Annotated in this window: 97 protein-coding genes and 3 tRNA genes (2 of these 100 only partly in view); 57 read left to right on the forward strand and 43 right to left on the reverse strand. The window is 59.9% G+C overall.

What is annotated here, in order from left to right; all coding sequences use genetic code 11:
- On the reverse strand, positions 1-375 hold the 5' portion of the coding sequence (locus JTP94_RS30515) for a polysaccharide biosynthesis/export family protein (RefSeq protein ID WP_204854147.1). 201 nt of this gene lie to the left of the window's left edge; the window shows 375 of its 576 coding nt (coding positions 1-375); its start codon is at positions 373-375; its stop codon lies off the left edge, out of view.
- Between the two features lie 193 nt (positions 376-568).
- Here JTP94_RS30515 and JTP94_RS30520 point away from each other — a divergent pair, with 193 nt between their 5' ends.
- Positions 569-2,782, forward strand: coding sequence for an exopolysaccharide transport family protein (locus JTP94_RS30520; protein ID WP_204854148.1), 2,214 nt, complete (start codon positions 569-571; stop codon positions 2,780-2,782).
- Here the strand turns inward: JTP94_RS30520 and JTP94_RS30525 are convergent, their stop codons facing one another.
- Both JTP94_RS30525 and JTP94_RS30530 read right to left on the reverse strand, forming a co-directional pair.
- Positions 2,783-4,042 carry a GNAT family N-acetyltransferase gene (locus JTP94_RS30525; protein ID WP_204854149.1) on the reverse strand — a complete coding sequence of 420 codons (1,260 nt, stop codon included), beginning with the start codon at positions 4,040-4,042 and terminating at the stop codon, positions 2,783-2,785.
- A gap of 135 nt (positions 4,043-4,177) precedes the next feature.
- Positions 4,178-4,387 carry a DUF2842 domain-containing protein gene (locus tag JTP94_RS30530; protein ID WP_028755205.1) on the reverse strand — a complete coding sequence of 70 codons (210 nt, stop codon included), beginning with the start codon at positions 4,385-4,387 and terminating at the stop codon, positions 4,178-4,180.
- 113 nt (positions 4,388-4,500) lie between these two features.
- Here JTP94_RS30530 and JTP94_RS30535 point away from each other — a divergent pair, with 113 nt between their 5' ends.
- On the forward strand, positions 4,501-5,604 hold the full coding sequence (locus JTP94_RS30535; protein ID WP_204854150.1) for a COX15/CtaA family protein: 1,104 nt from the start codon (positions 4,501-4,503) through the stop codon (positions 5,602-5,604).
- A 22-nt stretch (positions 5,605-5,626) separates the two neighbouring features.
- Here JTP94_RS30535 and JTP94_RS30540 read toward each other — a convergent pair whose 3' ends face one another.
- From JTP94_RS30540 to JTP94_RS30580, 9 genes are all read right to left on the reverse strand, one after another.
- A complete protein-coding gene (locus JTP94_RS30540) occupies positions 5,627-6,976 on the reverse strand; it encodes a DUF2778 domain-containing protein (RefSeq protein WP_204854151.1) in 1,350 nt (449 codons plus the stop codon).
- 433 nt (positions 6,977-7,409) lie between these two features.
- Positions 7,410-8,342 carry an N-acetyl-gamma-glutamyl-phosphate reductase gene (gene argC, locus JTP94_RS30545; protein WP_204854152.1) on the reverse strand — a complete coding sequence of 311 codons (933 nt, stop codon included), beginning with the start codon at positions 8,340-8,342 and terminating at the stop codon, positions 7,410-7,412.
- A gap of 137 nt (positions 8,343-8,479) precedes the next feature.
- Entirely contained in the window at positions 8,480-9,433 is a 954-nt protein-coding gene (gene speB, locus JTP94_RS30550; RefSeq protein WP_204854153.1) for an agmatinase, read from the reverse strand.
- Positions 9,414-9,791, reverse strand: a complete 378-nt coding sequence (locus tag JTP94_RS30555) for an antibiotic biosynthesis monooxygenase (RefSeq protein ID WP_204854154.1) — start codon at positions 9,789-9,791, stop codon at positions 9,414-9,416. The genes speB and JTP94_RS30555 overlap by 20 nt, the downstream gene beginning before the upstream one ends.
- Positions 9,792-9,860: 69 nt before the next feature.
- Positions 9,861-10,124, reverse strand: coding sequence for a hypothetical protein (locus JTP94_RS30560; RefSeq protein WP_204854322.1), 264 nt, complete (start codon positions 10,122-10,124; stop codon positions 9,861-9,863).
- 143 nt (positions 10,125-10,267) lie between these two features.
- Positions 10,268-10,735, reverse strand: a complete 468-nt coding sequence (gene rpsI / locus JTP94_RS30565) for a 30S ribosomal protein S9 (RefSeq protein ID WP_037194169.1) — start codon at positions 10,733-10,735, stop codon at positions 10,268-10,270.
- Between the two features lie 2 nt (positions 10,736-10,737).
- On the reverse strand, positions 10,738-11,202 hold the full coding sequence (gene rplM, locus JTP94_RS30570) for a 50S ribosomal protein L13 (protein WP_034507580.1): 465 nt from the start codon (positions 11,200-11,202) through the stop codon (positions 10,738-10,740).
- A gap of 236 nt (positions 11,203-11,438) precedes the next feature.
- A complete protein-coding gene (locus JTP94_RS30575) occupies positions 11,439-12,275 on the reverse strand; it encodes an EamA family transporter (protein WP_204854155.1) in 837 nt (278 codons plus the stop codon).
- A gap of 853 nt (positions 12,276-13,128) precedes the next feature.
- The gene (locus tag JTP94_RS30580) at positions 13,129-13,455 is read right to left on the reverse strand and encodes a hypothetical protein (protein WP_204854156.1); all 327 of its coding nucleotides are present in this window, start codon (positions 13,453-13,455) and stop codon (positions 13,129-13,131) included.
- A gap of 112 nt (positions 13,456-13,567) precedes the next feature.
- On the opposite strand from JTP94_RS30580, the gene JTP94_RS30585 reads away from it, so the two are divergent.
- The 7 genes from JTP94_RS30585 to pstB all read left to right on the forward strand — a co-directional run bounded on the left by JTP94_RS30585 (position 13,568) and on the right by pstB (position 20,000).
- Positions 13,568-13,996, forward strand: coding sequence for a CoA-binding protein (locus JTP94_RS30585; protein WP_204854157.1), 429 nt, complete (start codon positions 13,568-13,570; stop codon positions 13,994-13,996).
- 170 nt (positions 13,997-14,166) lie between these two features.
- Positions 14,167-15,450 carry an O-acetylhomoserine aminocarboxypropyltransferase gene (locus tag JTP94_RS30590; RefSeq protein WP_204854158.1) on the forward strand — a complete coding sequence of 428 codons (1,284 nt, stop codon included), beginning with the start codon at positions 14,167-14,169 and terminating at the stop codon, positions 15,448-15,450.
- A gap of 145 nt (positions 15,451-15,595) precedes the next feature.
- Positions 15,596-15,940, forward strand: a complete 345-nt coding sequence (locus tag JTP94_RS30595; RefSeq protein ID WP_204854159.1) for a cupin domain-containing protein — start codon at positions 15,596-15,598, stop codon at positions 15,938-15,940.
- A gap of 259 nt (positions 15,941-16,199) precedes the next feature.
- Positions 16,200-17,225: a phosphate ABC transporter substrate-binding protein PstS gene (pstS, locus tag JTP94_RS30600; RefSeq protein ID WP_204854160.1), complete on the forward strand. Its 1,026-nt coding sequence runs from the start codon at positions 16,200-16,202 to the stop codon at positions 17,223-17,225.
- 74 nt (positions 17,226-17,299) lie between these two features.
- Positions 17,300-18,271 (forward strand): phosphate ABC transporter permease subunit PstC, encoded by a 972-nt coding sequence (gene pstC / locus JTP94_RS30605; RefSeq protein ID WP_204854161.1) that lies wholly within the window; start codon positions 17,300-17,302, stop codon positions 18,269-18,271.
- Positions 18,272-18,282: 11 nt separating this feature from the next.
- Complete coding sequence (gene pstA, locus JTP94_RS30610; RefSeq protein WP_204854162.1) at positions 18,283-19,134, forward strand: phosphate ABC transporter permease PstA; 852 nt, start codon at positions 18,283-18,285, stop codon at positions 19,132-19,134.
- 29 nt (positions 19,135-19,163) lie between these two features.
- Positions 19,164-20,000 (forward strand): phosphate ABC transporter ATP-binding protein PstB, encoded by an 837-nt coding sequence (pstB, locus tag JTP94_RS30615; protein WP_204854163.1) that lies wholly within the window; start codon positions 19,164-19,166, stop codon positions 19,998-20,000.
- A gap of 154 nt (positions 20,001-20,154) precedes the next feature.
- On the opposite strand, the gene JTP94_RS30620 is transcribed toward pstB, so the two are convergent.
- Together JTP94_RS30620 and JTP94_RS30625 are read right to left on the reverse strand one after the other, a co-directional pair.
- Positions 20,155-21,399, reverse strand: a complete 1,245-nt coding sequence (locus tag JTP94_RS30620) for a cytochrome P450 (protein ID WP_204854164.1) — start codon at positions 21,397-21,399, stop codon at positions 20,155-20,157.
- Between the two features lie 42 nt (positions 21,400-21,441).
- On the reverse strand, positions 21,442-22,686 hold the full coding sequence (locus JTP94_RS30625) for a diguanylate cyclase (protein ID WP_210384334.1): 1,245 nt from the start codon (positions 22,684-22,686) through the stop codon (positions 21,442-21,444).
- A 412-nt stretch (positions 22,687-23,098) separates the two neighbouring features.
- Here JTP94_RS30625 and clpP point away from each other — a divergent pair, with 412 nt between their 5' ends.
- The 4 genes from clpP to hupB all read left to right on the forward strand — a co-directional run bounded on the left by clpP (position 23,099) and on the right by hupB (position 28,621).
- Positions 23,099-23,731 (forward strand): ATP-dependent Clp endopeptidase proteolytic subunit ClpP, encoded by a 633-nt coding sequence (gene clpP, locus JTP94_RS30630; RefSeq protein ID WP_204854166.1) that lies wholly within the window; start codon positions 23,099-23,101, stop codon positions 23,729-23,731.
- A 295-nt stretch (positions 23,732-24,026) separates the two neighbouring features.
- Positions 24,027-25,304 (forward strand): ATP-dependent Clp protease ATP-binding subunit ClpX, encoded by a 1,278-nt coding sequence (gene clpX / locus JTP94_RS30635; RefSeq protein ID WP_034507566.1) that lies wholly within the window; start codon positions 24,027-24,029, stop codon positions 25,302-25,304.
- A 419-nt stretch (positions 25,305-25,723) separates the two neighbouring features.
- Positions 25,724-28,144, forward strand: a complete 2,421-nt coding sequence (gene lon / locus JTP94_RS30640) for an endopeptidase La (RefSeq protein WP_204854167.1) — start codon at positions 25,724-25,726, stop codon at positions 28,142-28,144.
- Positions 28,145-28,345: 201 nt separating this feature from the next.
- Positions 28,346-28,621 carry a DNA-binding protein HupB gene (gene hupB / locus JTP94_RS30645; RefSeq protein WP_034507562.1) on the forward strand — a complete coding sequence of 92 codons (276 nt, stop codon included), beginning with the start codon at positions 28,346-28,348 and terminating at the stop codon, positions 28,619-28,621.
- Between the two features lie 84 nt (positions 28,622-28,705).
- Here the strand turns inward: hupB and JTP94_RS30650 are convergent, their stop codons facing one another.
- Positions 28,706-29,443, reverse strand: a complete 738-nt coding sequence (locus JTP94_RS30650; protein WP_204854168.1) for an SDR family oxidoreductase — start codon at positions 29,441-29,443, stop codon at positions 28,706-28,708.
- 108 nt (positions 29,444-29,551) lie between these two features.
- The gene (locus JTP94_RS30655) at positions 29,552-30,538 is read right to left on the reverse strand and encodes an aldo/keto reductase (RefSeq protein ID WP_204854169.1); all 987 of its coding nucleotides are present in this window, start codon (positions 30,536-30,538) and stop codon (positions 29,552-29,554) included.
- Positions 30,539-30,760: 222 nt separating this feature from the next.
- Here JTP94_RS30655 and JTP94_RS30660 point away from each other — a divergent pair, with 222 nt between their 5' ends.
- Positions 30,761-31,996, forward strand: a complete 1,236-nt coding sequence (locus tag JTP94_RS30660) for a DNA repair exonuclease (RefSeq protein ID WP_204854170.1) — start codon at positions 30,761-30,763, stop codon at positions 31,994-31,996.
- 1 nt (position 31,997) lies between these two features.
- Entirely contained in the window at positions 31,998-35,456 is a 3,459-nt protein-coding gene (locus JTP94_RS30665; protein ID WP_204854171.1) for a YhaN family protein, read from the forward strand.
- An 18-nt stretch (positions 35,457-35,474) separates the two neighbouring features.
- Here the strand turns inward: JTP94_RS30665 and JTP94_RS30670 are convergent, their stop codons facing one another.
- From JTP94_RS30670 to JTP94_RS30700, 7 genes are all read right to left on the reverse strand, one after another.
- The gene (locus JTP94_RS30670; protein WP_204854172.1) at positions 35,475-37,661 is read right to left on the reverse strand and encodes a glycosyltransferase family 2 protein; all 2,187 of its coding nucleotides are present in this window, start codon (positions 37,659-37,661) and stop codon (positions 35,475-35,477) included.
- Positions 37,662-37,715: 54 nt separating this feature from the next.
- Positions 37,716-38,822: a hypothetical protein gene (locus JTP94_RS30675; RefSeq protein WP_204854173.1), complete on the reverse strand. Its 1,107-nt coding sequence runs from the start codon at positions 38,820-38,822 to the stop codon at positions 37,716-37,718.
- Positions 38,823-38,841: 19 nt separating this feature from the next.
- A complete protein-coding gene (locus JTP94_RS30680; RefSeq protein WP_246755428.1) occupies positions 38,842-39,945 on the reverse strand; it encodes a capsule biosynthesis protein in 1,104 nt (367 codons plus the stop codon).
- Between the two features lie 191 nt (positions 39,946-40,136).
- On the reverse strand, positions 40,137-40,790 hold the full coding sequence (locus JTP94_RS30685) for an ABC transporter ATP-binding protein (RefSeq protein ID WP_204854175.1): 654 nt from the start codon (positions 40,788-40,790) through the stop codon (positions 40,137-40,139).
- A 13-nt stretch (positions 40,791-40,803) separates the two neighbouring features.
- Complete coding sequence (locus JTP94_RS30690; RefSeq protein WP_204854176.1) at positions 40,804-42,084, reverse strand: capsule biosynthesis protein; 1,281 nt, start codon at positions 42,082-42,084, stop codon at positions 40,804-40,806.
- On the reverse strand, positions 42,065-43,150 hold the full coding sequence (locus tag JTP94_RS30695) for a hypothetical protein (protein ID WP_204854177.1): 1,086 nt from the start codon (positions 43,148-43,150) through the stop codon (positions 42,065-42,067). Before JTP94_RS30695 ends, JTP94_RS30690 begins: the two co-directional genes overlap by 20 nt.
- Positions 43,151-43,290: 140 nt before the next feature.
- Positions 43,291-44,127: a bifunctional 2-polyprenyl-6-hydroxyphenol methylase/3-demethylubiquinol 3-O-methyltransferase UbiG gene (locus tag JTP94_RS30700; RefSeq protein ID WP_204854178.1), complete on the reverse strand. Its 837-nt coding sequence runs from the start codon at positions 44,125-44,127 to the stop codon at positions 43,291-43,293.
- 710 nt (positions 44,128-44,837) lie between these two features.
- Here JTP94_RS30700 and JTP94_RS30705 point away from each other — a divergent pair.
- The 6 genes from JTP94_RS30705 (at position 44,838) to JTP94_RS30730 (ending at position 59,132) form a co-directional block, all read left to right on the forward strand.
- Positions 44,838-46,016 carry a polysaccharide biosynthesis/export family protein gene (locus tag JTP94_RS30705; protein WP_204854179.1) on the forward strand — a complete coding sequence of 393 codons (1,179 nt, stop codon included), beginning with the start codon at positions 44,838-44,840 and terminating at the stop codon, positions 46,014-46,016.
- Positions 46,017-46,368: 352 nt separating this feature from the next.
- Positions 46,369-53,835 (forward strand): type I polyketide synthase, encoded by a 7,467-nt coding sequence (locus JTP94_RS30710; RefSeq protein WP_204854180.1) that lies wholly within the window; start codon positions 46,369-46,371, stop codon positions 53,833-53,835.
- A gap of 2 nt (positions 53,836-53,837) precedes the next feature.
- A complete protein-coding gene (locus tag JTP94_RS30715; RefSeq protein WP_204854317.1) occupies positions 53,838-55,256 on the forward strand; it encodes an aminotransferase class I/II-fold pyridoxal phosphate-dependent enzyme in 1,419 nt (472 codons plus the stop codon).
- 17 nt (positions 55,257-55,273) lie between these two features.
- Positions 55,274-56,128, forward strand: coding sequence for an SDR family oxidoreductase (locus JTP94_RS30720; protein WP_204854181.1), 855 nt, complete (start codon positions 55,274-55,276; stop codon positions 56,126-56,128).
- 129 nt (positions 56,129-56,257) lie between these two features.
- Positions 56,258-57,841 carry a sulfatase-like hydrolase/transferase gene (locus JTP94_RS30725; protein ID WP_246755429.1) on the forward strand — a complete coding sequence of 528 codons (1,584 nt, stop codon included), beginning with the start codon at positions 56,258-56,260 and terminating at the stop codon, positions 57,839-57,841.
- Positions 57,834-59,132, forward strand: coding sequence for a capsule biosynthesis protein (locus JTP94_RS30730; protein WP_204854183.1), 1,299 nt, complete (start codon positions 57,834-57,836; stop codon positions 59,130-59,132). The genes JTP94_RS30725 and JTP94_RS30730 overlap by 8 nt, the downstream gene beginning before the upstream one ends.
- Before the next feature lie 340 nt (positions 59,133-59,472).
- On the opposite strand, the gene JTP94_RS30735 is transcribed toward JTP94_RS30730, so the two are convergent.
- A tRNA-Val gene (locus tag JTP94_RS30735) sits at positions 59,473-59,548 on the reverse strand.
- Positions 59,549-59,937: 389 nt separating this feature from the next.
- On the opposite strand from JTP94_RS30735, the gene JTP94_RS30740 reads away from it, so the two are divergent.
- The 25 genes from JTP94_RS30740 to JTP94_RS30860 all read left to right on the forward strand — a co-directional run bounded on the left by JTP94_RS30740 (position 59,938) and on the right by JTP94_RS30860 (position 84,088).
- Positions 59,938-60,014, forward strand: a tRNA-Asp gene (locus JTP94_RS30740).
- Positions 60,015-60,064: 50 nt separating this feature from the next.
- A tRNA-Asp gene (locus JTP94_RS30745) sits at positions 60,065-60,141 on the forward strand.
- A 258-nt stretch (positions 60,142-60,399) separates the two neighbouring features.
- Positions 60,400-60,765, forward strand: coding sequence for an NADH-quinone oxidoreductase subunit A (locus JTP94_RS30750; RefSeq protein ID WP_204854318.1), 366 nt, complete (start codon positions 60,400-60,402; stop codon positions 60,763-60,765).
- The gene (locus JTP94_RS30755) at positions 60,756-61,337 is read left to right on the forward strand and encodes an NADH-quinone oxidoreductase subunit B family protein (RefSeq protein WP_204854184.1); all 582 of its coding nucleotides are present in this window, start codon (positions 60,756-60,758) and stop codon (positions 61,335-61,337) included. The genes JTP94_RS30750 and JTP94_RS30755 overlap by 10 nt, the downstream gene beginning before the upstream one ends.
- 18 nt (positions 61,338-61,355) lie before the next feature.
- The gene (locus JTP94_RS30760) at positions 61,356-61,958 is read left to right on the forward strand and encodes an NADH-quinone oxidoreductase subunit C (protein WP_204854185.1); all 603 of its coding nucleotides are present in this window, start codon (positions 61,356-61,358) and stop codon (positions 61,956-61,958) included.
- A gap of 67 nt (positions 61,959-62,025) precedes the next feature.
- Positions 62,026-63,216 (forward strand): NADH-quinone oxidoreductase subunit D, encoded by a 1,191-nt coding sequence (locus JTP94_RS30765; protein WP_204854186.1) that lies wholly within the window; start codon positions 62,026-62,028, stop codon positions 63,214-63,216.
- Entirely contained in the window at positions 63,216-63,533 is a 318-nt protein-coding gene (locus JTP94_RS30770) for a hypothetical protein (protein ID WP_204854187.1), read from the forward strand. Before JTP94_RS30765 ends, JTP94_RS30770 begins: the two co-directional genes overlap by 1 nt.
- Positions 63,534-63,548: 15 nt before the next feature.
- Complete coding sequence (locus JTP94_RS30775; RefSeq protein WP_204854188.1) at positions 63,549-64,679, forward strand: NADH-quinone oxidoreductase subunit E; 1,131 nt, start codon at positions 63,549-63,551, stop codon at positions 64,677-64,679.
- Between the two features lie 10 nt (positions 64,680-64,689).
- Complete coding sequence (nuoF, locus tag JTP94_RS30780) at positions 64,690-65,994, forward strand: NADH-quinone oxidoreductase subunit NuoF (protein ID WP_034507526.1); 1,305 nt, start codon at positions 64,690-64,692, stop codon at positions 65,992-65,994.
- An 8-nt stretch (positions 65,995-66,002) separates the two neighbouring features.
- Entirely contained in the window at positions 66,003-66,740 is a 738-nt protein-coding gene (locus tag JTP94_RS30785) for a 5' DNA nuclease (protein WP_204854189.1), read from the forward strand.
- Positions 66,741-66,983: 243 nt separating this feature from the next.
- Entirely contained in the window at positions 66,984-69,065 is a 2,082-nt protein-coding gene (gene nuoG, locus JTP94_RS30790) for an NADH-quinone oxidoreductase subunit NuoG (RefSeq protein WP_204854190.1), read from the forward strand.
- Between the two features lie 12 nt (positions 69,066-69,077).
- Positions 69,078-70,121: an NADH-quinone oxidoreductase subunit NuoH gene (gene nuoH, locus JTP94_RS30795; RefSeq protein ID WP_204854191.1), complete on the forward strand. Its 1,044-nt coding sequence runs from the start codon at positions 69,078-69,080 to the stop codon at positions 70,119-70,121.
- 40 nt (positions 70,122-70,161) lie between these two features.
- Positions 70,162-70,653 carry an NADH-quinone oxidoreductase subunit NuoI gene (nuoI, locus tag JTP94_RS30800; protein ID WP_034507517.1) on the forward strand — a complete coding sequence of 164 codons (492 nt, stop codon included), beginning with the start codon at positions 70,162-70,164 and terminating at the stop codon, positions 70,651-70,653.
- Between the two features lie 150 nt (positions 70,654-70,803).
- Positions 70,804-71,418 (forward strand): NADH-quinone oxidoreductase subunit J, encoded by a 615-nt coding sequence (locus tag JTP94_RS30805; RefSeq protein ID WP_037194252.1) that lies wholly within the window; start codon positions 70,804-70,806, stop codon positions 71,416-71,418.
- Positions 71,419-71,449: 31 nt separating this feature from the next.
- On the forward strand, positions 71,450-71,758 hold the full coding sequence (nuoK, locus tag JTP94_RS30810) for an NADH-quinone oxidoreductase subunit NuoK (protein ID WP_034507513.1): 309 nt from the start codon (positions 71,450-71,452) through the stop codon (positions 71,756-71,758).
- A 7-nt stretch (positions 71,759-71,765) separates the two neighbouring features.
- Positions 71,766-73,760 (forward strand): NADH-quinone oxidoreductase subunit L, encoded by a 1,995-nt coding sequence (gene nuoL, locus JTP94_RS30815; protein ID WP_204854192.1) that lies wholly within the window; start codon positions 71,766-71,768, stop codon positions 73,758-73,760.
- Positions 73,760-75,271 (forward strand): NADH-quinone oxidoreductase subunit M, encoded by a 1,512-nt coding sequence (locus JTP94_RS30820; protein ID WP_204854193.1) that lies wholly within the window; start codon positions 73,760-73,762, stop codon positions 75,269-75,271. Before nuoL ends, JTP94_RS30820 begins: the two co-directional genes overlap by 1 nt.
- An 18-nt stretch (positions 75,272-75,289) precedes the next feature.
- Positions 75,290-76,732, forward strand: a complete 1,443-nt coding sequence (gene nuoN, locus JTP94_RS30825) for an NADH-quinone oxidoreductase subunit NuoN (RefSeq protein ID WP_034507506.1) — start codon at positions 75,290-75,292, stop codon at positions 76,730-76,732.
- Positions 76,732-77,496 (forward strand): biotin--[acetyl-CoA-carboxylase] ligase, encoded by a 765-nt coding sequence (locus tag JTP94_RS30830; RefSeq protein WP_204854194.1) that lies wholly within the window; start codon positions 76,732-76,734, stop codon positions 77,494-77,496. The genes nuoN and JTP94_RS30830 overlap by 1 nt, the downstream gene beginning before the upstream one ends.
- Positions 77,497-77,510: 14 nt before the next feature.
- Positions 77,511-79,184, forward strand: a complete 1,674-nt coding sequence (locus tag JTP94_RS30835) for a ribonuclease J (protein WP_204854195.1) — start codon at positions 77,511-77,513, stop codon at positions 79,182-79,184.
- Positions 79,185-79,215: 31 nt separating this feature from the next.
- On the forward strand, positions 79,216-79,620 hold the full coding sequence (gene mce / locus JTP94_RS30840) for a methylmalonyl-CoA epimerase (RefSeq protein WP_204854196.1): 405 nt from the start codon (positions 79,216-79,218) through the stop codon (positions 79,618-79,620).
- Between the two features lie 98 nt (positions 79,621-79,718).
- Positions 79,719-79,997 (forward strand): DUF1467 family protein, encoded by a 279-nt coding sequence (locus tag JTP94_RS30845; protein WP_204854197.1) that lies wholly within the window; start codon positions 79,719-79,721, stop codon positions 79,995-79,997.
- Between the two features lie 622 nt (positions 79,998-80,619).
- Positions 80,620-81,942, forward strand: coding sequence for a proline--tRNA ligase (gene proS / locus JTP94_RS30850; RefSeq protein WP_204854198.1), 1,323 nt, complete (start codon positions 80,620-80,622; stop codon positions 81,940-81,942).
- 137 nt (positions 81,943-82,079) lie between these two features.
- Positions 82,080-83,390 (forward strand): lipoprotein-releasing ABC transporter permease subunit, encoded by a 1,311-nt coding sequence (locus JTP94_RS30855; protein ID WP_204854199.1) that lies wholly within the window; start codon positions 82,080-82,082, stop codon positions 83,388-83,390.
- Positions 83,391-83,404: 14 nt separating this feature from the next.
- Complete coding sequence (locus tag JTP94_RS30860) at positions 83,405-84,088, forward strand: ABC transporter ATP-binding protein (RefSeq protein WP_037194272.1); 684 nt, start codon at positions 83,405-83,407, stop codon at positions 84,086-84,088.
- Between the two features lie 7 nt (positions 84,089-84,095).
- Here the strand turns inward: JTP94_RS30860 and JTP94_RS30865 are convergent, their stop codons facing one another.
- Positions 84,096-84,563 carry a DUF5680 domain-containing protein gene (locus JTP94_RS30865; RefSeq protein WP_204854200.1) on the reverse strand — a complete coding sequence of 156 codons (468 nt, stop codon included), beginning with the start codon at positions 84,561-84,563 and terminating at the stop codon, positions 84,096-84,098.
- Between the two features lie 85 nt (positions 84,564-84,648).
- Positions 84,649-85,245: a hypothetical protein gene (locus JTP94_RS30870; protein ID WP_204854201.1), complete on the reverse strand. Its 597-nt coding sequence runs from the start codon at positions 85,243-85,245 to the stop codon at positions 84,649-84,651.
- Positions 85,246-85,599: 354 nt separating this feature from the next.
- On the opposite strand from JTP94_RS30870, the gene dnaE reads away from it, so the two are divergent.
- Positions 85,600-89,097, forward strand: coding sequence for a DNA polymerase III subunit alpha (gene dnaE / locus JTP94_RS30875; RefSeq protein WP_204854319.1), 3,498 nt, complete (start codon positions 85,600-85,602; stop codon positions 89,095-89,097).
- Here dnaE and JTP94_RS30880 read toward each other — a convergent pair.
- From JTP94_RS30880 to JTP94_RS30890, 3 genes are all read right to left on the reverse strand, one after another.
- Positions 89,094-90,365: a L,D-transpeptidase family protein gene (locus JTP94_RS30880; RefSeq protein WP_204854202.1), complete on the reverse strand. Its 1,272-nt coding sequence runs from the start codon at positions 90,363-90,365 to the stop codon at positions 89,094-89,096. The two genes, dnaE and JTP94_RS30880, sit on opposite strands and share 4 nt — an antisense overlap.
- A 198-nt stretch (positions 90,366-90,563) precedes the next feature.
- Positions 90,564-91,601 carry a GH25 family lysozyme gene (locus JTP94_RS30885; protein ID WP_204854203.1) on the reverse strand — a complete coding sequence of 346 codons (1,038 nt, stop codon included), beginning with the start codon at positions 91,599-91,601 and terminating at the stop codon, positions 90,564-90,566.
- A 191-nt stretch (positions 91,602-91,792) separates the two neighbouring features.
- On the reverse strand, positions 91,793-93,082 hold the full coding sequence (locus JTP94_RS30890; protein WP_204854204.1) for a DNA polymerase IV: 1,290 nt from the start codon (positions 93,080-93,082) through the stop codon (positions 91,793-91,795).
- Positions 93,083-93,165: 83 nt separating this feature from the next.
- Between JTP94_RS30890 and JTP94_RS30895 the strand changes: the two genes are divergently transcribed.
- On the forward strand, positions 93,166-93,744 hold the full coding sequence (locus JTP94_RS30895; protein WP_204854205.1) for a GNAT family N-acetyltransferase: 579 nt from the start codon (positions 93,166-93,168) through the stop codon (positions 93,742-93,744).
- Positions 93,745-93,761: 17 nt separating this feature from the next.
- Here JTP94_RS30895 and JTP94_RS30900 read toward each other — a convergent pair whose 3' ends face one another.
- Positions 93,762-94,409: a hypothetical protein gene (locus JTP94_RS30900; protein ID WP_204854206.1), complete on the reverse strand. Its 648-nt coding sequence runs from the start codon at positions 94,407-94,409 to the stop codon at positions 93,762-93,764.
- Positions 94,410-94,411: 2 nt separating this feature from the next.
- Positions 94,412-94,720, reverse strand: coding sequence for a DUF3572 domain-containing protein (locus JTP94_RS30905; protein WP_034507480.1), 309 nt, complete (start codon positions 94,718-94,720; stop codon positions 94,412-94,414).
- Between the two features lie 131 nt (positions 94,721-94,851).
- Here JTP94_RS30905 and JTP94_RS30910 point away from each other — a divergent pair, with 131 nt between their 5' ends.
- Together JTP94_RS30910 and JTP94_RS30915 are read left to right on the forward strand one after the other, a co-directional pair.
- A complete protein-coding gene (locus JTP94_RS30910; protein ID WP_028754034.1) occupies positions 94,852-95,223 on the forward strand; it encodes a response regulator in 372 nt (123 codons plus the stop codon).
- A 16-nt stretch (positions 95,224-95,239) separates the two neighbouring features.
- Positions 95,240-96,613 carry a PleD family two-component system response regulator gene (locus JTP94_RS30915; protein WP_204854207.1) on the forward strand — a complete coding sequence of 458 codons (1,374 nt, stop codon included), beginning with the start codon at positions 95,240-95,242 and terminating at the stop codon, positions 96,611-96,613.
- An 820-nt stretch (positions 96,614-97,433) separates the two neighbouring features.
- On the opposite strand, the gene rpmG is transcribed toward JTP94_RS30915, so the two are convergent.
- The 9 genes from rpmG to JTP94_RS30960 all read right to left on the reverse strand — a co-directional run bounded on the left by rpmG (position 97,434) and on the right by JTP94_RS30960 (position 108,955).
- The gene (gene rpmG / locus JTP94_RS30920) at positions 97,434-97,601 is read right to left on the reverse strand and encodes a 50S ribosomal protein L33 (RefSeq protein ID WP_003547442.1); all 168 of its coding nucleotides are present in this window, start codon (positions 97,599-97,601) and stop codon (positions 97,434-97,436) included.
- Between the two features lie 96 nt (positions 97,602-97,697).
- Entirely contained in the window at positions 97,698-98,882 is a 1,185-nt protein-coding gene (locus tag JTP94_RS30925; protein WP_204854208.1) for an MFS transporter, read from the reverse strand.
- A 306-nt stretch (positions 98,883-99,188) separates the two neighbouring features.
- Positions 99,189-99,644, reverse strand: a complete 456-nt coding sequence (locus JTP94_RS30930; RefSeq protein ID WP_204854209.1) for a DUF983 domain-containing protein — start codon at positions 99,642-99,644, stop codon at positions 99,189-99,191.
- 31 nt (positions 99,645-99,675) lie between these two features.
- Entirely contained in the window at positions 99,676-102,054 is a 2,379-nt protein-coding gene (gene rnr, locus JTP94_RS30935; RefSeq protein WP_204854210.1) for a ribonuclease R, read from the reverse strand.
- Positions 102,051-104,723 (reverse strand): type I DNA topoisomerase, encoded by a 2,673-nt coding sequence (gene topA, locus JTP94_RS30940; RefSeq protein ID WP_204854211.1) that lies wholly within the window; start codon positions 104,721-104,723, stop codon positions 102,051-102,053. Before topA ends, rnr begins: the two co-directional genes overlap by 4 nt.
- A 175-nt stretch (positions 104,724-104,898) precedes the next feature.
- Complete coding sequence (gene dprA / locus JTP94_RS30945; RefSeq protein WP_204854212.1) at positions 104,899-106,047, reverse strand: DNA-processing protein DprA; 1,149 nt, start codon at positions 106,045-106,047, stop codon at positions 104,899-104,901.
- Positions 106,047-106,679: a glycerol-3-phosphate 1-O-acyltransferase PlsY gene (plsY, locus tag JTP94_RS30950; RefSeq protein ID WP_210384338.1), complete on the reverse strand. Its 633-nt coding sequence runs from the start codon at positions 106,677-106,679 to the stop codon at positions 106,047-106,049. The genes dprA and plsY overlap by 1 nt, the downstream gene beginning before the upstream one ends.
- A gap of 33 nt (positions 106,680-106,712) precedes the next feature.
- Positions 106,713-108,002: a dihydroorotase gene (locus JTP94_RS30955; protein WP_204854214.1), complete on the reverse strand. Its 1,290-nt coding sequence runs from the start codon at positions 108,000-108,002 to the stop codon at positions 106,713-106,715.
- Positions 107,999-108,955 carry an aspartate carbamoyltransferase catalytic subunit gene (locus tag JTP94_RS30960; protein ID WP_037194296.1) on the reverse strand — a complete coding sequence of 319 codons (957 nt, stop codon included), beginning with the start codon at positions 108,953-108,955 and terminating at the stop codon, positions 107,999-108,001. The genes JTP94_RS30955 and JTP94_RS30960 overlap by 4 nt, the downstream gene beginning before the upstream one ends.
- A 185-nt stretch (positions 108,956-109,140) precedes the next feature.
- On the opposite strand from JTP94_RS30960, the gene JTP94_RS30965 reads away from it, so the two are divergent.
- Complete coding sequence (locus tag JTP94_RS30965; protein WP_204854215.1) at positions 109,141-110,799, forward strand: acyl-CoA dehydrogenase family protein; 1,659 nt, start codon at positions 109,141-109,143, stop codon at positions 110,797-110,799.
- 16 nt (positions 110,800-110,815) lie between these two features.
- Here the strand turns inward: JTP94_RS30965 and JTP94_RS30970 are convergent, their stop codons facing one another.
- The gene (locus JTP94_RS30970) at positions 110,816-111,214 is read right to left on the reverse strand and encodes a PIN domain nuclease (protein WP_204854216.1); all 399 of its coding nucleotides are present in this window, start codon (positions 111,212-111,214) and stop codon (positions 110,816-110,818) included.
- A gap of 2 nt (positions 111,215-111,216) precedes the next feature.
- Positions 111,217-111,411: a type II toxin-antitoxin system VapB family antitoxin gene (locus tag JTP94_RS30975; protein ID WP_204854217.1), complete on the reverse strand. Its 195-nt coding sequence runs from the start codon at positions 111,409-111,411 to the stop codon at positions 111,217-111,219.
- Between the two features lie 85 nt (positions 111,412-111,496).
- On the opposite strand from JTP94_RS30975, the gene JTP94_RS30980 reads away from it, so the two are divergent.
- The 3 genes from JTP94_RS30980 (at position 111,497) to JTP94_RS30990 (ending at position 113,508) form a co-directional block, all read left to right on the forward strand.
- The gene (locus JTP94_RS30980; RefSeq protein ID WP_204854218.1) at positions 111,497-112,114 is read left to right on the forward strand and encodes a GNAT family N-acetyltransferase; all 618 of its coding nucleotides are present in this window, start codon (positions 111,497-111,499) and stop codon (positions 112,112-112,114) included.
- 104 nt (positions 112,115-112,218) lie between these two features.
- Positions 112,219-112,875 (forward strand): TetR/AcrR family transcriptional regulator, encoded by a 657-nt coding sequence (locus JTP94_RS30985; protein ID WP_204854219.1) that lies wholly within the window; start codon positions 112,219-112,221, stop codon positions 112,873-112,875.
- 300 nt (positions 112,876-113,175) lie between these two features.
- Positions 113,176-113,508, forward strand: a complete 333-nt coding sequence (locus JTP94_RS30990; RefSeq protein WP_204854220.1) for a DUF6105 family protein — start codon at positions 113,176-113,178, stop codon at positions 113,506-113,508.
- On the opposite strand, the gene ruvX is transcribed toward JTP94_RS30990, so the two are convergent.
- Entirely contained in the window at positions 113,445-113,939 is a 495-nt protein-coding gene (gene ruvX / locus JTP94_RS30995) for a Holliday junction resolvase RuvX (protein WP_204854221.1), read from the reverse strand. The genes JTP94_RS30990 and ruvX overlap by 64 nt on opposite strands.
- Before the next feature lie 117 nt (positions 113,940-114,056).
- Between ruvX and JTP94_RS31000 the strand changes: the two genes are divergently transcribed.
- From JTP94_RS31000 to gatA, 3 genes are all read left to right on the forward strand, one after another.
- Positions 114,057-114,767 carry a metal-dependent hydrolase gene (locus JTP94_RS31000; protein ID WP_204854222.1) on the forward strand — a complete coding sequence of 237 codons (711 nt, stop codon included), beginning with the start codon at positions 114,057-114,059 and terminating at the stop codon, positions 114,765-114,767.
- Positions 114,768-114,853: 86 nt separating this feature from the next.
- A complete protein-coding gene (gene gatC, locus JTP94_RS31005; RefSeq protein WP_015339557.1) occupies positions 114,854-115,141 on the forward strand; it encodes an Asp-tRNA(Asn)/Glu-tRNA(Gln) amidotransferase subunit GatC in 288 nt (95 codons plus the stop codon).
- 59 nt (positions 115,142-115,200) lie between these two features.
- Positions 115,201-115,343 carry the 5' portion of an Asp-tRNA(Asn)/Glu-tRNA(Gln) amidotransferase subunit GatA gene (gatA, locus tag JTP94_RS31010; RefSeq protein WP_204854223.1) on the forward strand. It continues 1,339 nt past the right edge of the window, so 143 of the gene's 1,482 nt are visible here — the first part of the coding sequence; its start codon is at positions 115,201-115,203; its stop codon lies beyond the right edge, outside the window.

Below are 115,343 nucleotides of genomic sequence, written 5' to 3' on the forward strand. Positions count from 1 at the left end.
GCCGACCTCGCCCATGATATAGACAGAGCGGTAACGATCGACGTCGATTGTCACGTCGGGATCGCGGATATATCCCTGGCGAAGCTTCTGCGCGATCTGTCCGGAGAGCTGCTGCAATGTCCGACCGCGGGCAGGGACCTGGCCGATGAGCGGGAAGGCGATATAGCCGGCCTGGTCGACCGTAAAGGTGTTCGTCAGGCCCGGCTGATCGAAGACGGTCACACGCAGGCGGTCGCCGCTATCCAGCATATACGGCTGAATCGTGGATTCGCTGAAGGCCTTCGGCGCAGGCTGATAGGTGTTGCAGCCGGTGAGCGCGGCGCTCACGGCAGCCATGCCGAGTGCCAGAACAATCTTTGGCGTTGCGAAGGGCATTTCGCGCTCACAGGAGAGGAAAATCACTGTCGCCGTTATCGATCCGTTAGGGTTAACGGTCGGTAAAGAGCCAAGAAAATTCTGCCATAAATATTAGACTTATCGAAAGTAACGCATGCGAAATACTATTAACGCTTGGGTTACCATAGTCGTTTACGATTAATTTCGGCTTTATATTATGGAGTTCTTGTATATGTCCGGTGTCAACAACACCCAGCAGGATGTGGACATCGATCTCGCGCAGCTCTTTCGCGCCGTATGGCGGCGGCGATTGCGGGTCATTGTCATTACGTTGGCAGGCGCCTGTCTGGCATTTGTCCTCGCCAAGGTCGTTTCGCCGGAATATCGCAGCGAAACCCGTATTCTGATCGAGCAGCGTGCACCGGCCTTTGCAACGACGACGACCGGCAACGACGCTGGTTCGGCGCCTTTGCTCGACGAGCTTAACATCGCCAGCCAGGTCCAGATCCTGCAGTCGGCGGATCTGATCAAGCAGGTCATCACCAATCTCAAGCTCCCCGAGCACCCGGAATTTGCCGCAGCCAACAAGAGCTCCGCACTTTCCGATATTTTCGTCATGCTGCATCTGAAGCGCAGTGCTCTCGACAAGGCGCCGGAAGAGCAGATGCTGGATGCCTTCACCAGCCGGCTGCAGGTCTACCAGATCAACAGTTCGCGCGTGATCGGCATAAGCTTCACCTCCCGCGATCCGGATCTTGCCGCCAGCGTGCCGAACGCGATGGCGCAGGTCTATCTGTCGATGCAGAGCGGCGCCAAGCTCGATTCCAATAGCGAGGCGACGCGCTGGCTGGAACCGGAGATCAACAGTCTGCGCGAGAAGGTCAGCGAGGCCGAAAAGAAGGTTGCCGACTACCGCTCGGCCAACGGGCTCCTCCAAACGAGCCAGAACAGCAATTTCGCCACGCAGCAGCTTGGTGATATCTCAGGCCAGCTGGCGCAGGTGCGTGGCGATAAGGCCAATGCCGAAGCGCGGGCCCAGGCGGTGCGTAACGCGCTCGCCAGCGGTCGCTCCACCGACACGCTCGCTGATGTCGCCGGTTCGCAGGCAATTCAGCGTCTGAAGGCGACGGAGTCCAGCCTGGAATCGCAGATCTCGGATCTGTCCACGACGCTGATGGATGGCCATCCCAGGCTGAGGAGCCTGCGGGCGCAGCTCGTCGATATCCGCCAGCAGATCAATCGCGAGACCCAGAGGATCCTGGCCAGCATCGAAAACGAAGCCAAGGTCGCGCAGCTGCGCGAGCAGCAGCTGCTGGCGCAATCGAACACGCTGAAGGCCGATAGCGCCAGGGCAGGGGAAGACGAGGTCGGCCTCAATGCGCTGGAGCGCGAAGCCACGGCCGAGCGGCAATTGCTGGAGACCTATCTAGCCCGCTATCGCGAGGCCGCTTCCCGCGTGGACAAGAATTCGAGCCCGGCCGATGCCCGCGTGGTTTCGAAGGCAGTCGAGCCGGTCGATCCATATTTCCCGAAGGTCGGCCCGATCGTCATGGTTTCAGCACTGGCGACCTTCATCCTGACCGCCATCGTCATCATGCTGGCCGAGCTGTTCAGCGGTCGCGCATTGCGGCCTGTCGGTCCCCTCAGTCGCGACGAGAAGGCTTCGCCGGAAATGCCTGCTCGTCCTCAGCCTGATATCCAGGCGGCGCCGGCGCTGGCCATGGTGAAGCGCGCCGATGTGCCCGCAAGCATGCTCTCGGTCCCGGCAGACGAAACCCTGGTGCAGGAGATGGCGGCGGCAATCGATCCGGCGCTCAAGCCGAAACAGGCGGCTCAGGAGGTGGAAGACGAGGAGGATTTCTCCATCCAGTCCGTCGCCGACTATCTGATCGCCAACGGCTCCAGGCTGGCCATTGCCATATCCCCGAACGGCGACAGCGGATCCACCGCGACGGTGATGCTGGCACGGACCATTGCGGATGCGGGAAGCCGTATCGTGCTGGTCGACATGACGGGAACGGGTTGCCCCTCCCGGCTCATGGCTGAGCACGACGAACTTTCAGGCGTCACCGACCTGCTGTGCGGCGAGGCGGCCTTTGCGGATACGATCCACCCCGATCGGCTCTCCGACGCCCATCTCGTGCCGCAGGGCATGAGCGATCTCGGTCGTGCGATGCGCGGCGCCGACAGGCTGTCGCTGATCCTTGATGCGCTCGGTTCGGCCTATGACATCGTTCTCGTCGAATGCGGAGCAGCCGATGTTTCAGGCGTTGCGCGACTGACGCGCAGCAAGGATACGGAGATCATTCTCTCCATGCCGGTGCCCGACGAAAGCCAATTCATCGCTGCGATGACGGAATTCCAGAAGGCTGGCTATGAGCACATCATCCTGATGTCCGGATGGCGCGAGGAGCTCGATCCGGATACGCGGCGCGACGCGGCATGATCAATCCTTGTCGTTCTCGTCCGCCACAGCCGGACCGGCGCCCTGCCAGGCCCGCAGCCGCTGGATGAAGGTATAGAGCTGCCGGTTGGACTTGATGGCGGCCTTGGCACGGGTGATGCTTCGCTCCGCCAGAGCCGCTATATGACCGATGCCGGATATCGGCAGGAACAGATCATGCTGCATGGTCTCCATCGGACACCAGGAGCGCTTGTAGTTCTGGTCGCCGATGCCGAAATCGAAGAGGGCGACTCCCTCGCGATGCAGACGCTCGATCATCAGCCAGAATAGCAATTCGCCGGGGCTCGCCTCGGCAACCAATGCCTCGTCGATCGAGGCAAACTGGCAGATGACGTGATCGCCCTTGCGAGACAGGGCCGCGATCGCCGGAATATGCCCCTCATGTTCGCCCTTGAGCCGGAGGGCATGCATCTGCAGCGTGGCATCGAATCCATCATTCCCGCGACGCAGCAGCCGATGCAGCGCAGCTTGCGTCGGCGCATCGGCAAAGACGTCGGGCAAGCCGGCTTCCCGGAAGCGGGTCGCCTTCTGCTCGAGGAAAAGATCGAGAAGCTCATCCTGCTGATCGGGCGCGGCAATCACATGTTCATAGCCGCCCTTGGCATCGAGGATACGGCTCTGGTGCTTGAACTTCTTGCGGCGGCGCTTGGCGTTCACCTGTTTCAGGCTCGCCTCGAAACTGCCGAGGAAAGGCAGCTGGAAGGCGTGGTTCTGGTTTTCCACGGCGGATAGCGAGGCAAGCGGGCTTCTGCGGCCACGCCAGTCGAGCGGCACGTTGCGCAGGATGACGATGTCCGCCTTGCCGCGCAGAGCTTCTGCGACTGCCGTCGCCTGCGCGGACGTCAGGCCCTCGGCGGTGTCCTGCAGAAATTCGGAGGAGAACAGGCCGGTGTTGATGTTGCTATGGCGCGCACCGATGAATTCGGCTCGGCGCACGCCGCGTTCGCGGATGATCTCCAGCGGCAGAATGAAGGCGGTATGATCCCCAAGCGAGCCGCGAACGATGGCCAGCGGATGCCGAAAGGTCTCTACCCAGGCCGTGCACCAATCATAGCTCTGGTGCAGCGAAGCCAGGTCGTCCCGTTCGAGCGCACGCCATTCGGCCTCGAGCGCGGCCATGCTGTCGAAGACGTCGATGCGGAAGCCGCCGCCCATAGCCGGCCGCGCTGTAACGGGCGCGCTCCGCTCGCCCGTTGCCGAGGCAACGGCCGTGACGGCGATATCCCGTTCTTGCGTCTGCATCCGATCCTCTCCGCTCTTGCGGCGTTCGAACGCAGTCTTGCGGGTGGCGGCTTATTTTTGGCTTAAGATGGGACGATCCGCGCGCATATCCCATGGATCAGGGTTAGCCTTGCGTAAATTGCCCAAGCGCGGCAGCTATTGCGGACGCGGGCCGGCCATCCATTTGATGATCCCCATGGCCGGCAGCACCCAGATGATGCCGCTGAATAGGAAGTAGAGGAAATGGACCCAGCCGGGTTGATCTCCGAGCGTGCGCACTGCAACGATCATGGCAACGATCGCATAGATTACAACCAACAGCACAAGCAGGATCATGCCTATGAATTTGCGCAGGCGAAGGGGCACGGGGTGGTCTCTCCTCTTACGACGACATGCCGCGACGGCATGCCGCAAACTCCCGGGACTTGTTTTGCACGCCCCTATCGGGCAAATCAACAGCCTGATCGAAGGGAGACGACATGGCTGCCACTAATTTCACGACGGAACAGGCTATTTTGAAGGAAGTGGGCCGTCAGGACCGCAACCGCCGCGCCATCCGCCTCTGGCTCGCCTGTGTGCTGCTGGTTCTCTTCGGCCTCGTGCTGGTGGGCGGTGCGACGCGCCTGACCAATTCCGGCCTTTCGATCACCCAGTGGCAGCCGATCCACGGCGTTATCCCGCCTCTCAATGCCCAGGAATGGCAGGAGGAATTCGACCTCTACAAGCACATTCCGCAATTCCAGCTCCTGAACAAGGATATGACGGTCGATGAGTTCAAGGGCATTTTCTGGTGGGAATGGGCGCACCGCCTCCTTGCGCGCGCTATCGGCATCATCTTCGGCCTGCCCCTGCTGTTCTTTGTTCTGACCGGCCGTGTCGAGCGGAAGCTCTGGCTGCCGCTTGCCGGCATCTTCTTGCTCGGAGGCCTGCAGGGCGCCATCGGCTGGTGGATGGTGTCATCGGGCCTCGAGGCGCGCACGGACGTCAGCCAGTATCGCCTCGCCACCCATCTCGTCACCGCCTGTCTGATCTTTGCCGCCTGCATGTGGTTCATGCGCGCACTGTCCCCGCATTCGAACGAACCGCCGCCGACCCGCTATTCAGCGGGACTGGCCGGCCTCATCGCCATAGTGGCGCTATTTCAGATCTATCTCGGCGCGCTCGTCGCCGGCCTTGATGCCGGCCTGAGTTACAATACCTGGCCGCTTATGGATGGCGCCATAGTTCCGGATGGGCTGCTCGTGCAGTCGCCTGGCTGGATCAATTTCTTCGAAAATCCGAAGACGGTGCAGTTCGTCCATCGCCTCGGCGCCTATGCGCTGCTCATTGTCGTCGCCATCAACATGATCATCTCCTTGCGCGCCGCGGCGCACACGACGCATGCGCGCCGTTCCGTGGTCCTGTTCGTGCTCGTCTTGATCCAGGCAATCCTCGGCATTTCCACGCTGCTGCTACAGGTGCCGTTGCACTTGGCGCTGGCGCATCAGGCCGGCGCGCTCATCGTCTTCGGCTTTGCTATCGCCAATTGGCGCGGTTTTTATGGAGAGTTGCCGCGCCAGACGTCGATCGTGGTGGGAGGTTGAGGCGACTTGCGCCTCAACCATTCTAGCGTGAGGCGACGCTTGCGGCCGACGATACCCGCGTGACCACCTTCAGGCGCCTGATTTCGCCACGCTTGAAAGCTGCAAGGAAGCGCCGATAGTCCTTGAAGGAGACGCAGCCGTTGGAATCGCCGCGTGCGCCGAGCATGTAGGTGTGGGCCAGCAGGCCGTTGCGGCCGTAGACGTTCCCACCATCGGACGGCGTCAGGCGTATCGCCTGGACGCCGTGGAACATGCTTTCGCGAAGCGAAAGATTGTATGTGTGCGGCGGCGTCGGCCCGCGGTTCTTCTGGTCGACATAGCGCGGATTGTCATGCATGTAGCCGAGGCCGGAATGGGCTTCCAGACGCTCGCCGCTTGGCAGATAGACGGTCTTCGCCTCGATGTCGTAGATCGCCGTGCCTTCGCCCGGACTGATGGCGGCAAAGGGATTGAGGAATGGCTTCGTCTTGCGCACTGAGCTGTCGTCCGGATCCGCATAGGCCATGACACGCGCCGGCGGCTGCGCGGGGGTATCCTTCATGGTTGCCCTGGCGATGGCGGCAGAGGCCGGGATATTGGCGCGCTGCAGTTCCGGCTCGCGGTCAGGGCGGGCCATCGGCACCACGCTCAGCACGGCTTCCGCCATTGCGATATCGGCGTCCTTGGCCGGCAGCGGTGTCGCTTCGGCAATTGCCGGCAGGTTTGCGGCGGGGGCTGCCGACGCAATGGCGACCGGCAGTGGAACGGCCTGCACGGGACCTGCCGCCGGTATGGAGGCGGCGGCGTATTTTACCTGTGCCAGTGATTGGACCGCGGCGGCAAAGTTGACCGCGATCACCTTGCGCAGACGGTCGATTGCCTCCGGCGAGGCTGCCATTTCGACACGGCCGCTCTTGATGCTCGCTGCCGCGCTTTGAGCCAGCTTGATCTCGGATGTCTGTTGCGCCAGAGCGTTCGCCAGCTGCAAGCGCACGGCGTCCTTATTGGCGGTCTTCGCCTGAACGGCGTCATCCTTCGTCAGCGCATGGGTTGCCCCGCCCACCGGTGCGTTTGCCGGCACGCTACCGAAGCGGCTCCGCTCGTTCAGCGATGCGACCTGGCTGGAGAGGCGGGCGGGATGCGCCATGTGGCCTTGCGGCACGATGAAGGCGGACGCCCGCGGCGTCAGAAAATCATTGGCTGTGCTGGTAGCGCCGGGGAGGGACAGCACCATCGATTGCGTGGTGATCAGCGTGGCGGCGACCCAGGCGAAAGCCACCACGGCGACGCCGGTGGCCAATGTGCCGGGGCGGATGCTGAAGGATTTTTTCCGTCGCGAGGCGTAGCCGGAACGCGAATTGAAGCTACCGAAGCCATCGGTCACAAACGCCATGATACTCGTTATCCAAACTACACAGACACTCTGCCGGCTCACAGATGCACACGTGTCCAGACGCGGAATCCGCATCACGACCACCACACTGCCGACTGTCTGGAAGCATGCCGAATTATGGTAACCAATTCCTTTATACTGGCTCATTCTTGAATATTGATTGAAAATAGCGGTGCCTTCGACGGCCCAATCATCCGGGCCAGCGAAGCGGTTAAGGAATGAATCTGGCCGACAATTGGTCGCGCCGCATCACAGCCGATCACTTTTTCGTGTAGGGTCTGCTAATTTAGCGGAGAGGCGGAATTGTGGCCGCTGATGCTTGGAGACGTCGAATGGGGGTCAATGTCTTCTGAAAACGCCCGGCCAATCGATCTCCAACGGGACAATCGGTCGGGCTGATAGTGTGTCGGCTTGTTGGTTTGCGTTCGGCGCCTCAGGCGCTCAGCATCAGATCCATGTTCTGTACGGCAGCACCCGACGCACCCTTGCCGAGATTGTCGAGCAGCGCCACCAGGTTGACCTGGGCCGCGCCCGGCGTACCGAAGACGAACAGTTTCATCGTGTCCTGGCCCGCCAGTTCGACAGCGTTGACACGCGGCAGGGCGCGGCTCTCGTCGAGCGGGATGACCTGAACAATATCCTGTCCGGCATAATGGGCCGACAGGGCGGCGTGAATGCTTTCCAGCGTCGCGCTATCAGCCAGATCGCCGAGATACAGCGGCACCTGCACGATCATGCCTTGGGGGAAGCGGCCGACGGATGGCGAGAAGATCGGCGCGCGGTCGAGCAGGCCGTGCGTCGTCATCTCAGGCACGTGCTTGTGGGTCAGCGGCAGGCCGTAAAGGAAATGCGGGGCGCTGATCGCATCGGGATGATCCGGGTTTTCCATTTGCGCGATCATCTGCTTGCCGCCGCCGGTATAGCCGGAAACGGCATTGACCGTCACGGGAAAGCCCGCCGGCATGATGCCCGCGGCGCGCAGCGGACGGATGAGGCCGATCGCGCCTGTGGGATAGCAGCCCGGATTGGCGACGAAGCGCGCAGCCTTGATCTTGTCACCTTGATCGCTGTCCATCTCGGCAAAGCCATAGGCCCAATCCGGATGGATACGGAAGGCTGTGGACGTGTCGATGACGCGGACATTGTTGTTGGCCGCCACCATTTTCACCGCTTCCTTCGACGCGTCGTCGGGCAGGCAGAGAATGGCGATGTCGGCGTTGTTCAACATGTCCTCGCGCATGACGGGATTGCGCCGTTCGGCTTCAGGAATGGACAGGAGTTCGACATCACGGCGGTCGGCCATGCGCGTGCGGATCTGCAAGCCCGTGGTTCCGTGTTCGCCATCGATGAAGATCTTCGGTGCCATGTTATTCCTGCTCTTTCAATAGGTTCAGAGTGGTTCCGGACTCAGTTTGCCATGAAGTTGATTCAAAATGATAACGGCTGCATTTGTCTGGCCATGATCTTATCCGAAAACCGTTTCACACTTTTCGGGATCATGCCCTAACGCCCAGCCGCACGCCTTTCAGCGTGGAGACCGAGCATATACATCGCCACCGTTGCCCCCGCAATGGCGGTGATGTCGGCATGGTCATAGGCCGGTGACACCTCAACGACATCCGCGCCCCTGATGTCGAGCTGATGTAGCCGCTGCAGCGTCGAGAGGATCTTCGCGCTGGAAGGACCGCCGGCCACCGGTGTCCCCGTACCCGGTGCATAAGCGGGGTCGAGGCAATCGATATCGAATGTCAGATAGGCGGGTGTGCCTTTGGTGTGCGAGATGATCGTCGAGGCGATATCGCCAGCACTCATGTCCTCCACCTGATGGCCATAGAGAATCTGGATGCCGAAGTCCTCAGGCGCATGTGTGCGGATGCCGATCTGGATGGAGCGATCCGGATCGATCAGACCATCGCGGACGGCGCGGGCGACGAAGGAGCCGTGGTCGAGACGCCTGCCGTCATCGAACCACGTATCTTGATGGGCATCGAACTGCACGAGCGCCAGGGGACCATGCTTGGCGGCATGTGCCTTCAGCAGCGGCCAGGTGATGAAATGGTCGCCGCCCAGCGTCAGCATGAAGGCGCCGCTGTCGAGGATCGCCGTGGCTTGCCGCTCGATTGCAGCAGGTGTTTCCTGATGGTTGCCGTAATCGAGCAGGCAGTCGCCGTAATCGATGACGGACATCTCGGCAAAGAGATCGCGATTGAAGGGATATTGCGGGTCGTTGTCGAAGATAGCCGAGGCGCGGCGGATTGCCTGCGGCCCGAAGCGCGTTCCCGGCCGATTGGAGGTCGCGGCGTCGAAGGGTATGCCCCAGACCACGGCATCGACCCCTTCGAGCGATTTTGTAAAGCGGCGGCGCATGAAGGACAGCGCGCCGGCAAAGGTCGGGTCGCTGGCGGCCGATGTCAGGTTTGTCGCGGTGAAGGCATGGTCAATCGACGTGCTCGGCAAGGGCGTCTCCTTTGCTCGCATGGAAATCATAGGCCCGTTCTACCCGCGCTATGCGAACCTTATATTGCTCGTACCAGCGCTCGCGCCCGAGCTTCTGCGCCGCCAGGTGCGACACGACATTCTTCCAGGCAAGAATGCTTTCCTCGTCCTGCCAGAAGGAGATGGTAATGCCGAAGCCGTCGGCGCCTCGCGCGCTCTCGAGCCCGAGACAGCCGTCCTGCGCCAATGCCAGCGCTTCCATACGTTCGCCCATGGCGCCGTAACCATTATCGCCCTGCGTGCGGATGGAGGAAAAGGAAACGATGTAGTAGGGCGGCTGCGGGGTATCCGCGAAATGCGATGATCTGTCTGTGCTCATGGCGTGCCTCATGGGGCGAACGGGATTCGCGGGCTTCGGTGTGAATCGCGGGCGAGTGGCGCTGCGTGCCTATTTTCCTGATCTGGCCGTGCATTGATATTCCTTTTTCACGCAGGCGATTTGCGGCGTGGAGCACTCGGCGCGGCCGTCGGTCACAACGCAGTAGGAACAGCTATCGGTGAACTCGCGGCAATCGGAGTTCGCCTGAAGAAAGTCCTTCATGCTCTGCATCTCCGCCGCCTTCTCGGGAGGCGTAGCTTGTCCGGTATCGTCGCAAAGGGCTGGCGATATGCCGGCAAACACGAACAAGATGGGCAACGCGAATCTGAGCATGTGTGCACTCCTCATGAAGAAGGCCCGGGTCTGCCATCAAAGGCATGACTTGCCTCGACAGATATGCACTTTTGCCGTGCACGTGTAAAAACAAAAAGGCCGGGAAAACCCGGCCTTTCCAAATTCCGATCTCTGGTAAGCGATTAACGCTTGGAGAACTGGAACGAACGACGTGCCTTCGCACGGCCGTACTTCTTGCGCTCGACGACGCGGCTGTCGCGGGTCAGGAAGCCGCCCTTCTTCAGGACCGGGCGCAGGCCCGGTTCGAAGTAGGTGAGCGCCTTGGACAGGCCGTGACGAACGGCGCCGGCCTGGCCGGAGAGACCACCACCGGCAACGGTTGCGATGATGTCGAACTGGCCGTCACGAGCAGCGGCGAAAATCGGCTGGCGCAGGATCATCTGCAGAACCGGACGGGCGAAATAGGCCGTGTAGTCCTTGCCGTTGACGATGATCTTGCCCGAGCCGGCCTTGAGCCATACACGAGCGACAGCGTCCTTACGCTTGCCGGTCGCGTAGGAGCGACCGAGCGAGTCAACCTTGCGGACGTGAACGGGAGCAGCTGCTTCCGATACCGTGCCGAGATCCTTCAGGGAAGAGAGATCAGCCATTATCAGGCGCTCCTTACGTTCTTCTTGTTGAGCTTGGCCACGTCGAGAACGACGGGCTGCTGGGCTTCATGGGGATGGTTCGAGCCGGCGTAGACGCGCAGGTTCTTCATCTGGCGACGGCCGAGCGGGCCGCGGGGAACCATGCGCTCGACAGCCTTTTCAACGACGCGCTCCGGGAAGCGGCCTTCGATGATCTGACGAGCCGTACGCTCCTTGATGCCGCCGGCATAACCGGTGTGCCAGTAGTAAACCTTGTCTTCGTACTTCTTGCCGGTGAAAACGATCTTGTCGGCATTGATGACGATGACGTTGTCGCCGTCGTCGACGTGCGGCGTGAAGGTAGCCTTATGCTTGCCACGCAGACGCATTGCAATAATAGAAGCGAGACGACCAACGACGAGCCCTTCGGCGTCGATGAGGATCCACTTCTTCTCCACCTCTGCAGGCTTCTGGGAGAAGGTTGCCATGTTGTATACTCTCTTTTAGGACCCTGGACCCGAAGGCATCAGGGCGTTTCTTGTTGCTTGGTTTGGCGTGTAAACGCACGCCAAAAAGAAAGCAGCCCGGAAAGGCTGCGATCTGTGGCGGCTTATAAAGCGAACTGGTATTCACGTCAATATAGTGAAATTGGCCGGCTGTAAAAATATATTAATAGAATCAATGTGTTATAAGTAGGGTATTATTATACCACACGTATAGGGCGTCATCCCAGCCGCAAAACCAGGACGCCGGCGGCGATAATCGCACCGGCGACGTAACGCCAGATGCTTGAGCGCTCCTTCAAAACGACGACGGATATGACCAGCGCGAAGAGGATCGACGTCTCGCGCAGGGCGGCGACCATGGCGACCGGAGCCTTGGTCATCGCCCATAAGGCAAGCCCGTACGAGATGATCGAGCCGCCGCCGCCGATAAGCCCGCGCCACCAATTATAGCGGATGTGGGCGGCGACGGCATTGACGCCGCGCTGCGAGATTGCCCATGCAAACAGAAGGACCGGCGGCAGGAGCGACATCCACAGCGTATAGGATATGGAATTGCCAGATATCCGCGCGCCGATGCCATCGACATAGGTATAGGTCGCGATGACAACGGCGTTGGCAAGCGCCAGCATGATCGCGCGGCGGCTACCCTTTCGTGCCTCGAAGGCAAGCGTCAATATGCCGGCGCAGATGGTCATCGTGCCGATAAGGGCGCCACCCGAAAGCGTCTCCTTGAGAATGAAGCTGCTTGTGGAAACGATGATCAGCGGCGCCACGCCACGCATGAGCGGATAGACGAGGCCGATGTCGCCAGCGCGGTAGGCCGCCGCGACAAGCTGGAAATAGGCGAACTGGAGGATCGCCGAAGCGCCGATGAACGGCCAGGCCGCGGAGGCCGGCAGCGGCAGGAACGGCAGCAAGGGCAGGGCGGCAACCGCACCGCCCGCCGAAACCAGTGCGGCGTCCAGCGACTTATCGGTTCCCGCCTTGATGATCGCATTCCATGTCGCGTGCAGCAAGGCGCCGAAAAGGACAAGAGCGATGACGTCGAAAGACACTGGAACCTCTGAAGTGAACGTTGGCGAACAAAAGTTTGATGTTTTGTGGGAAAGTGAGTGCCATTTGACCCGCAATACGACAAAAAGCAACAGGATGTTCTAGTCGCAAACATGGCGCCGCCCGTTCATGCGCTGGGTTGTCGAGTAAGTAAATGGGTTCGCAGTATGTTCCGACGCCTGTCTTTAAAATTAGATATTACTAATTTATTGGAGTATGAAGCGCGAACAAATATCGCATGTCATGTGAACGCAAGGGTAGAATTAGCCCAGCCTCATTCGAAGAGACATCACATTGCATCGTTGAAAAAAACGACTACTCAATCTTTTGGTGTAGCCTGAACCCATAGCGCGGCTGTTAACGCTGCCCGATCCTGCTGCAGCGCAAAATATCGTGGATAAAATTGCAGATATAGAAGAATATTACAGAGATTGGCGTTGGCAACGGTATGAATCTTTGGAAAAATGCGTTATAGTTTCAGGTATAAAACTAGTGATACGCTGATTCCTGCGGTATAGGGCGACGAAGAACCAAAAAATATTCTGTGGAAAATTAATGAATTTGCATATATTGCGTGTTCGCAATCGGTTCTCGTTTTCGGTCTTCTTTTATAAGACTTCACTAATTAAAGATGAATGAATAGTGAACAGAAGTTGTATTTCATGAGAACCTGTTGGAGTTGACCGGGCTAAGGCGGGTGAAAGCGCTTTGGAAAGCACTCCCAATTGAGGCGCATGAACGTGTTGTCGCGGACTGCCATGGCGGCAGCGCGCTATACTTAAGACAATCAAGGGTCGTGCCCGTCTGTGTGATCGAGAACGGTTGTATTCGATCACGATCCCTAGCGCATCATGATCAGCGTCGGAAAATCAATTCATCGTCATCGAGATCAGTGGTCGGCCGACACGTATAGACGGGGCAGGAGGCGCGATCCTTCGTCGGCAGATAATCCTGATAGGCATAGTAGCCGAGGTCGCACGCATCGCTGTTGACGACGTAGCGATCGTAAAGCGTCATGTTCGGTGTTCTTTTGGCCGGATAGCGCATGATCACCGCGCGCTCGCGACTGATGGTCGCCCTGGCTTCGGCGCAGGTCATGGACATGGAGTTATATCGCGAAATCGCCATCGCCGGCGAGGCTGCCGATATGATCAGCAGGCCCAGGAGAACGATCTTTTTCATCGGGTTAATCCTCCCTGAAGTTGTTATAATGCAATATATACGTGGAAAATGCCGCCGTGGTTTCTATATCTGTGGCGAAAACGCAAGTGTGATCGAGTTGGGAGGCTTGGTGATGAACCACAATGATTATGATGATTCCTATATTGCTGACATCCTTCTATCCGTAAGAACCATCGCGCTCGTCGGCGCTTCGCCCAATCCGGCGCGGCCGAGCAATGGCGTGATGGCCTATCTCCTGAACAGGGGTTATCGCGTCATTCCGGTCAACCCCGGGCAGGCCGGCAAGGAAATCCTCGGGCAGTGGGTCTATGCGCATCTGGCCGATATTCCCGAGCCGGTGGACATGGTCGATGTTTTCCGGGCACCCGAATATCTGCGTACGGTGGTCGAGGAGACCATCATGATAGAGCCAAGGCCGCCCGTGATCTGGGGTCAGCTCGGCGTGCGCGATGACGCGGCGGCGGCAAGAGCCGAAGCCGCGGGCGTCAGGGTCGTCATGGACCGCTGCCCGGCCATCGAATATCCGCGTCTGGTCGCCTGACCGGACAGGACGCGCAGTTGCGGGCATGTGGCCGTTTATCGCGCGATCCGGCTGAAAGCGGGCAAGTTTTTCCCGCGGGCCGGAAAGCGCAGCAAAGTTCGCGGTTAACTTTCATGTGCCAGCCGCTATGATTTTCCCGCCACAAACATAATTTGGCGGGAGGAAAAATCATGCCGACGAACAATCCGGGTTTCGACACGCTGGCGATCCATGCAGGCGCACAGCCGGATCCGACGACAGGCGCTCGCGCCACGCCGATTTACCAGACGACATCTTTCGTCTTCCAGGATGCCGATCATGCCGCCGCACTCTTCGGGCTGCAGCAGTTCGGCAACATCTATACGCGCATCATGAACCCGACGCAGGCCGTGCTCGAGGAGCGGGTGGCCGCTCTGGAAGGCGGAACGGCGGGACTTGCGGTCGCTTCGGGCCATGCCGCCCAGATGCTCGTCTTCCACACCATCATGCGGCCGGGCGACAATTTCGTCGCCGCCAGGAGGCTCTATGGCGGCTCGATCAATCAGTTCGGTCATTCCTTCAAGAATTTCGATTGGCGGGTGCGTTGGGCCGATTCTGCCGATCCCTCCACCTTCGAAGCCCAGATCGATGACCACACGCGCGCCATCTTCATCGAGAGCCTCGCCAATCCCGGCGGCACCTTCGTCGATATCGCCGCAATCGCCGCCGTTGCCCACAAGCATGGTCTGCCGCTGATCGTCGACAACACCATGGCAAGCCCCTACCTCATCCGGCCACTGGAACATGGCGCCGACATCGTCGTGCACTCGCTGACGAAATTCCTCGGCGGACACGGCAATTCCATGGGTGGCGTCATCATCGATGGCGGCACCTTCGACTGGTCGGCTTCCGGCAACTATCCGATGCTGTCGGCGCCGAGGCCGGAATATAATGGTGTCGTGCTGCACGCGACCTTCGGCAATTTTGCCTTCGCCATTGCGTGCCGCGTCCTCGGCCTGCGCGATCTCGGCCCGGCAATCTCGCCGTTCAACGCCTTCCTCATTCTGACTGGCATCGAGACGCTGCCGCTGCGCATGCAGCGCCACTCCGACAATGCGCTCGCCGTTGCGCGGTGGCTGAAGGAGCAGGAGAAGGTGGCCTGGGTGAACTATGCCGGGCTCGAGGATGATCCGAACCATGCGCTGCAGCAGCGCTACTCGCCGAAGGGAGCAGGATCGGTCTTCACCTTCGGACTGAAGGGCGGCTATGACGCGGGCAAGGGACTGGTGGAGGGCCTGGAGCTCTTCTCGCATCTCGCCAACATCGGTGACACGCGCTCTCTGGTCATTCATCCCGCCTCGACGACGCACAAGCAGCTGACCGACGAACAGAAAGTCGCCGCCGGCGCCGGCCCCGATGTGGTGCGTCTGTCGGTCGGCATCGAGGACGTCAAGGACATCATCGCCGATCTCGAACAGGCGCTGGCGAAAGTCTGAGGGCCGCGCCGACAAAAGGCTGAAAAAGTCTGACGGCTATCTTTGATGGGTCGTCGTTTCGTGCTTGTCTCGGTCCCGCGATCGCAAGGAAGCGGGCGCGGATCGCTGCGACCTTTCGGCCGAAGCGCATCGACAGGAGGCATTTGTGACGACATATCTGCGATTGAATATCGATGGCGTCGAGCCGGAGACCGGCGCGCCCGCCGCAGATCGGCTCGTCTCGGGAGCTCCGAGCTTTCGCACCTGGAACCTCGATGAGGCCGATGGCGGCCTTTATGCGGGTGTCTGGGAGGCGTCGCCGGGGAAATGGAAAATCGTCTATGACGAGTGGGAGTACTTTCATATCCTCTCCGGCTATTCGGTGCTAACTGCGGAGGATGGCGAGGCTTTTCATTTGCGTGCCGGTGACCGGATGATTTTGAAGCCGGGCTTCAAGGGGACTTGGGAAGTCATTGAAACGACTCGCAAGGACTATGTGATCCGCCTTTGAAAAGGCGCTTGAATCAAAACGTGAAGCTCGGCGCCTTCAGCTGAAGGGCGAGCCATTCCATGCGCTTCGGCCCTAGCCGTTATGCTTGCCGTAGGTTGTGTCACTGGCGCTTCATTAAACTGTCATCAAACTGAAACAAAGCGGCATTAGAGCCATCGTTGTCGCCAGGAGATTGAGGTGGGGAGGTGATTTATAATGAATACCTCGTGCCGGTCTTCTGCTCGCCATCCTTTCGTTCACTTGAGGAAGTGAGTCTACTATGCTTAATCTGAAACTCCGTTCTCTTTGCCTGACCGCTGGCCTGGTTGTCACCATGGCCGCTTCGGCTATGGCTGCCGACATCACGGGCGCCGGCTCGAGCTTCATCGCGCCGGTTCTGTCCAAGTGGGCCGAAGGCTATAAGGCTGCGACGAACAATGTCGTCAACTACCAGTCGGTCGGTTCGGGCGCTGGCATCAAGCAGCTGCTCGACAAGACCATCGTATTCGGCGCTTCGGACAAGCCGATGAGCGACGCTGACCTTGAGAAGAATGGCATTGCTCAGTTCCCGATGATCTCCGGCGGCATCGTCGTTTCCTATAACGTTGAAGGCGTAAAGCCGGGCGAACTCGTTCTCGACGGCAAGACGCTGGCCGACATCTTCCTCGGCAAGATCGCCAAGTGGGACGATGCGGCCATCAAGGCCCTCAACCCCGACGTTAAGCTGCCTTCCGGGCCGATCTCGGTCGTTTATCGCGCCGACAGCTCGGGCACGACCTTCAACTTCACCGACTACCTGGCGAAGGTTTCGCCGGAGTGGAAGGAAAAGGTTGGTTCGAACACGGCGGTTGAATGGCCGGTCGGCTTCGGCGCCAAGGGCTCCGAGGGCGTTTCCACCACTGTCAACCAGACAGCTGGTTCGATCTCCTACGTTGAATATTCCTACGTCGTCGCCAACCACATCGGTTTCGCGAAGATGAAGAATGCTGCCGGCAAGGTTATCGAGCCGAGCCTCGACACATTCAAGGCTGCCGCTTCCAACGCTGATTGGGCCCATGCCAAGAACTTCAACCTGATCATCACCAATCAGCCGGGCGACAAGAGCTGGCCGATTGCAGCTTCGACCTGGGTTCTCCTCTACAAGAAGCCGGCAGATCCTGCTCAGAACGAGGCAGCGCTGAAGTTCTTCAAGTGGTCTTATGAAAAGGGTCAGAAGGACGCGACCGACCTGTCCTATCTTCCGGTTCCGGAAACTGTTGCCAAGGTTGTCGAAGAGTCCTGGAAGAAGGACTTTGGCACGAAGTAATTTGTGCTGGATGAGAGTTGCGGCGGACAGGGTATGGCCCTGTCCGCCTTTCGTGACAGGACAAGGGGAAATCGATGGCTGACGCGACTCAGACGGCTGGCTTCCAGGCACTGGATACCAGCGCCAGCACCAGAAAATTCCGGCTACAGGATCGGATTTTCTATTTTATGACGCTTGGCTCGGCTAGTCTTGTCGTGCTTCTGCTGCTGGCAATCATCGCGGTTCTTATCATCGCTGCCTTGCCAACCTTCCAGGCCTTCGGATTCTCGTTCCTTTGGGGCACGAAGTGGAGCGCTCCCGCCGATATCTATGGTGCCGTGCCTGCCGTGGTCGGCACGCTGGTGAGTTCGCTCATCGCCATGCTGATTGCCGTTCCCCTTGGCATCGGCATCGCCATCTTCCTCACGGAACTTTGCCCCGGCAGCCTGCGACGTCCGATCAGTACGGCCATCGAGCTTCTGGCCGGTGTTCCCTCCATTATCTACGGCATCGTCGGTCTGTTCATTCTCGTGCCGCTGATGCAGACCTATATCCTGCCCTTCCTTATCATGACGATCGGCCAGGTGCCGTTGATCGGCTTGCTGTTCCAGCCGCCGGCGCCGGGCGTCGGCCTGTTGACGGCAAGTCTCGTGCTGGCCGTTATGATCCTGCCGTTCATCACCGCGATCTCCCGCGACGTGTTCACCACCGTGCCGCCGATGCTGCGTGAATCGGCTTACGGCATGGGCATGACCACATGGGAAGTGGCTCGCCACATCCTGATCCCCTATACACGTCGCGGCCTCGTCGGCGGCATCATGCTCGGCCTCGGCCGCGCGCTTGGCGAAACCATGGCCGTCACCTTCGTCATAGGCTCGGTGAGCCGTCTGCAATCGTCGATCATCTCGCCGTCCACCACCATTTCCGCCCAGATCGCGAACAACTTCGGCGATGCCGACGGTCTGCAATTGTCGAGCCTGATTGCGCTCGGCCTACTTCTGTTCGTCCTTTCCTTCTGCGTGCTTGCGCTGGCGAGGTGGATGATCGGCAGCAGCGACTCGCACTGAGGAAAAAACCCATGGACAATGCAATTCGTCAGAACCTCGTGTCGAGGCGCTATGGGAAGAACCGGGTGATGATGGCCTTGTGCTTCATCGCGGCCATCCTCGGCATATTCTTTCTCAGCGTGATCCTTGCGACACTGCTTTATCGCGGTGTATCGGCGCTCAATCTCGACGTTTTCACCATGTCGATCCCGGCCCAGGGCTCGCGCGGTGGCCTGATCAACGCAATCTACGGCACCGTGCTGGTCACGGGCCTCGCCATCGTGATCGCCGCGCCGATCGGCATTCTCGCCGCCACCTATCTGGTGGAATATGCCAACGGCTCCAAGCTTGCCGAGGCTGCCAAGTTCCTCAATGACATCCTGCTGTCCGCACCCTCGATCATCATCGGCGTATTCGTCTACGGCGCCGTGGTGGTGCCCATGCACGGCAACTCCGCCATTGCCGGCATCCTCGCGCTGGCGCTGATCGCCCTTCCGGTCGTCAACCGCACGACGCAGGACATGCTGTTGCTGGTGCCAAACGCGCTTCGTGAGGCGACCGCCGCGCTCGGTGCGCCGCGTTGGAAGTCCATGACGATGGTGGTCTACCGTTCCGCGTGGACGGGCATCCTCACCGGCATCCTGCTGGCCGTCGCCCGCATCAGCGGCGAAACCGCGCCGCTTCTCTTTACGGCCGGTTACAGTAAATTCATGAATGCAGACCTGACCGGTCCAATAGCCACGCTGCCGGTTGCCATCAATACGCTCGCCGCCGATGCAGGCGAGGATCTTAAACAACTGGCCTGGGCCGGCGCGCTGATCATCACCGTTGCCATCCTTGCCCTCAACATCCTTGCCCGTGTCTTGAGTGGGCGTCGCCAATGACGCAGCCGCCGAACGATAGGAATGAAACCATGAACATGAGCGACAACAATTTCCAGAGCGTCAACGCACAGCCGGGGAAGGACGCCGTTTCTCAGTCGGATCTCGGCATGCTCGCGAAACTTCAGGTGAAGAACCTTGATTTCACCTATCAGAACGGCCATCGCGTTCTGAAGGGTGTGAATATGGACATCCGCAAAAATGCGGTCACCGCCTTCATCGGCCCTTCGGGTTGCGGTAAGTCCACGCTTCTGCGCACCTTCAACCGGATGTATGATCTTTATCCGGGCCAGACGGTTGCGGGAGAGATCCTGCTGGACGGCCGCAATATTCTCACCAAGGACGTCGATCTGAACGATTTGCGCGCCAAGGTCGGTATGGTGTTCCAGAAGCCCACGCCGTTCCCGATGTCGATCTATGAAAACGTCGCTTTCGGCATTCGGCTCTATGAGAAGATTTCCAAGGCGGAAATGGACGTTCGCGTCGAAGCGGCACTGACGGAAACAGCGTTATGGAGCGAAGTGAAGGAAAAGCTGCACCAGAGCGGTCTCGGCCTTTCCGGCGGCCAGCAGCAGCGTCTCTGTATCGCCCGCGCCATCGCGCTGCGCCCGGAAGTCTTGCTTCTTGACGAGCCGACTTCGGCTCTCGATCCGATCTCCACGGCCAAGGTCGAGGAACTGGTGTCGCAGCTGAAGGGCGAGTTCACGATCGTCATCGTCACGCACAACATGCAGCAGGCGAGCCGTATCTCCGACAGTACCGCCTTCATGTACCTCGGCGACCTGATCGAATACGGCCCGACCGAGCAGATCTTCCAGGCGCCGAAGGTCAAGCGCACGGAAGACTACATCACCGGCCGTTACGGCTGATACGGTCCAGACCCGGCCGAACCCAACCATTTGCGATGGCGCGCCGAGCGGGCGCGCCATTTTGCATTTTAAGTCGTGATCGTGAATTTTGCCGGTTGCCGCGCCCGAGGCTCGCCGAGCCGGCGAATATCCGCCTCTGCCGGGCGGCTTGAACTCACCAGGTCAGCTCGAGCTTGTCCAGGCCATGGAATTGGTAGACGTCCTTGACCTCGGGCGTCCTCTTGAGCTTCAGCCCGGGCAGGCGCTCGAAGAGGATCGGCAGGACGACGTTCAATTCCAGCCGAGCCAGCGGCGCGCCGATGCAGAAATGGATACCCGCGCCGAACGACAGGATGGGTGCTTCGTTGCGGTCGGGCTTGAAGGTGAGGGGATCGGAAAATTTCGTCGGGTCCAGATTGGCGGCAGCGAGAATCATCGCCACCTTGTCGCCGCGCTCGAAGGATATCCCGTCGATTTCCGTCGGCTCCAGGCACCAGCGGTCGAAGATGTGCACGGGCGCGCAGATGCGCAGCGTCTCTTCCACCGTGCGTTCCGTCGTCGCCTCGTCCCTGAAAAGCTCGGCCGGCGAATAATCGCTTTCCAGGATGACGCGCACGGAATTGCCGATCTGATGCACCGTTGCTTCATGGCCGGCATTGAGCAGCACGATCGTCGTCGACACCAGTTCGTCTTCGGTCAGATACTGACCCTTGTGCTCGGTGGTGATCATGTGCGTCAAAAGATCGTCGCGCGGATTGGCGCGACGCTCGCGGATGACGGTTTTCACATAGTCGGCGAATTCCTTTGCGGCCTGATCCGCCGCGTCTTCGTCGGCAGCCGTACGGCCGAACATGTACATGCGGACATAGGCGTGTGACCACTTCAGCAGCTGCGGCCCCATTTCTTCCGGTATGCCGATCATCCGCGCGATCATGGTGACGGGAATGATGTCGGCAAAGGCCGACAGAAGCTCGACTTCACCGTCCTTCTCGAAGCCGTCGATCAGGCGGTTGGCCAGCTCGGCCAGTTCCGGCTTCATCTTCTCGACATGGCGGGAAACGAAGGCGCGGTTGACGAGGGTGCGCAGGCGCGTGTGCTCGGGCGGTTCGATTTCGAGGAGCGAGTACTGTTCGGCAAGATCGAAATTCTTCAGATGCGGCAGAGGCGCCGGCATGCCGAGCTCTTCACGCGTGGCGATGTGCAGGATCTGGCGGCCGAAGCGGCGGTCGCGCAGCAAGCCGTTCACATGGTCATAGCCGGTGAAATACCATCGTTTCTGCTCCTCCCAGTAGAAGGTGGGGCATTGCGCATGCAAGGCGGCATAGACCGCATTGGGATTGGTGTAGAAGGCGGGATCGCGGGCGTCGAGAGAGACGCGGCGGGCCGCCGAATCGATGGAGAGGAGAGAAGATGTGGTCATGATGAAAAGGATTATCGGAATAAATCGCGCCGGAAAAGCCCGTCACATGCCCGCGAGCTTGCCCATGCGCCGCAGGGCGTGAATCTGGTCGTCGAGCGTCGGAACCAGTTCGCCGCCATCTGTGTCTGGCGGCGCGTCGGCCGTCTTTGCAATCTCCATTTCGTCGAAGACGATGGTGCAATTTCGGCCTGCGCGCTTGGCGGCGTAAAGCGCGCGATCGGCGGAGGAGACGATCCGATCCCAGCTGACGGTGTCACGCGGCATGATTGCCACGCCGATGCTGACCGTCGCCGGCACCAGGGAACGATCCGCGAGCAGCGGCACGCGGCAGAAATCGGCGCGAATCGTTTCCGCCAGCGCCTCGGCCTGCGCCTGATCGTCTATGGGGACGAAGGCGACGAATTCCTCGCCGCCCATGCGGCCGAACGCGCCGCTACGCGGCACGAACTGGCGAGCGATGCGCGCAAATTCAATGAGCACGAGATCGCCCGTCTGGTGTCCGTAGCGATCGTTGATCGCTTTGAAGCGGTCGAGATCAAACAACAGTGCAGCGAGCTTTTGCGGCTGCCGTTGTCCCTCTCCGACAAGAATCTCGTAGCTGTCCTGAAGGCCGCGGCGGTTCAAGACGCCGGTCAGCGTATCGGTGATGGAAATTGCCCGCCAACGACGCTCCGCGCGCTCCATCAGCAGCTTGCCCATCAATGCGACAGCGACCGTGATGAACAGCGCGTCGCCGAGCGCCACATAGCCACGATAGATCAAGGCCTCTTCCGGCGTAGGAGTGAAGAGTGCCATCCAGAGGGAGGACACGAAGCAAAGGCAGGCTAGAGCCATGAACACAAAGCCCAATTGGCCGCGCGCCTGCTCCCGCCGACCCTCGGCGGGGCGGACCGCGGAGGCGAGCAATGTCGCGCCGACAGCGCCGGCCAGGTCATGCACGATGATGCGATTGACCAAGCTGTCATTGACCCATGGCAGGCTGACGCCGACCAGCCAGATGACGGGCGGCAGCAGGGCCGACCATTCGAGCTTGCGCTTGTCGAGCCATCGAAAGCCGGCAATCCAGGCGCTTTCGCCAAGCAGCGCGATCGCATTGCCGATCTCGATCGACAATATGTCGGGAATGAAACCGCGGGCCGCCACCAGCGCAAATCCAATCGCATTCACGATAAAGCCCAGCGCCCACATCAGATAGGCGGGCGATCGGCGATCGTGCCACCAGGCAAGAAGAAACACGGCCGCCAGGGTGATGGCTTCCGAGCACCAGATGATCAACCCTGTGGTCATGTTAAGCACGATCGGTCGTTCTCCCTGCCAGGGTTCTCTCGTCGCGCGAAAGGCGTGACGATTCCTGCGCTGGACCCATCCTTGCCGAATAAGATGGTAAGTTCCTTAAGTGTCTTGGTAAATTTTGCCTGTGTCTGCGCCTTGTGCGGCGCCGGCACCGTCCTTCATGCTTCCTTCACCTTGCGGTCGGGAAAAGCGGTGAGTTGCGCATGGCGCGGTGCCCAGTGTGTTGGCACCACGAAAGCGGCAGTTAGAAATGCTTTGTCAACGCTTCCTAGGGCATTAGTGCTTTTTGAGGTTATGCTTTCGTGCGTCTTGAAGTGCAGGGCAGGGACACTCTATGTAGGGGTAAAGGATTTTTACTCGATTCCCGGCGCTTTCGTCGCCGGGGCAAGCTTGGTAAAGGACGCACATGAGAAATCCAGTCGATACAGCTATGGCTCTGGTGCCGATGGTTGTTGAACAGACCAACCGTGGGGAACGGTCTTACGACATTTATTCCCGCCTGCTGAAGGAACGTATCATCTTCCTGACCGGGCCTGTCGAAGACCATATGGCGACGTTGGTATGCGCCCAACTCCTCTTCCTCGAGGCGGAAAACCCGAAGAAGGAAATAGCACTGTATATCAATTCGCCGGGTGGCGTCGTAACCGCCGGCATGGCGATCTATGACACGATGCAGTTCATCAAGCCGGCCATTTCGACACTCTGCATCGGCCAGGCCGCCTCGATGGGATCGTTGCTACTTGCCGCCGGCGACAAGGACATGCGTTTTGCAACGCCGAATTCCCGCATCATGGTTCACCAGCCGTCGGGCGGTTTCCAGGGGCAGGCTTCGGACATCGAACGCCATGCGCGCGACATCATCAAGATGAAGCGTCGCCTGAACGAAATTTATGTCAAGCATTGCGGCCGGACATATGAAGAAGTCGAGCAGACACTCGATCGTGACCATTTCATGTCCTCGGACGAGGCCAAGGATTGGGGTCTGATCGACAAGGTGCTGACGTCGCGTACCGAAATGGAAGGTGAAGCCGCCTCTTGATTTATCCCCGGGGCGGTGACTTCCTGGCCACAGTTCTATCCCATTTGTGATCGAATAGGGGTTTAATGTGGAACGGAACGCGGTAATAGTAGGCATTCGTGCTATGTAGCGTTTTTATGACATAGCATTCGGGCATTCGAAGGGGATCGTTGCCACGCAGTTCCGGTTTCGGGCCTGCGTTCAGTACCCTGAAGGGCGCCGCGATCTGCTAGTAACGAGGTGCAGGTCCGGCGGATGCATAGAGTGGACCGCGATTTCAACTTGGAAATTGGCGGCGTGCTGGAAGGAAAGTGATATGAGCAAAGTCAGCGGCAGCAACGGCGGCGACTCCAAGAACACGCTTTATTGTTCGTTCTGCGGTAAGAGCCAGCATGAAGTCCGGAAGCTGATTGCCGGACCGACCGTCTTCATCTGCGATGAATGCGTTGAACTATGCATGGACATCATCCGCGAGGAAAACAAATCCTCGATGGTCAAGTCGCGTGACGGCGTTCCGACACCGCAGGACATCATCAAGGTTCTTGATGAATACGTCATCGGCCAGAGGCAGGCGAAGAAGATCCTGTCCGTGGCCGTTCATAACCATTACAAGCGCCTCGCACATGCGTCCAAGAACGGCGATGTCGAGCTGGCGAAGTCGAACATCATGCTTGTCGGTCCGACCGGTTGCGGCAAGACCTATCTGGCTCAGACGCTCGCCCGCATCATCGACGTGCCCTTCACCATGGCCGACGCGACCACGCTGACGGAAGCAGGCTATGTCGGCGAGGATGTGGAGAACATCATTCTCAAGCTGCTGCAGGCTGCCGACTACAACGTCGAGCGCGCCCAGCGCGGCATCGTCTACATCGACGAAGTCGACAAGATTTCCCGCAAGTCGGACAATCCATCGATCACCCGCGATGTATCGGGCGAGGGCGTACAGCAGGCGCTGCTGAAGATCATGGAAGGCACGGTCGCTTCGGTTCCTCCCCAGGGTGGACGCAAGCATCCGCAGCAGGAATTCCTGCAGGTCGACACGACCAACATCCTGTTCATCTGCGGCGGTGCCTTTGCCGGTCTCGACAAGATCATCTCTGCCCGTGGCGAGAAGACCTCGATCGGCTTTGGTGCTGCTGTCAAGGCGCCGGACGATCGCCGCGTCGGCGAAGTGCTGCGCGAACTGGAACCGGAAGATCTGGTCAAGTTCGGCCTGATCCCGGAATTCATCGGCCGTCTGCCCGTACTGGCGACGCTGGAAGACTTGGATGAGGATGCGCTCATCCAGATCCTGTCCGAGCCGAAGAACGCGCTCGTCAAGCAGTACCAGCGCCTGTTCGAGATGGAAGACGTTGAATTGACCTTCCACGAGGACGCATTGCGCGAGATTGCCAAGAGGGCGATCGTGCGCAAGACCGGCGCGCGCGGTCTGCGCTCGATCATGGAGAAGATCTTGCTCGATACCATGTTCGATCTGCCGGCCCTGGAAGGCGTCCGCGAGGTGGTCATTTCCGAGGAAGTGGTCCGAGGATCGGCCCGCCCGCTCTACATCTATGCCGATCGGCAGGAAGAAAAGGCCAACGCAACAGCCTGATAACCCTATTTGCAATCATGAATCAGGGGCTCGTTGTCGACGGGCCCCTTTCTATTTGAAAAATCGTGCAGTTTTCTGATAAAGTCTGGGATAAGCTTATGGGACCGCCGCCAAACCCGGTTGTGAAGAGCGCCCGCTGCAGCCATGATGGCATGATTCTAGAGTATCCGACAGATAGGGCTTGGGCCCGGCGTTTTTCCTCGGATCCTGATTTGTCGGCGGTGTTTGAGTGGCCGGGCCTCGGTGCTTTGTTGTTGCGTTCCTCCTCGCAAATGCGCGGATCGCTGTCTGGCGACACTGCGTCGCGCGCGACTTGAAATAGGTAATGTGAAGCTCCACTTGTTAACCAAGTGAGAGAGCCGGCTAATCCCCTAAGGCCGGCAGAGAGCCCGGGAACGGGACGACGGAAAGGAAATAACATGACTAAGAAAACGTCTGCGGCAAATGAGAGCATTGCCTATCCGGTATTGCCGTTGCGCGACATCGTGGTTTTCCCCCACATGATCGTGCCGCTGTTCGTCGGACGGGAGAAATCCATTCGTGCGCTGGAAGAGGTCATGGGCTCTGACAAGCAGATCATGCTGGTCACGCAGATCAATGCCAGCGACGACGATCCTGCGCCGGACGCGATCCATAGGGTCGGTACCGTTGCCAATGTGCTGCAGCTGCTGAAACTGCCCGACGGCACCGTGAAGGTGTTGGTCGAAGGCCGTGCGCGCGCGGAGATCGACGAGTATACCGGCCGCGAGGACTTTTATGAGGCCCTTGGCCATGTCCTGCATGAGCCGGAGGAAGATCAGGTCGAGCTGGAGGCGCTGAGCCGCTCGGTCGTTTCGGAATTCGAGAGCTATGTAAAGCTCAACAAGAAGATTTCGCCGGAAGTGGTTGGCGCCGCCAGCCAGATCGATGACTATTCGAAGCTTGCCGATACGGTTGCCTCGCATCTGTCGATCAAGATCACCGAGAAGCAGGAGATGCTGGAAACCACCAGCGTCAAGGGCCGCCTCGAAAAGGCGCTCGGCTTCATGGAAGGCGAGATTTCGGTTCTGCAGGTAGAAAAGCGCATCCGCTCGCGCGTCAAGCGCCAGATGGAGAAGACCCAGCGCGAATACTACCTGAATGAGCAGATGAAGGCGATCCAGAAGGAGCTCGGCGACGGCGAAGAAGGCCGCGACGAGATGGCCGAGCTGGAAGAGCGCATCTCCAAGACCAAGTTGTCTAAGGAAGCCAAGGAAAAAGCCGATGCCGAGCTGAAGAAGCTGCGGCAGATGAGCCCGATGTCGGCGGAAGCCACCGTCGTGCGTAACTATCTCGACTGGCTGCTCGGTATCCCGTGGCACAAGAAGTCGAAGATCAAGGCCGACCTCAACAATGCCGAGAAGATCCTCGAACAGGATCATTTCGGCCTCGACAAGGTCAAGGAGCGTATCGTCGAATATCTGGCCGTCCAGGCCCGCGCGACGAAGATCAAGGGCCCGATCCTGTGCCTCGTCGGCCCTCCGGGCGTCGGCAAGACTTCGCTCGCCCAGTCGATCGCCAAGGCGACCGGCCGTGAGTATGTCCGCATGGCACTCGGCGGCGTTCGTGACGAAGCCGAGATCCGCGGTCACCGCCGCACTTATATCGGCTCGATGCCCGGCAAGGTCATCCAGTCGATGAAGAAGGCCAAGAAGTCCAACCCGCTCTTCCTGCTCGACGAAATCGACAAGCTCGGCATGGACTATCGCGGCGATCCGTCCTCGGCCCTCCTGGAAGTGCTGGACCCGGCGCAGAACTCGACCTTCATGGATCACTACCTGGAAGTCGAATACGACCTCTCGGACGTGATGTTCATCACGACGGCGAATACGCTGAACATCCCTGCGCCGCTTATGGACCGCATGGAAGTCATCCGTATCGCCGGCTACACCGAAGATGAAAAGCGCGAGATCGCCAAGCGGCACCTGCTGCCGAAGGCTATCAAGGAACACGCGTTGCAGCCGCAGGAATTCTCGGTCAGCGACGACGCCCTGATGGCAATCAGCCAGCAATACACCCGCGAAGCCGGTGTTCGTAACTTCGAACGCGAATTGATGAAGCTCGCCCGCAAGGCGGTCACCGAGATCATCAAGGGCAAGACCAAGTCCGTTGCGGTCACCGCTGCGAACATCGACCAGTATCTCGGCGTTCCGCGCTTCCGCCACGGCGAAGCCGAGGGCGAGGATCAGGTCGGTGTCGTCACCGGTCTCGCATGGACGGAAGTCGGCGGCGAGCTGCTGACGATTGAAGGCGTGATGATGCCGGGCAAGGGCCGCATGACGGTCACCGGCAACCTGAAGGAAGTCATGAAGGAATCGATTTCGGCGGCGGCATCCTACGTCCGCTCGCGCGCTGTCGATTTCGGCGTCAAGCCGCCGCTCTTCGACAAGAGCGACATTCACGTGCACGTGCCGGAAGGCGCGACGCCCAAGGATGGCCCGTCGGCCGGTGTCGCGATGGCAACCGCGATCGTCTCGATCATGACCGGCATCCCGGTTTCCAAGGATGTCGCCATGACCGGCGAAATCACGCTGCGCGGCCGTGTGCTGCCGATCGGCGGCCTGAAGGAAAAGTTGCTGGCGGCACTGCGCGGCGGCATCAAGAAGGTTCTGATCCCGGAAGAAAACGCCAAGGATCTGGCGGAGATTCCGGACAACGTGAAGAACAACATGGAGATCGTTCCGGTCTCACGCATGGGCGAGGTAATCAAGCACGCGCTTGTTCGCCGGCCCGAGCCGATCGAATGGGACGGCACTGTCGAGACGCCAGTGATCGCAACCGTCGACGGTGTGGATGAAGTGGGCGCAACGATCGCTCATTGAGCGTTGTTGCCTCAATTATGTCGAATTGACATAAAAGGCGAAAAGACCGGCAAATTTGCCGGTCTTTTTTTGTGAAAAGCTTATGGCAACGCTTGCTTTTCCTTGATTTGCAGGGCTTTTGGGGTTGCGGCGGGTAAGAGCATTCGTATTCTTCGCCCCGCTATAGATAAGTCGTTTCATACCAGAGAAAGGGGTGGAAACATGAACAAGAATGAGCTCGTGTCCGCAGTGGCCGAGAAGGCCGGTATCACGAAGGCTGACGCTGCTTCCGCTGTTGACGCTGTTTTCGATGCCGTGCAGGCTGAACTGAAGAAGGGCGGCGACATTCGCCTTGCAGGCTTCGGCAGCTTCACTGTTTCTCACCGTGCAGCCACGAAGGGCCGCAACCCGTCCACCGGCGCCGAGGTCGATATCGCGGCTCGCAACGTGCCGAAGTTCACGCCCGGCAAGGGCCTGAAGGACGCTGTTAACAGCTAATCTCGTTTCCACCCGCTGCGAGGTGTTTGCCTTGCGGGTGGAAAAGATGGGGGTCCGCCTAGCGGGCCCTTTTTTTATTCACGGTCAGAGAAGCGTTCGTCCGCCGTTAAGGGCAAGTTTCTGACCCGTGATGAAGTCCGCTTTGCTTGACGCCAGAAAGACGACGGCATGGGCAATGTCTTCAGGCTTGCCGAAGTGGCTGAGCGGTGTCTGTGCGAGGTAGTTGTCCATTGCCTGCTGCGAGGCGCCGGCGTGCCGTTCAACAGGAATCCACCCAGGTGCCACGAGGTTGACCGTGATCCCCTCCGGGGCCAGTTCTCTCGCCCAGGAACGCGTCATCGATAGCATGGCCCCCTTGGCCGAAGCGTAGTTGCCGAAATTGGGGTTGCCGAGCTCGGCGACCTCAGAGCCGATATTGATCACACGGCCTGACTTGCGCGCGCGCCAATCGGGCAGCACGGCGTGAAGCAGTTCCAGAGGCGCTTTGACGAAGAACTCGAGCTGGTCGAGATAGGTCCGCCAGGATTGCTCCATGAGAGGCATTTCCGGCTGAGGGCCCGTTGCATTGTTTACGATCAGATCGACCGGGCCTAGTGCTTTTCGGATTGTCTCGAGGCCGCCGACAAGCTGAGCCTTGTCGATGACGCTAAATTGGGCTGTGCAGGCCTGACCGCCACGTTGCCGGATCGTGTCGACGACGTTCGCCGCACCTTGGGCGTCGCTCGCATAGTTGACGGCGACGGCCCAACCTGCATCCGCGAGTTCCCTTGCGATCACCGCACCAAGACCGCGCGAGGCGCCTGTTACCAGCGCTACCTTCATTGATTCTCCTCCTCTAAGCCCTGTTCGCAATGCAGGCCTCGCCAGCCTACCAAAAAATGACTGAGATGGCCGGGCCCAGGTCCCGGCCACTCGTTTTCGCAAAGGCCGTTACCAGCGATGATGGACGTGCGGAGCGATCAGGCGCTCGTAGATCTCGCGCGTGGCGGCCATGACGTCAGCCGATAGCGGCGCAAGGTCGGCCGCGGCCGCGTTGGCCTTGGCCTGCTCGGCATTGCGGGCGCCGGGGATGACGACGGTCACGGCATCGCTCATCAGGATCCAGCGCAGCGCGAAAGCCGCCATGCTGGCGCCTGATGGAACCAGCTTGCGCACCTCTTCCACCGCCTGCAGACCCACCTCGAAGGGAACGCCGGCGAAGGTCTCGCCGACATCGAAGGCCTCGCCATGGCGATTGAAGTTGCGGTGATCGTCGCTGGCAAATTGCGTGTCGCGGGTGATCTTGCCGGAGAGCAGGCCCGAGGCCAGCGGCACGCGGGCGATGACCGCGACGTTCTTGCGCTTGGCTTCCTTGAAGAACAGATGGTCGGGCCGCTGGCGGAAGATGTTGTAGATGATCTGGATGCTGAGGACATCAGGATATTCGATCGCCTTCAGCGCCTCCTCGACCTTTTCGACGCTGACACCATATCCCCTGATCTTGCCGGCCTTCTGCAGCTCGTCGAGACCGGCGAAAATCTCCGGCCGATAGAGCACTTCGGTCGGCGGGCAATGAAGCTGCACCAGGTCCAGGCTCTCGACCCCGAGGTTTTTCAGGCTGCGATCGATGAAACCTTCGAGATTGGCCTTGGTATAGCCGTCGGCCACATGCGGGTTCAGCCGGCGGCCGGCTTTGGTCGCCACCATCGGGCGCGCGCCGCCGCGCGCCTTCAGCACATCGGCGATGATCTTTTCCGAGCGGCCGTCGCCATAGACGTCGGCAGTGTCGATGAAGGTCATGCCGGCGTCGAGAGCGGCATTCAGCGCCGCGCGGCCGTCGGCCTCACTGACATCGCCCCATGCGCCGCCGATCTGCCAGGCGCCGAAGCCGACGTCTGTCACGCTGAAGGATGTCCGCCCGAAAGCATGATGTCTCATGAGATGTCTCCTCTTCATTGGTCATGAAATGCCAGCGGAGTAGCAGCCGCTCGAACCCGCGGCAAGGGTGCACGGGCGATGCAGGATCGCAATCGCGTGACCCAGGAATATGACAGTTTCCGCCCGCTTACGAAACCGTTGGATGAAGCGCGGGGCGTGGTGTTCATTGCGCCTCCGTTTCCTTAAAAGGGAAGACCGGATATCTGACGACGATCGGAACCCATGCCCTCTTTCAGCTTCATCCACGCCGCCGATCTGCATCTTGGCAGTCCCTTTCAGGGGTTGGCGTTGAAGGATGCCGCTGTCGCCGCGGTCTTCGTGGAAGCCAGCCGCAAGGCCTTCTCGACGCTGGTGGAATTGGCCATCGAAAAACGGGTCGATTTCTTCGTCATCGCCGGCGACGTCTATGACGGCGACTGGAAGGACAACAAGATCGGCCTGTTCTTCAACCGCGAGATGGCGCGGCTGGAGCGGGCCGGAATTCCGGTCTATCTGCTGCGCGGCAATCACGATGCGGCAAGCGTCATCACCAAGACCATCACCTTGCCGGCCAATGTCCATGAATTCCCGACCGGCAAGCCCGGCAGCTTCAAACTGGATGCGTTGCAGGTGGCGCTGCATGGCCAGGGCTTTGCCGAGCGCTCGGCCAACGACAATCTGGCGCTCACCTATCCCGCACCCGTGTCAGGCTGGTTCAACATCGGCATTCTCCACACCTCGCTCACCGGCCGCGAGCCGCATGCGCCCTATGCGCCTTGCTCGGTCGATGATCTGCGCTCGCGCGGCTATGACTACTGGGCGCTTGGCCATGTGCACGATTACGAAGTGGTGGCGCGTGATCCGCTGGTGATCTTTCCCGGCAATCTGCAGGGCCGCAATATCCGCGAACGCGGCGCCAAGGGCGCGGTGCTGGTGACGGTCGAAGACGGCCGGATCGAACATGAGCGCCTGATCGTCGACGAGGCGCGTTTCGCACAGGTCGATATCGTCATCGGCCCGGAGGACGACCAGACTGCGATCCTGCGCGGCGTCGAGCAGGCGGTGCAGCCGGTCGCTGACGACATGGCCGGGCGCATGACGGCGCTACGCATTCGGCTTTCCGGTGTCACGCCGCTGCACGGCACGATAGTTGCCAACCGCCAGCAATGGCGCGACGAGGTCGAGGCCGCCTGCCATCGCGTGCATGAGGATATCTGGCTCGAAAAGCTGGAGCTGCGGCTGGAGCCGCCGCCGGCGCAAGTCAGAGACTCGGACGGCGCGCTCGATCTCCGCCAATTGCTGGCCGAGCATGCCGGTGACGCGGATATCGCTGTAGAAGCGGGTCGCCTCGTCGATGAGATTGCGGTGCGCTTGCCGGGTGGGCTTGGCGCGGCGGCGCAGCCACTGGATGACGACGTGGGGGCTCTTATTGAAGAGGCGCGACAATTGCTCTTGGCTCGCGGGCAGGGGGCGGGCTGATATGCGCTTCGACCGGCTCGATATTCTCCGCTACGGCGCAATGACCGACCGCACACTCGATTTCCGCGCTGGCGCCAGGCTGCATGTCATCTATGGCCCGAACGAAGCGGGCAAATCGTCTGCACTCAGCGCGATTTCCGATCTGCTTTTTGGTTTTCCTGCCGCAGCCGAACAAAGCTTTCTGCATGAGCCCGGCACCTTGCGGATCGGGGCGGCGATCAGCGCGCGCGATGGAGCTCGGCTCACCTTCCGCCGCCGGCGTGGGCGCAAGAGCACACTTCTTGCACCCGACGACAAGGAGACGCCGCTTGCCGAGGATGCCCTCGCGCCGTTCCTCGGCAATTTGAGCCGCGATGTCTTCGAACGCGCCTTCGGCCTTGATTCGCAACGGCTGCGACAGGGAGCGACCGCCATGCTGCGCAGCGGCGGCGAGATCGGCAGCCTGCTGTTTTCGGCGGCTTCCGGCCTGACCGGTCTTTCGCGGCTGCGCCAGTCGCTGGAAGCGGAAGCCGATGGCGTCTATGCGGCCAGGCGCTCGAAGGATCGTAGCTTCTACCAGGCCCTCGACCGCTATGAAGACGCCCGCAAGGCCGAGCGCGACCATGAACTCAAATCCGGCGACTGGAAGAAGCTGCTGGCGGAGGCAGCCGACCTTGAGGCTGAGCTGGAGCGTTTGCAGGCCGAGCGCCATGACACGCGACAGACCCTGGACCGGCTCACGAAGCTGAAGACCTTGCAGCCTCTGCTCGCCGAGATCGACGCGGAAGGCATGGCGCTCCATGGCTTGGCCGATCTCTCCGCCATCCCGGATAGCTTTGCCGACAGGCTCGAACACAAGCTGCGCGACAAGCAGGTTGCCGAAGAGGAGTTGCGCCGGGCCCGGCAGACGGTCGTTCGTACCGAGGAAGACCTGTCCCGCATCCATGTTGATGACGCGCTGCTAGAGATATCAGGCGATATCACCCAGCTCTTCGCCGATACGGGCAATTATCGCAGCCAGCGCCAGGATCTGCCGCGTGTCGATCAGGAACTCGCCGGTTATGAGGCAGCACTCGTCCAGCTTGCCCGCCGTCTGGGCATATCCGATGTCGGGCGGTTAGAAGAACATCAGCCGAGCGATGTCGACCGTGCGCGCCTGTCCGAACTGGTGGAGGAGGGCAGGCAGCTCTCGCGTCAGCTGCAGGTACTGGCCGAACAATCCGACAGCGAGCGCAAACAGCTGGCGGCACTGGAAAAAGATAGCCTTGCCGGGCGCCTGATCGATCCGAAGCTTTACATCGATCAATTGGAGGCACTGGCCGGTGACCTCTCCGCCTTGGCCCGCCTCGATGCTCTGGAGACGCAGATACGCCGCACGGAAGCCGATCTCAACGAGGGAGCCGCGCGGTTACGGCCACCGGTCGGTGACATCGTAGCACTTTTTGCGGCACCCTTGCCGGAAAGTGCTGAGATTGCCACCCATCGTGAAACGATCGATGCGGCCCGCACGAAGACGCGCGAGGCCGCCGACAAGCTGCGCGGCTATGATGAGCAGCTGAGCGAGATCGAACGGGCGCTGGCGGATGCCGAACGCACCGGCCCGATCGTCACGCGTGAACAGATCGCCGCTGCGCGAGAAGGCCGCGATATCAAGTGGACATCCATCCAGGAAATGCTGGCGGCTGGTCATTCTCCTGACGCCAAGACGATTGCAGCGCTGACGGTCGGCGTCGCCGAGGCTGATGGTCTTGCCGATGCTGCATTGAAGGATGCTGATCGCGTCGCGCGCCATGCCGATTATCGTCTGCGTCAAGTGCGGCTGAGACGGGAGCGTGAGGAGGCATCCGATCGGCTGCAAGGATACGAGAAGGTACTGGCGGATGCCCAGGCATCCTTTGCCGCCCTTTTCGAAGCCTGCGGCGTCACCGCGCTCGATCCGTCGATCATGCTGGAATGGCGGCGAGGGGTCGAAGGATTGCTGCGCGAGCGCAAGGCGCTGCGCGACTTGCTCGATGGGCGGAACGAGAATGTCTTGGCCGAGGGGCGCGTGTCTCCAGCCCTGCAGGATATTGCGGAGGCGACCGGCTACAAGAGCGGCCGGCTGCCGCCCGTGGCGATGGCCGAAGGATTGCGGAAGCACCTGCGCCTGGCTGCCGAGCGCTGGAGCGAAAGCCGCACGCGGGAGGGGGAGATAAGCTCGGCGCGCGACCGGCTGGCACGGTTTGACGAGCAACGACAGGCGCTGGAGCGACGGCATGTCGATTGGCGCGAAGCGTTCGGCAAGGCCGTTCTGCCCCTTGGCCTGCCGACGGATGCGACGCTGGAAATGGCGTCTGTGGCCCTGAAGGCATGGGAGGAGCTGCCCGACGCTTTGGCGGAGCGCGACAATCGGCTGCGCCGCGTCAATGGCATGCGTCGCGACATGGCGGATTTCGAGCGGCGGCTCGCAACCCTCGCTGCCAGCGCCGGCTATGAGCTTGATCATCTGCCGCCGGATGCCGCAGCCGAAGCGCTGCATACGCGCTCCAACGCCATGCGCGGCGAGTTGAAAAGGCGCGACGGCCTTGAAGAGGATCGGCAGCACGCGGAAGGATTGGTCGCGCGCCACGAGGAAGCTCTAACGATCATATTGGCCGATCTGGATCATCTGACCGTAGATCTGCCAGGGGTTACGGATCTGCCCGCTCTGCTATCGCGGCTGCGCGAGCGCACTCGCTTGAATGCACGGTTGGTCGAAAGTCGCGATCGTTTCCGCCAGCAGGCGGATGGCAAGGCCGAGGCCGAGCTTCGCGCCCAGCTCGCCGATTTCGAACGGGTTGCCGCTGATCTCGAAATCGAGCGGTTGATCGAGGAGGATCAGCGACAGTTCACCACGCATGGCGGCCTTTCGGCACGGCTGGCGGAAAACCGGCGCCAACGGCAGGCGCTCGAGACCGGCATCAGCGCCGAATACGCGGTTTTCGAAAAGCTTTCGGCCGAGCAGGAAGCAAAGGACCTCGCGCGGCAGTGGGTGGTCCTGAAGCTTGCCGCGCGAATGCTGGCGGGCTCGATGGAATCCTATCGCGAGAAGCAGGCGGATCCCGTCATCAAGCGGGCGGGTGACTTGTTTTCGCAACTGACCGGCGACCGCTTCGTCCGCCTCGTCGAGGCGCATGACGAAAGCGACGCGCGGCAGCTGCTGGCGGAGCGCGTGGCTGGTGAGCATGTGCCGCTGGAAGGCCTGAGCGAAGGGACCCGCGACCAGCTCTATCTCGCCTTGCGCTTGGCTTTCCTGGAGGATTATTCCACCCGCAACGAGCCGGCGCCGCTGATCGTCGACGATATCTTCCAGACTTTCGACGACGAACGCGCAAGCGCCGGGTTGAAGGTGCTCGCCGGCACCGCAGAACGCTTCCAGACTGTCCTATTTACCCACGAGATGAGCTTAGTCGAGATCGCCAAACGCGAGATCGGTCGGGATTTGGACCTGATCCAGCTCTAAGCGCAGCGATCGTCGCGGCTATGACATCGAGGGGATATGCAATCGTGTGGGGATCACGATCCTGGGGTCCGATTTGTCCCGACTATAGGCCGGATTGAGTGCGCGATCGGCGAATGTCTGCGTCGCGTGCAGTCGCCGAAGGTTCTCTTTCTCCTGGTCGAACCGCTTCCTTCGCTCGCCCGACTTGTCCGATCCCCGCGAGAGCGATTCGTGGTGATAGAGGCAGGCAAAGGGCGTCCAGACGATGCGAAAGCCGGCCTTATAGGCACGCAGGCAATAGTCCACATCGTTATAGGCGACCGCGAAATTTTCCTCGTCGAATATGCCGATCTTCCGGAGACAGTCGCCCGAAATCAGCATCACCGCGCCGGTTACGCAGGTCATGGAATTGCGGACATGCAGTCGGTTCATCGGGCCGCCGAATTCCTTCGGCTTGCTCATGTACCAATGGCCCGCCAGTCCGCCGAAACCAACAACGACACCTGCGTGTTGCAGCTTGTCATTCGCAAAGAGAAGCTTGGCCCCGACGATGCCGGTCCTGTCATAGGCGAGACAGGATACCATCTCCTTCAACCAATCTGGCTCGATGACTTCGACGTCATTGTTGAGGATCAGGTAATGTTCGCCTGTTGCCGCCTTCAGGCCGCGGTTGACAGAGCGCGAGAAGTTGAAGGCTTCCGGCGAGACGACGGCTGAAAAGTGCGGCTGCGTCCGGCGATAGTGGTCGTAAAGGTCAAGGACCGACTGATCGGTGGAACCGTTGTCGATGACCAGGACTTCGAAGTTGGAATAGTCAGTCTTTTCGAAGAGATCACGGAGGATGCGGGAGATCAGGTCGAGATTGTCCTTGCTGGGAATGATGATTGAAACCTTCGGCCAGTCGCGTGGCGGCTCGAACGTGACGCGATGCAGCGTCTCCGTGAGAGCCACCTCGACCTCAATCGCCTGCTGTTGCCGTTCAAATCGCTCCGTCAGCGCCTTTCTGGCATTCGCGGTGGCGGCATCCAAGAACTTGCGCGAATAGGTCCGGCCGTTGCGGCGCCACCAGTAGGCCGGGTAGGGCAGGTGGAGGATGCTTTCCTCCGGAATCCCCTCCAGATAGCGCAGCAGCAGGTCGTAGTCCTGCGAACCGTCGTAGCCGGTGCGAAGATAGCCGATCTCACGAAGCCGGCTGTGGCGATAGATGGAGAAGTGATTGATGTAGTTGACGCCCGTCAGCAGGACGGGGTCGTAGGCCGGCTTCAGCATCACCCCTGTCGGCTTGAGCGTGTCGTCGACAACCAGCTCGTCCGTATAGAGGAAATTCGCGCCCGGATTTTGCTCCAGCGTATGCCTGATGACCTTGAAGGCGTGGGGAGCGATGACATCGTCATGGTCGAGAAAGGCGATCCACTGCCCACGCGCATGGGATAGCCCGGCATTGGTGGCCGCCGCAATCCCGCCGTTGCGATCGTTCAGCACGAGGTGGATATTCTCTTTCGATTGCTGCGTCTCATACCATTGCCGTGTTTCCGATGAGGTCGAACCATCGTCACTCAGAATGAGTTCCGTACCGTTCTCCGCCTGAGCTTCGAAGGATTTGACGAGATCGTCGAGATAGCGGCGCGGCGCATTGTAGACGGGGACGACGACGCTCAGCCAGGTTCCCGCCGTTACCGGCATTGGTGAGATAATGAGATCGGCGGCAAGCCGATAGCTTGCGTCGGCATATTGCGTCGTTAGGTTCGCAGACCGTCTCCGAAAGTTCAGTTTCGGTATCTTGGTCCAATGTTGCGGAAGTTTGCCGAGATCGATGCGCTCAGCCTTTCCCTCCATGCCGAGGAGATTCGAAATGTGCCGTTCAGCGGATTTCGCGGAAGCGAAAGCCGTAACGTCAAAGCTGAATGTCGTCGGGAAGCTGACCGGATCGGCGCGCAGGGCGCAGATGGTGCCTACGGACCCTATGTCTGCCGTAATGACGAAGCGCCGCCCTTCCGGCAGGGATGTCGCATCCTTCTCCCGGAAGCCGCGGCCGCGATTGACATAGAATTTCGGATCGATGGCTTCGTCGGTCGCGGCAATATGAATGACGACCAGTCTCTTTCTGACGGGCGGAAACCTGATTTCGAATGCGGGATCATCACCCACGGACTTCCAGAGATTGGAATTCGCGTCGGCGGGGATTTTACGCTCGAGGTCGGCGTTCGGTAGGATCTTGAGTGTCATCGATGTCTTTATGTCCAGATGCCGGCAGCGCGCATTGTCTTCATGATTCGGGCGCTAAGCCACGTCGCCGAACGGTTCAAAATGTATGCCGGGAAATGCAGGCGTCGCGTGCTGCCGCATTTTTTCGATCGAGCTTCTTGTCGCGTCGCGAGCAACCAAACGACGCGCCCGATCGCTGACGAGCTGGTCGATTGCCGTCAGCCATTCTTCCTGGGTGTTGCCGATGTGAAGCTCTGCAGCCATGGCGCAGCGCGTAAATGTCGGGCAATGCGAGAATATGGCTGCGGCCTGCAGACGGCTGATATCGATCCGCTTCGTGTCGGCGCGGCTCGCATTGGTCTTCCCAGAGAGGAGGGGAGCGAGCGCAATATCGGCGCTATGGCGCTCCGTCCTGGCAAGATAAGCCGACCAGGGGAGTGGCGGAATGATCGTTATTCTTGACGCGTCGATTCCTTGGCGGCCCCAGCGGCGCGCAAGATTGCCATTGGCGAAAACCTCGAAATGCAGATTGCCATGCTTTTCCATCGCGGCCTTGACGATCGGCATCAGGAATTCATGTTCGCGGCGGTGAATGCCGGTCGCATGGTAGACCATTTTCAGTGGCGCAACGGTCTCGTCCCTGATATCGAGCGCGGCATCGGCCGGATTTGCCGGCATCGGTGCGAGGATATCGATCTGGTGGCCTGCCATGGCCAGCGTCCCCGCCAGGGCTTCCGTGGACGTCCAGATATGTGTCAGCAATCGATTGACCCTTGGCAACGGACGGACGGCCAATTTGATCAGTCTGAGCTTGTAAGGCCAGCTCGCCTCCCTGCCGGTCACAACGGCCCGGATGTCGTCGTCGACGAAATAGGCCACGCCCGCAAGGCTGCCACGCCTCTCTTCCAGCCAGCGTAATTGCGGTTGCTTGATGTAGCGGCAGATGATGACGAAGAGCCCCTCGCTATCGACCGTATCCAGGGGATCATCAAGGCCCTTCATGATGACCGGAATTTCGTCGAGCGTCTTGGCTCGTTCGTCAAGATAATAGCTGACGCTGGGATTGGGGTATCGTGAGAGGATGAGGAGCCGTTTTGCGGTGCGATAAGTGTCTTTCGCATATGCCCCGGACGGTTGCGGTCTTGGAAGCAGTCCGTAGATGATATCGCGCAGAATTTGCATGGGGGCTGTCCGCGCGACCTTATACCAAACGACTTCGGATGTTCGTCAGCGCGCCGACAACTGCACCCCAAATCAACAATGTCGCGGCGAAAACGCCGCCGATCCAGAGCGCTCGTTTGGGATATTCGGCATCATCGGGCAAATTCGGTGCGAGAAATGTATCGAGATAGAGCAGCTGCTGCTTGCTGACGAACTGAACCTGCTCAAGCGTTTTCATGCTTGTTGCGAACTGCTGCTCGGCGAGGCTCTGCTCGAGTTCACGCTGAGACATATCGACCGACACGTCGGCAAGATTTTGCTCCGATTTGTTCTGCCCGGCAATCTGGCTGTTCAATTGATCCAATTGCTTCTGCTTGCTGTCGATTTCGCGTTTAAGCACCTTCATCTGCGGCGCATCTGCCGACACGGCTCCAAGCAGCGCATCGTATTTCTGCTGAAGGCCTATCCTCTCCTTCTGCACGGACGAGATCAGATTGGTGATAATGGTCGATGCGCCCTCGACGCTGAGGATGCCCGTTTGGTTACGGGCGCTCAGAAGCTCTTCTCTGGTGTTCTGCAATTGGTTCTTTGCGTTATCCAGGTTCGTTTGGGCCGTCACGATGACATCGCGCCAGATGCGGTTGTTGACGTCGTTGACCACGGCTTCGGAGGCGGTGACGACCTCCTCCAGTATCTTCTGGGCGTCGGCCGCCGAAAAAGCGCGGGCCTTGACCGTCACGATGCCGCTATTGGCATCGATACTCACGGAAATCATATCCTCCCAGTAACGAAGCAGCTTCTCCGAACTGGCATCCTGCTTCAGTCTCGCAATGGGATCGATCGTTTCGCGCCCGTAGATATTCTGCAAGCCGACCTTGCTGTTCAGGGCGGTCACCATGTCCTTGCTCTTGATGAAATTGGTGACGATCAACGTATCCTGGACGATTTGCGTCGATGGCAGGCCGGTAGCCTTGGCCAGTTGGTTTTTCCCAAGCGCCGGCGTCGAAGACCGCACCGTAAAACGCGTTTCCGATTGATATTGATCGGATGCCAGAAAGACGAAATAATATATCGAAGCGAGATTGGGGACGACGAGCAGCAGAAAAGTCGAGGCCAGGATCGCCTTGCCGATGATTTGCTGCATTGGGCGCGGCCGCAGGCCGACCGCTTTGAACAATTGGCTCCGCCTTGACGTCGAAAAACGCAATTTCCGCGCGGTCACGGAGAGATTCGCGGCCACGTTGCGACTGTGCTGAGTCGCGCTGAGCTGGACTGTTTCGGTCACTTTTCCGGTGTCGTGAGCCATATTGGGCCTTGCTGCCAATCCCTCATGTCTTATCGGTTCAGTCTATAATAGGCTTCGATTGCCTGCTCTACCTCATCGAAGACGATAAGCCTGCCGTCGACAAGTACCATACCTTTGTCGCAATGCGTTTTGATCATGCCCATACTATGAGAGACCATGATGATGTCGGAATTCTTGCGTCTGCTCTCGAATGCGACCCGGCAACGCTCCTGAAAGCGGGCATCGCCGACGGCGAGAACCTCGTCCACCAAGTAACATTCGAATTCTATGGCCATCGAGAGCCCGAAAGCCAGTCGCGCGCCCATGCCTGAAGAATATGTCCGCACGGGCGCGTCCAGATAATCGCCCAGCTCTGCGAACTCTTCAACAAAACGGGATACGCGTCTCACATCCTCGCCATAGGCGCGGGCAACGAAATGGACGTTGGCCCGCCCCGTCATTAAAGGATTGAAGCCGCTGCTCAAGCCCAGCGGCCAGGACACGCGCACGTCCTTGGTGATCGCGCCCGAATTGGCCAGCATCGTGCCGGCGATCATTCGTACCGTCGTTGACTTTCCCGCACCGTTCACGCCGAGCAAGCCATAGGAATAACCCGACTGGAACTCGCAATTCACACGGTCGAGAATGATCTTTTTGCCGCTCTGCGTCTTGAAGAACTTCGAAACGTTCTTGAAGCGGATCATCGGGCATCCCTACTCATATGCGATGATCCTGTACGGACGCCCAGATGAGTGAAAGCGTTGCCCAGGCAACGGTCAGAGCAAGCAGTATGATCAGCGGCGTGCTGACGCGACGCGGGAAAATTGCCTCGTCCGGCAGGGTTGGATTGACGAAGACCGCAAGGTAAAGCGTCTTGCGCAACGCTTCTGCAAGGACGGCATCGTAATTTTTCTGCGAACTCTCGTAGAGCTTTTCCGCAATCAAGCGATCGGTATCGAGTCTGGAATATTCCAGCAGCGATTTTGCAAGACTTTCATTTTCCGGGCCCGTCAGCTCGGTTTTCATCTTGTCTATCTGCGCATCCAAACTTTCCTTGGCCAGGCTCAGTTGTTGAAAGGTCGGAGAGCTCTCGGCGTTGGACTGTCGCATCACGAAGAGGCGTGTTTCAAATTCGAGCTTCTGTGTCAGCAGTCCGGTCAAAAGCGTGCCACTGTCCTTGGCCTGCGTCTGCGGGCTGAGAAGGCCGGATGCATGCTGGAATTGATTGAGCGCAATCAAAGTGTCGCCATAGGCTTTGCCGCTTTTCTCGACGTCTGCCTTCATGCTTTGGACAATGTCGTTGCGTGCACGTGTGGAAAGCTCGTTGATCAGCTTTTCGCTTTCCTGAATGATCGCATCGGCAAGCTTTACGGAATCATCGGGTGTGAACGTTCTAACCTTCAGCGTGATGATGCCCGAAGAGACATCGATATAAGCGCTGACGTGATCGTTCCAGTATTTCAGGAATTCTTCGTCGGATTCCGAAGCGCGAAATCGCGACAGAAAATCCGCATCTCCCCTCACAAACATCGACTTGTAGTCGAGCTTTGCGCCGATCCGTTTCAGTATTTCCGTCGAATGGATGAAGCTGGTGACGACATAGGCATCCTGCGAAGCCGAGCGCATGTTGAGAACACCGGATGCACCCGCGCTGCCGGAGGGGTCGCTCCCGTCGCTATTGCCGTCCGCATCGGAGACTGCACGAACGGCAAAGCGGGCCTCCGCGACATATTGGTCCGAGGCGATGAAAGCATAATAGACCGAGCAGGCCAGAAAGGGCAGGATGACGAGCAAGAGGAAGCCAAGTAGCCGTAGTGGCGGCTTCCCACCGGATTGGGCTTCCGGCTCTTGTCCGTCGTGGACCGGTATGTACTCGATTTCCTCGCGCTCGCGGCGTTGTGGGGAGCGCCGCCGGAACAAGGCCGGCAGTATCTGCCGGGCCGGCCTTACCCGCGGGTATTCTTCAACTATCGCGTCTTCAATGACTGGTTTTGGCATGTCGGCTTACAATCGTTTCGCGCAGCTCCGGCGCGGATGGTTTCATCGCCTCACGCACATAGTGATCGAAAATCAAATCTTCCTCGAGCATAAGTTCGGCAATATGCAGTGAACGCAACCGTGCTGCAATGTCTTCAAGGGTGCTATGCCTCGAGGGCAACGGGAAATCATCAATCGGAATCCCAAGCAACTCGCCCACCGCATGCTGAAAGTAAAGACTGTCGGTATCATGGCCCACGATGGCAAAACGCGACAGAAGATCGATCGCAGCGGCCACATCGCTGCGTGCGACGAGCTGTTCCGGCATGGTCGTGGCCAGCTGGCGGGTGACCGGTGACACCAGAACGCTTCTGACATTTTGAGGCGCTTTCTTGAGCGCCATTTTGAGAGAGGCCTCACTCTCAAGATCGACGTCGGCAAAATGCTCCGCAGCGGGCGCCAATATGATCTTGTCCCGGTCGCCGAAAAAGGAAATTTGAGTTTTTGCCATTCGTTTCAGAAGAAATATCCGCAGGGCCAATTCGTAATAGGGGTCAGTCAGCAGAACGATCGCCTTGAATCCCTTGTCGAGAAATTCTTCGTAGTTCCGCAGCAGCAGACGTCCACTGATATAGATCGACTGGATGGCGTTCAGATGAAAGGCCTGAAGCGCCGTCTCGTGACCGAAACGCTCTACGGACGGCAGCTCATATTGAAAGTGGCGGCCGCAGTGATAGTCGAATTTGACCATCGGCAGGAGCTGCGTTTCAAGCCGCAAAATCTTCAGAGGAACTGTTTGCGGGACTTGCGGTCGCCGATAGATCAACAATCCTGACTTCGCGTCATGGATCATCAGCGATGTTCGCTCAGCCAGATCCGGGATGATCGTCGTATCCAACTTGAAGCCGACGCGGCCGTTTTCATGCCGCCCCGAATCAATGACGGCCTGTTTGATCTGATCGCATGGCAGGACCATCAAATCACCGTTCGCATCGGATACCCTGATGTGCGGCAGGTCGGAAAAGCCGTCGGGAATAAGATAACCCTCAAGAATGGTGCCGTGATCATATTCGAGATTAAAAAGCACGGATATTCTCCGGCATCTGTACATGGTCGGCGCTGCTTGTCGCTCTGCGATCGAAAAACACCAGGTTACCGGTCGCGCCGTGAAGCACGTCAAGACGACCCGCGATATGGCTGATCTTCAATCCCGGCATTCAAACCTCGTCAGGAAGCGTCAGGCGCTTTACGCGCCAGCAGCGAAAAGCTTGGGCCGCCAGGGTGGTTCAGGTTTTCGTCCCTGATGACGATGTCGCTATAACCGAGCTTACGCAAAAGCATCAATATGTCATCCCGGTGCATCCAGAAATGCCGGTCCTTCATACCACCGCAGAAAGACGCGTTGGCATTGGCGTGATGATAGCTTCGTTCATAGTAACGTACGGGAACACCGTCGACCATTCTGGTTTCGACTTTGCCGCTGAAAGGCAGGCGCCGCACGTCGCCCTCGGGCATTGCGTCCTCCAGAACGAAATGGGTCCAGATGAAAACCGCTTTGGTCCGGCTTGCCAGCAGCCGCAGGAATTCCCCAGGATCGGCCATGTGATAGAGAACGCCGGATGCCAGCGCGAAGTCGTAGGTCTCGTCGCGTTCCGTTAGCCACGACTGGATGTCGCCCAGCATAAAGGAAGCGGTATCGATATTCAGAATCTGCTTGGTGACGAGGCACCTCAGGAAACAGAGACGGTTTGCTTCGATCGCGTCGATTCGCGCCGGGAGCTGGCTATGCAGCATATAGGTGTGCATTCCCTCCAATGGCCCCACTTCCAGGACCTTCTTGCCCTCGATAGATCCAAACGATTGCAGGGCCCAGGCTATCCGGTCGTCCGCGTAAAGGGGCAGGGCTCCGGCGTTCAAGTTGAGGGCAGGGGGAAAAGCACAATTCCAGCCGGAAAGGGCATCGATCGCATTCTGATGGCTTGGGATGCCTTGCTCGTACTGGTCGAATATTTCCAGGGGGTCCTTTGACGACTTTTTCCGCGACCGCTTTGAAAAACCAAGCATTGACATAACCTTCATTTCCATCGGTGTTTGTGCCGATTTGGAGAAATTACCGCGCCAGTTCTGACTTGACGTACTATTCGCTCGATGAGTTCACAACCTCAGCGGTACGATCCGCAGAAAATGGCTTAATTTATAAGCGCCGATGCCCGCTTTCGGACGGCCAAGAGCACGTCTGTCCGAGCAGAAAACCACACCGCCGGACGCCAAGTAGATTCGATTTCTATGCTTACCGCTCAATACTTATCTGGCGGGACTGTCGGGCTCCGATAATTTCTGAATTCTTGTAATCTGCTATTCCTTTGGAAACAGCGGTTTGGAATTGATACCTTTTACGGGCACTAGCAAGCCCATGAAAAGCGGAGAAAACGCCGATTCGCAAAACATAGTTTTGTTACCCAGGTCGATTTCTGCTGATACTATTGTTTAATAGATCATTTCATCATTCAGAAAATATTAATTTAAAACCTCCAAATAATATTGACATAAATTGCCTTATTCGCACTTGGCGCTTATACGCAGCGGGGGGCGATTGTTCATCGCATACCAAGTGTGTTCGGATGAGCGCACCGAATTTTTTTGATGGCGCTTAGGTTGAATGGGCTTGTTGATGGCCGCTCGTTATGCTTTCAAGGCGTCTACATATTTGATGCATACTATGTCGGTCTGAACCATCAGGTAACGGCGGCAGCTAATAATTTGAGGTTGTTCAATTGATTCGGGTTGGCGCCGTATTTTGCTGCGTAATTCTGGCGGGATGCAATTCAGTCTCGAGCGAGGGGCCGCTGGCCAGTGCGATCACGAGCGATGCGGGACAGTCCGGCGCCGAGCTTGGACGCAAGAATGCCGCCGTTTTCGATATTGTCGACATCGACAGCCGCACCGCGCGTCTGGTTTCAGATTATGTTTCTTCCACACTCAACCGCCGGTTTGGCATTGGCGGTGGTGTTGGACGGGTAGTTATCGGCGTCGGCGACGCATTGAAGGTGACGATTTTCGAAGCGGGCGCTGATGGTTTGTTTTCGACGGCGCAATCGAAACAGGTGTCGCTGGATATCGTCGTGCAGCCCGACGGGACGGCGGCCATCCCCTATGCCGGCTCTGTTCGATTCGCGGGCAAGACACTCGAGCAGGCTCGCAAGGCGATCCTGGCGGCTCTGGCCACCAAGGCTGTAGAGCCGGATGTCATCGTGACGAGCATGGGTACGGCATCGCGAACTGTTACGGTTTCGGGCGCGGTCGGGCGTCCCTCGATGGTTCCCTTGGATCTGATCGAGGAAAAGATCACGCAAGTCATCGCCAAGGCCGGCGGACCAGTGACGCAGCCTTATGAAACCTATGTTACGCTGGTTCGCGGCAGCAGGACCGGGACGGTTCTGTTGAAATCGATCATCGAGCATCCGTCCGAAGATATTTATGTTCAGCCTGGCGACCAGATCTTCCTGGTGCGTGATCCCAGAACCTTCACGTTGATGGGCTCCGTTCGCGGAGACGGCCGTCTCGAGTTCGGCGCCAACGATCTCAATCTCCTCGAGGCTGTTGCCTTGGGCCATGGCGCCATCGATGACTCGAGCAACGCCAAGGGCTTCTTCCTGTTCCGTTATGAAGAGCCGGATATCATCAGGAGCCTGGTTGGCCCGGCGCGATTCCAGGAATTGTTGCGTAAGGGAATGGCTCCGGACCCCAAGGGGCGTTATCCGATCGTCTATCGTTTCGACATGTCGCATCCGGACAGCTTGATCGTAGGGCAGACCTTCCCGGTCAAGAGCCGCGACGTCATCTATGTGTCGCGCCATCCCTCTGTCGATATTCGGAAGTTCCTGACCCTTGTCGGCACGCCATTGGGCATCGCTTCTCAAGGTGCTGCGACAGCGGTCAATCTGGGCCAGTAGCGTCAAGAAATGGAGATTTTGCGGCTTCGCCAAGGTCTGCTTTTACCTCTATCGGCGCTTAGACGCCGACATATGTATGATTGTGACGGATCACGCCTTGTCGCCGGGGTGGAATTGATCGCGAATTGATGTGAAGAAATGTCCGCAGCTGACTCGAGCGCGGAGCGCATTTCAGACGCAAGCATTGATGGTATCGGGGATGGCATGTTGCTTCGATTGTTGCACTGCCGCATATTGGCTGTACACCCGGATTTTTTGTCGGTGACAACCACAGATAATTGTGGTGTGAACAGTTGATAATGAAATTGAATAGTTCGGTACGACGCGCTTTGTAAAATATTGCTGAGAGATCATGACGGTTGAAATTATCGGACGCGCAAGCGTTGCCCCTGGGGCTGGTTCGATCGAAGAGCTTCAGCTCGTCCTCAAGGAAGGGCGTTGCACTGTAGGCCGCATACCTGAAGAGCGCTGGGACCTTGCGCGCTTTTGGCATCCGGCCATAGGCGTTCCGGGAAAGACCTATAGCTATGCTGCCGGCGTCATCGAGAATATATTCGCCTTCGATCCTGCGGTTTTCGGCCTTTCTCAACGCGAAGCGATGCAGATGGATCCGCAGCAGCGCATCCTGCTGAATGTCGTCTGGCGGGCCTTGGAAGATGCGAACTTGCCGATCGACGGCTTTGAAGGCCAGCGGGTTGGCGTCTACGTCGGCGCATCCTCTCTCGAGCATGGCAATCTGACCCTCGAGGACCCTGCATCGGGTGGCCCGTATTTTATGACGGGCAACACGCTTTCCATCGTTTCCAACCGCATCTCGCACATATTCGGTCTGCGTGGGCCGAGCATGACGATCGATACCGCCTGTTCGTCATCGCTGGTTGCGCTGGACCAGGCGGTACGGGCGTTAGAATGCGGTGAAATCGACACCGCGATCGTCGGCGGCATCAATGTTCTGCTCCACCCCATGTCTTTCGTGGGCTTTGCGCAGGCGCGCATGCTGTCGCCGGAAGGCCTCTGCCGCGCCTATGACGACAACGGCCGCGGCTACGTTCGTGCCGAAGGTGGCGCGGCGATCGTGCTGCGCCGGACCGACGTCGCCTTGCGCGAGAAGGATTGCAGCCACGCCAGAATCCATGCGGTCGGGGTCAATTCCTCGGGCCGCACCAACGGCATCTCGATGCCGTCGCGCGAGGCGCAGGCCGCCTTGCTGCGTTCGATCTACGAAGGGCGCAATATCGACGTCAATCGCATTGCCTTCATCGAGGGTCATGGAACGGGAACGAAGGTCGGCGATCCCGCCGAGATCTGGGCGATCGGCGAAGTTATAGGCCGCAATCGCCGGGCTCCGGTGCCGGTCGGGTCGATCAAGTCGAATATCGGGCACACCGAACCCGCATCCGGTCTTTTCGGACTGCTGAAGGCGATGATCGCGCTGGAGAACAATTTCCTGCCGGCGTCGCTGCATTTCGACCAGCCCAATGAAAACATCGATTTCGAGGGGTTGAACGTCCGGGTCAACACATCAGCCATCGAGCTCCTTCCGGCGAAGCAGGCGCGCTTTGCCGGCGTCAACTCTTTCGGGTTCGGCGGCACCAACGCCCACGTCGTCATCAGCGACCCCGATCCGGTTGCGCCGCCCGAGCCGCAAATCCGCGGCGACGGAATGGTTTTCGCGGCGAGCGCTCACACGGCCTCGGCGCTTTCGAAATTGCTGGAGGATTACAGGACACGCCTCGAGCATGCCGAGCCCAAGGAGGCTCGCCAGATCGTTACTGCCGCCGCCGCCAATCGCGAGCCGATGCGTCATCGCTTTGCGGCGCGAGCCAAGGACAGTGCCGCGGTACTGGCGGCGATCGACGCACACCTCGCCGGCAAGAACTCCGTTGGGGAGATCGGCGAAGCCCCGGCGCAGGCCGCCAAGATCGCCTTTGTCTTTTCCGGCAATGGCTCCCAATGGGCAGGCATGGGCGTCGGCGCCTATCAGGAAAATCGTCATTTCCGGCAGTGTTTTCAGTCATTCAGTGCGCTTTTCGAATATTATCTCGGCGAGAAGCTGACGGATCTTCTGGTCGCCCCGGATCTTGCCTCGCGGCTGGGAGACACCAAGATTGCGCAACCTCTATTGTTTGCGGTCCAGGCTTCCCTTTCGGATTGCCTGTGGGCCATGGGCGTCAAGCCTGACGCCGTCTTCGGTCACTCGGTCGGCGAAATCGCCGCCGCCTACGCCGCCAAGGCGCTGACAGCTGCCGAAGCGGTCGCCATTGTTGCCAAGCGTTCGCTGCATCAGGACCTTCTTGCCGGCGAAGGCAAGATGGCGGCCGTGGTCCTCAACGAGGGGGCAGCGCTTGCTTTCGCAAGATCGCAAGGTCTCGACAATATCTGTGTGGCGGCGATCAATGCGCCGAATTCGGTAACGATTTCCGGCCCGGTCAGCGAGATAGAGGCGTTCAGGGATGCTGCGCGCAAATCCCAGATCGTGGCGCACATTCTCGACATCAACTATCCTTTTCATCATCCGATCATCGATCGCGCCAAGGATGCCTTCCTCGCGGATCTGCCCGATGTGGCGCCGGATAGCGGCGCGGGGACCTTCATTTCGACCGTGACAGGCGAACTCAGTGATGGACGGCTGCTGGATACGCAATATTGGTGGCGCAATGTTCGCGATCCCGTGCTCTTCAAGGCTGGCTGTCAGGCCGCCATGGCGATGGGATGCAATCTCTTCATTGAAATTTCGCCGCGTCCGATCCTTTCCAATTATGTAGCGGAGATCGCAAAGCAGGCATCGGTTCAAGTGGTCGCGATACCGACGCTGCTGCGCGAGAGCCATCTTGCCGGTCACGACCCGGTTTCGCAATCATTCGCCCGCGCGGTCGCCAATGGTGCGCCGGCATTGCGCGCGCGCGGCAGCGCCACGCGCAATGCTTTCGTCAAGTTGCCGCCGTTGCCGTTCGAGCCGATGGAGTTGCGCACCCAGCCGACAAGCGACGAGATCGATATTTTCGGCCGCGATCGCAAAAGCCCATACACTTTGCTTGGCTGGCGAACTGATATCAACGGCTCGAACTGGAAGAACCATCTCGACGCCCATCTTTTCGCCGACCTTGCCGAGCACGTGGTCGACGGCAAGGCAATCATGCCTGGGAGCGGTTTCATCGAGATTGCCGTTACGGCGGCACAGCGATATTTCGGGACAGACGAGGTTGAGATCGGCAATCTCGAGATCGTCCGGCCGCTTGAACTGCGCCCGGATCGCATGGTGGAGCTGTCGACGATCCTGTCGCCCGAGACCGGGGATATCGAGATCCGGTCGCGTGAGCGTCTGAGCCATGACGACTGGACCGTTCACGCCGTCGCGCGCTGCCGCAAGCCGCTTGAAGGTGAGGACCGCGGCGGTCATGTCGAAAGAGGGACCAAGGAGCGTAAACTCGTTCTGACCGCCGACATGACCTACAAAACGGCGGAGCGTTTCGGCCTGCACTACGGCCCGCGCTTCCAGCTTCTGTCGAAGGCTGTCGCATTCGGCCGCGATGCTATCGAGGTGGATCTCAAGCCGGCGGCGGCACCCTCGCATCCGTTCGGCTCATATAATCTCAATCCCATGTCGGTCGACGCCGCGTTCCACGGGCTCGTGGCGCTGTTCGATCAGCTCTCCGGAGACGAAGCCGGTGCGCCCTATATTCCGGTTCGCTTCGGCACGGTAAGGGTTTTCGGCAAGGGAAGGCCGATCGTCAAAGCGACGATCGAGATCGATCGGTTCAGCGCGAATTCGATCAAGGCCCGTTTCCGCCTGTTCGATGCGGGCGGCGAGCAGATTGCCATTCTTGACGATTGCCGTTTCCGCCGCACGCATCTGCGCCGCCGCGCGACGCTTGATTCCGTCGCATTCCATTATGAGAGCATTCCTTCGACCGTCTTTGCCCGCCGCGAAAGTTCGGGCACGGTGCTACCCGATACTTTGCCTGTGCCTGGCGCCGATCGGGGCCATTCGCTCAACAATGCGACCCTTCTTCTCGATGCCGCGATCTATCGTGCCTGCCACGAGATCGCCCTGGCGGTTGCCGACAGGAGTGGCCTCATCTCGTATTCCAGTCTGCCCGGCGAGCCCGAGTTTAGATCCTTCCTCGTCAACTGCCTCTATATTCTCGAGGATGCCGGCATAGCCTCGGCAACAGGTGGCGATTGGGATATTCCGCGGGAACCGACATTGCCGCCGGTGGCCGAGCTTCTGCAGGAGATTTATCGCGAGGACGCTGGCCGCGTGGCCGAAACCGTTCTCGTCAACAATGCCTATCGCGAGACGCTCGACCGTTTGGCCGCCATGCGCCCACATGTCTTGGGGCACGAATCCGCGGCATCGGGGATAAATGTGCCGAGTGTAGCGACGCTGGAGCATGTGCTCGTTCAATCTCCCTTGAGCGAAAGACGGCTCTCGATACTAGCGGCAGCGTTGACCTCGTCCATCGAGGCCAATCCGGAAACCATCGGACATATTCTCGAAATTGGCTCGGTATCGCCGGCCTTCAGCCGCAGGCTGGCTGCGATCGCGGCAGCGACAGGCGCCTGCCTGATCATTGCCGAACCGCGCGAGCAGATGCGTCGCGCGTTGGAAATCGCCTTCGAGCGCGATCCGCATGTGACCGTGACCGAACCGGCCAAATTGGCGGATCGAATGGTCGCTGACATCGTCGTTGCCTCTGGTGATCAGGCTCAGCATCTTCTGCGGCACGATGACGGCGTCAGGGCGATCGTCCGGACGGCAGCGGCCCATGGCGGGCAGTTGCTGCTGGCCGATCGCGCACCGAGCGCCTTCAATGATTTCGTCCTTGGTCTGTCGGAAGGTTGGTTCGCGGACAGCCAGTCGCCGGAATTCCCGGTCGGGCGGCTCGGCACGCCGCAGCAGATCGAAAATCTTCTAGCCACCTTGGGCTTTACCAAGACGCATGTCCATGAACTGACCTTTCCGGACGGTGCGCTGATTGCTGTGACCGCTGCCGCTGAGCGTCAGTTGGAAGCAAATGAACAGGCAGATGCCGCGAACTCGATGCTGATTTTGTCGGAGCAGGGCAAGAAGGGCATGGGTAAGCTCGATAAGCGAACGATCGTCGTCGATATCGGCGCGTCGCCTGTCGATATTGTCGGAGCGCTGGAAGTACTCGACCGCGAACCGAGTCGGGTCGTCTATCTGGCGGACGGACAGCGCGATCGTGATCCGACCGAGCTGTCGCTGGTTCGTCTTTCGATATTCACCGAATTGGCAAATGCTCTGTCGCGACATGTCGATGGCGGGAGGCCGCGGCTGGTCATCGTCGCACCCGGGGGCTCGCCGCTCGCCAGCGCGTCCATCGATGTTGCCAATGCCGGCCTCTGGGCCTTCGCACGCGTTCTCCAGAACGAGTATGACGGCTTCGACGTGCATCTGTTGGACGCCGATGCGAATGACAGGCGGACGATTTCTTCCGTCGAGATGCTTCTGGCTGCGGAGACGGACAATAGAGAGTGGTTCCTGGATCGCTCCACTGGAGAAATCCGGGAAATCAGGGCCGCCGCTGGTCCCTTCGCCGCCATCGAAACGAGCCGCCACGACATTGCCGCCGCGACGATCCGGCAGCATGTAAGCGGTCGTCTGGATAGCCTGGCCTGGGAGGAAACAAACCTTCCTTTGCCGGAGGCGGGAGAGGTCGTTGTTGCCGTGGAAGCCACCGGCCTCAATTTCCGCGATGTCATGTGGGCGATGGGCCTCCTGCCGGAAGAGGCATTGGAGGACGGCTTTGCCGGTGCCACGATCGGCATGGAGTTCGCGGGGCGAATTCTGGCGGTGGGAGATGCGGTCGACGATCTGCAGCCGGGCGACAAGGTCATGGGCATCGGCCCTGCTGCGTTTTCGACCCACGTGCACGTCCGTCGCGATGGCGTGACCAGGCTGCCGGAGAAGATGGAAACCGTTGCTGCCGCGACGGTACCGGTCGCCTTCCTGACGGCTTACTACGCGATGGTCGAACTGGGGCGCATTCAGCCGGGCGAAACCATCCTGATCCATGGAGCCGCAGGCGGCGTCGGTCTTGCCGCGCTCCAGATAGCCAAGCTCAAGGGTGCCAAGGTGATCGCAACCGCCGGCACGGTCGAGAAGCGTCGCTTCCTCGAAATGCTCGGCGCGGATCATGTGCTCGATTCGCGCTCTCTGGATTTCGTCGCGGGCGTCCGTCAGCTCACGCGCGGCGAAGGCGTCGATCTCGTTCTCAACTCGCTTTTTGCTGAGGCGATGGAGCGCAGCATCGAACTGGTCAAACCCTTCGGGCGGTTCCTCGAGCTGGGCAAGCGCGACTACTATTCCGATCGCAAGATCGGCCTGCGCCCGTTCCGGCGCAATGTCAGCTATTTCGGCATCGATGCCGATCAGTTGCTGGTCAATGTGCCTGACCTGACGCGGAGGATCTTCGCCGAGATCGGTCAGCTGTTCGCAGAAGAAAAACTGACGCCGCTGCCTTACCGCGCCTTCGGTTATGATGAAATCGGCAACGCGTTCCGGCTGATGCAGAATGCCGGCCACATCGGCAAAATCGTCGTGCGGCCGCCCGTTATCGGCATCGATAGCGTCCTGCCAGCGCCGGCGAAGGTCTTGCGTTTCGATTCCGAAGGCATCTTCCTGGTTGTCGGCGGCATCGGCGGTTTCGGACTTGCTGCCGCCGATTGGCTCGTCTCCAAGGGTGTGCGCCGCGTGGCATTGTGCTCACGCCGGGGCGAAGCCGATCCGGAGACGAAGAAGGCAATAGGCGAGTGGGCAAAGCATGGCGTGACGACGACGCTGCACGCCTGCGATATCACCGATGAAGCCGCTGTCGAAGCGTTGCTGATCTCGCTTCGCACCGAAGGTGTGTTGAAGGGCATTATTCATGCCGCCATGGTCCTCGACGATGCGCTTCTTGCCAACCTGACGCCGGAGCGCAATCGCCCGGTCGTAGAGGTCAAGATACGCGGCGCCGAGATCCTCGACCGGTTGACGCAGAAGGACAAGCTGGAACTCTTCCTGCTGTTCTCGTCGGCAACGACCATGCTCGGCAATCCCGGGCAGGCGAACTATGTGATGGCGAACGGCTATCTGGAGGGGCTGGCGCGTGCCCGCCGCGCGGCAGGCAGACCTGCACTCGCCATTGGTTTCGGTGCGATCGCCGACAAGGGGTTCCTTGCCCGCAGCAGCGAGGTCAACGAACTGCTGTCGAAGCGCATTGGCAAGGCCGCTCTGAAGGCCCGCGACGCCTTGGAGCAGGTCGAGCGCTACATGCTGGCCGATACCGGCACGGTCGATGCCGCAGCCGTCATGATCGCCGAAATCGACTGGAACGCCGCCCGCCTGCTGCCGATTGCCGCCCGGTCGCTGTTCGAGCCGCTGATGCGCCATACCGGCAGCCATCAATCATTGAACGAGGGCGACACTATCGATCTCAGGGAGCTGATCAAGGGCAAGTCGGAAGAGGAGGCGCAGGCTGCTCTTCATGCGCTCGTTGCCTTTGAGATCGCTGCGATCCTGCGTGTCACCGAAGATACCGTGACACCCGACAAGATCTTGAAGGATATCGGCCTCGATAGCCTGATGGCCATGGAGCTCGGCATGAGCTTCCAGCAGAAGACCGGCTTCGATATTCCCTTGAGTGGCGTAGGCGAGGGCACGACCGTCAGCGATGTGGTCAGCCGTTTGCGTGACCGTGTCATGAATCGCGGCAGCGACGAGACGGAGGGCTCCGCGGCGAACGAAGACCAGATGGTCGAACGTTTGGCGCGCAGCCATGCCGGGGAGCAGGAAAAGAGGGTCGCCCAGTGACGATGCAAGATGCCGATGGCGACAGACCGGGGGAGCAGACGAAAAGCAACCTGCTGGAACAGATGCGTCGCGTCGGTGAGTCCTCGGGGCGCAATCGGGCCGAACGCCTGAATAGGCAATCGCAGCCACAGCATCGTCAGGCGGCGCGCTTCGAGGATCTGCCGGAATACAAGCGCATCGAGACGCAGCGCATGGCGGTCGCGATGTTGGGTGTTGCCAATCCATTCTATCGCTCCCACGACGGCGCAGCTGGTGCGACGACCCGCATCGGCGGGCGTGAGTTCATCAACTTCGCCTCCTATGATTATCTGGCGACCAATACCGACCCGCAGGTCGCGACGAGCGCCAAGCAGGCCATCGATCGTTTTGGAATCTCCGCGTCCGCCAGCCGCCTCGTTGCCGGTGAGCGGCCGGGGCATGTGGAGCTGGAACAGAAGCTTGCCCATCTCTACGGCGTCGATGCCGCGGTTTGTTTCGTCAGCGGCTACCTGACCAATGTCGCGACGATCGGTTGTCTGATGGGACCGCAGGATCTCGTCATCCACGATGAGTTCATTCACAACAGCGCGTTGGCTGGCATCAAGCTTTCGGGTGCCGTGCGCCGGCTTTTCAAGCACAACGACGTCGAGAATCTCGAGAGCATCTTGAAGACGCTCTCGTCCGACTTCCGTCGCATCCTGGTCATCGTTGAAGGCGTATATTCGATGGATGGCGATGTTGCCGATCTGCCGGCTTTGCTGGAGCTGAAGGCGCGCTATGGCTTCTGGCTGATGGTGGACGAGGCGCACGCGCTCGGCATCCTCGGCAAGACGGGTCGCGGCACTTTCGAGCATTTCGGGCTCGATCCGCGCGATGTCGACATCTGGATGGGCACGCTGTCGAAGACGACGTCGAGCTGCGGCGGCTATATTGCCGGCAGCAGCGCGCTTGCCGATATCCTGAAGGCGGAGGCGGGCGGCTTCGTCTACAGCGTCGGCCTCTCGCCGGTTCTCGCCGCCGCCGCCATCGCCGGCCTTGATATCCTACAGGCCGAGCCTGAGCGAACCGAGCGGCTCAGGCGCAATGGCCACCTGTTTCTCGAATGTGCGAAAGCAGCCGGGCTGGATACCGGGCTTAGCCTCGGTTACTCAGTCGTGCCGGTCATTGTCGGCGATTCGCTTCGTGCGGCCCAGCTCTCGAACGATCTGTTGGCCGAGGGTATCAACGTGCTGCCCATCATCCACCCGGCCGTGCCGGAGGGAATGGCGCGGCTGCGCTTCTTCATCACCTGCAATCACACCGAGGAACAAATCCGCCGCGCAGTTGCGCTTACCGCGAGAAAACTCAAGGATTTGCAGGACAGGAATTTCGGCCTGGCCTCGCTCGACATGGACAAGATGATGCAGTTGCTGCCGACGAGCCAAGCCGCAGGCAGGCCATAACTTAGGACGATCATTTCATGCATGTTATCGTCACCGGAGGCTCAAGCGGAATCGGTCTGGCGATAGCGAAACTCTATGCGACCAGGGGTGATCGAGTATCGCTTGTCGCGCGCCATCCTGGGCGGCTGGAGCAGGCGCGGGCGGAGATCGCATCGCTTTCCGGCATCGATAGCGCCCGTATTCAAATAGCCTCTGCCGATGTGGCTTCCGCTGACCAGACCACGGCTGCAATAGAGATCTGCGAAGCGTCGTTCGGCCCCTGCGATCTTCTGATCGCCTCCGCCGGCATTGTCGAACCGCGCGCCTTCGACGCGATGTCGGCCTCCGTCTTCGAAGAGCAGATTTCCATCAATTTCCTCGGAACCGCAAATGCGGTGCGCTCGGTCTATAAGGGCATGAAGGCCCGCCGCAGCGGCAGGATCATGATGATTTCCTCCGGCGCTGCCTTGATCGGCATTTTCGGCTACACGGCCTACTGCGCTTCCAAGTCGGCGCTGGTCGGCTTTGCCGAAGCCTTGAGCGCCGAGGCCGAGGCTTGTGGCGTCCGGATATCCATCTGCTTCCCGCCCGATACGCTGACACCGCAATATCGGCGGGAAATCTCCATGCGGCCGGCCGAAGCGGAAATACTGATGGGTTCCGTCAAGCCGTGGAGCGCGGAGACGGTGGCAGCAAGAATCGTTCGCGGACTGGATCGGGACAAGGCGAAAATCCATTTCGGCTTTTCGCTGGCGATGCTTGCTTATTTCGGGCCACTGATAAAGCCGCCGCTGATGTGGTTTATTTCGCGGAAAACGAGAAAAATAACTGGGCAAGAAGCAGCGGAAAGCCTTGCCGACATGACGGACAGAGGCTTTGATCATGGTAAGTAATACAAAATAATCGTCAGCGTTGTGCTATCAGCACACATGGCCGGAAAAAAGTGAGCTAGGGAATCGGCACCCGCGCCTCACGGGTTGAAAAACGCTGCTGCAGACAGCGGGCATTTGGATGACATAGTCTTGAAACTTCATGATTTTCCAATTCTTTTGACTCTTGCCGGCTTCGCGTTCTCCTGCGTCGTGGTGTTTCTTACCGATACCTTTGCGATGCCGGCGGCCATCAATGCGCAGAATCGCACTGAAAGAAGCTGGTGGCGCCTGATTTACGATTGGGCCGTAAGAATTCCCGTCATCGTGCTGATCTATGCCGCCTTCTTCGCGATTTCCTGGCGCCCGATCTACAGCACTCAGGCCGTGATCAGCTTTTTTGTCATCTTCACCGGAATTTCGCGGGCGAAGTTCGAGTTCATCCGGGAGCCGTTGGTATTCTCCGACATCGCCCTCGTGGTCGACGTCTTCAAATACAAGGAGATCTTCTACGCGACGTCGCTGAATGTCTTCTTCTGGATGATCGCCTTCGTCTACGTATTCGGCCTCAGCGGTCTCTATATGTATTGGGAGCCGTCGGTCCTGCCGGCTGAGAACGGTGTTCTTTGGGTCCTCCTGATGTTGGCCGTCGCCTTTTCGCCATGGCTTGCCCTGTTCAGCAGGATCGTCAGCGAGCCGGTTTGCCGTTTCACGCAGAAGTTTCTCGGTAAGGTCGACGTCAAGATAGATACGGTGCGATTCGGCACCTTCGCTTCGGTCGTCTTTCATTTCGTCATCTGGGTCGGCGTCAGACGCGAGGCGATCGTTACGCAGCTGTCGGAGCGCTTCATTTCAGCGCTGCATGAGCTGTGGGAGCATGGCGACGACGAACCGCTCATCGTCATCTGGCAATCCGAATCCTTTATCGACCTCAGGCATTTCGGGGTCGAAAGCGTCAAGCTTCCCAATCTTGACCGGCTGCGCGATCAGGCCGCCCAATGGGGGCGAATGACCAGCGTCTTCGAGGGGGGGTACACGCTGCGCACCGAATTTGCGATGCTGAGCGGGCTGCTGCCCGAAAACGTCCATATCGATGCGAGTTATCCCTATCTGCGCGCCAGCCACTACAAGGATGTGGTCTGGCCGGCGCGACTGAAGAAGGCCGGCTGGAAGACACAGTTCATTCACCCCTACGACAGGACCTTTTTTCTGCGCCACAAGGCTTTGCCGCAGCTCGGCTTCGACCGGATGATGATGCTGGATGAATTCGATCACAATCCGGAGCGCGACGGTCCCTATGTCAGCGACCTCACGCTGACGAAAAGCGTGATCAGGGCGATCGACGCGGATGGCACGGCCAAGAATTTCGTCTTCGTGGCTTCCATGGCGAATCACGGTCCCTGGGAGCCCGGCCGCTGCGGCGATCTGGTCAATCCGGTGGATATTTATAGCGAGCTTTTGATGCGCGCCGATCACGCGCTCGGCAATCTCGCCCATCATCTCGACAGGCTGGATCGTCCGGTCTGGCTGTTGTTCTATGGCGATCACGCGCCCTTGCTGAAGGCTTTTGCCGATCCCTTCCCGGATCCGCGCACCGATTACATCATCGTTCCTCTCGGTCGCGCGCGGGCGCACACGCAAAGGCCGAAGCCGCCACAGGAAGAAGCGCCCTGGAACCTCATCGGCACCTTGCTGCACTATGCGGGCCTTAGCACCGAGGTTCCGGAGAATGGCTGAAGGGCAGGGGCCTGGAGGCGTTTCCCCGCGGGTGTTTCTCTTCCTCCAGGGGCCATCTTCGCCGTTGTTCGTCGAGATCGCCAGGATATTGCAGGCCGCGGGCAGCCGGTGTATCCGCGTCAATCTCAATGCCGGGGATTGGATATCCTGGCGTTGGGGGCATGCCGTGAGCTACCGCGGCGATTTCACCGGCTGGCGCGACTATATTCGCAGCCGAATCGAAGCCGACAGCGTTACGGATGTGATTCTCCACGGTGAAGAACGCCCTTATCATCGCGTCGCCATTGAAGAAGCACAAAGGCTGGGTGCCAGCGTCAATGTCGTGGAGATGGGATATTTGCGGCCGGATTGGGTGACGCTCGAGCGTGACGGGCTATCTTCCAATTCCCACTTTCCGGCGGATCCCGCCTATATCGTCGAGGCGGCGGCGAACCTGCCCGAGCCGGACTGGGCGCGCCGCTTCAGTCAGTCGTTCCTTGCCGAAGCGCTTTACGACCTCGTCTACTATCTGCCGACTGTTTTTCTGTGGTTTCTCTATCCCGGTTACCGGCGGCACGGGCTCTACCATCCGCTGATGGAATATGCCGGTTGGCTGCGCAGGCTTCCCGCAGGCGGCAGGAGGGCAGGCGAGGCAGAAAGCGTTATTGAACGGATGACCGGCGATCGGAGGCGATTCTTCGTCTACCCCTTGCAGCTTCAGACGGACTATCAGTTGCGTTCGCATTCGCCTTTCCATCAGCAAGAGGATGCCATCAGGCTGATTCTCCGGTCCTTCGTGGAAAATGCGCCTCTAGAGACGCATCTTGTCGTCAAGCTGCATCCGCTCGACAACGGGCTCGCCGATTGGAAAGCCTATATCGCTCATTTCAGCGCATCGTCCGGTTTGTCCGACAGGGTTCATTTCATCGATGGCGGAAACCTCGAACAATTGATTGTCGCAAGCCAGGGCATGGTGACGGTCAATTCCACGGCCGCATTTTCAGCCCTGCAGGCGGGCAAGCCGGTCAAGGCCCTCGGCACGGCCGTCTACGACATGGCGGGGTTGACCGATCAGAAGGCCTTGGATCGGTTCTGGCTGGATCCGGCGCTGCCGTCGGCAGAGCTGCGCGATGCATTCTTCAGGCTGCTTGCTGCAAGCGTGCAAGTGCGCGGCAATTTCTGCTCGAAGGCGGGCGCGCAGGCGGCGGCCGCGCAGATTGCCGAAAGATTGTTGTCAGGAACGGTCAACCTGCCGGGCGCCTACATGGATAAGGCACCGCGGCAGAAGCCTGAGAAGGTCCATATACCGTGATTGCCCGAAGCATCGGCGATGCGACCCTGAAATTGACATGGCAGCCGCTTATATGCGGAATTGCAATAAACTTAACGCAGCGATTCGACGTTGGGATAGAGAACGCATAACTGTTTGCCGGGAGCAAACGTCATGGATGGCAGTAAAATGGAAAGATTTATGCTGAAAGAGCTGCTTATGATCATAGCGGCTCTCGTGCTCGTTTCCGCAGTGCTTCTGACGATCGTCATCACCGGCAATTATTGAGCGGCGCGCCATAGCGCCTTCGAAAAAGCATTTCGCCCAGAGAGCAATTGATCTGCTTCCGACACAATAATCTGATGAAAATGGATCTGAAAAATGGTGGGCGATGAGAGACTCGAACTCCCGACATCCTCGGTGTAAACGAGGCGCTCTACCAACTGAGCTAATCGCCCTTCAGCGAAGCGAGCCATTTGCCCGCCGCATTCGGTGGCCGTGATCTATGCGGAACGACAAAAAACCGCAAGAGTGTTTGTGAAGATTTTTTGATTTTTTTGATCCTTGCGCATGTTCGGCCGTCGTCATCCACATGCGTCGATATGAAGGAAGATCGATTGCAGCGGTGCATGTGAGGCGCTGATGAAATGCGTGAGGCGGGAAGCTGCCATGCCAAATCGACAGGACGGAAAATTGCCGGTGAGCTTCTCCAAAACATTTCGCGCTCTGTCATCGATTTGTATTCAAACCTGCTTGACACCCAAACACGAACCCCGTAGTTAGCCGCTCATCGAACGGCGAGGCCGCTTTGATGGGTGCGAAAGCGCCCGGAATACTTGAAATGAATGCGGGTGTAGCTCAGTTGGTTAGAGTGCCGGCCTGTCACGCCGGAGGTCGCGGGTTCGAGCCCCGTCACTCGCGCCATTTCAAGGTAAATTCCGGGTCTGGCGCTCGGCTGAAAGGCCAAATGATGCGCGGGTGTAGCTCAGTCGGTTAGAGTGCCGGCCTGTCACGCCGGAGGTCGCGGGTTCGAGCCCCGTCACTCGCGCCATTCTCTCCAAGCCATTACAATCAAACATCAATTTATTGCGATTGCGAAGGAGCCTTTTCGCGTTTGCGCCGATTTGTCGCGATGCCGTCGCAACATATTGATATCTACCACTCGGTAGTACTCTGAACGACGCATTCAAAAGGCTTGCGTGCGCGCTCCGCCTGCGCTAACCACGGCTTTGTTGCAACGCTCTTTCGCTTGCTGGGCATTTGCTCAAAAGCGCCCCCCAGGCGCTCGTGGCAGGCAGGGATGGACATGATGACTGGAATGCTCAGTTCCTATATTCCGATAGCGATTTTCATTGGTATTGCCTTGGTGATAGGCTTGGCGTTATTGATCACGCCATTTGCCGTCGCCTTCAAGGCGCCTGACTCGGAAAAGCTGTCGGCCTATGAATGCGGCTTCAACGCATTCGATGACGCCCGCATGAAGTTCGATATCCGTTTCTATCTGGTATCGATTCTCTTCATCATCTTCGACCTGGAAGTCGCCTTCCTCTTCCCCTGGGCCGTATCCTTCGGTGCGATCGGCTGGTTCGGGTTCTGGTCGATGATGGTGTTCCTGTTGGTGCTGACCATCGGCTTTATTTATGAATGGAAAAAGGGAGCCCTGGAATGGGAGTAGCCCAAAGCGACACGCCGCTCGTTGCGCCGCAGCCGAAGGGGATCATCGATCCCGCAACCGGCAGGCCTGTCGGCAGCAATGATCCGTTCTTCGGCGAGATCAACAATGAACTCGCCGACAAGGGTTTTCTGGTCACGTCTACCGACGAGTTGATCAACTGGGCCCGTACCGGCTCCCTGATGTGGATGACCTTCGGTCTTGCCTGCTGCGCCGTCGAGATGATGCAGGTCTCCATGCCGCGTTACGACGTCGAGCGTTTCGGCTTTGCGCCTCGCGCTTCGCCGCGCCAGTCCGACGTCATGATTGTCGCCGGCACGCTGACCAACAAGATGGCGCCGGCGCTCCGCAAGGTCTACGACCAGATGCCTGAGCCGCGTTACGTCATCTCGATGGGCTCCTGCGCCAACGGCGGCGGCTACTATCATTATTCCTATTCGGTTGTTCGCGGATGCGACCGCATCGTGCCGATCGATATTTACATTCCGGGCTGTCCTCCCACGGCAGAAGCGCTGCTTTACGGCGTGCTTCTGCTGCAGAAGAAAATCCGGCGCACCGGCACGATCGAACGGTAAGGCAGGGGACAAGGCATTATGAGTGAAGCCCTGAACGAACTCGCCGCTTACCTCACGGAAGTTCGCAGCGCTCTGATCTCTTCGAGCGAGATCAAGTATGGCGAGCTGAATGTGACGACGACGGCCGAAAACGTTATCGCACTGCTGACATTCCTGCGCGACGACGCCAAGTGCGGCTTTGTCAACATGACGGATATTTGCGGCGTCGACTGGCCGCAGCGCGCCGAGCGCTTCGATGTCGTCTACCATCTCCTGTCGCCGAAGAAGAACCTGCGCATCCGCATCAAGGTTCCGGTCGGCGAGGATCAGCCTGTTCCCTCCGCCTGTGGCATCTATCCCGGCGCCGACTGGTTCGAGCGTGAAACCTGGGACATGTACGGCGTTCTCTTCACAGGTCACCCTGATCTGCGCCGTATCCTGACTGACTACGGTTTCGAAGGCCATCCGCTGCGCAAGGATTTCCCGACCACCGGTTTCGTCGAAGTTCGCTATGACGACGCCGCCAAGCGCGTCGTCTACGAGCCGGTCGAGTTGAAGCAGGAATTCCGCAACTTCGATTTCTTATCTCCCTGGGAAGGCACGGATTATGTGCTGCCCGGCGACGAGAAGGCGAAGGCATAATTTGATGGCGTGTGGCGGGCTCGAGCCTGCCATTCTCTGAATATCTGACAACGCGAGCATCGCCGCCATGACAGAACATAACGTTCGCAACTTCAACATAAATTTCGGTCCGCAGCATCCGGCTGCGCACGGCGTTTTGCGTCTTGTCCTCGAATTGGACGGCGAAATTGTGGAACGCGTCGATCCGCATATCGGCCTGCTGCATCGCGGCACGGAAAAGCTGATCGAAACCAAGACCTACCTGCAGGCCGTTCCTTACTTCGACCGCCTCGACTACGTGGCGCCGATGAACCAGGAGCATGCCTATGCGCTGGCCGTCGAGAAGCTGCTCGGCATCGAAATCCCGATCCGCGGCCAGCTGATCCGCGTGCTCTACTCGGAAATCGGCCGCATCCTGTCGCATCTCTTGAACGTCACCACGCAGGCCATGGACGTCGGCGCGCTGACGCCGCCGCTCTGGGGCTTCGAAGAGCGCGAAAAGCTGATGGTCTTCTATGAGCGTGCCTCCGGCTCGCGCATGCATGCGGCTTACGTTCGTCCGGGCGGCGTTCACCAGGATCTGCCGGAAAAGCTCGTTCAGGATATCGGCGCTTGGTGCGATCCTTTCCTGAAGGCGCTCGACGATATCGACGATCTTCTGACCGGCAACCGTATCTTCAAGCAGCGCAACGTCGATATCGGCGTCGTCTCGCTGGAAGACTGTTGGGCCTGGGGCTTCTCCGGCGTCATGGTCCGCGGCTCCGGCGCCGCCTGGGATCTGCGCAAGGCGCAGCCCTATGAATGCTATTCCGATCTCGAATTCGACATTCCGATCGGCAAGAACGGCGATTGCTACGACCGGTATCTGATCCGCATGATCGAGATGCGCGAGTCCGTCCGCATCATGAAGCAGTGCGTCAATCGTCTGCTCGGCGATGCCAAGACTGGTCCGGTTTCTTCGCTCGACGGCAAGGTCGTGCCGCCGAAGCGCGGCGAGATGAAGCGCTCGATGGAAGCGCTGATCCATCATTTCAAGCTTTATACCGAAGGCTACCATGTGCCTGCCGGCGAAGTTTACGCAGCCGTCGAAGCGCCGAAGGGCGAATTCGGTGTCTATGTCGTCTCCGACGGCTCCAACAGGCCTTACCGCTGCAAGATCCGCGCGCCGGGCTATGCGCATCTGCAGGCCATGGATTTCATGTGCCGCGGCCATCAGCTCGCCGACGTCGCCGCAGTGCTCGGTTCGCTCGACATCGTCTTCGGCGAGGTGGATCGTTGATGCGAGCCTGGCAGGTCGTCATCCCCGCGCTTCTTGTCGCCTGCAGTGCTTCGGCCCAACAGGCCAGCTCGGCGCAGAGCTTGCCCAGCATCAATCTGCAGGGCTCGAAAGCAACGGGTGGCAACACTGCAAAAAGCGGAAATACGGCCTCGCCGGGCGCGGATTCGACCATGGCCGATCTCGTCTCGCGTGGTTATGAAATCAAGGCCGCTGTGCCGAACGGCGGCAAGTTCGTTGTGTTTATGCAGAAAGACCAGTCGGCCTACGCCTGCGAATTTTCGTCTCTGACGGATACGCGGTGTGGGTCCTTAAACTGAGATAAGGCGTGAAAGATGTCCGTTCGTCGACTAGCCGAAGATCAATTCCAGCCTGCCGCTTTCGCCTTCAGCGATGATAACGCGGTGTGGGCGGAAAAGACGATCAATAAATACCCCGAGGGACGCCAGCAGTCCGCCATCATCCCGTTGATGATGCGCGCGCAGGAGCAGGAAGGCTGGGTCACCAAGGCGGCGATCGAGAAGATCGCCGACATGCTTGACATGGCCTATATCCGTGCGCTTGAAGTCGCCACCTTCTATACGCAGTTCCAGCTGCATCCGGTCGGCACGCGGGCGCATATTCAGGTTTGCGGCACGACGCCCTGCATGCTGCGCGGATCCGAGGGGCTGATCAAGATCTGCAAGAGCAGGATCAACGCGCATGCCCTCGACCGCAATGCTGACGGCACGCTTTCCTGGGAAGAAGTCGAATGTCAGGGCGCCTGCGTCAACGCACCGATGGTGGTGATCGGCAAGGATACCTATGAGGATCTGACGCCGGCACGTCTCGAAGAGATCATCGATGCATTCGCCGCAGGCAAGGGCAGCGAAGTCAAGACCGGCCCTCAGATCGACCGCGTCTTCTCCGCGCCGGAAGGCGGGCTGACGTCGTTGACATCAGAGGAGCCGAAGGCAAAGAGCACGGCGACCAAGGCCAAGGCTGACGCCGTCTCGATCCCGCCGTCTGAGGCGGCGCGCCCGAAGAGCACGGATGCCGAAACAAACCAGAGCCTGAAGACGCCTGCGACCGCGCCCGCCGAGGCGGCAAAGAACGCCAAGGCAGTGGAAGCGCAGCCGCTTTCTGGAACGGCAGCGTCTGCCACCGTGGCGGAGAAGGCCGATGGTGCGCAGAAGCCGTCTCTCACGGATAAGAATCGTCCTGCCGGCATCGAGAAACCAGCGCAGCCGGACGATCTCAAGCTGATTTCCGGCGTCGGTCCGAAGATTGAGTCCATCCTGCATGAGCTCGGCATCTTCACCTTCGCGCAGGTTGCGAGCTGGAAGAAGGCCGAGCGCGAATGGGTCGATGGCTACCTGAATTTCAAGGGCCGCATCGAACGCGACGACTGGATCAAGCAGGCTAAGGCACTCGCTAAGGGTGGCGAAGCGGAATATATCAAGGTCTTCGGCAAGAAGCCGCGGTAAGAGGTGAAGCATGTTACAAGATCAAGATCGCATCTTTACCAATATCTACGGCCACAAGGACAAGTCCCTGAAGGGCGCGATGTCGCGCGGCCATTGGGATGGGACCAAGCAGATCCTCGAAAAGGGTCGTGACTGGATCATCAACGAGATGAAGGCTTCCGGCCTTCGCGGTCGCGGCGGCGCAGGCTTCCCGACCGGCCTCAAGTGGTCCTTCATGCCGAAGGAAAGCGACGGCCGTCCGCACTATCTCGTCGTCAATGCCGACGAGTCCGAGCCGGGCACCTGCAAAGACCGCGACATCATGCGTCACGATCCGCATACGCTGATCGAAGGCTGCGTCATCGCCGGTTTCGCCATGGGCGCAAACACTGCTTACATCTACGTTCGCGGCGAATACATGCGCGAACGGGAAGCCCTGCAGGCGGCAATCGACGAATGCTACGATGCCGGACTTCTGGGCAAAAACAATAAGCTCGGCTGGGATTATGATGTTTATGTTCATCACGGTGCCGGCGCTTACATCTGCGGCGAGGAAACCGCGCTGCTCGAAAGCCTGGAAGGCAAGAAGGGCCAGCCGCGCCTGAAGCCGCCTTTCCCGGCCAATATGGGTCTCTACGGCTGCCCGACCACCGTCAATAACGTCGAGTCGATTGCGGTTGCTCCGACGATCCTGCGTCGCGGCGCGGGCTGGTTCTCCTCCTTCGGCCGTCCGAACAATGTCGGCACGAAGCTGTTCATGCTGTCCGGTCACGTCAATCGCCCGTGCACGGTCGAGGAGACGATGGGCATCACCTTCCGCGAGCTGGTCGACAAGCATGCCGGCGGCATTCGCGGCGGCTGGGACAATCTGCTGGCCGTCATTCCCGGCGGCGCATCGTGCCCGGTGGTTCCGGCGGCTGACATCATCGACTGCCCGATGGATTTCGACGGCCTGCGCGATGTCAAGTCGTCCTTCGGCACGGCGGCGGCGATCGTCATGGATAAGTCGACCGACATCATCAAGGCGATTGCCCGCATCTCGGCCTTCTTCAAGCATGAAAGCTGCGGCCAGTGTACGCCGTGCCGCGAAGGAACGGGCTGGATGTGGCGTGTTCTGGAGCGCATGGAGCGCGGCAACGCGCAGAAGCGCGAAATCGACATGCTGTTTCAGGTGACGAAGCAGATCGAAGGTCATACTATCTGCGCGCTCGGTGACGCAGCTGCATGGCCGGTGCAGGGCCTGATCCGCAACTTCCGTCCCGAGATCGAAAAGCGCATCGACCAGTATACGGCCAATGCGACGAGCCACGGCGCGGTGCTGGAAGCCGCCGAGTAAGGATTGTCATGGCGAAGACCAAGGATATCAAGCAGGACAGCGGAGCGGCCGATGCATCGGCCGATCTCGGCCGCGTTGCTGCCGATATGCTGCGGAACGCGCCGGTCATGCCGATCCATCCGCTGATGGCCCATCCGGCGGCGGTGTTCGCCGCTGCGGCCGCCATCGGGTTCGGGTTCACGTCGCAGATCGCCGGCGCGTTCTTCGGTGCGCTGCAGGGCGCTGTCGAAGCGGCGAGCAAAGGTTCTGCCGCGCCGGACGAAAAGGATGATGCCGTCGCCGAAGAAAAGCCGGTGGCAAAGAAGGCTGGGGCAGGGGAAGCGAAGCCGGTAAAGGCATCGCCCGCCGCCAAACCTGCCGCTACAAAGCTTGCCGCTGCAAAGCCGGCAGCCGTGAAGAAGGTCGAGCCGAAGCCGGCTGCGGTGAAGGCCGCACCAGCCAAGGCGGTGGCCAAGACGAAAGCCAAGATCACCGTGGTGGAGCCGGTCGCGGCCAAGCCCGTGGCGAGCCCTGTGCGCAGCCGCAAGGCTGCCGTGAAGGCTGACGACCTGAAGCGGATATCCGGCGTCGGTCCGAAGCTGGAACAGGTGTTGAACGGACGCGGCATCCAGCGTTTTGCCGATATCGCCGCCTGGAGCGATGCGGATATCGAGCGGATCGACGTGGAGCTTGGGTTCGACGGCCGCATCCGGCGCGACGACTGGGTCAGCCAGGCGAAGGCGCTTGTGCCGAAAGGGCGGAGTTAAGATTTTTCCCCGGCTGTTTCTGGCGGGCGGGGAGGTAAATGAAGGCGGTGGAAATGTTGCGGGCGCGATCCCCGATGTTTCGGCCGGCGCGCTGGTCTTGCGGGGACAAGATTGGGCAAAGCGTATTGTGAGCAAACCGGTGCCACGCGGTTTCGTGCCGTGCCGGTGGCAAGCTGGTCTTGCGATTATGAAATTGTCCGCGGCCAGGTTCGGCGGCAGACGTGACATAGGACTGAGTGGACGATGGCTAAACTGAAGATTGACGGTAAAGAGATCGAAGTTCCGGATCACTACACGCTTATCCAGGCGTGCGAGGAAGCCGGCGCCGAAGTCCCGCGCTTCTGCTTCCATGAACGACTGTCGGTGGCCGGCAATTGCCGCATGTGCCTCGTCGAGGTCAAGGGTGGCCCGCCGAAGCCGCAGGCTTCCTGCGCCATGGGCGTGCGCGATATTCGCGGCGGCCCGAACGGCGAGCTTCCGGAAGTCTTCACCAACACGCCGATGGTCAAGAAGGCCCGCGAAGGCGTGATGGAATTCCTGCTGATCAACCATCCGCTGGATTGCCCGATCTGCGACCAGGGCGGCGAATGCGACCTGCAGGACCAGGCCATGGCCTTCGGCATCGACAGCTCGCGCTATCAGGAAGACAAGCGCGCCGTCGAGGACAAGTATATCGGCCCGCTCGTCAAGACCGTCATGAACCGCTGCATCCACTGCACGCGCTGCGTCCGCTTCACGACGGAAGTTGCGGGCATTTCCGAGCTCGGCCTGATCGGCCGCGGCGAAGATGCCGAGATCACCACCTATCTCGAGCAGGCGATGACCTCCGAGTTGCAGGGCAACGTCGTCGACCTTTGCCCGGTCGGCGCGCTGACCTCGAAGCCCTTCGCCTTCACCGCCCGCCCGTGGGAGCTGAACAAGACCGAATCGATCGACGTCATGGACGCGCTTGGCTCCGCCATTCGCGTCGATACCCGCGGCCGCGAAGTCATGCGCGTGCTGCCGCGCGTCAACGAGCAGATCAATGAAGAGTGGATCTCCGACAAGACCCGCTTCATTTGGGACGGCCTGAAGACGCAGCGCCTCGACAAGCCTTACGTCCGCAAGGACGGCCGCCTGCAGCCGGCGACCTGGGGCGATGCCTTTGCCGCCATCAAGTCGGCCGTTTCAGCCACGAGCGGCGACAAGATCGGCGCCATTGCCGGCGATCTCGCTTCCGTCGAGGAAATGTATGCTCTGTCCGAACTGCTGAAATCGCTCGGGTCGGAAAATCTCGACTGTCGCCAGGACGGGACGGCGCTTGATCCGTCGTTCGGCCGCGCAAGCTACATCTTCAGCCCGAGCATCGAAGGCATCGAAGCCGCCGATGCGCTGCTGATGATCGGCACCAATCCGCGCTTCGAGGCGGCGGTGATGAACTCGCGCATCCGCAAGCGCTGGCGCCGGGGCAAGTTCCCGATCGGCGTGATCGGCGAACATGCGGACCTGCGCTACTCCTACGATTATCTCGGCGCCGGTCCGGAGACGCTGGCCGATATCGTCAGCGGTTCGCATAGCTTCGCCGACGTTTTGAAGAACGCTCAGAAGCCGATGATCATCATCGGCCAGGGCGCGCTGATCCGCGAAGACGGCGCAGCGGTGCTGGCAAATGCGGCCAAGCTCGCCGCAGCCGTCGGTGTCGTCAAGGACGGCTGGAACGGTTTCGCCGTGCTGCACACGGCAGCGTCGCGCGTCGGCGGCCTCGATCTCGGCTTCGTGCCGGGCGCAAAGGGCGTCAATGCGGCTGCCATGCTGTCGTCGATGGACGTGCTCTTCCTGCTTGGCGCCGATGAGCTCGATTTCAGCCGCAAGGGCGCGAAGTTCATCGTCTACATCGGCTCGCATGGCGACGAGGGCGCTCAGAACGCCGACGTCATCCTTCCGGCTGCGACCTACACCGAAAAGTCGGGTACCTGGGTCAACACCGAAGGCCGCGTCCAGATGGGCAACCGGGCCGGTTTCGCGCCGGGCGATGCCCGCGAGGACTGGGCTGTCATCCGCGCTCTTTCCGATGTGCTCGGCAAGAAGCTTCCCTTTGATTCGCTGAGGGAATTGCGCTCCAAGCTCTATGCAGCCTTCCCGCATTTCGCCGGCGTCGACGAGATTGCCGAAACCGATAGCGCCCAAATTGTCGCACTCGGGAAAAAAGCCGCTGTGATGGGCAAATCGGCGTTTGCTTCGCCGATCAAAGACTTCTATTTGACGAACCCGATAGCACGCGCCTCGGCTGTCATGGCTGAGTGCTCGGCATTGGCCCGCAACAACTTCCAGGCTGCGGCAGAGTAAGGGCAGAGGACTATGGATTCATTCGTTTCGACCTATCTCTGGCCGGCGCTGATCATGATCGGCCAGTCTCTGCTGCTGCTGGTTTGCCTGCTGATCTTCATTGCCTATATCCTTCTTGCCGACCGCAAGATCTGGGCGGCGGTTCAGCTGCGTCGCGGTCCGAACGTCGTCGGCCCCTTCGGCCTGTTTCAGTCCTTCGCCGACCTCCTGAAGTTCATGGTCAAGGAGCCGATCATTCCGGCGGGCGCCAACAAGACCGTGTTCCTGCTGGCACCGCTGGTTTCCGTGGTGCTGGCACTGTCCACCTGGGCCGTCGTGCCGGTGGCTCAGCACTGGGTCATCGCCGATATCAACGTCGGCATTCTCTACATTCTGGCGATCTCGTCGCTTGAAGTGTACGGCATCATCATGGGCGGCTGGGCTTCGAACTCGAAGTATCCGTTCCTCGGCGCGCTGCGCTCGGCAGCGCAGATGGTGTCCTACGAAGTCTCGATCGGCCTTGTCATCGTCACCGTGCTGCTTTGCGTCGGTTCGCTGAACCTCACGGATATCGTGCTCTCGCAGCAGACGGGCCTCGGAACCAAGCTCGGCCTGCCGGCGTCGTTCCTCGACTGGCACTGGCTGTCGCTGTTCCCGATGTTCATCGTGTTCTTCATCTCGGCGCTGGCAGAAACAAACCGTCCACCCTTCGATCTTCCGGAAGCGGAATCGGAGCTGGTTGCCGGCTTCATGGTCGAATACGGTTCCTCCCCATACATGATGTTCATGCTTGGCGAATATGCCGCCGTCGTTCTCATGTGCTCGCTGACGACAATCCTCTTCCTCGGTGGCTGGCTGCCTCCGGTGGATATCTGGATCCTCAACTGGGTTCCGGGCATCATCTGGTTCCTGCTGAAGTCGTGCCTCGTCTTCTTCATGTTCGCTATGGTGAAGGCTTTCGTGCCACGCTACCGCTACGACCAGCTCATGCGCCTCGGCTGGAAGGTGTTCCTGCCGCTGTCGCTCGCCATGGTCGTTATCGTTGCATTCGTGCTGAAGCTGACGGGATGGGCATGATCATGTCGATCCTCGCTTCAAGCAGATTTGGAGATTGAAGATGGCCGGAATTTCCAACGCCGTCAGCTCGCTGTTCCTCAAGGAATTTGTCGGCGCGTTCTTTTTGTCGATGCGTTACTTCTTCAAGCAGAAGGCGACGATCAATTATCCGTTCGAAAAGGGGCCGGTCAGCCCGCGCTTCCGTGGCGAGCATGCGCTGCGCCGCTATCCGAACGGTGAAGAGCGCTGCATCGCCTGCAAGCTTTGCGAAGCCATCTGTCCTGCCCAGGCCATCACGATCGAGGCCGGGCCGCGCCGCAACGACGGCACCCGCCGCACGGTGCGTTACGACATCGACATGGTGAAGTGCATCTATTGCGGCTTTTGCCAGGAAGCATGCCCGGTTGACGCCATCGTCGAAGGGCCGAACTTCGAATTCGCCACCGAAACCCGCGAAGAGCTCTACTTCGACAAGGCGCGGCTTTTGGAAAACGGTGACCGCTGGGAACGCGAGATCGCGCACAACATCGCGATTGATTCGCCCTACCGCTAAGCGGTGTTTTGAATATGCCGCGACGACCGGCCAAGGTTGTCGTCGTCGCGGTTGAATATAGACCGGGGCTTTGCCGGACGAATGTCAGGCTGAGCTCCATCGGGCAGGGATACTCCCGGCTGCCCGGGGGAAGACGAAAAAGGCACCAACATGGGTCTGCAGGCTCTTTTTTTCTACATCTTCGCCTTTGTCGCGGTGGCGTCGGCGTTCATGGTTATCTCGGCGCGGAATCCGGTCCATTCGGTCCTGTTCCTCATCCTGGTTTTCTTCAACGCGGCCGGCCTCTTCCTGTTGTTGGGGGCTGAATTCCTGGCGATGATCCTGCTGGTCGTCTATGTCGGCGCCGTGGCGGTTCTCTTCCTGTTCGTCGTGATGATGCTCGATATCGATTTCTCCGAGCTCAGGGCCGGCATTCTGGAATATGCACCGATCGGCGCATTGATCGGCGTCATCCTTGCCGCCGAGCTCATCGTTGTTGTCGGCGGCAGCGTGATCTCGCCTCAGATCGCCAAGACGGTCGCCATGCCGATCCCGGCCGTGACCGAGCGGACGAACACGGCCGCCCTCGGCGACGTGCTCTATACCAACTACGTTTACTTCTTCGAAATCGCCGGCCTTGTGCTTCTCGTCGCGATGATCGGTGCGATCGTGTTGACGCTGAAGCATCGCACGCACATCAAGCGCCAGAATATTTCCCAACAGGTCGCCCGCACGCCCGCGACCGCCGTCGAGGTGGTCAAGGTCAAGCCGGGGCAGGGCGTCTGAGACGGGGCACGAGGATCAAAGGAACAAGAACATGGTCATTGGACTTTCCCACTACCTGACGGTCAGCGCCATTCTCTTCGTGCTCGGCGTCTTCGGTATTTTTCTCAACCGTAAGAATGTCATCATCATCTTGATGTCCGTCGAACTCATACTGCTCGCGGTCAACATCAACATGGTCGCCTTCTCGTCGTTCCTCAACGACATCGTCGGCCAGGTCTTCGCTCTGTTCATTTTGACCGTCGCCGCCGCCGAGGCTGCCATCGGTCTTGCAATTCTCGTCGTCTTCTACCGTAACCGCGGCTCCATCGCCGTTGAAGACGTCAACATGATGAAGGGCTGATACAGCTATGTTTTTATATAAGGCTATCGTCTTTCTTCCTCTGATCGGCGCGATCATCGCCGGCCTTTTCGGCCGTGCCATCGGCGCCAAGGCTTCGGAATATATCACCACCGGCCTGATGATTATTGCCGCGATCCTGTCCTGGGTCGCCTTCTTCACGGTGGCGCTCGGTCATACCGACGGCCCGATCAAGGTCGAGGTGCTGCGCTGGATCCAGTCCGGCGGCATCGACGCGTCCTGGTCGCTGCGCATCGATACGCTGACATCGGTGATGCTGATCGTCGTGAACACGGTTTCGACCCTCGTTCACGTCTATTCGATCGGATACATGCATCACGATCCGCATCGTCCGCGCTTCTTCGCATATCTCTCGCTCTTCACCTTCGCCATGCTGATGCTGGTGACGTCGGACAACCTCGCTCAGATGTTCTTCGGCTGGGAAGGCGTCGGTCTGGCCTCCTATCTGCTGATCGGCTTCTGGTTCACGAAGCCGTCCGCATCGGCAGCTGCGATTAAGGCCTTCGTTGTCAACCGTGTCGGCGACTTCGGTTTCGTGCTCGGCATTGCCGGCGTCTTCGCTCTCTTCGGCTCGATCAATTTCGATGTGATCTTTGGCAATGCGCAGAGCTTCGCCGCGAGCCAGGGTGGCCAGCCGGGCGATATCGTGCTCAACCTCTTCGGCATGCAGCTTGATCGTGCGCATGCGTTGACCGGCGTCTGCCTGCTGCTCTTCATGGGGGCGATGGGTAAGTCGGCGCAGTTCATGCTGCACACCTGGCTGCCGGACGCCATGGAAGGCCCGACCCCAGTCTCCGCGCTCATCCATGCCGCAACCATGGTCACCGCCGGCGTCTTCCTCGTCGCCCGCATGTCGCCGATCTTCGAACTCTCGCCGGATGCGCTGACCTTCGTCACCATCATCGGCGCAATCACGGCCTTTTTCGCTGCAACGGTCGGCCTCGTGCAGAACGATATCAAGCGCGTCATCGCCTACTCGACCTGTTCGCAGCTTGGCTACATGTTCGTTGCCCTCGGCGTCGGCGCCTATGGCGCTGCCATCTTCCACCTGTTCACGCACGCCTTCTTCAAGGCTCTGCTGTTCCTCTGCGCCGGTTCGGTCATCCATGCCGTCGACGGCGAGCAGGATATGCGTCACATGGGTGGCCTTCGTCCGCATATCAACAAGACCTTCTGGATGATGATTATCGGAACGGTGGCGATCACCGGCGTCGGCATTCCCTTCACCCATTTCGGTTTTGCCGGCTTTATTTCGAAGGACGCGATCATCGAGGCTGCCTATGCTTCGCACAGCTCGGTCGCCGGCTTCGCCTTCACGCTCTTGGTCATCGCAGCGCTGTTCACCAGCTTCTACTCCTGGCGCCTGATCTTCATGACCTTCTTTGGCAAGCCTCGCGCTTCGCACGAGGTCATGCATCACGTGCATGAATCGCCGAACGTTATGCTGATCCCGCTCTACCTGCTGGCGCTTGGGGCTGTCCTCGCCGGCATGGTCTTCAGAAGCGATTTCGTCGGCGAGGCCTATGGCGAGTTCTGGAAGACTGCGCTGTTCACATTGCCTGCGAACCATATCTTCGAAGAAATGGAACATGTTCCGGCTTGGGTGAGCATCAGCCCGTTCATCGCCATGGTGCTCGGTTTCGTGACCGCCTGGTATATGTACATCAGGTCGCCGGAGACGCCGCGCAAGCTCGCCCAGCAGCAGCGCGTGCTCTACGAGTTCCTCTTGAACAAGTGGTACTTCGACGAGCTCTATGACTTCCTCTTCGTTCGCACCGCCAAGGCGCTCGGCCGCTTCCTCTGGAAGAAGGGCGACATCGGGGTCATCGACACCATCGGCCCGAACGGCGTCGCCGCCCGCGTCGTCGATGTCACCAACCGCGTCGTGCGCCTGCAGACCGGCTATCTCTATCACTATGCCTTCGCGATGCTGCTCGGTATTGCAGCCCTCGTTACCTGGATGATGCTCGGGAGTTCCCTCTGATGACCGATTGGCCTATTCTTTCAACGGTCACGTTCCTGCCGCTCGTGGGTGTCCTTCTCCTGCTGTTCACGCGGGAAGATGGACCCAACGGTCGCCGCAACATCCTGAACATCTCTCTGGCGACGACGGTCTTCACCTTCATCGTGTCGCTCTTCGTTTGGATCTGGTTCGACAATGCCAATCCGGGCTTCCAGATGATCGAGAAGCATGATTGGCTGACCAGCGGCATCAGCTATCACATGGGTGTCGATGGCATCTCGATGCTGTTCGTCATCCTGTCGACCTTCCTGATGCCCTTCTGCGTGCTGGCAAGCTGGCTCTCGGTCGAGAAGCGGCTGAAGGACTACATGATCGCCTTCCTCGTCCTCGAGACGATGATGGTCGGCGTTTTCGTGTCGCTGGATATCGTGCTGTTCTACGTCTTCTTCGAAGCCGGCCTCATTCCGATGTTCCTGATCATCGGCGTCTGGGGCGGCAAGGATCGCGTCTACGCCAGCTACAAGTTCTTCCTCTACACGCTGCTCGGCTCGGTGCTGATGCTGCTGGCCATCATGGCGATGTACTGGCAGGCCGGTACGACTGACATCCCGTCGCTGCTCGCCTACAAGTTCCCGCCGCAGCTGCAGACGTGGTTATGGCTTGCCTTCTTTGCCTCCTTCGCGGTGAAGATGCCGATGTGGCCGGTCCATACGTGGTTGCCTGACGCCCACGTTCAGGCGCCGACGGCGGGCTCGGTCATCCTGGCCGGTATCCTTCTGAAGCTCGGCGGCTATGGTCTCATCCGCTTCTCGCTCGGCATGTTCCCGAATGCGTCGGAATACTTCGCGCCGTTCGTCTTCGCCCTGTCGGTCATCGCCATCATCTACACCTCGCTGGTGGCGCTGATGCAGGAAGACATCAAGAAGCTGATCGCCTATTCCTCGGTCGCCCACATGGGCTACGTGACGATGGGTATCTTCGCGGCCAACCAGCAGGGCGTCCAGGGCGCGATCTTCCAGATGCTGTCGCATGGCATCGTCTCGGGCGCTCTCTTCCTCTGCGTCGGCGTGATCTACGACCGCACCCATACCCGCGAGATCGCGGCTTATGGCGGCCTGGTCAACAACATGCCGAAATATGCCGTGGCGATGATGGTCTTCACCATGGCCAATGTCGGCCTGCCCGGCACCTCCGGCTTCATCGGTGAATTCCTCACCCTGATCGGCGTCTTCCGCGTCAACACCTGGGTTGCTTTGTTCGCCGCCACTGGTGTGATCCTGTCGGCCGCCTATGCGCTCTGGCTTTACCGTCGCGTCATTTTCGGCGTGCTGGATAAGGAGAACCTGAAGAAGCTGCTGGATCTGTCGCCGCGTGAACAGCTGATCCTTTATCCGCTGATCGCGCTGACGATCCTGTTCGGCGTCTATCCGGCTCCGATCTTCGATGCCACGGCCGCTTCGGTGGATCTGCTGGTAAACAACTATACCGCTGCCCTGCACGCTGCGCAAAACGTTGCGCTGTCGATGAATTGATGACGGGACTTATTCGACATGACTGCTGACACAATTCTTGCAAGCCTGCATCTTTCCATTCCGGAGCTTATCCTCGCGGTCGGTGCGCTTGCGTTGCTCATGATCGGCGTCTTCTCAGGCGAGCGGTCGGGACCCATGGTCACCGGTCTTGCCATCGCGCTTCTTGCGGTGGCCGGTCTCTGGATCATCTTCGTCCCGGGCGAGGGCCTGGCTTATGGCGGCGCCTATCTCGCCGACGGCTTCTCCCGCTTCATGAAGATCGTCGCGCTGGTCGGCTCGATCGTCACCATGTTCATGAGCATGGGGCAGGCGCGCGAGCAGCAGCTCGATCGCTTCGAGTTCCCGGTGCTTCTGCTGCTGGCGACCCTCGGCATCCTGCTGATGATCTCGGCGCATGACCTGATCTCGCTCTACCTGTCGCTGGAACTGCAGTCGCTGGCGCTCTACGTCGTTGCCGCCATCAACCGCGACAACCTGAAGTCGACCGAAGCCGGCCTGAAGTACTTTGTGCTTGGCGCGCTCTCTTCCGGCATGCTGCTCTACGGTATGTCGCTGGTCTACGGCTTCACCGGCCACACAACCTTCGATGCCATTGCCACGGCGCTCAGCGCCGAGACCCGCTCGCTCGGCCTCGTCTTCGGTCTGGTTTTCGTCCTTGCCGGTCTGGCCTTCAAGATCTCCGCCGTGCCGTTCCATATGTGGACGCCGGATGTTTACGAAGGCGCGCCGACGCCGGTCACCGCCTTCTTCGCGGCTGCGCCGAAGGTCGCTGCCATGGCGATCCTGACCCGCATCGTCATCACCGCGTTCCATCCGGTGCTTGCCGACTGGCAGCAGATCATCGTCTTCATCTCGATCGCCTCGATGGTGCTCGGCTCCTTCGCCGCGATCGGTCAGCGCAACTTCAAACGACTGATGGCCTATTCCTCGATCGGTCACATGGGCTATGCGCTGGTCGGCCTTGCCGCCGGCACCAAGACCGGCGTATCCGGCGTCATGCTTTACATGGTCATCTACATGGTCATGACCCTCGGTACCTTTGCCATCATCATGGCGATGCGCCGCAAGGACGGCCGTCAGGTTGAGAATGTCGATGATCTCGCCGGTCTTTCGACGACCAACCCCTTCATGGCCGTCGTGCTGACGGCACTGATGTTCTCGCTGGCCGGCATTCCGCCGCTGGCAGGCTTCTTCGGAAAGTACTTCGTTTTCGTCGCAGCGATCCAGGCGCATCTCTATGCGCTCGCCATCATCGGTGTTCTCTCCTCGGTCGTTGGCGCCTACTACTATCTGCGCGTCATCAAGGTCATGTGGTTTGACGAAGCCAAGGACGAATTCACCCGCACGGCCGGTTCGCTGCGCCTGGTTTTCGGCCTCTCGGGCTTGTTCGTGATCGGCTACGTCCTCTTCGGCGGCGCTATCGGCGGTGCTGCCGATCTGGCTGCCGCGACGCTGTTTTGATGGCGTCTGATATGAATAGCCGGAAGTCGCTCGCCGACTTCCGGCATGATGCCCTTTCAGAGACAAGTTCCACCAACAGCGAGTGCCTGGAACGGGCACGTGCGGGCGATCGCGGAAACCTTTGGGTCACCGCCGAACGTCAGACCGGTGGACGTGGTCGCCGCGGCCGCCCCTGGGTATCCGAGCGCGGTAATCTCTATGCATCTCTTCTGTTGATCGATCCTGCTCCGATGGACCGTCTCGGCTCCCTGCCGCTTGCAGTCGCAATTGCCGTGCATCAGGCGGTGCGCAGCGTGCTGCCGCTGGCCGCCGAACCGGTCGAGATCAAGTGGCCGAACGATATCCTGATCGGCCGCAAGAAGACCTGCGGTATCCTGCTCGAGGGCGAGGCCTTGCCCGATGGGCGCTATGCGCTTGTCATCGGTATCGGCATCAACGTCGCCGTTATGCCCGACAATCCGATGTATCCGGTCACCTGCCTGCGACAGCAGGGCTCGATGGTCTCGCCTGATGAATTGTTTGCCCATCTCTATGCGGCGATGGCCGAAGCCCTTGATATTTGGAACAGCGGCAAGGGCATTCGGGAGGTCACGGCTCGCTGGCGCGAGGCGGCCTGTGGCGTCGGTGAAAAGATCACGGTGAACTTGCCGGACAAGTCGATTTTAGGCCATTTCGTCGGAATCGATGATAATGGCTTGTTGATGCTCGAGACCGAAGACGGCAGGACTATGCCGATCGCGGCGGGCGATGTTTTCTTTAGGTAATGGTTGGGAACGAAATGGCGAAACAAGACGAACTGGTGTTTCTGCCACTCGGCGGCGTCGGCGAGATCGGTATGAATCTCGCTCTGTATGGCTATGGTACGCCGGAGCATCGCCAGTGGATCATGGTCGATTGCGGCGTCACGTTTCCTGGACCGGATCTGCCGGGAGTGGATCTGGTGTTGCCGGATATCCGCTTTCTCGCCAAGGAGCGCAAGAACCTCAAGGGCATCATCATTACCCACGCGCATGAGGATCACTACGGCGCGCTGAGCGATCTCTGGCCGGGCCTGAACGTCCCCGTTTATGCCTCGGGCTTTACCGCCGGCCTGCTGGAAGCCAAGCGCGACTATGAAAAGACCATGGGTCAGATCCCGATCACCCCGTTCAAGGCCGGCGACCGCATCAATGTCGGCCCCTTCAGCATCGAAGGCGTCGCCGTCAATCACTCCATTCCCGAGCCGATGTCGCTGATGATCCGCACGCCGCTCGGCAACGTCATTCATACCGGCGATTGGAAGATCGACCACGAGCCTTCGCTCGGGCCGCTCACCGACGAGACCCGCTTCCGGCAGCTGGGCGACGAAGGCGTCCTGGCGCTGATGTGCGATTCCACCAATGCCCTGCGCGATGGCGTCTCGCCCTCGGAAAAGGACGTTTCCGAAAGCCTGCGCAAGATCATCGAGAATGCCGAAGGCCGGGTAGCGATCACCACCTTCTCCTCGAATGTCGGCCGCATCCGCACTGTTGCCGAGGCTGCCGAGGCAGCGGGTCGCGAAGTGCTGCTGTTGGGCAGTTCGCTGAAGCGTGTCGTCGACGTCGCCCGCGATGTCGGTCTCATGGAAGGCATCAAGCCGTTCATTGCCGAGGATGAGTATGGCTATATCCCGCGCGACAAGGTCGTGGTCATCCTGACCGGCAGCCAGGGTGAGCCGCGCGCCGCCCTTGCCAAGCTGGCAAGGGACGAAATGCGCCACGTCGCGCTGGCATCAGGCGATATCGTCGTCTTTTCCTCGCGTGCCATCCCCGGCAACGAGAAGGCCATCCAGGACATCAAGAACGGCCTGATCGAACAGGGTGTGCATGTCGTGACGGATGCCGAAGCGCTCGTGCACGTATCCGGCCATCCCCGGCGCAATGAGCTGCAGAAGATGTATGAGTGGACGCGGCCGAAGGTCGTCGTGCCTGTGCATGGCGAGCCGACGCATCTGAGCGCGCACAAAGAACTGGCCGAACAGTCCGGTATCGCCACCGTGCCGAAGGTTCGCAATGGCGACATATTGCGCCTCGCGCCGGGACCGGTCGAGGTGATCGGCGAGGCGCCGCATGGGCGTATCTTCAAGGACGGCATACTGATTGGCGATTTCGACGAGATGGGCATCGGCGAACGCAAGAAGCTGTCCTATGTCGGCCATGTCGCCGTCAATCTCGTGCTCGATGCCCGTTACGACATCGTCGGCGATCCGGATATCGTGCCGATCGGCCTGCCGGCCTATGATGACGAAGGCGAGGAGATGGAGGACACGCTCTTCGACGCCCTCGTCAGCGCCATCGAGAGCATTCCGCGCGCCCGCCGCAAGGATCTGGCCATGCTGCAGGAGGCAGCCCGTCGTGCCGTGCGCTCCGCCGCCAATCACGGATGGGGAAAGAAGCCTTTCGTAACGGTGTTCGTCACGCGCGCTGCCGGCTGAGACCCGTGATCCGATCGGGGAGGAAAGATCCGTGCTTGGACGCATCAATCACATCGCGCTTGCCGTTCCGGATATAGCCGCCGCTTCGAGAACCTATCGCGAAACACTCGGCGCTAAGGTGTCCGCGCCGCAGGCATTGCCGGAACATGGCGTCACGGTCGTCTTCGTCGAGCTGGCGAACAGCAAGGTCGAACTGCTCGAGCCATTGGGCGAGGCCTCGCCGATCGCCGCTTTCCTCGTGAAGAACCCCGACGGCGGCATGCATCATATCTGTTACGAAGTTGCCGATATCCTTGCGGCACGCGACCAGCTGGTCGCCGCAGGTGCTCGGGTGCTTGGAGATGGCGAGCCGAAGATCGGTGCGCATGGCAAGCAGGTGCTCTTCCTGCACCCGAAGGATTTCTTCGGCACGCTGATCGAGCTCGAGCAAGTGTGACATTAAAGCGCTGGACGGCGCTTTGAAACGCGACTGCTTTGCCCCTATAAGCAACTTGGAAGAGGAAGAGGCGAGCAGGCTCGTCTTAAGGGAGCAGAATGATCCAGCAGATTGTAGCGAGTCTCGCGGTGTATTTCGTCATCTGGTGGATCACGCTTTTTGCGGTCCTTCCATTCGGCCTGCGCACCCAGGCCGAGGACAAACACGTGGTCTTAGGCACTGTCGAAAGCGCACCGACGAAATTCCGCGCCTGGAGAGTGGTGTTCTTCACGACGCTGGTATCGGCCCTCATCTATGGTGCCTGGTATGTCGCCTCGCACTATTTCGGACTGAGCGTCGACTCCATTCCGCGGTTCGTTCCGAACTACGACAAATAACCTATCGGAAATTGTGGTCGGAATTGCCTGGACACCAATCGCCTCGCGATCGCTTTCAATTCGTCACACGCCTGTCATCTTTGTGAAGCAAAGAATCCATGGACGATGGCTGCAATGGGTTGGCGGAGGAGCCTTCTGATGCGTCTGTCGAGGCAGTTGGCAGATAGCTAGCCAAGGCGAAAAGCAAAAAAAAACAAGGCTATAAGCCTTGTTTTAAAGTATCGCGTGATCCTTATCCGTTACCGGGGCAGCGACGAGCGCGCCTAAGATCTGATCCTCCCAAGACTTGACCGCGAAACGGCAAGAATTTAGCCTTCCTGCCTCTTTTGTGAGCTAAAATTAGCTCAAAGATTGAGCTTTGTCATCTATTTTTTTGCTTTTTTGCTACAGTCGCGCAGAATTTTTCTGTTGACGGAATTTCGTCGTAAATCCTTACAAACGTGCGTTTTTTCGAAATCGCAGAAATATGTCACATCGCCCGCATTCGTGGGCGTTTCTCGCATTCCCTACGCGTCGAATGCGGGTTTCCTTCCTGCGCCGAAGCAGTTATGAACTGCCTCCAGTACACAATTTGCTAACGATTCCGCCAGCAGCGGATCGTCAAACCTCTGGAACAAGCGTCATGCGTCTGTCTCGTTACTTCATGCCCATTCTGAAGGAAAATCCTAAAGAGGCTGAAATTGTTTCTCATCGGCTCATGCTGCGTACCGGCATGATCCGCCAGCAGTCGCAAGGCATCTATTCCTGGCTGCCGCTGGGCAAGCGCGTGCTCGACAAGGTCAACAAGATCATCCGCGAGGAGCAGAATCGTTCCGGCGCCATCGAGCTTTTGATGCCGACGCTGCAGTCGGCCGAGCTCTGGCAGGAGAGCGGCCGCTACGACGCCTATGGCAAGGAAATGCTGCGCATCAAGGATCGGCAGGATCGGCCCATGCTTTATGGCCCGACGAACGAGGAGATGATCACCGACATCTTCCGGTCCTACGTCAAGTCCTATAAGGACCTGCCGCTCAATCTCTATCATATCCAGCTGAAATTCCGCGACGAGATCCGTCCGCGCTTCGGCACCATGCGCTCGCGCGAATTCATGATGAAGGACGCCTATTCCTTCGATCTGACGCAGGAAGGCGCCGTGGTTGCCTACAACAAGATGTTTACGGCATATCTGCGCACCTTCGACCGCCTTGGTCTTCGGGCAATTCCCATGCGCGCCGACACCGGCCCCATCGGCGGCGAGCTCAGCCACGAGTTCATCATCCTCGCCGATACCGGCGAATCCGAAGTCTTCTGCCATAAGGATTTCGTCAATTTCGACATTCCGGCGGAAGACACGAACTTCGATGATGCCGCCGGATTGAAGGGCATCTTCGACAAGTGGACGTCGCTTTACGCGGCAACCTCTGAAATGCATGATGAAGCGGCCTTCAACGCCATCCCCGAAGGCGAGCGCCTGTCGGCTCGTGGCATCGAAGTCGGCCATATCTTCTATTTCGGCACGAAATATTCCGAGCCGATGGGTGCGAAGGTGCAGGGTCCCGACGGCAAGGAACATGCTGTCCACATGGGATCTTACGGTATCGGCCCGACACGCCTTGTTCCCGCCATCATCGAAGCATCGCATGACGAGAACGGAATCATCTGGCCTGCTTCGGTTGCGCCGTTTGACGTCGTGGTGATCAACATGAAGGCCGGCGATCAAGCGTGTGACGAGGCTTGCGAAACAGTCTATGCCGCCCTGTCGAAGGCCGGCAAGGATGTGCTGCTTGACGATCGCGATGATCGTGCCGGAACGAAGTTCGCGACGGCGGATCTGATCGGCGTGCCCGTTCAGCTCATCGTCGGGCCGCGTTCGATCGCGAGCGGCGAAGTGGAAGTGAAGGACCGCAAGACCGGTGCTCGCGAGACGATGACGGTCGAAGCGGCCATCAAACGGCTGGCAGGCTGACTAGAGCATGATGCCGAAAAGTGTGGGCGGTTTTCGGACGACATCATGCTCTACCTCTTTGATTCTAGAGCGGATTTAGATTTAGGTCGGATCGACCTAAATCATCCGGCTCTAGCGAAAGACAGGATGGAAGGCGAATGGCGGTGAACGTGGCAGTGGTACAGCAGGAAAATTCGTCCAAGGCCAGCCCATCGTCTCGACCGTTTTCCGGCTTCGAACGGCTTGTCGCCTGGCGCTATCTTCGCTCCCGGCGCAAGGAGGCGTCGATTTCTGTCATCGCCGGCTTCTCGCTGGTCGGCATCATGCTGGGTGTCGCCGCGCTGATCATCGTCATGGCCGTCATGAACGGCTTCCGCGCCGAGCTCTTCAAGCAGATCCTCGGCTTCAACGGTCATGTCGTCGTACAGCCGATCGATTCGCCGCTGAATGATTATGCTGAGCTGGCAAAGAGGTTTGCTGCCGTTCCGGGCGTCACCATGGCCTTGCCGCTCGTCGAGGGCGAAACGCTCGCATCCGGACGCGGCGGCTCGGGCACCGGCGCGCTGGTGCGCGGCATCCGCGCCGAGGATATGACCAAGCTCAAAACCGTTTCCGATCATATCGTCTCCGGCGACATGGTCGGCTTTGCCTCGGGGCAGGGCGTGCTGGTGGGTACGCGCCTTGCGCGGCAGCTTGGCCTGACGGTCGGCGACCAGATCACGCTGACGGCGCCCGATGGCGACGTGACGCCTTTCGGCGTCAATCCGCGCGTCAAGGCCTATACGATCTCGGGCCTCTTCGAGGTCGGCATGTCCGAATATGATTCCTCCGTCGTCTTCATGCCGCTGGAGGAGTCGCAGCTCTTTTTCAACGCCGAGGGCATCGTCGAGAAGATAGAACTCTTCGTCAGCAATCCGGATGACGTCGATGATCTCAGGCCGAAGATCGAGGCTGCCGCGGGCCGGCAAGTGTTCCTGACCGACTGGCGGCAGGTCAACGAGACTTTCTTCTCGGCGCTGCAGGTCGAGCGCAACACCATGTTCATGATCCTGACGCTGATCGTCCTCGTGGCTGCGCTAAATATCATTTCCGGTCTGATCATGCTGGTGAAGGACAAGGGCAGCGATATCGCCATTCTGCGCACCATGGGCGCGACGTCCGGGGCGATCATGCGCATCTTCTTCATGACGGGTGCCGCCATCGGCCTCGTCGGCACATTCGCCGGCGTTCTGCTCGGTGTTCTGGTCTGCCTGAACATCGAGTCCATCCGTCAGTTCTTCTCCTGGATTTCGGGCACGGTGATCTTCAATCCGGAGGTCTACTTCCTCAGCAAGCTGCCGGCCCAGATGAATATGAGCGAGACCGTCTCCGTCGTCGTTATGGCCCTGACGCTGTCTTTCCTTGCCACGATCTTTCCGGCCTGGCGTGCCTCACGGCTCGATCCGGTGCAGGCGCTGCGCTACGAATAAGGAATCCGCATTTGATGAAAGGCAACGTCGTTCTCCAGCTTTCGGGCGTGGAGCGTCATTACGGGCAAGGCGATACCCAGCTATCGATCCTGAAGGGAGCCGATTTCGCCCTGCGCAGTGGCGAGATCGTCGCACTGGTCGCTCCATCAGGCACCGGCAAGTCGACACTCCTGCATGTGGCCGGCCTGCTCGAGCATCCCGATAGCGGCGAAGTGCTGATCAACGGCCAGGCATGCGAAGGCCTGTCCGACGACAAGCGCACGGCTGTTCGTCGCAGCGAGATCGGCTTCGTCTATCAGTTCCATCACCTGCTGCCGGAATTTTCGGCGCTTGAAAACATCATGATGCCGCAGCTGATCTCGGGCCTCTCACGCAAGGAGGCGAGTGAGCGCGCCGCCCAGCTTCTCGATTACATGCGCATCGGCCATCGCGGCGATCATCGCCCGGCCGAATTGTCCGGCGGCGAACAGCAGCGTGTCGCCATTGCTCGCGCCGTCGCCAATGCGCCTCTGGTGCTGCTGGCCGATGAACCGACAGGCAATCTCGATCCCGCAACGGCGCATTATGTCTTCGATGCCCTTGAAGCGCTGGTGCGGCAGTCGGGTCTGGCGGCATTGATCGCCACGCACAATCACGAACTCGCAGTCCGCATGGACCGCCGTGTCACATTGAGCGAAGGCAAGGTGGTCGAGGTCTGATCGCCCGTTACGGAACGATCAGACCGCCGCGATAATCCAGCTCGTAGGCCTTGCGTTCCTTCACCATGATGACCTCGTGACCGATAAAATGGTCGCAGCCGCCGGTGCTGCGATCGACGTAACGGCCGAAGGCGTGCTCGAATTCGAAGCCGCCGAGAAAGCGTTTCTCATCGAGATAGAGCCGCAGCAGCGCGGATTTGATGACCATGCCGGCGCTTCGCCCGTCGATCAGGTCGTGCTCGACGATGCGGCCGAAATAGTTCATCGCCCAGACCGGCTCGTCGTCATGCCAGATCAGCTCCTGCCCGGCGAAATCCGTGCCGCCGAAATAGCTGTCGAGATAGCGCCAGCGGCCATTGGCATAGCCGATGTCATGCGAGCCGCTTCGGCAGGACGGCAGCCTCTCGCCATCTCCGACATAGGTCTCGGCCTTGGCGATGACAATGAAATCGTTCAGCTCGGCAAGATCCGGCATGGCCCTCTCCAATGATGGTGAGCGATCACAATGCCATTGAATGCGCAGCTTGTAAAGAACATATAGTGAACAAACGGAGTGCTTGCTATTGGCCGTCTCCGCAGATTTTCTGGCCGAAGTCGTCCTGCCAGTCCTCGATTTTGACCGTTCTGGCGTCTGCCTTCATATCCTTGCCGTTCTTCGTCGCCTTGCCGGTCAGGACATTGTAGTCGCAGCTGTAGCCGGAATCGGGTTCGAGCGTATCGCGGGACACATAGGTATAGCCGGCAACGACGAAGCCGTTGTTGCGATAGGCGAGTGTCAACGTCTGCTCCCAACGATCGCGTCCGACGCTGTCATTTTGCGACGTAACGGTGATGGATCCGTTCGGCAGCGCCGCGATCGACGGTTCCTGGCCGACCATGCCGTCAGGCCCCACGCTGCCCCATATCTTGTTCGGCGCACTGACTGCCAGCTTCAGCAGCGAATGTTCGCCACCGCGCAGGTAGATGTAGATGCCGATCGGATTATCAGCCTGGTCGTCGGGAGCCGATGCGACCAGCAGGGCGAGATCCGGCTTGCCGTCCTTGTTCCAGTCGCCGATCGCCGCGTCGATGATACGGTCGGGCGCAATGGCGTCCTCGGCATGAGCCGCGGTCGCGACCAAAAGCAGGGCGAAGGCGGCATAAGTCAATGATTTCATGGTGATCTCCCCTTTGCTCCTGCATAGCCTCGGGCTGTTCGAGCGTCCATCGGCAAGACGAAAAATCGGACGATGAAATTTATTGATGCATCTATTGACTCTCGAACAAAAATAGAACAAAAAAGAAACATAACGAGTAAGGAGCGCGTAAATGACCGATATCATTCGAGACGTTGCAGCATTCACCTCCATCGTGATGTTCGTCGCCAGCTTTTCCCTCATCATGATGGCGATGTGAATTTTATTCCCATGCGAGCGCGTTGCCCCCGGGGTTGATGGGAGCAACTCATGGACTTTGTCGTCCGCAATGCCGAGAATGGTGGTGATTCATTCAGGCATGCGGAAGGGTATGAGATGGCGGATAAGGGTGGCAGCGGTGCAGCGATTGCGCCGGTTGGCGAGGCGCCGGAATTCGTGCATCTCCGGGTTCATTCCGCCTATTCCCTGCTTGAGGGCGCGCTGCCGCTCAAGAAGATACTAGCCAAGGCCACCGGCGACAGTCAGCCGGCTATTGCCATCACCGATACCAACAACCTCTTCGTCGCCCTGGAGTTCTCCCAGAAGGCGATGGAGGAGGGGCTGCAGCCGATCATCGGTTGCCAGGTGTCGATCGACATGGAGGATGGCGGCGAGGGCGAAAAGCGCGGGCCGCAACAGGCCCTTGCCAAGCTGCCGTCCATTGTCCTGCTCGCCGCCACGGAGCGGGGCTATGAGCGTCTTGTCGATCTGGTCAGCCGCGCCTACCTCGGCGGCGAAGGCAATCATGCCGTTCACATCACCGCCTCGTGGCTGGAGGAGATCGGCACCGAGGGCATGATCGCGCTTACCGGTTCGCTCGGCGGGCCGGTCGATATAGCGCTGAAAGAGGGGCATGCGCCACAGGCGCTGTCCCGGCTGCTGACGCTGAAGCGGCTGTTCGGCGACAGGCTCTATGTCGAGCTGCAGCGCCACGGCACCTATGATCGCCGTCACGAACAGAAGATGCTCGCACTCGCTTATGAGCATGCGCTTCCGCTGGTTGCCACCAACGAGGCTTTTTTCCCCACCCGCGACGACTATGATGCCCACGACGCCCTGATGGCGGTCGCCCACAATGCCATCGTCTCGGACGATACGCGTTTCCGCCTGACGCCGGACCATTATCTCAAGAGCCGGGCCGAGATGGCGCAGCTGTTCTCCAACCTGCCCGAGGCGCTGGAGAATACCGTTGAGATCGCCCGCCGCTGCTCGTTCGTCCTGAAAACGCGCGCGCCGATCCTCCCGCGCTTCACCGGCGCCGCCGCCGATGAGGAGGGGGCCGATCGCGCCGAATCCGCGGAGTTGCGCGCCCAGGCGGTCGAAGGGCTCGATCAGCGTCTCGCTTCGCTCGGCATGGCGCCGGGCTATGTGGAAAAGGACTATCGGGAGCGGTTGGAATTCGAGCTCAGCGTTATCGAGGGTATGAAATTCCCCGGCTACTTCCTGATCGTTGCTGATTTCATCAAATGGGCCAAGCGGCATGATATTCCGGTCGGTCCGGGCCGTGGTTCGGGCGCGGGCTCGCTGGTTGCTTACGCGCTGACGATCACCGACGTCGATCCGCTGCGCTTCTCGCTGCTGTTCGAGCGCTTCCTCAATCCATCACGCGTGTCGATGCCGGACTTCGATATCGACTTCTGCCAGGATCGGCGCGAAGAAGTGATCCGCTACGTGCAGGCCAAGTATGGCCGCGAGCAGGTGGCGCAGATCATCACCTTCGGTTCGCTGCAGGCGCGCGCCGCCCTTCGCGACGTCGGCCGCGTGCTGGAGATGCCCTACGGCCAAGTCGACAAAATCTGCAAGCTGGTGCCGAACAATCCCGCCAATCCGACACCGCTCAGCAAGGCGATCGAGGAAGAGCCGCGCCTGCAGGAGGAGGCGGACAAGGAACCGGTCGTCGCCCGCCTGCTCGATATCGCCCAGAAGATCGAAGGCCTCTACCGCCATGCCTCGACGCATGCCGCCGGCATCGTCATCGGCGACCGGCCGCTCTCCAAGCTGGTGCCGATGTATCGCGATCCGCGCTCGGACATGCCGGTCACCCAGTTCAACATGAAGTGGGTCGAGCAGGCCGGCCTGGTGAAGTTCGACTTCCTCGGCCTGAAGACGCTGACGGTCCTGAAGACAGCAGTCGATTTCGTCGCCAAACGCGGTATCTCGATCGATCTCGCCAGCATCCCGCTGGAGGACAAGCCGACTTATGACATGCTCTCGCGCGGCGAGACGGTCGGCGTGTTCCAGGTGGAAAGTGCGGGCATGCGCAAGGCCCTCATCGGCATGCGGCCAGACTGTATCGAGGACATCATCGCTCTCGTGGCGCTCTATCGCCCCGGTCCGATGGAAAACATCCCGGTCTACAATGCCCGCAAGCACGGCGAGGAAGAGATCGAATCGATTCATCCGAAGATCGATTACCTCTTGAAGGAGACGCAGGGCGTCATCGTCTACCAGGAGCAGGTGATGCAGGTCGCCCAGGTGCTCTCGGGCTACTCGCTCGGCGAAGCCGACCTTCTGCGCCGCGCCATGGGCAAGAAGATCAAGGCGGAGATGGACCAGCAGCGCGAGCGCTTCGTCGATGGTGCCATCAAGAACGAGGTGTCCAAGGGACAGGCCGACGTCATCTTCGAACTGCTGGCCAAGTTCGCCAATTACGGCTTCAACAAGTCGCATGCCGCCGCCTATGCCATCGTCTCCTACCAGACGGCCTACATGAAGGCGCATTATCCGGTGGAGTTCCTGGCGGCGTCGATGACGCTCGACATGGCCAACACGGAAAAGGTCAACGACTTCCGCCAGGATGCCAAACGCCTGGGCATTGAGGTCATCGCGCCCTCGGTCCAGACGTCGTTCCGCCATTTCGAAACGGGCGAAAACCGCATCTATTATGCGCTGGCCGCTATCAAGGGTGTCGGCGAATCCGCCGTGGAGCACATTGTCGAGGTGCGCGGCGATCAGCCTTTCGCCGGCATCGAGGATTTCTGCCTGCGCATCGATCCGAAGCAGATCAACCGTCGTGTTCTCGAAAGCCTGATTTCCGCCGGCGCCTTCGATTGCTTCGACATCGACCGGTCGCAGCTGATCGGCGGGCTGGACCGGATCATGGGCTATGCGCAAGTGGCACAGGAAAACAAGCGCAGCGGTCAGCACGACATGTTCGGAAGTGCCGCGTCGGGACCAGAGAAAATCGCATTCCCGCCCTATACGCCGTGGCTTGCCTCGGAGCGCTTGCTGCGCGAATTCCAGGTGCTTGGCTTCTATCTGACCGCCCATCCGCTCGATACCTACAAGAGCGTGCTCGACAAGATGCGCGTGCAGAACTTCGCCGATTTTTCGGCTGCGGTGAAGCAGGGGGCGAGTAACGGTCGCCTCGCCGGTACGGTGATCTCGAAGCAGGAACGCAAGACGCGCACCGGCAACAAGATGGGCATCTTCGTCTTCTCGGATGCGTCAGGCCAGTTCGAAGCCGTGCTCTTCTCGGAGACGCTCAATCAATATCGCGACGTGCTCGAAGTCGGAAAATCCTTCGTCATCACGGCTCAGGCGGACGAGCGCCCGGAAGGCATCAGCCTGCGTCTGCAGACGGCGCAGTCGCTGGAAGAGAAGTCGCTGCAGATGCAGAAGGCGCTGCGCGTCTACATCCGTGATTCCGGGCCGCTGAAAGCGGTTGCCGCCCATCTCAATGCCAAGGGCGACGGCCTCGTCTCCTTCATCGTCATCAAGGAAGAAGGCATGCGCGAGGTCGAGGTGGCGCTGCCGGAGAAATACCGCATCACGCCGGAAATCGCCGCCGCATTGCGCACGGCTCCCGGCGTCATCGATGTCGAACTCGTCTAGCCTTTTTTGCCGAGCGCGCCGCCATTGGTGATGGTGATGAAATCGGTCTCGTTGCCGGTCTCCGGGCCGACGCCGGTATCGGAAATCGTCAGCGACGAACCCGGCGTCAGCAGGTCCTCGATGCGGTGGCGCACCTCGTCGGGAATGCTGATCCGGCCAAGTGCCTGTCCGGCGGCATCGAGCGATTGCGCTTGCGCCTCGCTGGTGATGCCGAGCCGCTTCTTCGCCTCCCTGGTAAGATCGTCGTCAAGGGTCATGCCAAACCAGTCGGCCTTGCCGCTGATGCGGTCGATCGTATTGGCGGTGAAGAAATGTACGCCGAGCGCCTCTTGCGGCTCGGCGATGATGGCGGGCGCCTCAAAGAGCGGCTTGAAGCTCTGGCGAATCATGATCGCGCCGTTCGGCGGCTCGCCCTTGCCGGCTGCGGCATAGACAGCCTTCAGGAGCGCCGGACTGACAAGTCCGCCCGTCGTCTTGATGTCATGCGCCTTCCTGAAGTCTTCGATCGCCTGCACGGTCGCCGGCCCGAGCATGCCGTCCGGCGTGCCGGCCATAAAGCCCATGCCGTTCAACAGGCCCTGAAGGTCGCGAACATTCTCGCGCAATCCGCGCCGAGTGATCAGAATGCTGAGCGGCGACTGATCGACGGGCGGAGCGAGACTCGCTTGCGCCTGCGGGATCTGGATCGAGGTGACGTCGTTCGTGGCAACCTGCAGCGGCTGCGCCTGCGGCAGGAAGCTTGCCGTCATGGGACGCAATTCGATGCCTGAGAACAGAGCCGGAGGCGGAGCGGCTTGCGGCTGGAACAGCATGGTGCTTTCGAAAGGCTGCGGCACCAGCGGCCGGTCGGCGATGACGACATGCACGCCGCGCTCGGTCATCTGGTAGAGCATCTTGGCAAAGGCCTTGGGCATGCGCACGCAGCCATGGGAGGCTGGATAGTTCGGAACGGAGTTGGATTCGTGCAGCGCAATGCCGGACCAGGTCAGCCTCTGCATGTAGGGCATGGGCGCGGCCGAATAGAGATTGGACTCGTGATAGACCTTTTTCTCAAGGATGGAGAATATGCCGCTCGGTGTCGTATGGCCGCGTTTGCCGGTCGAGACCTTAGACGTCGCCACCACCTGGTCGCCGTCATAGACGGCAAGCGATTGCCTGTCCTTCGACACGACGATCTGCAGGGTGCGCGCATCCGATGCGGCAAAGGAAGGATGGGAAAGGGCGGTGGCTGAGAGCAGCCCGAGCCCAAGCAACAAAAACGGCTTCATAGACACACAAACCAAAAACGCAATACTCGTATCGGCTAAGGTTAGACTTCGAAGTTTAAGGAAGACTTGCTGAGAGGACGCGCTTTATCGGGTTGCCGAAAACCGGATGCTTCTTTGTTGTGCCGATCATCTGCCGCAGCGCTAAAACGGGGCAGCCCGCCCCGTTCAGTGACAATCCGTTGGCAAGGGATAGAGGCGTCAACGCACGCTGGATGCCACCCAGCTATGCCACTCTTCCTCGTTGCCGTGGAAGGCGTTGAGGTCGATCCTGCCGTCGACGCCATGCGAAACGCCGGAGCCGGAATATTGCCAGAACAGCCACTTCCGGCCGGGATAGACCTTGGAGGGATGGGCGGCCACGGAGCGCAGCCAGAAGGGATAATCGAGCAATTCGCCGCGCAGGTTGTCGCGATAGAAATCCGGAGCCGTATAGACGATCGGGCGTTGGCCGTAATATCTCTCCAGCTTGTCCATGAAGACCTGCATCTTCGCCAGCACCTGCTCGCGCGTCGGCCGACGCTTGCAGCTCGACTCGCCGTTCCACTCCACGTCGATCACCGGCGGCAGGGCTCCTGCCTCCTTCGGAACGTTGCGGATGAACCAATCGGCCTGCTCGCCGGCAGTCCGGCACCAATAGAAGAAGTGGTAGGCGCCGTGCTTGAGCCCGGCTTCACGGGCGGCACGCCAGTTGGCCTTGAACATGGGGTCGAGGTGGTCGCCGCCATCGGTCGCCTTGATGTAGACGAAGTTGGCGCCCTGCGTGCGCAGCGTATCCCAGTCGATGTCGCCCTGCCAGCGCGAGACGTCGACGCCATGCACGGCCAGTTTCCTGGGTGAGGTGGTGCCGAAGTTGATCGGCTTGGCATCGCGGAAGCGGTGAGAATAGATCTGCATCGGCTCTTGCCGCATCGCGCGGGGCATCGGGTTCGACGGCGAGAGCATGGCGAGCGGCCGTTGCAGCGGCACTGGAACGTCATCGTCACCCTGGTCCGACGGCATGAATGCGTCTGGCCGGACCTCGGCTGGCAGCGACGTCGCCAGAGCTTGCTGCCGTTCGACGCGCGAGACGGTTTCGCCGATTTCGACCGTCGGCACCGCAGCGCCATTCTTTGTTATGGAACTGGTCGTTTCCTTGGAAGGCGCGCTTGCTTGCGCGGCTTCGCGCTCGCCTCTGGCGGCGCAGCCCGATATCGTCAGGCAAGCAAGGAGGATGGTCGATACAGCGGATAGACGCATAGGAACCCGTACGCAAAACACAATCGACGGCGGATCCGCGCCGTTCGGAAGTCACAGAGACGAAGTGCTAATAGAAATTTACCAAAAAAGATTGAATCAGATCTTTCTAACGCGAAGATTCGCGCGGGAAGCGCGGTCATCCGCTGGCGCGCAAGAGTGTCACTACATGGTGACTATATCGTAAGGCTTTGTTATCTCTCGCGTTTGCCGCCGAAAGTGTAACCGGTCTCGACCGTCTTGTTACCGAATTTTTCTCTGAGCTTGTCCATAGCAGCTTCGGCAGCGGCCCGGCGTGTTGCCTGTGCATCGATCAGATCGGGTGGATCGGCGCGGGCCGCATCGCAAAGATCGGTGACGCCGATGCCGATGAGGCGGAACTTCGTGCCGTCGGTCTCGGCTTCAAGCAGGCGCAAGCCGGTGCGGAAAATTCGATCGGCAAGCTGCGTCGGATCCTCCAGGCGGCGATTGCGGGTTCGGCTCTTGAAGTCTGATGTTTTCAGCTTCAGCACGACGGTGTGGCCGGCAATGTCGCTGCGCTTCAGCCGGCGCGAGACCTTCTCCGAGAGGTCGCGCAGGATCGGCACCAGATCGTCATGGCGGGAGATATCCTCGAAGAAGGTCGTTTCCGACGATACGCTCTTTGCCGCTTCGTTCGGATGCACCGTGCGGTCGTCGATGCCGCGCGACAGGCGGGAAAGCCGCTGGCCGATGACACCATAGCGGCGCATGAGGTCACCTTCCTCCATGGTTTGCAGCTGGCCTATGGTGCGGATGCCGTCGCTTTCCAGCGTTGCGGCAAAGGCCTTGCCGACGCCCCAGATTGTTGTCACCGGGCGCGGCTCCAGAAACGCAACAGCTTCTTCTTGGCCGATGACGGAAAAGCCGCGCGGCTTCTGCAGGTCGGAGGCGACCTTGGCGAGGAATTTGCAATAGGAGAGGCCGACCGAGATGGTGATGCCGATTTCCTGCTCCACGCGTCGGGCGAATTTTGCCAGGATGCGGGCCGGCGGATCATGGTGAAGCCGTTGCGTGCCGTCGAGCTCCAGAAAGGCCTCGTCGATCGAAAGCGGCTGCACCAACGGCGTCAGTTCCTGCATCAACGTGCGAACCTCGCGGCCGACGCGAACATATTTTTCCATGTTGGGGCGGATGACGACAGCCTGAGGACACGCTTCCAAGGCTTTGAACATCGGCATGGCAGACCGCACCCCGTGAATGCGGGCGATGTAGCAGGCAGTGGAGACGACGCCGCGCTTGCCGCCGCCGATAATGACCGGCTTGTCGGCCAATTCCGGATTATCCCGCTTCTCGATCGAGGCATAGAAGGCGTCGCAATCGATGTGCGCCAGGGTCAACGCATAGAGTTCGCGGTGATAGACGAGGCGAGGACTGCCGCAGGCCCGGCAGCGCGTCCGCACGGCCGATTGCTCGCTCAAGCAATCGCGACAGAAACCGGAAATCTTATCGGGCGCAGGGGTCATCGAGCGAGAACAAAAATTGAACATCGCCACCTTATGTTCTAAGCTCGCGAGTCTCAAGCCGGAAAACAGCGAAGGGGGAAGGGGTGCAGGATTTAAGTGTGCGACCATTGACGCCGGATCGCTGGGGCGATTTCGAGACACTCTTCGGGCCGAGCGGCGCCTGCTATGGCTGCTGGTGCACCCATTTTCGCATTCCAACATCGCAGCGCAAGACGATGGACGGGGCGGCAAAGAAGCGGTTCATTGAAGAGCGCGTTGCGGCCGGACCGCCGCCGGGTCTTCTCGGCTATATCGACGAGCGCCCGGTTGCCTGGGTGCAGGTCGGTCCGCGCTCGGAGCTGCCGCAATGGAACTCTGCGAAAACAGTGTCGCGGCCGCTCGATCCGGCCGACGCCGAGGATGGCTCGGTCTGGGCCGTGAGCTGCTTCTTCATGAATTCGCGCGATCGCGGCAAAGGGCACAGCCATCGCATGCTGTCGGAAGCGGTGAATTTCGCCAAGGCTTCCGGCGCGCGCCTGCTCGAGGGCTGTCCGATCGAACGCACCAAGCAATCGAAGTCCGTCGGTCTTTATGTCGGCTCGCAGCGCATATTTGAGACGGCCGGATTTTCCGAGGTCGCCAAGCGCAAGGATGGGCGACCGCTGATGCGCCTTGTTCTCTGATGGTGGGGCCGGCGGTCTCAGCGAGCGATATGCGCCTGGATCAGCGGTGCTGCCTGGCTCCATTCGTTCGCCGCGGCGATGCCCGCTGCCACGGCCGGCGCCATGCGATGGACGATGGAATCCGGCTTCAGGTTGATCAGGAGGCAATCCGGGACATGCTCGCCGACCGAATGCAGATTGTGCGCCATGTCGTCGACGAAGGCGACCGGCAGTGTGCGCCTTCCATGCAGCGACTGCACGATCGGCCCTTTCGGCTGCAGCGATGCAAGCAGCGGATAGGCAAGGCCGAGCCTGTCGAGAAGGCGGCGTCGCTGGGTCGAGAATTGCGGCGGCATGGCCGTGAGAAAAACGATGTCGGCGTCCTTCGAAAAACCGCCGAGGGTATCGATGACGCGATCAAGCGGCGTCTGCCATTGCTCCTGGGCCTCGAAGAACGCTTCGATCAGCCGATGGACGTCCTTTTCTTCCAGCACCGTTCCATCGGCTTTGGAGATGATGTTGCCCGTCAGCCTGAAGGACCGCGGCAGGAATTCATGCCCTTCGGCATTGATGAAGAGCAAGAAAGGCGCAAAGAAATGCAGTACGACATCATCGACATCGCAGACGATCAACGGCCGATCCTGGAGGCGGATATGCGATGTGTCGAATTCGAGCGGGGCATCCATGGTCAGTATTCTCCGGAGGCAAGGCCGGGCGGCGAGAAATGCGCCGACGCAGCCGCGACGGCCTCCGGCGGTATGCCGCTGGCCTCGCAGAAAGCCAGCAATGTCGGCTCATGGTTCATCAGAAAGTCGAGCATGCCCGCAAGAAAGGCCGGCTCGTTGATGGCGTTGCGCACCTGTGCCGGCTCGACGCCGGTGAGCGCCAGGAAGCGGCTGAACATATCCGGTTCGTTGGCCAGCCAGCCGAGCACGGCGATCGCTGTCTCCTGCGGCGCCGCCGCATTCTTCTTCGGGTTCTTGAAGTTACTTTGCATTTCGACGGACGAATTACCTATTTTTCAACCAAATCCCGGTAGTATCCGATTCAAGTATTTCTGGAATCGATTTCTCACGACCCTATATTTTGAGAGAATAGATGCAATACCGGATGCAGGGACAGCTTTCCATGCCTAAGCAAGTGATGATTGTAGAAGACAATGAGCTGAATATGAAGCTCTTTCGCGATCTGATCGAGGCGTCCGGCTACACCACGATCCAGACCCGAAACGGCATGGAAGCGCTTGATCTTGCTCGCAAACATCGCCCGGACCTGATCCTTATGGATATCCAGCTTCCGGAAGTTTCCGGGCTAGAAGTGACCAAATGGCTCAAGGAGGACGATGATCTGCACGTCATTCCGGTGATCGCGGTCACGGCCTTTGCCATGAAGGGCGACGAAGAGCGCATTCGCCAGGGCGGATGCGAGGCCTATGTCTCGAAGCCGATTTCCGTCCCGAAATTTATTGAAACCATCAAGACTTATTTGGGCGACGCCTGAGCGTGGGGAAAAGCTGATGACCGCGCGCATCCTGGTGGTTGACGATATTCCAGCGAATGTGAAGCTTCTCGAGGCGCGACTGCTGGCCGAGTATTTCGAGGTGCTGACGGCGGAGGATGGATCGAAAGCACTTGCCATCTGCGGGGGCGCCCAGGTCGATCTCATCCTTCTCGATATCATGATGCCGGGCATGGACGGGTTCGAAGTGTGCGAGCGCCTGAAGTCCGATCCGCGCACCGCGCATATCCCCGTGATCATGGTCACGGCGCTGGATCAGCCCGCCGATCGCGTGCGCGGCCTGAAAGCCGGAGCCGACGATTTCCTGACCAAGCCGGTCAACGACCTGCAGCTCATTTCGCGCGTCAAGAGCCTGCTTCGTTTGAAGACGCTCAGCGACGAGCTGCGTATGCGCAATGAGACCGCCCGTAATTTCGGTATCGACGACCTGCTGCGGGTCGGTGATGGCCGCGCTGACGAAACCGGCAATGTGCTTCTGGTCGACGGCCGCGCCAATTCGCAGGAGCGGATCATCCGCACGCTCAAGCCGATCGCCCAGGTCATGGCGATGTCCGATCCGCAGGCCGCCTTGTTCGAGGCAGCCGAACGGCCGTTCGAGCTCGTCATCGTGAATTCGAATTTTGACGACTATGACCCGCTGCGGCTTTGCTCGCAGCTCCGCTCGCTGGAGCGTACGCGCTTCCTGCCTGTCTTGCTGGTGACGGAGCAGGGCGCAGACGAGATGATCGTCCGTGCGCTCGATCTCGGTGTCAACGATTACATCGTCCGGCCGATCGATCCGAACGAGTTGGTCGCCCGCTGCCTGACGCAGATACGGCGCAAGCGCTATAACGACCGTCTGCGGGCCAGCGTGCAGCAGACCATTGAACTTGCCGTCACCGACGCGCTGACCGGGCTGAACAACAGGCGCTATCTCGACAATCACCTGAAGATCCTTTTCAACCGTTCGCTGGCGCGGGGGCGACCGCTCTCGGTTCTGATCGCCGATATCGATCGATTCAAACAGGTCAACGATACCTACGGCCATGATGCCGGTGACGAAGTGCTCAAGGAATTCGCCACCCGTATGCGGTCGACCGTACGCGGCGCCGATCTGGCTTGCCGCTACGGCGGAGAGGAATTCGTCGTCGTCATGCCTGATACGTCTGCTGAAGTGGCGTCCGCCGTCGCGGAACGCTTGCGCGCATCGGTAGAAAATATGCCCGTGAAGCTACGGGAATCCGGCGTTGCTCTTAACATTACGGCCTCCTTCGGGATCTCGTGCCGTTTGGAAACGGTCGAAACGCCGGAGCAGCTGATGAAACAGGCCGATCTTGCGCTTTATGAAGCTAAAAGGGCGGGGCGCAATCGGGTTGTAGCTTCAGCGGCCTGATCGAGAACAAATCACTCTAGATGAGATCCTTCCCTCAATATTGAGGGGCATTCCCAAGTTTTGAACAATGATTAAGATTTTTTAATCTTTGCACCCTTGCGGTATGTCCTCCGGATTATGGCATAGGATAAATTTGGTATTTTTATTTTTTATTTGAGGAAATACTTGAATTAATGGAATATTTGGGGATATTTATAGCTGATTCTCTGTACTGATATGTAAAGTATGCGGCGTTATTAGGAGAAAATAGCGGAAGAACTGCGCGTTAATTGATAATAATTAACGTGTTCAAATGTTCTTAAATATCTGTATTCGGAATTTGTTGCATATGCGAAAGTTATCTCTTTCCTCTTCAGATATCTTCGCTTTTGAATTGTGAATCTTGCAGAAGATTCCTTCCGGCGAAGTTGGGAATTTTAACCATCCGACCAGAGAGCAATTTTTTATCATTAAGAATTTGTTGATTTTCTTTCGATTTCGCGCGAATTTAGTCTCGTACACAGACAGCCCGTATGGGTTCGAGATACCCCATGATGCTCAGGTCCGCCGCATCTCCTGGGTCGTGGGGTCGGTCGGCTGGCGTGCAATATAAACGGTTCCTCGTGCCGTTTTGCAGGCTAGCCGGCCCCCAACTTAAGACGCCGCTCTTCGGTTTTTCGAAGGCGGCGTTTTTTCTTTCTCGACGAATACAAGGGATCTATATTTTAGCTCTTCTTGCCTTATGAAGCACAGTCAAGCTCTGCGTCGGGAAAACGTTATTAAAAACAAAAAAGGCGCTAACCTCTCGGTTGCGCCTTTTGTAACCAGAAGTTTAGGAAACTCACTTGATCTTCGTTTCCTTGAACTCGACATGCTTCTTAGCAACCGGGTCGTACTTCGTCTTCGTCATCTTGTCCGTCATCGTACGGCTGTTCTTCGTCGTGACGTAGAAGAAACCTGTGTCGGCCGTCGACAGCAGCTTGATCTTGATAGTGGTAGCCTTGGCCATAGTCGTCCTGCCTTTAATAAAAATGAACGCCGTGGACGGCCAGTGCGGAGGTCCACGGCGAATTCTGGCGCGAAAATACAAATCGCGCCCGAAAAGTCAACCTCTGTTGCCCATGAAAAGCAATCGTATCCCCGAAAGCAGGACATAAAGGCCGAAGAAAAAGGCAACAGCCCAGGCAAAGCCGCTGGGGTTGACCAAATCCATGGCCGTGCCGATCGTCGGCGGCCCGAGAACCATGCCGATGGCATAACAGAAAACGAAGGCCGCATTGGCGGCCACGAGATCCGCTCCGGTCAGGCGCGTGCCAAGATGGCTGAGGCCTACCGTGTACATGCCGGAAACACAGCCGCCCCAGAAGAGCAGAATGACCGCGAGAATAATCCAGTTCGAGGACAGAGACGGCAGCAGGAGCGCGCCCACCAAGCCGATGGTGGCCATGATCGAGAGCAATGGCCGCTTGTCGCGCATGCGGTCGGCAAGCAGCCCCAAGGGGATCTGGAAGACGAAATTACCGACGCCCATGACGGTCAGGAGCAACGCGGCCTGTGATTCGTTGAAGCCGAGGCGCGTGGCATAGCTGGTAAACAACGAGCCGCCGCCGACGGTGACGGCGCCGAACACGAACACTGCCGCGGTGGCCGTCGGGACCAGGAAGATGTAGCGGACGAAATGCAGCTCAGGCTTTTCGTCGACGACCGGGCTTTCGTTGCGCGCAATGAAGATCGGGATGGCGGCTGCCAGGATGATGCAGGCGCCGATGGCGAAGGGCATGAGCCCTTCGCTGCCGACAAGCGAGAAGAGCAGGGGGCCGGCTGCAAAGCCGAGGGAGAAGACCGTGGAATAGAGGCCGAGCACGAAACCGCGCTTGGAAGGCGGCGAAGCCGCATTGATCCAGAATTCCGACAGGATGAACAGAGTCGTCGTCGACCCGTGGAACAGGATACGCAGCGGAAACCACAGCAGCAGGTTTTCCGCGTAGTAGAAGCCCAGCGAGCTCAGCGCGGAGAGCATGACCGCCCAGATCATCGTCTGCACGACGCCGAAGCGATGCGCGAGTTTTGTCGTGATGACCGCGGCGAGCATCGACGCCACTCCCATCATCGCGGTGTTGACCCCGATCAGGCTTGAGGAGACGCCGCGCTTTTCCAGAATGATGCTGAGAAGCGGCAGGCCCAACCCAATGGCAATGCCTACGGCGGACACGGACGCGATAGCTGCGACGAGCGAGGGCCAGTGAATTTCTTCGACATGGCCGGTCTTGCCGTTCGTCGGTTCAAGCATAAACGGATCCTTGGAGCGCGTGGCGGGCGAATCGATTGGCACGTGGGATATAGAAAGGCACGGCACGGCCAAATTCAGGTGACGGGTCGGCTTTCATGAGATCGGTCATATCCCCCGGAATGATCCTTTCGACGCCCGGCATGTTCAGACAAGAAACGCTGTCCATGTCAAGCCGTCGCCGGCAAACCAGCTCCGCTGAATCCCGAATATACGGCGAATCGATATTGGCCGTGACCAAAGGGCGTAGCGGCGCAAGGCGAGTTCTGCCTGCCGCGCGGGCGAGCGACCTGGGCTGGCATGTGGCTTTCACGACCGGCTGTTTCCCTGGTCCCAGTCGTCCGGACTGTCGTCATGGCCACCGAAGCCATGCATGCGGAGCGCCCATTGCAGGCCGATGACCCCGCCTTTGATGGGCTGTATGATCGCAAGCGCCGCGATCACCGTGATCGGTGCCCAGATGGCGAGATGGACCCACATCGGCAGATTGAAGGCCATGTCCGTCAGCATGTAGCCGCCGACGACGATATGGCCGAGAACCAGGATCACCAGATAGGGCGGCAGATCGTCGGCGCGTTGATGGAAAATCTCCTCGTCGCACACGGCGCAACGATCGACCGGCTTCAGGAAGGCACCGAAGAGTTTGCCGGTGCCGCAGCGTGGGCAGCGGTTCAGCATGCCACGGGAAATCGATCGCCCGAGCGGGCGCTCGCTTTCGTCTGCGCCACCATAGCGCATGGTGGGGTCGGATGGGCTGCCCGTCATGAATGCTCTTCCTTCCTGGCGGCGCCGTCCCTTACCGGCGGCCGCGCGGTGGTCTCGTGCCCGGCGCCTTGCGCGCCTGATTTTGATTGCGGCGGGTCGCCTTATGGAAAGAGCGTACCGCCGTCGGCATCGACCGTCCGTCGCTCAGCATTTCGAAGCGCAGCGCTCCGGCAAGCGGCACGGCCTCCACCAGCCGTACGGTCACCTCGTCGCCAAGGCGATAACCGAGCCCCGTCTTCTCGCCGGTCAGCGCCTGATGCGCTTCGTCATAGATGAAGTAATCGGTGCCGAGCGTAGATATAGGGATGAAACCGTCTGCGCCATACTCCGGCAGGGTGACAAAAAGTCCCGACTTGGTGACACCGCCGACGCGTGCGGCGAATTCCGCCCCGACGCGCCCGGCGAGATGATGCGCGATCAGCCGGTCGACCGTCTCGCGTTCCGCCGCCATGGCGCGGCGCTCGAATGTCGAGATTTCCGCTGCGATATCGTCGAGCACTGCTTCCTCATCCGACGTGATTCCACCTTCGCCGAGGCCAAGCGAGCCGACGAGCGCGCGATGTACGATCAGATCCGCATAACGGCGGATGGGAGACGTGAAGTGGGCGTATTTCATCAGGTTCAGGCCGAAATGCCCGATATTGTCAGGGCTGTAGATCGCCTGGCTCTGCGAGCGCAGCACCATCTCGTTGACCATGGTCTGATGCGGCGTATCCTGAGCTTTCGCCAGGATGCCGTTGAAGCTGTTGGCCCTGACATTGCCGCCCTTGGGCAGCGATATGCCGAGTGTCGCCAGGAATTCGCGCAGCACTTCCTGCTTGGCGAGCGTCGGGCCGTCGTGGATGCGGTAGATAAGTGCCTGTTTCCTCTTCTCCAGCGTCTCGGCCGCAGCCACGTTCGCCTGGATCATCATTTCTTCGATGAGCTTGTGCGCATCGAGACGCGGCGGCACGACGACGCGATCGACCGTGCCGTCAGGCTTCAGCAGGATCTTGCGCTCCGGCATGTCCAGTTCGAGCGGCTGGCGTCGCTCGCGGCCCTTCTTCAGGATTTCATAAGCGTGCCAGAGCGGCCTGAGGATCGGCTCCAGCATCGGCCCGGTCTTGTCGTCGGTCTGGCCGTCGATGGCCGCCTGCGCCTGCTGGTAGGAAAGCTTGGCGGCGCTCTTCATCATGATGCGATGAAAGGTGTGTCCGGCCTTGCGGCCTTCTCTGGAGAAGATCATCCGGACGGCGAGGGCGGGACGATCGACGCCTTCCTTGAGCGAGCAGAGATCGTTGGAGATGCGCTCGGGAAGCATCGGCACGACACGGTCAGGGAAATAGACCGAGTTGCCTCGCTTCAGCGCCTCGCGGTCGAGTGGGGAATTGGGGCGCACATACCAGGAGACGTCGGCAATGGCGACGGTGACGATAATGCCGTCGGGATTGTCGGGCGAGGGATCCATTTCAGCGTAGACGGCGTCATCATGGTCCTTGGCATCGGCCGGATCGATGGTGATCAGCGGCAGGCTGCGCCAATCCTCGCGATGCGACATGGTCGCGGGCTTGGCGGCATCGGCCTCCGCGATCACGGCGGCTGGGAATACGTGCGGAATGCCGTGGGCGTGAATGGCGATCATCGAGATCGCCTTTTCCGAAGCGACGGAGCCGACGACCGACAACACCTTGGCGCGCGGCAGGCCGAAACGGCCGAGGCGGGCCACTTCGACTTCGACCAGATCGCCGTCCTTGGCATCACCGGTGTATTCCGGATCGATCACCATTTCCTCGCCGCGCCGTTCGATCGGCATCAGCCGGCCGCCGCCGCCCGGCGTCTCGCGAAAGACGCCCATGGAGGCTCCCTTCCGCTTGTCGATGACCTTGATGATGCGCGCGGTATAGGCCGGACCGCCACGATCCACCGCCGGGAAGATCTTGGCAAGGATGCGGTCGCCCATGCCGGCGACGGGCGCCTTGCCCTTGCCGTTGCGGCCGGCGGGTGAGGAGGATTGCTTGATCATCACGGCCGGCGCCACGCCGTTTTCCTCAGCCCATTCAGCGGGGCGGCCGATCAATCCGCCATCCTTGTCGCGCGTGGTGATATCGAGAACGGCGATCGGCGGCAGCGCGCCCGGGCGGATGAGCGACTTGCGGCTCTTCTGCACCATGCCGTCTTCTTCGAGTTCGCGCAGCAGGTTCTTCAGCTCGACACGGCTCTCACCCTTCAATCCGAAGGCCTTGGCAAGTTCGCGCTTGGAGGCCTGCTGCGGATGCTCGGCGATGAAGCGCAGGATGACTTCGCGTGGCGGCAACGTGCCATGGATGATCGCCATCATCGGTTCGGCGTCGCCGCCTGCCTTATCGGCGCGGCCCGGCTTGCCGGAACGTCGTTCCGACGATGGAATCCTGCCGCGTGGTTTTCTGCTCACTCTGCACTCTTCTTTTTCACTGTCGTCTTGGCCGCAGGCTTCTTTGCAGCAGCTTTCGGCTTGGCGGTCGTTTTCGTCACTTTTGCGCCGGCGGCCGCAGTCTTTGCCTTGGCAGGCGCCTTCTTCGTCGTGCCGCCGCCCCTGCCGGCCTTTGCAACGATCAGAGCCAGGGCTTCCTCGACTGTGATCGCCTGCGGGTCCGTGCCTTTCGGCAGGGTGGCGTTAACTTTGCCCCAGTTGACATAGGGGCCGTATTTCCCGTCACGAACGGTAATCGAGCCGCCGCCGTCCGGATGCGCGCCGAGATCCTTCAATGCCGCCGGCGTGCCGCCGCGTGCTCCACCACCTGCCTTGCTCTGTTTTTCGGCAAGTACTGTGACGGCGCGGTTCAGGCCGACGGTGAAGACATCCTCGACGGTTTCGAGATTGGCATAGCTGCCGTCATGCAGCAGGAATGGCCCGTAGCGGCCGATGCCGGATGAGATCATCTTGCCGCTTTCCGGATGCTTGCCGATGTCGCGCGGCAGCGAGATCAACGCCATCGCCTTCTCGTAATCGATATCCTCGGGCTTCCAGCCCTTCGGTAGCGAGGCGCGCTTGGCATCCTTGCCATCGCCGCGCTGGATATAGGGTCCGAAGCGGCCGGACCGCAGCGTCAACTCTTCGCCGGTGACCGGATCCGTGCCGAGTGCCTTCGGCTCGTTCAGCCCGGTGGATTCGGCCTCCGCACCGCCTTCCGAGGAAAGCTGGCGCGTATAGTTGCATTCCGGATAGTTCGAGCAGCCGACGAAAGCACCGTACTTGCCGAGCTTCAGCGACAGGTTGCCCGTGCCGCAGACCTGGCAGATGCGCGGATCGCTGCCGTCTTCCCGTTTCGGGAAGACCAGCGGCGCCAGCGCCTCGTTCAGCGCGTCGAGCACATTGGTGACGCGCAGCTCCTTGGTGTCCTCGATCTGGGCGAAGAAATCGCGCCAGAAATCGCGTAACACGTCTTTCCAGTTCAATTCGCCAGCTGAGATGCGGTCGAGCTTCTCTTCGAGATCGGCGGTGAAATCATATTCGACGTATTTGGTGAAGAAGCTTTCGAGGAAAGCGGTCACCAGCCGGCCCTTGGCCTGCGGCACCAGCTTGCGCTTGTCGATCGTCACATAGTCGCGGTCGCGCAGCGTCGCCAGCGTCGCGGCATAGGTCGACGGACGACCGATGCCGAGTTCTTCCATCTTCTTGATCAGCGACGCTTCCGAATAGCGCGGCGGCGGTTCGGTGAAATGCTGTGTCGAATTGATCTTCTGCTTTGCGAGGTTTTCACGCGCATTGATCTCGGGCAGACGGCCATCTTCGTCGTCGGCATCGTCGCTCTGCTCGCCGTCTTCCTTCTGGTCGGTGTAGGCGGCAATGAAGCCGTCAAAGCGGATCACGGAGCCGACGGCGCGCAGGCCAGCCTTCTGGCCGGCATTGTCGGCCAGGATCTCGACGGTGGTGCGCTCGATCTCGGCGGAGGCCATCTGGCTGGCGATGCCGCGCTTCCAGATCAGGTCGTAGAGCCTCAGCTGGTCGGCATCGAGGAATTTGCGCACGCGATCCGGGACGCGATCGAAATCGGTGGGGCGGATTGCTTCGTGCGCTTCCTGGGCGTTCTTTGCCTTGGTCGAATAGAAGCGAGCCTTTTCCGGCAGGTAACGGTTGCCGAATTGATCGGCGATCGCAACGCGTGCCGCGTCGATCGCTTCCGGCGCCATCTGCACGCCATCCGTACGCATATAGGTAATGAGACCGACAGTCTCGCCGCCGATATCGACACCTTCATAGAGCTTCTGCGCGACCTGCATGGTGCGCGAGGCCGAGAAGCCGAGCTTGGAGGAGGCGGCCTGCTGCAAGGTGGAGGTGGTGAAAGGCGGGCTCGGATTGCGCTTGACCGGCTTTGCCTCGACGCTGTCGACGACATAGGCGGCGCCCTCCAGCAGCGCCTTCAGCTTGCCGGCATCTTCGCCGTTGCCGATCGAACGCGGCTGCAGGCGCTTGCCATCAGCAGTCACCAGACGGGCTTCGAATTCGTCGCCGCGCGGCGTCTTCAGGATGGCCGAAAGGTTCCAGTATTCTTCCGAAATGAAGCGCTCTATCTCGGATTCACGGTCGCAGACGAGACGAAGCGCGACGGACTGCACGCGGCCGGCCGAGCGGGCGCCAGGCAGCTTGCGCCACAACACCGGCGACAGATTGAAGCCGACGAGATAATCGAGGGCGCGGCGGGCTAGGTAGGCGTCGACCAGCGGCACGTCGATATCGCGCGGGTCGGCCATCGCGTCGAGCACGGCCTTCTTGGTGATGGCATTAAAGACGACGCGCTTTACCGGCTTGCCGTTGATGACGCGCTTCTTGTTGAGCAGGTCGAGCACATGCCAGGAAATCGCTTCGCCTTCGCGATCCGGGTCGGTCGCGAGAAACAGGCCGTCGGCTGATTTCACCGCGTCGGCGATGTCCTTCATGCGCTTTTGCGAAGCGCTATCGACTTCCCAGAGCATTTCGAAGTCCTGGTCCGGCAGCACCGAACCGTCTTTGGCGGGCAGGTCACGCACATGGCCGAAGGAGGCAAGAACCTTATATCCGGGTCCCAGATATTTGTTGATTGTCTTAGCCTTGGCAGGCGATTCTACCACTACAACGTTCATCATTAAGTCTCTGAATAGGAGGTCGTGCCGAAACAAGGCACGGGAGAAGCCGAGTTTTTTCGTCTTCCCGGCCCTTCGACATGGACAGGGAAATCGTCGCGGTCAAGAGGCGATGTCAATTTTTGCGCCTGGCGCGACGATGCGATGCTTAGAATTGGTATGCGCGTCACAGTTTTCAATCCAGCATGGAGAGCGACACGAGCCCGCCGGGATGGCGATGCAGCCGGCCGGCCATGTCCAGCTCGAGAAGGACGGAATGGATCGAGGATATCGGCAGGCCGGTATGCCTGACGATGTCGTCGATCTCGACCGGCGTCGGCCCGAGCGCATCGACGATGTGATCACGCTCCGCATCAGCGGGCGGTGTCGAGAGCGGCTTGCTCCGTTCGACAGGAGCTGCGGCGGGACGCGGGCGGAAGAGATCGGGCTCGGCCAGCGGCCGCAGCGCCTCAACGATATCGTGCGGCGTGGTCACGATCATCGCGCCGTCCTTCAGCAGACCGTTGGTGCCTTCGCAGCGCGGATCGAGCGGCGAGCCGGGAACGGCAAAGACCAGCCGGCCGAATTCGCCGGCAAGGCGCGCTGTGATGAGCGAGCCGGAGCGGGTTGCGGCCTCGATGACGACGACGCCGAGCGAGATGCCCGATATCAGCCGGTTGCGGCGCGGGAAGTCGCGAGCCCGTGGCTCCCATCCGAACGGCATCTCGCTGACGGCGAGCCCGTTGCCGTCCCATATGTCGTTGAGCAGGCCGATATTCTCCGGCGGGTAGGGCTGATCCAGCCCGCCGGCCATGGCGGCGATCGTGCCGGTCTCGAGGCTGGCGCGATGGGCTGCCGTATCGATGCCGCGGGCAAGGCCGGAGACGACGGCATATCCGGCCTCGCCACAGGTGCGGGCAATCATGGCCGTGAACTTGGCGCCACTGATCGAGGCATTGCGCGAGCCGACGATGCCGATTGCCGGACGGGTTGCCGTCGGCACATTGCCCTTGACCGCAAGAAGCGGCGGCGCGCCGTCGATCTCGCGGAGCGCCGGCGGATAGTCCGGCTCGCCGATACCGACGAAGCGTGCGCCGAACCGACGCGCGGCTTCCAGTTCCCGCAGCGCATCCCGCTCGTCGGCAATGCGGATCGCCCGCGTCGAGCCGCCGCGCTGGGAAAGCTCCGGCAGCATGGCAAGCGCAGCTTCTGCGGAGCCGTAGTGATTGATGAGATCGCGAAAGGTGGATGGTCCGACATTGTCGGAGCGGATGAGCCTGAGCCAGGCGATCCTTTGTTTTTCGGTCAGCGCAACCCCAGTTCGTCTTGCGCTGCCTGTATCCATTACCCCTTCGCTCCGAACCCCTTCGCTCCGATCTTGCCTTCCGTTCCGGCTGTCAGCCGGGCGATGTTGGCCCTGTGTTTGTACCAGGAGATGACGGTCATCAGCGCCATGGCGCCGGCGATCTTGTCGACGCCCAGTATCCACAATACAACCGGGATGACAAGGGTTGCAACCAGCGCGGAGAGCGAGGAGTAACGGGTGGTGAAGGCGATGGCCAGCCAGACGATGGCGAAAATCAAGGCCATCAGTGGCGCCAGTCCGAGCAGGATGCCCAGATAGGTCGCGACGCCCTTGCCGCCCTTGAAGCCGATCCAGACCGGGAAGATGTGGCCGATGAAGGCCGCGAAACCGGCGAGCACCGCCGCGTCATTGCCGAAGAAATGCGCGACGATCAACACGGCGACGGTGGCCTTGAAGGCGTCGAGCAGCAGGGTGGCGACCGCAAGCCCCTTGTTGCCGGTGCGCAGCACATTGGTCGCGCCGATATTGCCCGAGCCGATCTTGCGGACGTCGCCGAGACCGGCCATGCGCGTCAGCAAGAGGCCGAACGGAATGGAGCCGAGCAGGTAGCCGATGACGAGGGCTGCCAGCGCTGTCTGTGGGGTAAGCTGCCAAGTCCAGAAATCCGCCATCACGTCTTGTTCTCCGTAAACCCCAGGCCTGCTCTAGAGACTATGAACCAGCTTGCCGGCGACATAGGTTGCAACCGCCCGGCCGCTCATTCTCGCATCCTCGAAGGGTGTATTCTTCGAGCGCGACAGAAGCATTTCTTTGGCGACAAGCCAAGGCTCGTCAAGATCGATCAAGGCAATATCCGCCTTCGCGCCCGGCTTCAGCGTGCCGGCGTCGAGACCGAAGATCTGGGCCGGCCGCGTCGACAGGGCATCGATCAGCCGCATCAGGCTGACCTCACCGCTGTGATGGAGGCGAAGGGCGGCGGCAAGCAGCGTTTCCAGCCCCACTGCACCGTCCTCGGCCTCTCCGAACGGCAGGCGCTTCGTGTCCACGTCCTGCGGGTCGTGCGAGGATACGATGATGTCGATGGTGCCGTCCGCCAGCGCCTCGATCATGCCCGTGCGGTCGTCCTCGGAGCGCAGCGGCGGATAGAGCTTGAAGAAGGTGCGGTATTCGCCGATGTCGTTCTCGTTCAATGCGAGATTGTTGATCGAGATGCCGCAGGTGACCTTGGCGCCGCGCGAGCGGGCAACGCGGATGGCCTCAGCCGATTCAGGCACGGAAATCATGGCCGCGTGATAGTGGCTGCGCGTCAGTGCCGCGATGCGCAGGTCGCGCTCGAGCGGGATGAGTTCGGCTTCCTTCGGAATGCCTGACAGCCCGAGCCAGCTCGCCAGCAACCCTTCGTGCATGACGCCGTTGGCGCCGAGATACTTGTCGCGGGTCTCGCAGGAAATGACCGCACCGAATTCGCGCGCATAGGTCATCAGCCGCCGCAGGACCTGCGTGTCATAGACTGCGGAATGCGCATCGGTGAAGGCAACCGCGCCGGCTGCCCGCAGAAGACCGATTTCGGTCATTTCCTCACCTGCGAGGCCCTTGGTAAGGGCAGCCGCCGGATAGACATTGACGACGGCCGTGTCGCGCGCCGTCTTTCTGACGAATTCGACCAGAGCGATGTCGTCGATGACCGGATGGGTATCCGGCATCATGATAAAGGAAGTGACGCCGCCTGCCGCGGCCGCGCGGCTCGCCGAGGCGATCGTTTCGCGATGCTCGCCGCCAGGCTCGCCGACATGGACGCGGGCGTCGACCAGGCCGGGGACGGCGACGAGGCCGGTGCAATCCCGTACCGTCGCACCCTTGGGCGTCGCATGGCGTTTCGCATCCTTGCCGGCGGCGACGATGATGCCACCTTCGACTACGATCGCACCCACCTCGTCGAGATCACGGGAGGGATCGATGATGCGGACATTCTGCAGGACGATCGAGTTGTTCATGCGCCTGATACCTCGCTGCGAGGTCCTTGGTTCTGTGAGACGAGCAGCACTTCCATGACTGCCATGCGCACGGCGACACCCATTTCCACCTGCTCGGCGATGACGCTTTGCGGGCCGTCGGCCACCTCGGAGGCAATCTCGACGCCGCGGTTCATCGGACCCGGATGCATGACGAGCGCATCCTCCTTGGCAGCTTTGAGCGTCTCGGCGTCCAGCCCGTAAAAGTGATAGTATTCGCGCACCGACGGCACGAAGGCGCCCGACATGCGTTCGCGCTGCAGCCGCAGCATCATGACGACGTCGGCATCCTTCAGCCCTTCCTTCATCGAATGGAAGACCTCGACGCCCATGTCGGCGATGCCGGCCGGCAGCAGGGTCGCGGGTGCCACGACGCGGACGCGAGCGCCCATGGCGTTCAAGAGCAGGATGTTGGAACGGGCGACGCGCGAATGCAGCACGTCGCCGCAGATGGCGACGATGATGCGCGAGAGCTTGCCCTTTGCCCGGCGGATCGTCAGCGCATCGAGCAGCGCCTGTGTCGGATGCTCATGCTGGCCGTCGCCTGCATTGACGACGGAGCAGGAGACCTTCTGGGCCAGCAGCGCGGCAGCGCCCGCGCTCGAATGACGGATGACAAGCACATCCGGCCGCATGGCGTTCAGCGTCATTGCCGTGTCGATCAGCGTTTCGCCTTTTTTCACGGAGGAATTGCCGACCGACATGTTCATCACATCGGCGCCGAGCCGCTTGCCGGCCAGCTCGAAGGAAGACTGGGTGCGCGTCGAGGCTTCGAAGAAAAGGTTGATTTGTGTGAGCCCGCGAAGCGTCGACGTCTTCTTCTCGCGCTGGCGGCTTATCTTGACCGCCTCGTCGGCCTTGTCGAGAAGATAGGTGATATCCTGCTCGGTGAGGCCTTTGATGCCAATGAGGTGGCGGTGGGGAAAGAAGACCATGGACCTGCCCTCTGGATGTCGTCAGGGGGTCTATAGAGAGGGAGCGCCAAAGGGGCAAGCGCGCGCATGCGATGAGCCTGCTTGTTCCCCATGCAATTTCGCCCGAATCCCGTTACAGCAGCTATGCTGTTAGGAGACAAAACTTCCGGTTTCCTTTTGCAACCCTCTTGCTCTAAAAGCGAAATATGACCCAACCGACCCGGACTGACGACCCATTTGCTGAACTGAACCAGCCGAGCCTCTGGTCCGGCATCAATGCCTATCGTTCCGATCCGTTGATTGTCGATCTGACCTCCGGCCTGCCGCGTTCGACACGGGAAGACCTGGAGCAGCTTGGTCGCTTCGTCACATCGCACGAGGCGCAGGAGCTGGCGCGCATGGCGAACCAGGGCACCCCGCAACTGCGCACGCATGGTCCGCGCGGCGAGCGGCTTGATGTCGTCGAATTCCATCCGGCGTGGCACGCGCTGATGCGCCGGTCGATGTCGTCGGGCCTGCATTCCTCGATTTGGGATGCGCAGGCCGATCCCGAGGCAAAGGGCCAGTCGCACAAGGTGCGCGCCGCGCGCTTCTATCTGACGGCGCAGCTCGAATGCGGCCATCTCTGCCCGCTGACGATGACAAGCGCTTCCGTGGCAGCCTTGATGGCGTCGCCAGCCGTCCAGAAGGACTGGGCGCCGAAGATCCTGTCGCGCAAATACGATTCCTCCAACAAGCCCGCCATGCAGAAGAGTGCCGTCACAATCGGCATGGGCATGACGGAGAAGCAGGGCGGCACCGATGTGCGCGCCAACAGGACGACCGCCGACAAAGCGAGCGAGGGCATCTACCGGCTCTCCGGCCATAAATGGTTCATGTCGGCGCCGATGAGTGATGCCTTCATCATGCTGGCCCAGACCAAGGAGGGCCTTGGCTGCTTCCTCGTGCCGCGGCTGCTCGAGGATGGCTCGGCCAACGGCCTGCAGTTCCAGCGGCTGAAGGACAAGCTTGGCAATCGTTCGAACGCCTCCTCGGAGGTCGAGTTCAGCGACACCTTCGGCTTTCTTCTCGGGACCCCCGATGCCGGCATTCGTACCATACTCGATATGGTGACGCTGACGCGGCTCGATTGCGCACTGGCCTCGGCCGGCATCATGCGGGCTTCGCTTGCCGAAGCCGTGCATCATGCGCGCGGCCGCAGCGTCTTCGGCAAGATGCTGGTCAACCAGCCGATCATGACGCGTGTGCTCGCCGACATGGCGCTCGATGTTGCCGCCGCGACCGCGCTCGCCTTCCGCCTGGCCGAAGCCTTCGACAAGGCGAGCGGCAGCACTGAAGACGCCGCCTACGCCCGCATCATGACGCCGGTCGCCAAATACTGGTGCTGCAAGATCGCTCCGGCGCTGATTTATGAAGCGATGGAGTGCATCGGCGGCAGCGGTTACATCGAGGAGCGCCCGATCGCCCGCCATTACCGGGAAGCACCTGTTAACGCGATCTGGGAAGGGTCCGGCAACGTCATGGCGCTCGACGTTCTCAGAGTTTTGAACCGGGGCAAGGACCTGTTCGAAACCGTCTTCGCTGGCCTCGCTCGCGATCTCGGGCCGGCCGGCAAGAAGACCATCGATGTGCTGCGCGCGGCCATGGCGCTTTGCGAGCAGGACGAGGGGGCGGCTCGCCTCCTGGTCGAACAGATGGCGCTCGCCGCCGGTGCGGCCGAGCTCTATCGCCTCGGCGCCGGCAAGATCGCCGATGCCTTCATCGAAACCCGCCTTGCCGGCGGCTGGCGTGCCACCTACGGCATGCTCGATGCGCGCTTCGACGCCAGCTATATCGTCGACCTTCTCTATCCGCCGGCGACTTGAACTGCACTCGGTTGATTTATAGGGCGATTTGTAGACCGAGATGCTCGGACATCGGATCGAAATCCCGATCATCATGAAGAAGGGTATGGCCCTCTTCGATGCAGAACGTGCCAATGATGACATCTATAGTCTTGCGCACTGTAACTCCCTGTGCCCGCAGGAGGCGGTAGTTACGCGCAGCCTTGGTGGCAAGCGTATCGTTCAGCATCGGTCGAATGGTGAATTGGCGAAGATTTTGTTCGATCAAAGCCGCGTGTCGCTCGCTGCGGGCGCCTTGAAGGACCTCGAGAAGAATCAAGTCGCCGACCAGAATATCTGGAGGTCCCGCCGCGATCATGCTTCGCAAGTGATCGACGGCTTTGGTCCGCGTTTCACGCAGAAGCGAAATCCATACGGAGCTATCAACAACGATCACGGTTATCGATCTCTGCGCATTTCTTCCAGATCGCCTTCCCAACCAAGTCCGGCGAGGTCGTCGACGGCTTTTTTCTGGTGATGCCAGCGAACGACGCTCCGAAGGGCTTCCTCGACGGTTGCTTTTTTCGTTGACTGTCCTGTCGCAGCCATCGCTTCTGCGATTAATACGTCGTCGATTTCGATATTCGTTCGCATTTGTAATCTCATGTGTATAGCGATAAGAAATTATACACATGAGCCTGTGCGATGTAAAACACGAAAGCAGCGATTGAAGGTTTCCATGATCAACCTCCGTCCGGTCCAGTCCGATGATATCGACCAGCTCTATGCCATCTCGCTGCTGACCGGCGACGCCGGCAAGGATGCGACAGCACTTCACCGCGATGGCCGGCTGATCGGGCACATCTATTCCGTGCCCTATGCTGCACTCCACCCTGAAATGGTTTTCGTCGCCGAGGATGACGAAGGCGTCTTTGGTTATATCGCCGGCGTCTTCGATACGGTTGCTTTCGAGCAGCGCCTGGAGCGTGAGTGGTGGCCGAATCTGCGGCGCCAGTACGCCGATCCCGTCGGTGATCCGGCACTTTGGGATGCCGATCAGCGCCGGATATCGACAATCCATCATCCGAGACGGACGACGGCCATTCTCACCGACCCATTTCCCGCACATATTCATATGAACCTGCTGCCGAGGGCTCAGGGAAAGGGCACAGGTACCGCGTTGCTGGATCAGTGGATGGCAAATGCCCGTGCCAGCGGCATCAAAGGGGTTCATCTCGGCGCCAATTCCGGAAATCATGGCGGCATCCGTTTCTGGTCGTCGCGGGGCTTCGTGCCGGTGGAACTGCCACCGGGTCTCGCGTCGGAAACGACTGTATGGTTCGGCCAGCCTCTCTAAATCTGTGGATTTGCAGGCTTTGACGACATCGCTGATCCCAGCTTTGTTGTTCGCGCCAATTCGACTTGCTACTCACCGCTCGGTGACAGATTGGAGGTGAGTCGATGGCCGTTGCAAACGCAGCCGTTAAAATCCCGATGGAAGCGCCCGTATCGGAAAAGCGGGTGCGCAACCGCGCCGCAACCGAGCAGGCGATCCTCGATGCCGCCAAGCGGCTTCTGGCGGAGGAGGGGTTCCAGAATTTCGGCATCAACGCGGTAGCCCGCGGCGCCGGCTGCGACAAGCAGTTGATCTACCGCTATTACGGTGGCCTCGACGGGCTGGTGGAAGCGATCGGTACTGATCTCGGAAGCTGGGTGAAGGATCGCATTCCCGACGATACCGGCGGCATGTTTCTTCTGACCTACGGCGATCTGATGGAGCGGCTCGCCCTGTTGTTTCTCGATGCGTTGCGCGCCGATCCGCTGATGCGCCGCATCGTCGCCTGGGAAGTCTCCGAAAACAGCGAACAGGTCCGCAGGCTGTCCGAGGCCCGCTCCAAGGCACTCGCCGGCTGGATCGAGCGCATGCGCGGCTCGCTCACCCCGCCGAAGGGAATCGACGCGCAGGTGGTCAACGCCATAATCTTTGCCGCCATCCAGCATGTCGTGCTTTCGGCCACGGTCAGCGATCAATGCGCCGGCCTTGCCTTGAAAACCGCTAGGGATTGGGAGAAGGCGGCAACGGCGCTGAAGCGGATCGTGCGCGGCGTCTACGGCTGATGCCGGCGCTCATCCGGGAGATATCCACAAGCCCGCCGCGCCGTTAACCTTAACAATTGGTTTACATTGCGCCGCAACGGTTAACTCGGCAGTGTGAAAAGACCGATTGTTAACTATTAAGCGTGCAGCCATGGGGTCCAGACCCACAAAGTTAGTGTTTCTTGTCACGGCGATGATGTTCTTCGCCGTGCTGGCCCTAGATATAACGTTGCCTGCGATGGTGTTGAGCGCCATGGCGCTGTCGAACTGGCTCGTCCTTTCGGCTGGGACGACGCAATATCCGCGTCGAAGAGGTGCCGCATGAAGTGGTTGCTGATATTCTGGGCTGCGCCTGTCTCGTTCTTGGGGGCATGGTATTACCTGTCGTATTACGACATGAGCTTCGGCATCTTCATGCTGACGCGGCAGACCCATGATCTGGTGTTCGATATCTACGGCAAGATCCTCGGCATTCCGCCGGAAACCATCCCGCCGCTCGTCGCCCGCGCCATCGCCTTCGACAGTCTCCTGGTTTTCGCGATCTTCGGTTTTCGCCGGCGCGCCGCCATCATCGAATGGTGGAGGCACCGTCAGGAGTCGAGATCGGACAAGGTTGCTCTGCCGAGCGCCGACAGCCTGTCCAAGGCGCCTTGAAGAATAAAGCTCGCTGCGGCCGAATCGATGCGTTCGGCCCGCTTGGCACGCGAGACGTCCATTTCCAGAAGCGCCCGTTCCGCCGCAACCGTCGAAAGCCGCTCATCCCAGAAGACGAAGGGCAGGGCGGTCTTGTCAGCCATGCTGCGCACGAAGGCACGGGTGGCTTGTACGCGCGGCCCCGAAGAGCCGTCCATATTGACAGGCAGGCCGATAATAAAGGCCGCCACCTTTTCCTTCTCGGCGAAGGCGAGCAAAGTCTGCGCATCCTGGGTGAACTTCACCCGCTTGATCACCGGGCGGGGCGTGGCGAAGCGGCGACCGAGATCGGACATCGCAAGTCCGATCGTCTTGGTGCCGAGATCGAGGCCGGCGATCGCCTGCCCGGGCAGGAGCGTCGCGGCTAGGTCTTCGATGGTCAGCGTCGTCATCAAGGTCTCGCTCTCGTCAAAACAAATTGAAGTCCGAACCGCTTTTCTTTGCCGCGGTTTGAGATATCTCCTAGACACCAGCCTGTCATTTCAAATCAAGCATTAAGGACAAATCCAATGAAGATCATCTGGCTCGGCCATGCCGCTTTTCGCATCGAAACGGCAAAGGCCAAAATATTGATCGATCCTTTCCTGACGTATAATGGCTCTTTTGCCGCTGCCGGCCTCGATATCAAGGATGTCGCCTCGGGCGTGACCCATATCCTGCTGACCCATGGTCATGCCGATCACGTCGGCGACACGGTTCAGATCGCCAAGGACACGGGCGCCGTCGTTCTCGCCAACGCCGATCTTGGCTCCTGGCTTGGCACCAAGGGCGTCGAGAAGCTGGAACTGGGCAATACCGGCGGCACCGTCGGTCTCGGCGGCTTTTCCGCTACCTTCACCAATGCGCTGCATTCGTCCGCCCAGATTACCGAGGATGGCGTCTCCCACGCGCTCGGCAACCCGAACGGCCTGATGCTGCATTTCGACGATGAGCCGAGCCTGTTCCATATGGGCGATACCGATATCTTCTCCGACATGGCCCTGATCAACGAACTGCATCAGCCCGATATCGGCATCGTGCCGGTCGGCGACCGCTTCACCATGGGCGGTGCCGTCGCCGCGCTCGCCTGCCAGCGCTTCTTCAACTTCAAGACCGCCATCCCCTGCCACTACGGCACCTTCCCGATCATCGAACAGACCCCGGAAAAGTTCGTTGCCGGCATGGAAGGCTCGAAGACGACGGTCGCGGCTCCGAAAGTGGGCGAGAGCGTCTCGGCATAAGGATACCCGTTGCGTATGGCGGACATGGCCTTTATAGCGTGAAGCAAATCCGCTTTTGTGGATAATCTTGCTATCCGGAGAATGCCATGTCCGTCGATCTCGCCACTGTCAAACGCGTCGCCCATCTTGCCCGCATCGCCGTCAATGAAGACGAAGCGCAGCGGATGATGGGCGAGCTGAACGGCATTCTGGGCTTCGTCGAGCAGCTTTCCGAAGTCAATGTCGATGGCGTCGAGGCTATGACCTCCGTGACGCCGATGGCGATGAAGAAGCGTACCGACGAAGTGACCGACGGCAACAAGGCCGCCGACATCGTCGCCAATGCGCCGAATACCGATCAGAATTTCTTCCTGGTGCCCAAAGTCGTCGAATAAAGGCTCCCTTCGAGCCCGTTCCGACCCGTTGCCTATTTCCAGATCTGAAGCGAAACAAGATGAGCGAACTGACCAGCCTGACCATTGCCGAAGCCCGCGACAAGCTGCGCGCCAAGGACATTACCGCCACTGAACTGACCGAAGCCTATCTCTCGGCAATCGACGCGGCCAACGGTCAGCTCAATGCCTATATCGCCGTGAC

Source organism: Martinezella lusitana (assembly GCF_016901135.1).
In the GTDB taxonomy this organism is placed as follows: Bacteria; Pseudomonadota; Alphaproteobacteria; order Rhizobiales; family Rhizobiaceae; genus Rhizobium; species Rhizobium lusitanum_D.

Bases quoted from the DNA above. Each gene is read 5' to 3' on its own strand.
- JTP94_RS30520 (WP_204854148.1), top strand. From the start codon at position 569: ATGTCCGGTGTCAACAACACCCAGCAGGATGTGGACATCGATCTCGCG.
- JTP94_RS30525 (WP_204854149.1), bottom strand. From the start codon at position 4,042: ATGCAGACGCAAGAACGGGATATCGCCGTCACGGCCGTTGCCTCGGCA.
- JTP94_RS30535 (WP_204854150.1), top strand. From the start codon at position 4,501: ATGGCTGCCACTAATTTCACGACGGAACAGGCTATTTTGAAGGAAGTG.
- JTP94_RS30540 (WP_204854151.1), bottom strand. From the start codon at position 6,976: ATGGCGTTTGTGACCGATGGCTTCGGTAGCTTCAATTCGCGTTCCGGC.
- argC (WP_204854152.1), bottom strand. From the start codon at position 8,342: ATGGCACCGAAGATCTTCATCGATGGCGAACACGGAACCACGGGCTTG.
- JTP94_RS30555 (WP_204854154.1), bottom strand. From the start codon at position 9,791: ATGAGCACAGACAGATCATCGCATTTCGCGGATACCCCGCAGCCGCCC.
- JTP94_RS30560 (WP_204854322.1), bottom strand. From the start codon at position 10,124: ATGCTCAGATTCGCGTTGCCCATCTTGTTCGTGTTTGCCGGCATATCG.
- rpsI (WP_037194169.1), bottom strand. From the start codon at position 10,735: ATGGCTGATCTCTCTTCCCTGAAGGATCTCGGCACGGTATCGGAAGCA.
- rplM (WP_034507580.1), bottom strand. From the start codon at position 11,202: ATGGCAACCTTCTCCCAGAAGCCTGCAGAGGTGGAGAAGAAGTGGATC.
- JTP94_RS30580 (WP_204854156.1), bottom strand. From the start codon at position 13,455: ATGAAAAAGATCGTTCTCCTGGGCCTGCTGATCATATCGGCAGCCTCG.
- JTP94_RS30585 (WP_204854157.1), top strand. From the start codon at position 13,568: ATGAACCACAATGATTATGATGATTCCTATATTGCTGACATCCTTCTA.
- JTP94_RS30590 (WP_204854158.1), top strand. From the start codon at position 14,167: ATGCCGACGAACAATCCGGGTTTCGACACGCTGGCGATCCATGCAGGC.
- pstS (WP_204854160.1), top strand. From the start codon at position 16,200: ATGCTTAATCTGAAACTCCGTTCTCTTTGCCTGACCGCTGGCCTGGTT.
- pstC (WP_204854161.1), top strand. From the start codon at position 17,300: ATGGCTGACGCGACTCAGACGGCTGGCTTCCAGGCACTGGATACCAGC.
- pstA (WP_204854162.1), top strand. From the start codon at position 18,283: ATGGACAATGCAATTCGTCAGAACCTCGTGTCGAGGCGCTATGGGAAG.
- pstB (WP_204854163.1), top strand. From the start codon at position 19,164: ATGAACATGAGCGACAACAATTTCCAGAGCGTCAACGCACAGCCGGGG.
- JTP94_RS30620 (WP_204854164.1), bottom strand. From the start codon at position 21,399: ATGACCACATCTTCTCTCCTCTCCATCGATTCGGCGGCCCGCCGCGTC.
- JTP94_RS30625 (WP_210384334.1), bottom strand. From the start codon at position 22,686: ATGACCACAGGGTTGATCATCTGGTGCTCGGAAGCCATCACCCTGGCG.
- clpP (WP_204854166.1), top strand. From the start codon at position 23,099: ATGAGAAATCCAGTCGATACAGCTATGGCTCTGGTGCCGATGGTTGTT.
- clpX (WP_034507566.1), top strand. From the start codon at position 24,027: ATGAGCAAAGTCAGCGGCAGCAACGGCGGCGACTCCAAGAACACGCTT.
- lon (WP_204854167.1), top strand. From the start codon at position 25,724: ATGACTAAGAAAACGTCTGCGGCAAATGAGAGCATTGCCTATCCGGTA.
- hupB (WP_034507562.1), top strand. From the start codon at position 28,346: ATGAACAAGAATGAGCTCGTGTCCGCAGTGGCCGAGAAGGCCGGTATC.
- JTP94_RS30650 (WP_204854168.1), bottom strand. From the start codon at position 29,443: ATGAAGGTAGCGCTGGTAACAGGCGCCTCGCGCGGTCTTGGTGCGGTG.
- JTP94_RS30655 (WP_204854169.1), bottom strand. From the start codon at position 30,538: ATGAGACATCATGCTTTCGGGCGGACATCCTTCAGCGTGACAGACGTC.
- JTP94_RS30660 (WP_204854170.1), top strand. From the start codon at position 30,761: ATGCCCTCTTTCAGCTTCATCCACGCCGCCGATCTGCATCTTGGCAGT.
- JTP94_RS30665 (WP_204854171.1), top strand. From the start codon at position 31,998: ATGCGCTTCGACCGGCTCGATATTCTCCGCTACGGCGCAATGACCGAC.
- JTP94_RS30670 (WP_204854172.1), bottom strand. From the start codon at position 37,661: ATGACACTCAAGATCCTACCGAACGCCGACCTCGAGCGTAAAATCCCC.
- JTP94_RS30675 (WP_204854173.1), bottom strand. From the start codon at position 38,822: ATGCAAATTCTGCGCGATATCATCTACGGACTGCTTCCAAGACCGCAA.
- JTP94_RS30680 (WP_246755428.1), bottom strand. From the start codon at position 39,945: ATGCAGCAAATCATCGGCAAGGCGATCCTGGCCTCGACTTTTCTGCTG.
- JTP94_RS30685 (WP_204854175.1), bottom strand. From the start codon at position 40,790: ATGATCCGCTTCAAGAACGTTTCGAAGTTCTTCAAGACGCAGAGCGGC.
- JTP94_RS30690 (WP_204854176.1), bottom strand. From the start codon at position 42,084: ATGCCAAAACCAGTCATTGAAGACGCGATAGTTGAAGAATACCCGCGG.
- JTP94_RS30700 (WP_204854178.1), bottom strand. From the start codon at position 44,127: ATGCTTGGTTTTTCAAAGCGGTCGCGGAAAAAGTCGTCAAAGGACCCC.
- JTP94_RS30710 (WP_204854180.1), top strand. From the start codon at position 46,369: ATGACGGTTGAAATTATCGGACGCGCAAGCGTTGCCCCTGGGGCTGGT.
- JTP94_RS30715 (WP_204854317.1), top strand. From the start codon at position 53,838: ATGCAAGATGCCGATGGCGACAGACCGGGGGAGCAGACGAAAAGCAAC.
- JTP94_RS30720 (WP_204854181.1), top strand. From the start codon at position 55,274: ATGCATGTTATCGTCACCGGAGGCTCAAGCGGAATCGGTCTGGCGATA.
- JTP94_RS30730 (WP_204854183.1), top strand. From the start codon at position 57,834: ATGGCTGAAGGGCAGGGGCCTGGAGGCGTTTCCCCGCGGGTGTTTCTC.
- JTP94_RS30750 (WP_204854318.1), top strand. From the start codon at position 60,400: ATGACTGGAATGCTCAGTTCCTATATTCCGATAGCGATTTTCATTGGT.
- JTP94_RS30755 (WP_204854184.1), top strand. From the start codon at position 60,756: ATGGGAGTAGCCCAAAGCGACACGCCGCTCGTTGCGCCGCAGCCGAAG.
- JTP94_RS30760 (WP_204854185.1), top strand. From the start codon at position 61,356: ATGAGTGAAGCCCTGAACGAACTCGCCGCTTACCTCACGGAAGTTCGC.
- JTP94_RS30765 (WP_204854186.1), top strand. From the start codon at position 62,026: ATGACAGAACATAACGTTCGCAACTTCAACATAAATTTCGGTCCGCAG.
- JTP94_RS30770 (WP_204854187.1), top strand. From the start codon at position 63,216: ATGCGAGCCTGGCAGGTCGTCATCCCCGCGCTTCTTGTCGCCTGCAGT.
- JTP94_RS30775 (WP_204854188.1), top strand. From the start codon at position 63,549: ATGTCCGTTCGTCGACTAGCCGAAGATCAATTCCAGCCTGCCGCTTTC.
- nuoF (WP_034507526.1), top strand. From the start codon at position 64,690: ATGTTACAAGATCAAGATCGCATCTTTACCAATATCTACGGCCACAAG.
- JTP94_RS30785 (WP_204854189.1), top strand. From the start codon at position 66,003: ATGGCGAAGACCAAGGATATCAAGCAGGACAGCGGAGCGGCCGATGCA.
- nuoG (WP_204854190.1), top strand. From the start codon at position 66,984: ATGGCTAAACTGAAGATTGACGGTAAAGAGATCGAAGTTCCGGATCAC.
- nuoH (WP_204854191.1), top strand. From the start codon at position 69,078: ATGGATTCATTCGTTTCGACCTATCTCTGGCCGGCGCTGATCATGATC.
- nuoI (WP_034507517.1), top strand. From the start codon at position 70,162: ATGGCCGGAATTTCCAACGCCGTCAGCTCGCTGTTCCTCAAGGAATTT.
- JTP94_RS30805 (WP_037194252.1), top strand. From the start codon at position 70,804: ATGGGTCTGCAGGCTCTTTTTTTCTACATCTTCGCCTTTGTCGCGGTG.
- nuoK (WP_034507513.1), top strand. From the start codon at position 71,450: ATGGTCATTGGACTTTCCCACTACCTGACGGTCAGCGCCATTCTCTTC.
- nuoL (WP_204854192.1), top strand. From the start codon at position 71,766: ATGTTTTTATATAAGGCTATCGTCTTTCTTCCTCTGATCGGCGCGATC.
- JTP94_RS30820 (WP_204854193.1), top strand. From the start codon at position 73,760: ATGACCGATTGGCCTATTCTTTCAACGGTCACGTTCCTGCCGCTCGTG.
- nuoN (WP_034507506.1), top strand. From the start codon at position 75,290: ATGACTGCTGACACAATTCTTGCAAGCCTGCATCTTTCCATTCCGGAG.
- JTP94_RS30830 (WP_204854194.1), top strand. From the start codon at position 76,732: ATGGCGTCTGATATGAATAGCCGGAAGTCGCTCGCCGACTTCCGGCAT.
- JTP94_RS30835 (WP_204854195.1), top strand. From the start codon at position 77,511: ATGGCGAAACAAGACGAACTGGTGTTTCTGCCACTCGGCGGCGTCGGC.
- JTP94_RS30845 (WP_204854197.1), top strand. From the start codon at position 79,719: ATGATCCAGCAGATTGTAGCGAGTCTCGCGGTGTATTTCGTCATCTGG.
- proS (WP_204854198.1), top strand. From the start codon at position 80,620: ATGCGTCTGTCTCGTTACTTCATGCCCATTCTGAAGGAAAATCCTAAA.
- JTP94_RS30855 (WP_204854199.1), top strand. From the start codon at position 82,080: ATGGCGGTGAACGTGGCAGTGGTACAGCAGGAAAATTCGTCCAAGGCC.
- JTP94_RS30860 (WP_037194272.1), top strand. From the start codon at position 83,405: ATGAAAGGCAACGTCGTTCTCCAGCTTTCGGGCGTGGAGCGTCATTAC.
- JTP94_RS30865 (WP_204854200.1), bottom strand. From the start codon at position 84,563: ATGCCGGATCTTGCCGAGCTGAACGATTTCATTGTCATCGCCAAGGCC.
- JTP94_RS30870 (WP_204854201.1), bottom strand. From the start codon at position 85,245: ATGAAATCATTGACTTATGCCGCCTTCGCCCTGCTTTTGGTCGCGACC.
- dnaE (WP_204854319.1), top strand. From the start codon at position 85,600: ATGGCGGATAAGGGTGGCAGCGGTGCAGCGATTGCGCCGGTTGGCGAG.
- JTP94_RS30880 (WP_204854202.1), bottom strand. From the start codon at position 90,365: ATGAAGCCGTTTTTGTTGCTTGGGCTCGGGCTGCTCTCAGCCACCGCC.
- JTP94_RS30885 (WP_204854203.1), bottom strand. From the start codon at position 91,601: ATGCGTCTATCCGCTGTATCGACCATCCTCCTTGCTTGCCTGACGATA.
- JTP94_RS30890 (WP_204854204.1), bottom strand. From the start codon at position 93,082: ATGACCCCTGCGCCCGATAAGATTTCCGGTTTCTGTCGCGATTGCTTG.
- JTP94_RS30900 (WP_204854206.1), bottom strand. From the start codon at position 94,409: ATGGATGCCCCGCTCGAATTCGACACATCGCATATCCGCCTCCAGGAT.
- JTP94_RS30905 (WP_034507480.1), bottom strand. From the start codon at position 94,720: ATGCAAAGTAACTTCAAGAACCCGAAGAAGAATGCGGCGGCGCCGCAG.
- JTP94_RS30910 (WP_028754034.1), top strand. From the start codon at position 94,852: ATGCCTAAGCAAGTGATGATTGTAGAAGACAATGAGCTGAATATGAAG.
- JTP94_RS30915 (WP_204854207.1), top strand. From the start codon at position 95,240: ATGACCGCGCGCATCCTGGTGGTTGACGATATTCCAGCGAATGTGAAG.
- rpmG (WP_003547442.1), bottom strand. From the start codon at position 97,601: ATGGCCAAGGCTACCACTATCAAGATCAAGCTGCTGTCGACGGCCGAC.
- JTP94_RS30925 (WP_204854208.1), bottom strand. From the start codon at position 98,882: ATGCTTGAACCGACGAACGGCAAGACCGGCCATGTCGAAGAAATTCAC.
- JTP94_RS30930 (WP_204854209.1), bottom strand. From the start codon at position 99,644: ATGACGGGCAGCCCATCCGACCCCACCATGCGCTATGGTGGCGCAGAC.
- topA (WP_204854211.1), bottom strand. From the start codon at position 104,723: ATGAACGTTGTAGTGGTAGAATCGCCTGCCAAGGCTAAGACAATCAAC.
- dprA (WP_204854212.1), bottom strand. From the start codon at position 106,047: ATGGATACAGGCAGCGCAAGACGAACTGGGGTTGCGCTGACCGAAAAA.
- plsY (WP_210384338.1), bottom strand. From the start codon at position 106,679: ATGGCGGATTTCTGGACTTGGCAGCTTACCCCACAGACAGCGCTGGCA.
- JTP94_RS30955 (WP_204854214.1), bottom strand. From the start codon at position 108,002: ATGAACAACTCGATCGTCCTGCAGAATGTCCGCATCATCGATCCCTCC.
- JTP94_RS30960 (WP_037194296.1), bottom strand. From the start codon at position 108,955: ATGGTCTTCTTTCCCCACCGCCACCTCATTGGCATCAAAGGCCTCACC.
- JTP94_RS30965 (WP_204854215.1), top strand. From the start codon at position 109,141: ATGACCCAACCGACCCGGACTGACGACCCATTTGCTGAACTGAACCAG.
- JTP94_RS30975 (WP_204854217.1), bottom strand. From the start codon at position 111,411: ATGCGAACGAATATCGAAATCGACGACGTATTAATCGCAGAAGCGATG.
- JTP94_RS30980 (WP_204854218.1), top strand. From the start codon at position 111,497: ATGATCAACCTCCGTCCGGTCCAGTCCGATGATATCGACCAGCTCTAT.
- JTP94_RS30985 (WP_204854219.1), top strand. From the start codon at position 112,219: ATGGCCGTTGCAAACGCAGCCGTTAAAATCCCGATGGAAGCGCCCGTA.
- JTP94_RS30990 (WP_204854220.1), top strand. From the start codon at position 113,176: ATGAAGTGGTTGCTGATATTCTGGGCTGCGCCTGTCTCGTTCTTGGGG.
- ruvX (WP_204854221.1), bottom strand. From the start codon at position 113,939: ATGACGACGCTGACCATCGAAGACCTAGCCGCGACGCTCCTGCCCGGG.
- JTP94_RS31000 (WP_204854222.1), top strand. From the start codon at position 114,057: ATGAAGATCATCTGGCTCGGCCATGCCGCTTTTCGCATCGAAACGGCA.
- gatC (WP_015339557.1), top strand. From the start codon at position 114,854: ATGTCCGTCGATCTCGCCACTGTCAAACGCGTCGCCCATCTTGCCCGC.